Raw genomic sequence first — 100,359 nt, 5'->3', positions numbered from 1 at the left:
CCATCTATTTTCTTTCCTTCCGCAGCGGCCCCGACAAATCATGGTCTCCTCTAGATTGAAAGCAGCCGCCCCATCACTTAAGTAACATCCAAAAAGCGGCCGGATTCATTTTTGGATTTTCGAACCCTCACTCTGATGAGAATTTCCCTACAAACGCTTCCTTTTCCGCTTACATGGTGGTTTTGGAGGCGTCTTTGTACATAGTTTGGGACTGATTCATTCACTGATACCCTTTTGGGACAGCCTCTTACACTTAAGCTGTGAACAAAAGACAGCATAAGCATGCCTAGTTGAAAATAAGCGAACAGCTAGGACTTTCCTCGGTAAGGCCGGAAGCGGGGCAGCTTCAATGGATTCACTTCTAATAAGAGAGTTAACACAAGCAAGCTGGTAATACCAAGGATGACCAAGCCAATCATAAAAGGTCCAGAAAACCCGCTTACGAACATAAAAACACCCATAACTAGAGTAGGAATTAAAGGTTCTCCGTAAGCCTTCCACCAATTCAAAGGAAAGCCCTCTAAATAAAAGAACCAGATCATAGAGAGTGCGGATACCGCCCAGCCTCCAGTGTAAACCCATACGGACCATATGGGATTGTAAGATATGATGAAGGGGACAATGGCTATTACAAAAATACCTGCGACTACCATTACCCAGAAATTCGCCTTTGTTTTCCCAATACCCGCAAGAATATTACCCCCTAACCGTCCAACGGATGAGAAAAAGCCTCCCAACGCCAGCAATCGGATATAAGCGGCTGAATCCCCTGTGGTATAGCTATTGCCGAACAAGAAGCCGTTAATTTGGTTTGGATATAAACAGATCAATAAGGTGAGCGGGTACATGATCAAATTATTATATCGGACACAAAGCGTGCCTCGACGTTTGCTTTCGGTCAAGTCTCGCGAGACCTCAGCTACAAACGGGAAGGTAACGATCATAAAGGCCCAAGTAACGATGCCGATAAAACCTGTTATTCGAATCCCATTCGCCAAGTACCCAACGGCAATAACCGAGCTGGATCCAATCATCATGACCATAAAAGGCTGTTGGAAAGCCTTCGCAATAGTTCCTGCCCAGAGCGGAACGCCGTACTTCAGCATTTCCTTGATCTGCAAAAAAGAGACAGGTCCCCACCATACGGGATGATGTTCTTTTTCAACCTTCCAGCATATATAGGCTGCAGCGAGTATAGCACCGACTCCCATCCAGAAGGAGACTCCCCATAGAACTGAGTTAGAGCCGAGCGGCCATAATACGCCTAGCAATGTTCCCGATGTAGAGAAAATCGTCGAGACAACCATGAAAAATGCTTGTGTCTTGAAATCACGGCTTCCGGAGAAGGAGGATACCCCAATATTGATAATCGAGTTGAAAACTAACATTACAGAGCTTATTATGAGTGCCCCTTTGAGTTCAGGAAGCTTATATGCATTAGATAAGATGGGTGCCAGAATAGTAAGGAGTAAGCTCAGTACGACTGCAAAAAAAACACTGCCAAGCAATGCCAGCCGAAGTTTGGATTGGATGGCTTCTTTTGCCTGTGTAGAGAAAGTATATACTAGTGAAGAGGTGAAACCGACGTTAAGGAAAAGAGTGACCATCCCGAATACTTGAAGCAGCAGATTCACTTCACCGAATTTGGCGGGATCGTCTAAGACACGTGCGAGAATGATACTTCCTACGGTTTGCAGCAGCTGATTGATAAAAAGGCCTAATACAATGATGGAAAAGCTCCGTATTAAAAAGCGCTGATTGTCCTTTAAAGCAAGCTTGAGTTGCGGCATGTGAAACCATCACCTTCTTAGTTGAAATTACCGCTTTATCGTACCAAAATTGGCAGTAGCTTTTCAATGACTATATTTTGTTGTTGTATGCATATGTGCAAGTCAGTCCATTGACTTCCTGATTTGAGAATGATAATCTTTATCAATAAAGTCTGTTATTGTTGAGGTGTTGAATCTGAAAATATTGGATAAAATTGAAACCTTCATCGTCCTTTCCGAATGTAAGTCATTTACTGATACGGCCAAACGTCTGTATTGCTCCCAACCAACGATCAGCAATCATATTCAGCAGCTAGAGGAACTGTTTAATGCCACCTTGTTTCACCGTTCAGGAAAAACGGTTCAATTGACTAAGCAAGGTGAGGTTTTGCTGGAATATGCCAAGCAAATAACCAAGCTCATTGAAGATGCATCGTTGCAAATGAAGAATATCTCAAGGCAGGACAGTAATTTGTCTATTTATGTGAGCAATTACATTGCCGGTTATTTCTTTTCGGACATCCTTCAACATTTTCATCATGTGTATCCCAAGCAATTATTAGAGATTTATACCCAATGCTATGATGATCTGATACGCTCTTTACGGGAAGGGAAGACGAATTTTGCTTTTTTACCGCTCTATCCAGAGGATGAATATATTCGGGCCGAGTTTGATATAACGGTTCTCTTTGAAGAGGACTTCCTGTTAGTTTTGCCAGTGGGTCATTCGTGGACTAACCGAAAGGTTATTTATTGTCGGGATTTACATAATGAAAATATACTGCTGCCGCAAAGCCTCTATTTACAGCAATATATTTCCGCTCAATTAGAGCAGCAACGGGTGAAGGTGCGTTTTTTACAAATGAGCAATTTTGAAATGATCAAACAAGCGGTCAAGTCGGAGCTTGGAATTGCTTTTCTCCCTTCTCAATCGGTTGTAGAAGACATCAATAATGGAAAGCTTATAACTAGAGCGGTGTCTTCATTAAGTATTAAACGGAAAAATGGCTATGTAACTCGCAAGCATACTCTTCTCAATTCAATCGAAACGGCGTTTTGCAAGGATGTTCAACAATATTTCCATGGGAAGAAACGTTCTCTGACTATGTAGAGGACGTTTTCTAAGTTTTGGGGTTGGGGGTGAGCGAAGCTTACCCCCTATTTGCAACCATGAACCATACCGTACCTCCATATTGGTAGGAACGTAGATGCTCTATTTTGCCATGGACACGTGATCATTCAAGTGGAACGGAAGCAGGGTGCTTTATTTGCATCCAAATGGAGCATTTGTGCAGGTTTGAGTCGAATTAAAGCATCGTAGTTCCGTGAAACCTTAAATTTGATAGGTTGCAAAGCAAATAACGGATTGACGTTCCGTAAGCTGCACAACCCGTTACATCGCTCCGAAAAGCACAACGCAAATATGAAAACAAAAGACGCCACAAAACGTTTTTTATGGCTTTTATCCGTTCTTTTTGCTATTAGAGGATGAATTAATAAATTTTATGATACCGTTTACATTGTGGTTTTGATTAGAGGAATAGTCCTATAGGCTACAATCATTCCATTTATTGATATTGATATTCATTATCATTTACGATAAGCTGTTTTTGTGTTGTTACATGTGCTGCGTATTAGCGGGTACTTCAACCCACAAATCATTTACTTTCATAGGAGGTTTTTTTATGTCCATTATCTACATAAAAGATAACAAGGAATTATTGCACATCGGGTTTCAAGACATTAAGAAATATCACGGTAACTTGGCGCTCATGGCTGTTGCGGTAGGATTTCGCAGCTTGCAGGCGGCATTTCAAGAGCTATTCGGCAGCGGAGCTCCGGATCGTAAAGAAATTTCGATCGTATCCGGTCATGGCGGTCCCGGCTTTAGAGATGCATTCGAATTTGTGACTCGTGCCGTAACACGGGGGGCTTATCAGGTGAATGTTGATTATCCTGCAGCTCAATACGATCCTCACCGGGCCCAATCCTATGCTTATGTTATTTCTACGACTGATGGAAAGTCGGTGGAAGTTTCGTTAAATGATGGTTTTCTGCCAATGGAATTTTACGATTTCTTGAAAAAAGGTCGTGAGAAAACGATGACAGAACAGGATACAGAGCGGTTTACCAAGATCAAGCAAGAGCTGTCGGACCGCGCATTGCTCTTACCTCAGGTCGAGCTGCTTACTGTAAGAAGAATTTCATAAATGCCAATATAAAATAACTAATCACGGAGGTTATAGTGTGTTAAAGCAAAAAATGATGAGGGTCTACATCTATTGTGTTCTTATCTTAACCTTATCCATAACAGGCTGCAGTCAGGCGGCTCAACCGGCAGCTCAGCCAGCTCAGGGCCAGGATTCCAAGTCAAGCGCTCCGGCAGCCATTGCGAGCATTCCTGAATTGAAAATCGGCCTTCCCGGCGATGCGGGCTTATTGAATTTCTATTCAGGCTCCAGCAGCTACGATTATTTGACAGAGCTTGTATATGACAAGCTATTTTCGCCATCACCGTATGTGGAAACTCCACAGCCATGGTTGGCTGAGTCGGCCAAGCAGATTGATCCTCTCACTTGGGTTGTCAAAGTGCGCTCGGGTGTCAAGTGGCATGACGGAAAGCCATTTACCGCTGAAGATGTGAAATTTACGTTTGAGTATTATCGTGATGGTCCTCCTAACCGGTATACCCATCATATGAGTGAGGTTCCACGGGTTGAGAAAATCACTTTGGACGACGCTTCTACAGTTCGCATGACATGCGCATATCCTTGCCCGACTCTAGATAGAATTACTTTGGCGGATTTGCCAATCCTTCCTAAGCATATTTGGGAGAAAGTGGACAATCCAAGAAAAGTGACAGATTTGCCAATCGGTACTGGCCCTTACAAGCTGGTAGATTATAAGACTGATCAATATTTGAAATTCCAAGCCAATGACGAGTTCTTTATGGGCAAGCCAGTTGTAGGCTCGATTGTTATGCCTATTATTAAAGACCCTACAGCTATGTTTAATGCTCTGCGTTCAGGCGAAATTGACGTGGCAGGCAGAAGCGTTTCTCCGGAGCTGCTGGATTCGTTTAAAAAGCTGCCTAACATGAAAGTCATCAAAACGTCGGAGCTGTCACTAGCGGAAATCCGAGTTAATTATGAAAAAGAACCGTTCAATCAGCCTGAGCTTCGACAAACTTTATCTCTGGCAGTTGATCGCAAATCGATAACGGATACGGTTCTCCTTGGAATGGGCAAGCCGGGACTTAAAGGCTACCCGCATCCGGATTCTCCCTGGACGAACCCGAATTTAAGCACGCCGTTCGATGCCGAGAAGTCCAAGGAGCTTCTGGAGAAGCTCGATTATAAGGATCGTGACGGAGACGGTGTAAGGGAAAATCAAGCAGGCAAGCAGCTGGACTTTTCTATTAAAGTAGCATCCACAGAGCCAACATGGATTCGATCGGCTGAAATGCTCAAGCAGCAGTTTGCCAAGGTAGGGATCAAAACTACTGTAGAAGTGTTGGATTCAGGTACTATCGGAACGTTATCACAGTCCAAAAAGTACGATATGTACATTAGCAGCATTGGACCGCATGGTGTGGCCGATCCGGATCAATTCATCATGTCGCATCGTTCCGGCTATTTATGGACGAAGGGACTTGCTTATCCGGAAATGGATAAGCTGACTGAGAAATGGATGGCGGAATCGGATGTGGAGAAACGCAAGAAGGTATCGTTTGAGATGCAGGAGCTGTTTAACCGTCAGCCGACTAGTATTGTATTGTTCTATCCGGATCAGAACTTCGCTTATCGTTCGGATAAATATGATCAGTGGGTAGAGTCGCTCGGCTTCGGTATTATTCACAAATATTCCTTCTTGCCTGCAGAAGCAAGGAAAGCGGCAACGGGAGCCAAATAAGACGGAGAGGAGTGAAGGGCGGATGAACGGCAGCACAGCGCCAAAGCAGACAGCAGGACGTTCCTTCTACGGATGGTTCGGCCGGAAATTCGCGCAGTATATATTGGTGTTGTTGATTGCTTTGTCGATCAACTTTGCTTTACCCCGACTTGCTCCCGGCGATCCGCTTATCTACTTTATGGGTCAGGAGATAAATACGTTGACTCCGGAACAACGTCAGCGTATCAATCGCGAACTGGGTCTTGATCAATCCGTTTGGGAGCAATATGGCAGCTTCATGATGGGCGCTGTGACTATGCAATTAGGCAGCTCAACTAAGTTTGGCAAGCCCGTAACCCAAGTATTGGCCGAAAGAATGCCGTGGACATTTCTGCTAGTGTTGCCGGCCATTATCATCAGCCCCATCATAGGCGTCATTTGCGGCGCCTTCGCGGCATGGAATAGAGGGAAGCGGCGCGATCTGGTGCTGCTGACCTCCATGCTGGCGGTAGAATCGATGCCGGGCTTTTGGGTCGGGATGCTCTTGATTGCTATTTTTGCCGTTAATCTGGGTTGGCTGCCCTCTTATGGAGCGGTGCCCTTGGTTAAGGCGGATACGGTTACCTATATAATCGAGATCGTACGACGGATGATCCTTCCTGTTGCTACGATTACGATTTCTACAGTCGGAACCTACTTCTTGTTAACCCGGTCCTCGATGCTTGACACATTGGGTCAAGATTATATTCTCATGGCAGAAGCCAAAGGTGTAAGCAAAAGGAGAGTCATCTACAGGCATGCTCTTCGCAATGCCCTGCTGCCGGTTTATACCCATATTACGATGAGCCTTGGCATTCTCGTAAGCGGGGCGGTAGTCGTGGAGACGGTATTTTCCTATCCCGGGATCGGTCGGCTGCTGTTCGAAAGCGTCACGGCCAGGGATTTTCCGATGATGCAAGGTGTTTTTCTAATGATTACGGTTGGTGTTATTGCAGCGAACCTGCTTGCCGATTTGACTTATCCATTGGTTGATCCTCGTGCGCGGTTTAGAAAGACGTTGGAGGGATCAGCATGAATCACACAATGGCCAAAAAGATTGGCATTGCCGGCATTCTTATGTTGTCCTTTATTTTATTGCTGGCCATTATCGGGCCGCTTGTTGTTCCATTCAGTTCCTATGACCAGACTGGACTGCCACTCCAAGCACCTGGCGGGCTCCATATGTTAGGCACTAACGATATGGGGCAGGATATTGCTGCCGAGTTGGTAGAAGGCGCCCGAGTCTCCCTGTTGATAGGTATAGCTTCTGCTATCCTGGCAACCTTGATAGGAGCTTTGATCGGACTGCTGGCCGGGTATTCGGGCGGCTGGCTGGATAATCTGTTCATGAGAATAGTTGATGTCAGCTTAACACTTCCATATTTGCCGTTAATGATCGTCATCGGTGTATATATGGGGCCAAGCCTCATCACACAAATTTTCATTATCACTTTGGTGATGTGGGCGGGAAAAGCACGTGAAATCCGCTCGCAGGTGATGTCCCTGCGGACCCGTGGGCCTGTGCTTGCTGCCCAGTCCATGGGGGCGAGCGGCGCTTACTTGCTGCGCCGTCATATATTTCCCGGAATCATTCCTTTATTGATTCCTCAATTCGTACGTGCGGTCAACACATCGATTTTGCTGGAATCCTCGTTAAGCTTTCTGGGGCTTGGCGATCCATTGTCCAAAAGCTGGGGAAGCATATTGTTTTACGCTAACGCCAGAAGTGCATTTTTAACAGATGCCTGGATGTGGTGGGTGCTGCCTCCAGGACTATGCATCGTCATTACTGTTGTTTCATTTTCCTTTCTTGGATACTGGATGGAGGAACTTATCAGCCCGCGTCTGCGCTCTTATCTTGCCGTGTTGTCTGGAAAAAAAGCTTCGGCTCCGAACCTTCTCTCCACCCGCACAATCACTTCTTCCTCGCACGCGCCGGTGCTTGAAGTTGACGGCTTAACTATCGGTTATCCTAAAGGATCGGGAATGGTTCATGCAGCGAAATCGGTAAGCTTCTCAGTAGGAAGAGGAGAAGTGCTGGGCATTGTTGGGGAGTCGGGCAGTGGTAAGTCTACGGTAGCATCTTCGATCATTCAGCTTTTGAAGGCGCCGGCTGTGCTTTTGGATGGAGCAGTCCGCTTCTGCGGCACCAATCTTACATCATTGTCTGCGGAGGAAATGCAGCGCTTGCGCGGGAACCGGATAGCTCTCATTCCACAGGCGGCAATGAATGCTTTAAATCCGGTTATGACCGTAAGAGCCCAACTTGCAGAAGCCATCTTGTCCCATCGCAAGATGAGCAAGCTTCAAGTGAACAACCGGATTAACCTGCTGCTCAAGCAGGTTGGCTTGGCACCGGAGCGCGGTTCCGCCTATCCTCATGAGCTTAGCGGAGGAATGCGCCAAAGGGTTATCATTGCGATGGCTTTGATCAACGATCCGGACCTTGTCATTGCGGATGAACCGACAACCGGATTGGATGTCAAGGTCCAGCTTGAAATCATTGAGCTGTTGAAGCATTTGCAAAAGCAGCTCGGCTTGTCCATGGTATTCATTTCGCATGATCTCCCGGTTGTATTAAAATTATCCGACCGAATTGTCATCATGAATCAAGGGGAAATTGTTGATCAGGGTACCTCGAATACAATAGCCCGCATTTCAGCGCATCCTTATACACGCCGTTTAATTGACTCGGTTCCAAGATTAACAGGCAGCAACCAGGAACCAAAGTACTCTTATTCTTATGGAGGCATAGAGCATGGTAGCTAAAAAAACGGTCAAAGCACCCGCAAACTCTACCGGAATACTAGAGGTAAGAGGTCTGCGCAAAGCCTATAAGACCCGTGGCTCCCTTGTGACGGTTTTGAATGGGGTCGACTTTACCGTTGGAGATAACGAAACCGTAGGGCTGGTTGGCTCTAGCGGAGCCGGAAAAAGTACAATTGGCCGCATTATAGCGGGATTGGAGCAGGCAGACAGCGGAAGCATGGACTACTTGGGACAAGAGCTGCAAGCTATGAAGCCTAATGAGCGCAGACTTGCTGCCAAATCGATCCAGATGATCTTTCAGGATCCCTATGAATCATTATCTCCACGTATGACCATTGAGCAGCTAGTTTCCGAGCCGTTGATTATTCAGAAGCAGGGCAAGGACAGAAGCATGCGCAGGCAGCTCGTGCTGGAGGCTCTGGAAGAAGTATCCTTAACTCCGCCTGAGCGTTTTATTGACCGTTATCCGCATGAATTATCCGGAGGGGAACGCCAACGTGTAGGGCTGGCAAGAGCTTTCATCTGCCGACCGCGTCTCATTGTCGCAGATGAACCTACTTCCATGCTCGATGCTTCTTTACGGCTGGAGTTACTGCAGGCAATGGCACAGCTGCGCGAGCGTCACCGCATCTCCTATTTATTTATTACTCACGACATAGCATTGACACGCAATTTCTGTGACCGGTTGCTTGTGCTTGATAAAGGAGAGATCGTCGAAGCCGGTAATTCCGGTACAGTAATCGATCATCCGCAGCATCAATTCACCCGGAGTTTAATTCAGGCTTTAATGGATTTAAATCGAATCTAGCTTTAAAGAGCGGGAATGTATGACAGAAAGGGAGACTCCATGTGAACAAGAATACTGACTTTCTCATGCTGCACGCTAACAGCAGCTTTGCAGAGCAAAGAGTGAATCATCTCTATTTTCAAGAGCATTTTACTTTTATAGATATGTATGAGCTGTCCCATTACGATCTTGAGCCTTATAAGTGTTTAGTTATCAACGGTTTGGTTGATCAGGAGCTTTTGAATAAAGAGCAGGATCTCATTCGCGGTTTTTTGGATCAGGGCAAGATGCTTATGTTTTTTGGCCATTTGTTTCGTCCGTGGTTGCCGGGAGGCTCGATGTTCATACCGAAGACAATCCGCAGTCATACCGATTACAAGGTTACCTTTCATCAACCGCATCCGATCTTTGAAGGTGTGACGAGCGATGATTTGACTTTCAATAAGGGAGTATCCGGTTTTTTCTCAAGAGGTCATCACCCGGTTCCTGAGCATGCTGAAGTGCTGTTGACTTTAGCGGGTGTGGAGCCGATCACATACATTGATCGAAGCAGCACGAAGGGGACGATACTGGTTCATTCAGGCGCCGATTTTTTCAGCTACAGAGACCGCAAGGATACAGCCGGACGCGTCACTTCCCAATTGATGCAGTGGACTCAGGATGAGTACCGCAGCATTCAAGAAAGGAATGCGGGCTAATGAGAAAAATTGCAGCTTTATACGGGGGTACCTCCCATGACTATCGCAGCTTGAACGAGCCTAAATACAAGCAATATCTTCACGAAATCATCTATCTTCCCGAGTTTGAAAATACATCGCTGGATGGCATTGATGTATTGCTGGTTCCATCTCAGCTGCATCTGGGGTTGCTTATGGCCGCCAAAAATAAAATTTGGGAATTCGCTGAAAATGGGGGAACTGTGATCGCTCTCGGCTCCCAGCCCAAGACGTGGATTCCTGGACAAAATTGGGAATTCAGACCAACGAATTTCTGGTGGTGGCTCGACAAGGAAGCCGGGAGCGGGCTCATATTGAGCAAACCTGAGCATGATTTATTCCAATACATTACCTTGGAAGATGCTACCTGGCATTATCATGGTGTGTTCTGGCCGCCTGAAGGCTCGGAGGTGCTTATATCGACCGAGGATACCGGGGCTATTCTCTATATTGATAAAGTTAGCACGGCAGGCACTTGGATTGTGACGACTCTCGATCCGGAATATCATTATGGCTCCTATTTCATGCCGGCTACCGAGCGGTTTCTCGATGGATTTCTGCCGTGGGTTGCAAAGGGCCATTGGTAATGATCCGCATCAGCAATTTAACCAAGAGCTATGGAGGACGTATTGTACTTAATGGGTTGAATCTGGAACTGCAAACAGGGGAGTTTGCCTACTTGCAGGGACGGTCAGGCTCAGGGAAAAGTACTTTATTGAAGCTGCTGTACCGCGATTTGGCGGACTATACCGGGGAGATCGAAATTGGCGGAAGCTTGATTGGCGATATTCCGAAATATCATCTGCGCAGAAAGATCGGCGTTATCTTTCAATCCTTCGAGCTGCTTGAACGAAAAACTGTGCTCGAGAATGTCGCCTTGACGGGTGAGGTGCTGGGACAGTCCAGAGAGCATATCGAAAAGCAGGCTTTCCGGCTGCTTGATAGGGTTGGATTAAAAGGCAAGGAAGAGATGCTTCCGCATCAATTATCCGGCGGAGAGCAGCAGCGAGTGGCCATTGCGCGCGCTTTGCTTAGTCGTCCCGCTCTTCTGCTGGCGGATGAACCAACGGGAAATTTGGACCCTGAAACGGCTGTTCAAATGCTGGCTTTGTTAAGAGAGCTGCATGCAGAGGAGAACATGTCCATGCTTGTCGTCACACACTCGGAGCGATTGATCGAAAGATTCCCGGCAAGAACATTGCTGATGGAAGATGGAAGGATACAAGGAGCATGAACCTACTTAACTATTATATCAGGGACGCGCGGGAAGGAATCAGGCGAAATATGGGAGCCGCTGCAGCCGCAGCGGCTCTGATTTTTATTGCTATGACGATAGCGGGAATCTTGTTTCTCGTTCGATTCGGAGCCGGAGATCTGATGAGGTATTTGGACTCACAGGTAAGCGTCAAAGCCTATCTTGAGCCTTCAGTTGATTCATCTGAGGTGGCACGAATTTTACAGCGCAACAGCTATGTGAAATCCGTAGAGATAGAGACGAAGGAGCAAATGCTCGACAGGCTGTCCGTGTTTTTTCAGGGAAGGGAGCATCTGCTCAGCGCCTTTAAGGAGAGCGCTATTCCAGATGCGGTTCACTTGAAGCTGACTGACAACAAGAACGCATCGAAGATTGCGGGGGAGCTGCGCTCCATACAAGGAATAACCGAGGTGATCTATCCTCAGCAATTTGCTGCAGCGTTAGAAAGTGGTTCTGATTATGTCAACAGGTATGGCATGGCACTGCTTCTTTTTTTCGTTATCATATCGTATTTGACGGTCTATATTGCGATTAATCTTGCTTTATTTCAGAGGGAAAAAGAAATTCGTGTCAAGCTGCTGCTGGGAGCGAAACCGCTGCATGTGAGGGGGCAGTTTTTATTCGAGGGAGGGCTGACAGGATTCATGGGCAGTCTGATGAGTGTGTTGGCCCTTTATTTGTTATATTCCTATATGCTGTTCCCACTTCAGCACCAATTCCCGTTTATTTTCACCTTTTCGATGAACATGCTGTACGGAACGATGGTTGGGATTATAGCAGCGGGTACGGCCGTAAGTCTGTCTGCGGCTTATTTTTCGACAAGGAAGCTGATCGGGTATGCGTAAATGGGGGCTGTTTACGGTATTGTTCGCTCTCCTGACTGCTGCTAGTGCGTATGCTCATCTTACAGGAGCTTTTGCCGATTTTCTGGTTACTATTCAGGATACAGAAACAACCAGTAAGCTGACAGAGGAAATGCGCAACACAAGGCAAGAAATCGAAGCATTGAAGCCGAAGCTGGAGGCTATGGAGCTGGAATATGGGAAGCGGCAGCAGAACGCTGTCAAGAAGCTGAAGTTCTATAGTGAATTCGGTTTGGACACATGGATGACTCTGATGCTGCAATCGGAGCAACTGGTTGATATGATGGGGAGTCAGTGGCTTCTGGAGCGCAATTTGGACAGGTATATGCAGGAGCTCGATGCTCTGTACCAGGAATACACTCAGCTGCGGTTGACCAAGGGAGCACTCGAAGGACATGGGCGTCTGCTAGCTATGATTGAAGATAATTTGAGTGCCAGAACCAAGTTTTTATCGCAAAATCCAAATGTGGAAATTGATCAGCTGGCTAACTTTTTGGATATTGACTGGTCCTCCGAGGTGGAAGTGAAGCTTATTGCCGGGCTGAAGCAGGATCAGGAAACGATCGACAAGGAGCTTACGCAGTGGGCTGTTGCATCACCTGACGGATCTTCTTATAAGCTTGACGAAGCATGGCTGAATGGAAAAAGCGGTCTGGAGTATTTCTTTCGCTCTGACCATCTTTATGTGCTGTTCAAAAAAACGGATCTTCACGTTATTTTAATTGGCCGGATTACACAAGGAAACGGGGAGTATGCGGGTCTGGAATTCGAAGCTGGATTTTTTAATGGCTTCCTGATGCCTGACACGTTAATGAAAGAGCTGCAGGGCTTCCGTATTCCTTACGGTAAGCTGCCGGGAAGATCCGGTTCGCTTAATGTGCAACAGACAGCAGGAGCTTTACTGATAAAATCCAATGACTAAGGGGGTTGAAGAGGAATGTATGCAAGAATGATTTATTTTTTAATAGCACTGCTGCTGCTTATGCCATCAGCTGCTCTGGCTCACATCGTTAATGAAAATAGTCTGTACGAGGATATCCAGTACTCCGATGCGAAAGCTCAAATCTTATATCTGAGCGGATTAGGAGTCATTGCGAGTGACCATAGCGCCTCCTTGTTTAAACCTAAGGACAAGCTGACAAGGGCAGATCTGGCTTATTGGGCAGGCAGCTTCTTGAAGCTGAGCGCAGCAAGCACTAAAGTGCAAGACATTCAGAATGCGGCTTTGGCCAAAGGACTTGTCACAAGTCTGCAAGGAAACGCCACCTATGAGGACGTCAATAGGGCTTATTTTCAAGGTCAAGGGAAGGTGAAGCAGCCTGAGAGTGAGTTGACAAGGGAAGACTTTGTCTTATTTATGGCAGACTATCTTCGTATCCCGGTTAACGGCCAAACGCTGTTTGAGCGGGCTGGTTTCTTGAAGGGGCCGGCAGGTGCCGTCGAGCAAATTACCGTTCAGGAGCAGAAGGACGAAACCGGCAAATCAGTTCAAGTATATTCCTTACAACTAAATGGGAAAAGCTACTCGCTTAGCGCACATCCCAAAGTAGTGAATGGTTTAACGGATCCAACATCTTGGAAAGGGAGCAGCATTCAGGAAGCCTGGCTAATAAATGCGGAAGGCAAGGAGCAGCTTCAGCTTATTACATTTGAGAAGCGAGAGCACAAAGACATGCAGGCTCCAGCTCCAGTAGGAGGCGGGCAGCAAGGAGGCCTTACACAAGCACATTCCGGTCATACCCCTGATGCTTCGTCAGCCCAACTGGATGCCAAGACCAGTTTTCCCTATGTTCCTGCCATCGCAGGCTTGCTGCTGATTATTGTTGCAGGTTGGTTATTTATTAAAAAGCCTTCATCATACCGTGCGCGCAAATAACCTTTAATTGGGTTTGTTCACCATTACGATAAAGCGGATTGTGCGTACCGCATTTTATTGAATAATAAATTTTTGTTGACAGAAAGTTCGTTCAGGTTCTATACTTGGGTACAATAATGAATATACGGTTAGGCACGAGTCCTGGAGAAAACCTTATCCGTAATCATATCCGTCCTATTGGGGGTGGATGTGTTTACTGTGATAAGGTTTTTTTTGTTTTTTTCCAGTGCTGCTAACAATTTTACTTGAGAGTGAGGCAGACAGAGTGAGAGGATACATTTTTGACTTGGATGGTACGGTATATTTGGGAGACAAGATGATAGATGGGGCTTCAGAGGCTATTCAAGCTTTAAGAGCTCGTGGAGACAAGGTAGTGTTCTTGTCCAACAAACCTATTGCAACCCGACAATCCTACGTAGATAAGCTGAATAAAATGGGAATTCCGACAAGCCTGGAGGACGTATTGAACTCTTCGCAAATTGTTGCCCAATACTTGCAGCGGCGTCTTAAAGCCGGAGAAAAAGTTTTTGTTATTGGAGAAGAGCCAATCAATGAGGAGCTTGCGGAATATGGGATTCCCATAACGCATGAAAGCGACAGCGCCGAGTATGTTGTATTATCATGGGATCGGCAGTTTACTTACGATAAACTGAACAGCGTGTATCAAGCGGCTGTCAAAGGCGCCGTTGTCATCGCCTCCAACCCGGATACGACATGTCCGTTGGACGGTGGGCAAATTCCCGACACAGGCACATTCATCGCCGCACTTGAGGTAGCTACGGGGAAGGCGATTGATTTGGTTGTCGGCAAGCCATCATTAATAGCAGCAGAGGCGGCCGTTGCCCATCTGGGCTTGGATTATAAGGACTGCTTGATGATTGGTGATCGATTGGAAACGGATATAAAAATGGCTAATGAGGCAGGCATGGTATCCGTCCTTGTACTGACTGGAGTCAGTACGGCAGAAATGGCGGAGCTGACAACCCACCGTCCCCACCATATTGTTTCAAGTATTAAAGATGTCGTAGATTTATAACCAACCATGTTATAATGTTCTCACTTCAACGAAAGGCGGGGAACTGATTGTATCCGATTGTCGATCTGGTAGAACATCAAACCATTGCAGCTGTACAGAGATTAGAAGATATGGATCTAGCTATTAAAAGTCAAGTTAATATTGTTTTCCTTCTGGTAGGGTCTATCTTTAACATCAAGGATTTGGTGGACCAAGTGAAAGCAGCCAACAAGCAAGTATTTATTCATATGGAGTTTATCGAAGGTATTGCGGCTGACCGCAGCGGTGTTGCGTATGTCGCACAATATATACAGCCTACCGGAATCATCTCTACCAAGAGCAACTTGATTAGAGGAGCTAAGGAAGCCGGTTTAATGGCGATACAGCGTATATTTTTGATTGACCGAAGTGCCGTTGTCAGAGGTATTAAGGCGGCTGAGCAGAGCAAGCCTGACGCGATTGAAGTGATGCCGGGTATCATGCCCCGAGTCATTAGGGAGATGACAGATATGACCTCCCTTCCGATTATAGCAGGTGGCCTTGTCGGGACGCATCAGGAGATTGAGGATGCACTCGAAGCAGGAGCACTTGCGGTATCTGCAGGAACATCTGAATTATGGTGAAGTTAAATAGCCTCTAATTCCAAGCGGGAGAGATTATCTGAGAAACCTCTTTGGAAAAGGTGCGGGTTTATTGCACTTTTTCTACTGGGGTTTTTCCTATTTAAATTTTAAGGAGGTGAGTTAGCATGGATAGTGTTTGGCATATCACCCATCTGGAATTAACGATACGCATACTGCTGGCTGCGGGACTGGGAGGCTTGGTAGGACTTGAGCGTGAATGGAATAATCATGCGGCAGGTTTGAGAACGCACATTCTGGTCTGTATTGGATCTGCAGCCATCATGTTGCTGTCTATATATGGGTTCTCACAATTTGTAAATGAGGTCAATGTGCGTACCGACCCTGCGCGGTTGGCAGCTCAGGTCATCAGCGGTATCGGTTTTCTGGGAGCTGGAACCATTATGCGTACCGGCTCTACCGTATCGGGGCTGACGACAGCGGCATCCGTTTGGGTAGTGGCAGCTATTGGCTTATGTGTGGGAGCGGGTTTCTTTTATTGCGCTGCTCTGGCAACCGTTATGGTGCTCTTAAGCCTGTTTGTATTAAACAAATGGGAGAAGCACTTGATGCGAAACCGGAGAACCATGGAGGTGGTGATTAAAATTATTGACAGGCCAGGTGCTCTTGGAAATATCGCGACGAATTTTGGAAAACATGGGATTCAGATCGTCAATGTCAAAATGAGACCGGAAGGAACCGTTGAGGTTTCGGGCATTGAAGAACCGGTGATGGAGCTATGCTTCAGCTTGAAATCCAAGCAAGGGGAGACGCTTCTGTTGGCGATGGAAGGGATCTCTGCTTCCGGAGATATACTGTCGATGGAATCCAAGGGCCTGGCAAAACCGGATAGTATGAAAGGATCTGCTTTGGAAGCGCTTTGATTGAGTTGCATACATTGTATTCTTCTTGTTTTAATGGTAATATTAAGATTTCATGTAGGTATTGACTATCGATAGGTGATATGGGATAATTTTAAATGAATTAAGAAAACGCTTTATTTCGTTCAATAACGATTGGGTGCGGAGATCATTGAGACAACCCAAGAGACGAACGGACCGTGCGTATTTATGCCGGCTCCTTTCTGTTTCTTGTGTTCTCGATGCTCTCCTTTTTTGCATTCTCTGTTATAGTTGAGTGGATGCGTTTCTATCTAAATTGATAAGAAGAGAAAGGGGTATTTTAACAATGAAATTGAATAAATGGCTTTCTGTACTCACTGTTTCTTCTATGTCCTTGGGCTTGGCGGTAGGCTGCTCTAACAATGCAAGCCAACAAACGGAGGTAGCAAAAGCTCCTGCAGCCGACAATTCTCCGGTTACTATCCAGTATTGGCATTCGCATGCAGAACCTCAAATTGCTGCTTTAAACTACATGATTGCCGAGTTCCAGAAGAAGTATCCTAACATTACGGTTGAGCCGGTTTACCAAGGCGGGTATCCTGATTTACATAAAAAGCTCCAGGCAGCCGTTGCGGCCAAGGATGTCCCTGCAGTGACGAACGTAGAGGTATCCGTTCTTCCGAACTTTGCCGATGGCGGAGTGTTTGCGGATATGACTCCCTACATCAAGCGGGATAAAGTGGATATGAACGATTTCTCCAAAGGTATGCTGCAGGCGTATGCTTATAATGATAAGCAATATGGATTTCCTCTAATCGTCAGCACAAGCGTCTTCGTTTACAATAAAACGTTGCTGGATAAGCTCGGCGTGAAGCCTCCGCAAACATGGGCTGAAATTGAGGACTTTAATAAAAAGGTGACATTGAAGGAAAACGGTAAAACCACTCGTTATGCATTCTCTGTACCTGGTTGGGATACTTGGTACTATGATCCTTGGGTTTCTAATGGCGGAGGAGCTATTCTGAGTCCGGATCACAAAAAAACAATGCTCGATCAGCCGGACAGCTTGAAATGGATTCAAAATTTCCGTAAATGGATGCAGGATGGCTCCATGCAAATGGGCTACGGAAAAGGTGCATCGGATACGATGAGGCAAATGTTCCTTGAAGAAAAGGTAGCCATGGTACAACATTCCTCCGCTATTATTAAAACATATCTGGAAAACGCCAAGTTTGAAGTAGGAGTTTCGTTCATTCCTGGGGATAAAGAAAGAAAGTCTCATATCGGCGGAGCAGGAATTGTTATGATGGAAGGCGCGCCGGCTAAGCAAAAAGAAGCCGCCTGGAAATTTGTTAGCTTTATGACAGGTGCTGAAAACAATATCAAATGGGCTGAAGGAACCGGATATTTGCCGACTCACAAGTCGGTTGTCACTACAGATGAAGGCAAGAAATACTTCGAAAAGCTGCCGCAATATAAAGCCGTATTTGAAAATTTCGACAATGTTGTAGGACGTCCGCAACATCCGGCTTATCCGGAATTCTCCAAGCAATATATGGAGGTCGTTGGTAAAATGATTCTTGAAAATGCTGACCCGGTACCTCTTATGAAAGATAGCATCAAAGAAATTAATAGAATCATAGCAGATCAATAAAGATAGGTTTTAGTCCGTAATGCGGGAGCCTAAGTAACCCGCATTACGGTTCATTATCGCAAGCGAGAGGGGAGTCGCGATGAAAGCGACGGACAGCAAATTACAGGTTGAAGTATTAGTTCGAGACAAGACCAGCCGAAAGGCTCCATCCAAGTTTATGGAAGGGTTTAAAGATTTTTCTTTTGCTTTACCCGCATTAGTTATTTTAGTTTTATTTATTTATTATCCATTATTTAATTCACTCTACCTTAGCTTCACTAATTGGAACATGACGAAGCCAGTGAAGAAATTCGTTGGGTTTGATAATTACACCTACTTATTGACCAGCGATACATTTTACAATGTATTAAAAATAACATTTACCTACACCGTTTTTGATGTATTTCTTACCTTGGGAATTGGACTTTTGTTGGCATTGTTGTTCAATTCCGTTTCAAAGTTCTACAATGTATTGCGTATGGTTATCTTTATGCCGCACTATATATCCATGGTTATCGTATCGATGATCTTTATATGGATTTTCAATGGGCAATTCGGATTGATGAATGAGCTGCTCAAGATGCTAGGAATCGAGCCTGTTCTATGGTTAACCAATACCCGCACGGCACTATGGGTGCTTATACTGGTATCCGTCTGGAAGGGCGTCGGCTTCACGATGATTATTTTTATTGCCGGTCTTAGAAGTATTCCGGTTGAGTATTATGAGGCTTCCAGCATTGACGGGGCTACCAAATGGACTCAATTTTGGAAAATCACGATACCTTTACTGTCTCCAACCTCTCTATTTCTGATCATCACTAATTTTATTTCATCCATGCAGGTGTTCCAATCCGTTGATGTAATGACGAACGGTGGACCGCTGGAATCAACCAAAGCTATGGTTTATTGGATTTACGAAATGGCCTTCACTGAATTTAGAACAGGCAGAGCATCAGCCTTGGTCATCTTATTCTTTATTATCATCATCATACTGACGAGTATTCAATTGTACATATCCAAGAAGAAAGTCCATTACGAAGGGTAGGTATATAGACAAATGAAGAGTCCGGTTTTAAAAACTACCCGTTTGATAGTGGCCATTTGCATCACGCTGATCATGTTTTTCCCGATCTACTGGATGATTGTGACGGCATTGAAGACGCCTGCCGAGCTAAGGCTGGCCATTCCGAGCTTTTGGCCTGAGAAGCTGATGTGGGAAAATTTTGCGACTGCATTCAAAACAATTCCTTTCTATCGCTTTACAGTTAACACAGTTATCCAAACGGTTGGAATAGTGTTTCTGCAAATCAACATTGGCATTATGGCAGCCTATGCCTTTGCAAAAGGCTCATTTGTTGGAAGAGATAAGCTGTTTGTTCTTGTTCTTGCTGCGTTGATCGTCCCTGAGCAGGTCGTATTTGTTCCGATTTATGTGATGATGTCTGATCTGGGCTGGATCAATACTTATTATGCACTTATAATTCCTCATGCAGCTTCGGCTTATGGAATTTTCTTGTTGCGTCAAATGTTCAGATCCATTAATAATGATGTTATAGAGGCAGCTAAGGTAGATGGCGCAAATCGACTTCAGGTTCTATATAGAATCTTGACCCCTATGGCAATGCCCACTGTAGTGACATTAATTGTTATCAGCTTTATTCACAGCTGGAACTCCTATTTCTGGCCGCTCGTTATGACTAATTCCAATACCATGCGTGTATTAACTGTTGGTGTAGCAATGATGCGTGACTCCATAGGAGGCAACGAATCGTTAAATTTCCATCTGCTTATGTCAGCCAGCTTATTAGTTATACTGCCGATTGTCATTGTGTTTGTATTCGCTCAAAAATATATCGTGGCTGCAATGGCGAATTCAACATTTAAGTAGACACTTATAAAAAGGAGAGATTCGAAATGGGATTAGATCAAACTTTAGTAATTGCTCACCGGGGTGCCAAAGGCGAGGCGCCGGAAAATACATTAGGGGCTTTTCGACTGGGGCTTGAACAAGGCTGCGACGGTATCGAATTGGATATTCATTTGACCAAGGACGATGAAATTATCGTCATCCACGACTCTACCTTGGATAGAACGACAGACATGACAGGCTCCGTCCATGATATGAGGCTTGAGGAGATCAAGAAAGCTGACGCGGGCCGGTGGTTCCACGAGAAGTACGAGGGTGAAAGGGTGCCTTTGTTAGAGGAGGTGTTTGATCTCGTTCCTGCGGAGGTGATGATTAATGTGGAAATTAAACATTCAACTGAAGGCAGGCTGGAACCGCTGCTGCTTGATTTAATGAAGAAAAAGGACCGTATGCATAATGTAGTTGTATCCTCCTTTAATCATAAAAACTTGCTTAATTTAAAGAAATTGGAACCTGAAGCGAAGGTCGGTCTGCTGTATGAACTCAATACAGGGAGCAATTCAGATTTAGTCGATAGCTTCGAAGCTACATTATACTCACTGCATCCGAATTATAAAGGGATGGATAAAGAGACAGTATCTGATGCAATTGCACTTGGATTGAAGGTATATCCCTGGACAATTAATGACGAGGATCAAATGGCATTAGCTATCGACTATGGAGTATCAGGGATCATTACGGATTATCCTGGAAGGCTGCGGGAATTGCTGCAGCAAAGAAGACAGCAGGGAGCGGCGGAATGAAGTCATCCTTACTGCTGCCGACGCTGATTTGTACGCTTCTCTTAACCGCTACCGGCTGCCAACAACAGCCGGCAGCGGTGGAAGTCAAGCCTGCTTCAGCGGCGGCGGCTTCGCCCAATACTGCTGCACCGAAGGAAAAGCCTGCCACGGGTGCAGCGGGTATTACACAGGAAGAAGCGGGAATCAAATTCCGCGTTGATATGCCAGAGATTAAGCCTTTCCTTCAGAAAGCCAAGCCTGGCCCTATTGTTCCGGCGCTATTGCAAAACGCGGTTCCACAAGGGCTCGCTTACGTAGAGGATAAAAAGTGGATGCTGGTTTCCCATTACAGGGAGGATGGCAAGACAAGTCTCTTGTCCGTCATTGATGCCTCCTCAGGTAAAATGGTGAAGGCTGTCGAGCTTTACAAAAATACCGGCACCCCCTATACTGGTCATGCTGGCGGGATTACTGCCAGTAAACAGCATGTTTGGATTTCTTCGGACAAGGATGTTTATTATGTGAATTTGGAGGATATCATCAAAGCGGAAAATGGCGGCAAGCTTGCTTTTGCAGGATCTGTACAGAGTGACACACGCGCCTCCTTTACCGCTTATGAGGATGGCATTCTTTGGATCGGCGAATTTGCTCACGGAAGCGACTATCCGACGGATAAGTCCCATTATTTAATGAATAGGGATGACAAGCAGCATAAGGCCTGGGCAGAAGGATATAGACTTAATCCTGAGACTGACCTTCCTTCGGTGAAGCCGGATCAGGGTCAAGGACCGATTTCCCCGGATTATATTCTATCGCTGCCTGATCGAATTCAAGGAATGAGTGTAGCCAAGGACCATATCTGGCTTAGCCAGTCTTATGGAAGGAACAATGCGAGCACGCTGTATCGATTTAACATCAATATGACGGAGAAGCCTCATTCCAAAGCTGCAGTAAGATCGACAGAGGTTCCCGTATGGTTTTTGGACAGCAAGAACGAAGCAGACAAAATGGAGCTGCCTCCGATGTCAGAAGGCATATTTGAGTCGGCCGGCCAATTGCATATTTTGTTTGAATCCGGAGCTGCTAAATACAAGACCTCATCGAGCTACGCCTTGGATCGTATTCAAATATTGCCGTTAAATGAATAACAGCTCAAATGAATTGATATGGGAGGATATAATAATGATTCCAGGTCTGGCGCACAGAGGATACCCGAAGAAATACCCGGAGAATACGATACCTTCGTTTCAAGCAGCAATAGATTTATCCTTTAGTCATTTGGAGCTGGATGTTCAGCTGACCAAGGATGGAGTTCCTGTAGTTATCCATGATACGACAGTGAATCGTACTACGAACGGCAAAGGCCGAGTTATTGATTATACGTTTAACGAACTGCGTAAATTGGATGCAGGGGGAGGCTCGCCGATCCCGACACTGGAGGAAGTCTTGAGGCTAGCGAAAGGGCGGACTTCGGTGGATATTGAATTAAAGCAAAGCGGGAATCTGTATCCCGGTTTGGAAGAAAAGGTTCTTGAAGTAATTCACTCCTGCGAGGTTCTCGATCAAGTTTTTGTAACATCCTTCGATCATTACTCGATCGCCAGAATGAGGGAGCTGTCCGAGGAGATCGAGCTCGGCTTGGTCATCTATGGAGCGACCCCTTCGGTGTTCTCATTTGCCGAGCAAATCAGGGCGCGTTATGTATCGGTCAAATATATATACTTAACCGACGATTTTGTTCAACGCTGCGAGGAGCAAGGCATACAGCTTATCGCCTGGACGATAGATGATGAGGAAGAAATGCGTGAATTACGGAGCACATATCCGAATATATGGGTGTGTACGAACCAGCTGGAATTATGGAAGCAGTGTGTAGAGCAAGGGTAGCGCGTATAAAGGAGATTAGAGCTTAATATTTTGTTTGGCTCAACCTTGATGACTTGATCGTCCACCAAGGACGGCGAGACTGCTATAAGCTCTTAGGGATTTGAACGGAACAGAGAGCTCCGTTATTTGGTCGAATACGAGGACTAATACATAAAAACAGAGAGATAACGGAAGTAGTTAATTCCGCTATCTCTCTGTTTTTATGCTTTTTCTATGCAATAAAGGAATAAGACTTTCGCTATTGTCTTCTATTTCTGTAGATGCAACTGGGTGTGGGTGGAAGAGAAGAAGGCTGCTTATTTCTGGCCTTCGAATAATAACGTCAGCTTTTCGATGATTCCCGGATTTCCGTTTGCTAAAGATATTAAATAATTATACATGCCTTTAATAATGATCTGATTGGGCTGCTCTTTAAGAGCCTCTTGAATAATCGCATCCATGGACTGGACCATGGTTTCGGTGGATTTGGTGCTGTCAGTATTAGCTTCAATCCAGTCCTTAACGGAATGAGCTTTTTGGAGCCAGGTTTCCTTCGTTATAGCTTGGCTCTGTTCGGGGCAAATAAGTGTTGCATATAAAATAGGCGATGTTGGTTTATTCATAATTCCGTAAGCGATATCATCCATACGGTTCATTAAATATTCAGCAAGCTGTTGGCTGTTAATAGGGTGAGCGTAAACGATAAAGTAGAAGAAATATTCCTTCAGCATACCGTTCAATAGATTAGCGCAATCAAAGGAATGAACCGCAATCTCCGGTCCATACAGCTCGAGAATTTGCTGTTCCATCCATCTGACGGTTTGCATGCTATGATCGATCATCATTTCCTTAACCGTGTTGTTCATAAAAGCGATTCCCTTCATATGCATCGAAAGGAAGTCCTGGTCTCCCATAATAACCTGACATTGGAATTGGATAGCGTTGATTATTTTCTCCCTGGGAGTCAGGGAAGAATTCGATTGAATTTCTTTCAGATAAATACTTTGTCCATCCATATAGTAGCTGAATACAGCAATTAGCAGTTCTTCCTTGGAGTGAAAGTGCAGATAGAAGGCACCTTTGGATACTCCGGCTAAGCTAACGATGTCCTGAACAGATGTGGTGTGATAGTCCCGGTCACCGAAGAGCTTGATTGCGGCTTGTATGATCTGCAGTTTTTTGTCATTCATGCCGGTTCACACCCCTTATTTTCTCCATTCAAGGTACCGAATGGTAGTAGTAAAGCCATTGTATACTTGGATTTAGTTTATGTCAAACATGTGACCGACTGGTCAATTTTAAGGAATTATACGTGTTATGGGAAAAAATAGGTTGATTTGGATACAGTATTTGAATTATATTACTAATAGAATGACCAGTCAGTCAAAACACTAATGCAAAATGATTAACATGGTTCTTAATGATGGGAATGAAACTAACGGAAGGAGATACCCAAGCGCCTATGTCTAACACCATTGAAGAATTGAAGCTGAATATTAGCAACTTTATGTCCCTTTACCTGGAACATGAAGGCTTTAGTCCGCTCGTCGGTAAGATGTATACCTTACTGCTTTTTTCATCAGAGCCTATAAGCCTGCAGCAAATGGCCGAGGAGTTATCTGTTTCCAAGGCGGCTATAAGCGTTCAAATCCGAACTATGGAGCTTAAGCATCTGTGTCATAAGGTCCCGATCCAGAATGATAGGAAAGATTACTATTACATTACGGATGACTTTGGAATCAATATTGTTCGGAATGAAATAGGTAAATTCAACTCGGTTAAACAAGCCGTAGACGGAGCTTTGGCTGGATTCCCTCATCCGTCCAATGTGGAATCGCATGATGAAGAAGGCTGCAACATCATTAGACGAAGATTCCAAAATATGTCTATGCTGTGTGGGATGTTTATTTCACGCATGGGAGAACTGCATGAGGAATGGCAGCTGAAGAGACCATTGCCGTGAGTGTGGGTTTAAAAGCTCACTTTCATAATCAAGGATTCATAATATTTACAGATTCGCTTGATGTAATTTGATGGAGGAGTAGAGAGATGAACAAATTTACTGATTTTTCTTTGAAAAATGTCGCAGCGATCATTATTATAAGCGTTATCCTATTCGTTGCCGGCACCTTCTCCGCTACGACGCTGAAACAGGAGAGCATGCCTGATATTTCATTGCCAGTCGTATTTGTAAGCACGGTGTATCCTGCCCCTCCAAAGGATGTTATGGAGAATGTAACCAAGGTTCTGGAAAAGAGGATTGTAGGAATTGAGGGTATGAAGAAGGTTTCCTCTACTTCTAACGACAACTTCTCCGCAATTACCGTTGAGTTGGTTAACGGACGCAGCCCTGATGATGCAAAGAGGGACATCGAAAGTGCCATTAAGGACATTAAGCTGCCTGTTGGCGCAAGCGAACCGAAGGTTTCCAAGTTCGGGAGCAGTGATTTCCCCGTTTACTTCGCGGCAGTTCATGGAAATAACAACATGAACCAAGAAGAGCTTAACCGTATTTATGAGGATGTTATTGAGCCTACGTTAAGCGCTATGGACGGAATCGATCATGTGGATTCGGTCGGACAACAGGAAGCAACTCTTAAGCTTAAGCTGAATATTAACGCGATTAATAACTACGGTCTGACACCTGCACTTGTGTCGCAAAGCATCCAGACTGCTCTGATGACGAGCCCGGCAGGTAAGGTTGATTTTAGCGGCAGCTCACAATCGGTTCGAATAGAAAGTGACTTGAACACGATTTATAATCTGGAGAATATGAAGATTACCTCACCTAAAGGGGATATCGTGCTTTTAAAGGATATTTCCAAGGTCGAGGCCATTTCGGACTCCAAATTTATTGCCCGACTAGATGGCAGTCCGGCAATCGGGCTCACATTATTTAAAGGAAAAGATGCCAATACGGTACGATTTGCCGACGAGGTTGACAAATTATTTGCCGGTTGGACGAAGGAATATCCGAACCTGCAATTTACACCGGTTTATAATGCGGCTAATGATGTAAAAAAATCAATCAACGGTATGCTGAAGGAAGGTATTCTGGGGGCAATACTGGCTTCAGTAATGATACTTTTATTTCTGAAAAATGTACGTATGACGATGATTGTATTGGTTTCAATTCCATTATCGATCTTAACAACACTTTGTGTTATGGCTTCCCTGGATATTACTCTTAATGTAATGACGTTAGGGGGCTTGACGATAGCCGTCGGCCGGGTCGTCGATGATTCGATTGTTGTTATTGAGAATATATACAGTGAGCTGCAGCAAGCGCGCGAGCGCAATGAGTCCGTAATTAAGCTGGCAACCTCACGGGTAGCTTCAGCTATTACATCCTCAACGCTTACGACTGCGGGTGTATTTTTACCGATAGCATTTGTTGGCGGAGTTTTGGGCGATATTTTCCGGCCATTTGCCATTACGCTTGTTGTTGCGCTTTTATCCTCACTAATAGTGGCTTTAACTGTGATCCCAATGCTAGCGATGCTCTTGGTTCTAAACAATGATAAGATCAAGCATCATGATGAAGAGCATGTGGGTAAATTCACTGCCAAATACAAGTCCATTTTAAGCTGGTCATTAAATAATCCTAAGAAGACGGTATTGGTTTCATTTCTTGCATTTGTCATCTCGATTGGAGGAACAGTTCCTTTCCTTCCTTTCGCCTTCATGCCTGACAGCGAATCCAACAAGCAAGTGCAATATACGTTGAAGCTTCCTCAGGAAACCTCGATAGAATCCATGGATTTGAAAGTGAAGGAAATTGAGACGGTTCTTAAGGAAGCAAAAGACTCTGCAGGTCAACCGGCCTTTGATTATTTCGAGTCGATGGTAGGGTATGACATGCAGAGTACAAGCGGTGAGCGGGTTGCTTATCGTGCAAGTATTATTGCGTCTGTATCCAAAGCATCTGATGCGAAAAAGATGGCCGAAGAATATAAGAATATTATGCTGGGTATGGTTCCGAAAGGATCGGAAGTTGAAGGGGCGCTGCTGGCGGGCAGTATGGGCGGTTCTTCGGATGACTTCTCCTACCTGCTTAAGGGTGAAGACTTGAATCAGCTGGTAGTCGGGGCTGAGCTTATTAAACAGAAGCTGAAGGAATTTCCTGAGCTTAAAGATATTAAAGACAGCCTAAACGAGAAGAAAATGCAGGTTGTTGTTAGTGTGGATCAGAATAAAGCTCGTGTCTACGGATTGTCTTCCGCACAAATTACAGATACCGTCCGATTGTGGCTGGCAGAAGCGTCGATTGGCGACATTAAGTTCGACAATGTAACCTTTGCTACACAAGTTATGGTAGACGATGACTTCAAAAATTCGATGGAAAAGCTTGGTCGGATTACGATGACAACTTCGACGGGTGCAGTGGTAGCATTGAATGATATCGCAAAAATCCGGCAAGTGGAGGCTCCGGCAGCTATTACTCGTGAAATGCAGGAGCAATATGTCAAAATTACCGCAAAAATCGATAGCAAAGATAAAGGCGGCATGAGCACGAAAGTAACGGAAGCCTTAAAGTCTGTGTCTCTTCCAGGCGGTATCCGAACACAAGTACAAGGGGTAAATGAGGACATTCAGGAAAGCTTTGGTCAAATGGCCGTTGCTATGGGTGCTGCGATCTTTCTAGTATTCCTGGTCTTGGTTATCGCATTCGGTAATGCGAGCGCGCCATTCGTTATTTTATTTTCCTTGCCGCTTGCCGCAATTGGGGGATTCCTCGGATTGTTGATTGCAGGAGAATCGATCAATATTACTTCTCTCATCGGATTTTTGATGTTGATTGGGGTCGTGGTCACCAATGCTATTGTATTAATAGATCGGGTGCAGCAGCTTCGCAAGGAAGGTCTGGAAATGCGCGAGGCTGTCGTTAAAGCTGGTTTGACAAGATTACGTCCTATTATAATGACGGCTGGAGCGACCATATTGTCTTTATTGCCTCTGGGGCTCGGTTTCTCGGAAGGCTCTCTGATATCCAAAGGCTTGGCCGTTGTTGTTATAGGCGGTTTGGTGACTTCGACCTTGCTTACATTAGTTGTGGTGCCTGTAGTTTATGAAATTATCGATAGAATGAAGGTTCGTATTTCACGTCTTTTCAATAAAAAGGGAAATCGTGTAACGGCTGCTAATGCCGCTGCGAACTCCTTGCATTAAGCTTGGGCCAGTTGAATAGAAAGATACGTATAAAGGAGAAACGTCCAATGAAACCAGAAAATGCGAACAAGGTTCACAAAGGTGCAAAAATTATGGGCGCAATCGTTCTCAGCACGGCCCTTATCGCAGGCTGCTCGTCAGCACCCAAAGCTCAGCCTGCACAAGCAGACGAGGTTCAGCTCAAGCAAGTAAAGGTTAACAAAATTGAGAAGAAAAAGATAAGTGAGCCATTGGAGCAGGTGGCTGATATTGCATCTTCTATACAGCTGGATGTCCCTGTCAAAGTAGGCGGAGATGTACAGGAGATATTGAAGAAGCGCGGCGATATGGTAGAGAAGGGTGAGGTCATCTTCAGATTGGATCCGACCGATGTGCTGATTTCCAAAGAAAAGGCGCAAATTAGCATCTCAGGCACAGGGCAGCAGTTGGCTAAGGCTCGTGAAGATTTGGTGAACAGTAAGTTGGACCTACAAAATGGCATCATTAAGCTCGAATCTTCTATTAAAGAAGCCGATAAAAATTACAGCAAGATGCGTAATGATTATGACCTGGGGCTCGTGACCAAATTTCAGCTGGAGCAAACAGAGACGCAGTTGAATAACCAACGTCTTGATCTTGCAAGCAATCAACAGAAGCTGAAGACGCTGGAGACGACGAATTCCTTATCACAGCTGGAGCAGGGGCTGCAAACCTCGGAAGTATCGATTCGTGAAGCAGACCGCACGCTGGAGCATATGGAAGTGAAAGCAAGTGTGAGCGGAGTGCTTACGGATCTCCCGTTAGAAGTAGGCATGACGTTAGCGGCAGGCTTCCGCGCGGCACAGATTCAACAGCTGGATCCGATTAAGATTAAAGCGGAGCTTACCGAGGAGGCAGCGAAGCTGGTGCGCGGCAAGCAAGAGCTTTCCTTTTACATCTCGGGTTCTACGGAGAAGCTGAAAGGGAAAGTGAGCTATCTGGCAGATGTTGTAAGCGCCCAGTCTAAATCCTATTCATTGGAGCTGGAAGTGCCGAATGCAGATCGTAAGCTTAGACCGGGTATGAAAGCTCAGGTTCTCCTTACAGAAGATCAGGATCAAATCGTTGTTACTGTACCTACGTTAAGTGTTGTTCGGGAGGGCGGTGAGACGTTCGTGTTTATTTTGACAGGTGATACCGTTGAGAAGCGCAAGGTTGAGCTTGGCCGTCTGAATGAGACCTATCAAGAGGTGCTTAAAGGAGTAAAAGAGGGCGAACAGCTCGTTACTTCAGGACAGCATCAATTGAAGGATAAGGAAAAAGTACAGCTCGCTCAATAAAAACCAGCTAACAGGATAGGACCAATAAAGAGTAGAGCGGATGCAGAAGGGTGCAGCTGAAGGCTTGAGGACAGCTGCCCTATAGGCTACGCTTGCTTGTGACAGGAGGAAATTAAATGAACAAGAAGTTGACCGTTACTTTAGCTACCATCGTACTCTCCGCATCCGTCATGAGTTTCGGCAGTCAGGCTTTTGCAGATGAGGCAATTAACGTTAGCCCCGTGCAAGCAGTTGTTGCACAGACTGAAGCAAAGGTTTATCCACTAACAGATGCACTGAACGTTGAAGTGAAAAGCGTACTGAATGAACGTATATTAGAAGGAACAAGAATTGGCGTAGTTGTAAAAATGGGGAATAGCAGCGCTGCAGTAACTCGGGTGCCGGAATACGAACTTCGTGCCGTAACAAGCGAAGGCACTGTATATACTTTACAGTCAAGTGCTTCCAATCCGAAAGCGATTCAGCCAAAGACAACGACGGATTTAAGCTATATGGTTGTATTGGACCGGACGGATAAGGTGACGTTAAGCGAGGTAAATTGGACAGATGTGGACGTTTATGTTTATCCAAAGAAAGAAACTCTGATCACGGCCATTCCTGTAACAACACAACCGTGGAGCGGTGTTGATACGCCTATTACGGATCCGACAGCGGTGCGCAAATGGGCTGACAGTTTCCAAATTCCAACACTTGTATCACCTATTCAATATACACCGATTGATATCCATAAAGAGTCTACGGCTCAAGGTAATGTGTATGTCGTACAATTGCTTGCCCACAATCCATCGGCACAACGGGAGACAATTCCTGAATTCACTATTGATGGTAGAACAGATGCGAAAGTCTTTTCAGGTAAAAAAGTAGAAGAAGGTACTATAGCGCTGGATGCGAAAGAAGATAAGTACATCCATTATGTAATACCAACTGACCAGGATACAGTGTTATCAAGCTTGAACCTGCTGACCACGGAGAGCTTTGCTCAATCAGGTGCGACTGCCGCAAATGTTGTTCAGTATCAAGTGGGACGATTGAACATTTTGTTACCTGGTTCAGCTGCAGCACAATCCTACTCATCCTACGCACTGGGCAGCATCATGAAATTTGATACCCGCAGTGAATTGATTCATCCTGATATGCAGGTATCGCTGGTTGAATTCCAAATGAGCGATAACGAAGATGAGGGAAGCAAGCAGGTGACAGCTAAATTCAGGCTGTATAACCGTAGTGACCGCCCACTCGCGATTCCGGTATTTCAAACAGAATTGGTTAGCTCAGACGGCTATCAATACAGCGGTAAGCGCCAAACGATGACAACAACAACCGTACTGCCGAATTCGGGAATTACTGTGAATTATGCTTACATTCTACCTTCTACAGAGACTGGTAAAGGGTTAGGATTGAAAATTCAGGATACCGCCGGCACTAAAACGGCTGGCTCTACAGCTTTCAAATCGACGATCGCTTCATACGGTGTCCAGTTGCAAGCACCTTCTGCTGAGGATAAATTCAGTATGTATCCATTTGATGTAGCCGTTGAGCACTGGGATATCTCGTATTTGTTCAATACTTCTACGCATCAATATACGTACAAAGGCAAGTTCTTATTAGATATCCAGCGTCAAAAGGAGACTCAAGTCGATGCGAACTTCCCGCGTCTTCAATTTGAACTGTATGATGCAACGGGCCGGCTTGTAGCTAGCGCTGCGAAATCCTTGATAGGCCAGGAGCGTTTGGTTTCCGGCGAGAATAATATTTCCTTTGCCGGGACCTCTGAGCAATTCGATTCCCCGCTTACCTTAAAGATTTACGAGATTTTTACAACTGAAAGCGGAGAATTCAAACGATTGGTGACCGAGTTTAGCCGGCCTTTTAGATAAATTTATACTGCCTCAAAAGACATTTCCGGAGTTTTCTCATAACATTTATAATGCTGATAGTACAGACAAACAAGCTTCCATTTCCACTTTGATAGTGGTTTTGGAAGCTTGTTTGTTTGAACTTGAGGACTAGGGTCACTCCCAAGCCACGCCTGCGTTATCAAGCAGCAGCTTTAAAGCTTGAATCGCTGTCACAACACGCTCCGGGTTGCTGGCTTCAGGCAAATAGTGAGTCAGATGAGGCTCTACGGATAGAAAGCCTGAAAATCCGATCTGCTTTAACTCTCCTATTAGCTCAACCAGCTGCCCATCGCCCAAGCCAGCCGGAACAAAATGGCGCGGCTCCGTTGTTGCATCTTTGACATGAATATAGTCGATGTATGAGGACACCTTAGGATAAGCCGCGGTCATCGGGATGACATGGTTCATTACATAATTCCCCGGATCGAAGGCTGTCCGCAGATGCGGCGATTGGCAGTGGTCCAATATTTCCAGGCATCGATCATCTGTATTTCCATATAAGTTGCTGTCGTTTTCCAGTAATAGAATGATATTCTCTTTGGCTGCAGCCTTCGTCAGCTGATACATTCTGTGCAGTACGTCTTCGCGATAGTTTTCTACAGGCTTATTGCTTGGAGTTCTAAACGAAAAAATACGGATATAAGGCGTCTCGAAAAAATGAGCTGCAGCAATAGCGCGATCCAGCGCCTCAAGCTGAGGCGTAAAGTTGTCCGTGATCTCATATTTCCCAATAGGTGATCCAATCGATGAAATTCGAAAGCCGCGTTCCTGAAGCTTCGTTTTTATTAGCTGCTTATCTTCTTCTGTCAAATCCAGCACATTTTTGCCCCAAACGCCCCGCAGCTCCAGATAGCGTACTCCTTCTTGCTCCAATACGTTGAGCTGTTCGTCTAATTCCTGAGAAATTTCATCCGCAAAACATGTAATTTTAACCATTCGTCAATCCCCCGTCCTATTATTTGCTGGTGCTGAATGACTTCGTGAAATCCGTATTTGCTGCGTTTTGAGCTGCTGCTGGCTTCACAAACTTGGAGGTGCGGATCAAATCGCGCAGCTTGCTTTCATATTCATCTGTATCAAAAGGAACTTCGACGGTTTGCTTTTTGAAGGAAGACAGCATAATCCCATTGGCAAGGGTAAGGGAATTTACTCCCTCAGTTCCATGCGCTATCAATTCTCCAGTCCCCGTCAGTATCCGCTGCGCAAACTTCTGGGTAACTACTTTATGTCCTGAAGGAGCATTCGTATTTACTGGTATTTCGGTGTACCAATTTTCCAGCTTTTCAAAACGGTTTGGCGTTTCTTGGCTATATTTCAGCATCGAGATGCGGTTGCGGTAAAAGATCAGCTTTTCATTTTCATAAACCAGCTTGCCGTTTTCTCCGATAATTTCCATTCTGTTTGTTCCCGGTGATTCGGCAGTTGTGACGATCAAATGACCGATCATTCCATTGTCATGCTCAAAATAAGCGGTCACTTCGTCCTCGACTTCGATATTATGATACTTGCCGATATGCGCGTGGCCTGTTATTTCGGAAGGCAAGCCAAATAAGTATTGATACATATCCAGAGTATGAGGACATTGATTGGTTAAAATGCCGCCGCCTTCCCCGGCCCAAGTAGCACGCCAATCCCCACCGTCATAATAAGCTTGTGAACGGAACCAGGCTGTATGGATCCATGTAGCTCTGGTAAGATGTCCAAGCTCTCCGCTGCTTAATATCTCTTTTATTTTCATATAAAAAGGAAGGGTGCGTTCTTGAAACATCAGCGCAAACTCAATATTCGGATTGATAAGCTTGGCCGCCTCATAGGCTTCAATTGTTTGATAAGCATCGTTGAGATGAACGGCCAAAGGCTTCTCGCACATAACATGCAGCCCCCGGTGAAACGCTTCCACGCTAATTGGCGTATGATCATAATGAGGAACTGCAATAATGACGGCTTCAAGACCCGATTGGTCAAACAACTCCTGATAAGTGTAATAAGCGGTTGTATTAGCTTTAGCTGCTACTGAATCTGCTTTCTCTTTATTCGTGTCGCATACACCAACGAGCTCGATATTGTCCATAGTCTGTAAATATTGTACGTGATGCCCGCCGATGCCGCCTACACCGATCAGCCCGACCTTCAGCTTTGCTTGAACGCTCATAAGTATTCCGCCTCCATATTTTGTTAAATTGATTTTCAATACTTATCAGAATATATTATAATTTATGCTAGTTCCTTGTCTTTTTTGATATAAATATTGTTTTAATTGGTTTAATATTTGACATATGCAGAGAGGAGCGGGTGTCATTTATGTTCGCCGCCTATTTAGATCATATCGATCAGAACATCAAATATACGCATGTCCAAAAGCAAGTATCCAAAATCGATTTCCATCTCCACCGAGGCTGTGAAATTTATTTCTTGCTGAAGGGAGATGTTAAATATTTTGTGGAAAAAACAATCTACCCGCTGCAATTTGGAGATTTAATTATTACGAATGAGCATGAGATCCATAAGCCCGCCTTCTCTTCAGATGCACTATATGAACGAATTGTGATTGAATTTAATCCGTCAATGGCGATGTTGTTTCAGACTGCCGGCTTCGATCCGCTAGAATGCTTTTATAACCGGGCTAACGGAGAGCAGAACAAGATGTCGTTAACCCAGAAAGAAATTGCAGCGTTGGAAAGCCTTTTTATGAAATATGAATATTTGCTTAAAAATCCTTCCGGGGGGGCCGAGCTGCTGAAATTCAGCTGCTTTATGGAAATACTGGTGTTGATTAATCAGCTGTTTTTGAATCAAAAGCATTCGGATACCGGCATTAATATGCATCAGAAGCTATCGCCCATACTGGACTATATTGAACAAAACCTAGACCAGAACCTGTCGCTAGATCAACTGGAAAAAGAATTCTATATCAATAAGTATTATTTGATTAAGCTGTTTAAGAAATATACGGGCAGTACAATTCATGAGTACATTATTTACAAGCGGATCTCTTTGGCCAAAAAATATCTTTCGCAAGGCAGCAATGTGACGGAGGCATGTATGAAGTCGGGCTTTAACGATTATTCCAGCTTTTTGAGGATGTTTAAGAAAAGAATTGGAGTGACGCCGAGGGAGTATCTTAAAAGCACGGAAAGTACGATTTCCTGATAAACCTAATCTTTACCGTAGGGCGATCTCAGGGTAGGCAGCTTCTTTTTGAATAATTTTTTCAAATATTGATTTATTTTAATCATATAATGATTGAAATGATCGTAATGATGTTTTAAAATGAGGGATAAGTTATTTTGGTAACCGATTGTGAAAGGAAAGTGGCTGTATATGAATCAAGACGCAGGCTTGTCCAAAGGTGAGAAGCGCCGGCAAAATATAGTCAATGCGCTCAAACAACAAGGTAAAATCTCGATACAAGAGATTGTTCAATTATTTGACTGCTCGGAAGCTACGGTCCGCCGTGATCTCGATCTTCTGGAGAGAAAAGGGGCGCTTATCCGCAATTTAGGCGGGGCGGTATTGGATCAGCAATCCATGGTTAAAGAGCAGTCGTTTCTTGAGAAAAAGGAGCTGCTCTGGTTCGAGAAGGAGGCTGTTGCCTTGGAGGCTGCTTCACTTGTCGAGGAGGGCGATAGCATAGGCTTGACCGGAGGGACCACAACCTTTTTGATTGCAAGGGCGCTTAAAAAGCATGAAGGTATAACGGTTGTTACGAATGCTGTCAATATAGCTATGGAGCTTGCGGATAGTGAAGGTGTGCAGGTGCTTTTAACCGGGGGAGTCATGCGGAGAAAAAGCTATGAGCTTTGCGGGCCGTTAGCGGAAAAAATGCTGGAAAGCATTAACATCAACAAAATGTTTATGGGAATCGACGGAATAGCCGCGGAACAGGGTGTGACCACGTACTCCGAATTGGAAGCGGAAATTGCCAGATTAATGATCAGGCGATCCATGCAGACCTACGCCGTGTTTGACTATACAAAACTGGGTAGAACCTCCTTGTTTCCTATTGCTCCATTGTCATCCCTCCATGGCTGTATTACTAATGCCGGAGCTGATCATACGTTGTTGGATCAAATGCGTGCGCAGGGAATTGAGCTTCATTTGACCAAAAATGAGCGTGAGTAGAGCGGTGATGATTTTTTCAAGCCAAATTGAGGTTTGTATGAGATCCATATGAAAGAAGGACAGAAATGATCCAGATTGCGTTAATGCTTGTGTTAGGCTCAGGCTTGCTTCACTCTGTCTGGAATTTATTTACCAAGCAAAGCATAAATAAAAATGTGTTTTTATGGATGATTCATTTGTTTTCATCGGCTCTTTTGCTGCCTTATTTGTTGATAGAATTGGATAGACATCCATTAGAGCTTGAAGGGTACACATTGCTGGGCATCTCCTTCATTTTTCAGATCGGTTACATATTGCTGCTGTCCAAAGCTTACCAGCATGGAGAGATGTCGCAAGTTTACCCGATGATGAGGGGGCTTGGAGCTCTGCTTGTGCCGATTTGCAGCATCCTTATATTCCAGGAAAAACTGTCCGCCATAGGCTGGATCGGTCTCGGATTGATCGTATTCGGCTTATTTGCCATTGCATTTTATGGTATGAATCCAAAGAACATGCCTATAAAAGCCATCACAGCGGCAGTTGGTGTAGGTGTGTGCATAACGGGTTATACATTGGCAGACAAAACGATTTTGGGGCAAGGTCATATGACTCCGCTTGCGCTGCTCGAGATATCGAATCTTTCTTATGTTGTTACTTTGCTGATACCTGTGCTAATCTCCCGGCAAATCAAACAGGAATGGGCTCGCAATTGGAAGCTGATTCTTGTGGGCACGTTTTGTTCTCCCGGCTCTTATTTCCTATTTCTTTTAGCAATGAATATTGCGCCATTATCGCATATTTCCCCGATCCGTGAAATTGGCACCGTATTTGGCACGCTGTTTGGAATTTGGCTGCTTAAGGAACAACAGGGATTTATGCGTATAATGATGTCGGCGTTCATTGCACTGGGAATCATATCTCTAGGTATTTGGGGTTAGGAAAACATGCACTGCAACGGTCTTTTCCCGAAGTTACAGCACGGGGGAAGGCTGTTTTTTTGTGCTGGAAATGATATATACGATACTAGTTATTATGAAAAAGATTGTAATAATCAAAATAATGATTGAAATAATCATAAAATAACGATATTATGAGGGTATACAAGATTATATAACCATTTCATGGAGGTAATGAACATGTCTTTAGGTAAATTGACTGTTGCTGAAATATCCGCTCAACCCGCCGCATTATCCGCAGCAATGGAACAGCTGCAACTTCAAAGCGATTGGGTTGAGCGCTATCTTAAATCGGAACAATTCGATGAAGTGATCTTTATTGGATCAGGCTCATCGTATTATCAGGCACTTACGATGGCGTCAACCTATAGGAAATGGCTTGGACGAAGCGCTACTGCATTGCCGTCCTCGGAGCTATATTTATTCCGCGGGCAAAATACGGCAGCAAACAGGAACTATTTGGTTGTTGGAGTATCCCGTTCCGGGGAATCTACGGAAGTTGTCCTGGCATTGGAGTCCGTTCGCGATCTTCCCCGTTATACGATTAGCGGAATCACCTGCTATGAGCAAAGCACAATGGCACAGCTGGCGGAATGTCTCGTTTCACCGCTTGGGAAGGAAGAGAGCACGGTTATGACCAAGTCATTCAGCAGCATGACCTTCATGATGCAGGCGGCAATTGCATCTGCATCTGAGAATCCGAATTTGCAAGCGGAGCTCGGTACTGTAATCGAAGCGGACGCTGATGTTGTCCAGCGTGCTGATGCTTTTATTCAAAGGCTGGTTCAAGAAGTACAGCTGCATAAGTATATTTATCTCGGTATGGGTGCCTATTTTGGAATTGCGCAAGAAGCATGCCTGAAAATAAAGGAAATGTCTTATGTATGGACTGAAAGCTATGGCACGCTCGAATTCAGACATGGGCCTAAATCGGTGGTAGAGCCGGGCACGCTTGTATGTGTGCTGCTGTCGGAGCAAGCTAGAGCCTATGAATTGAAGGTTGCTCAAGAAATGCAGGAGTACGGAGCTTATGTGCTGGTAGTGACAGCGGAAGCAGGAGAGGACACAGCCTTCGCGGATGGTGTATTTGAAGTTGGCGGAAAGCAGCTGACGGATGAAGCTCGTACCGTATTATACCTGCCTGCCTTGCAATATTTAGGCTATTATACAGCTCTGGGTAAAGGAGTCGATCCTGACTCGCCGCGCAATTTGACGCAAGTGGTGAAGATATAGACCTATATATTGTGATTGCAGCTAATCCAGCTTGCCTGAACGACGTTTAATTTTACGATAAAAACAAATAGGGAGTTAACTAATATGCCTCTTGTCTCATCTACCTTTATGCTGCAGCATGCACGGGAACATGGATATGCAGTTGTTGCCTTCAACGTTCATACATTAGAGATGCTTCAAGGTGTCGTAGAGGCGGCTGAAGAAGCGCAAGCTCCTATCATCCTGCAGTCCACTGTCGGTACAGTCAAGCATCTTGGGCCTGACTACATCGCGGCGGCAGCGACTGTAGCGGCAAACCGTTCTCAAGTTCCAATCGCTTTGCATCTGGACCATTGCTCCGATTTTAACCTGATTGTACAGTGTATTCGTGCAGGCTATACCTCGGTTATGATTGACGCTTCCCATCAGCCCTTTGAGGAAAATGTCAGACAAACGGCCAAGGTTGTTGAAATCGCCAAGGCTGCGGGCGTAAATGTTGAGGCTGAGCTTGGCAAAGTCGGCGGGGTAGAGGACGATATCGTCGTAGCCGAGCACGAAGCGCTGATGGCGGACCCGGATGATTGCGCTCGATTCATTGAACTGACTGGGGTCGATACTCTTGCACCTGCCATAGGAACAGCTCATGGTATTTATAAAGGCGAGCCCAAAATTGATTTCCAACGGATTGAACGAATCGCAGCCAAAGTGGAGGTGCCTTTGGTACTACACGGCGGTTCCGGTATCCCGGAAGCTCAGGTCAGACAATGTGTTTCACTCGGTATGGCCAAAATGAATGTGGCTACGGAATTGCGGATCGTTTTCTCGGATGCCATTAAGGCTGTCTTTGCAGCTAATCCGGAGGAGAATGATCCGAGGAAATATATGATTCCAGCTAAAAAAGCGCTGCATGCAGCTGCTATTGAAAAAATGAGGCTGTGCGGCACTATCGGCCGTGCTAAAGGCGGGGCATACAATGATCACAACGGTTACTCTAAACGCAGCTATTGATAAAACGTATTATGTTCCCTTATTCACTCAGAAAAGCGTAATGCGCGTCCAACGGTTTTATGCGGAAGCTGGCGGAAAAGGAATCAATGTAGCACGTGTTATTAGTCAGCTGGGGAAGCCTGTTTTGGCAACCGGTTTTGCGGGAGGCTTTAATGGCCGGTTCATCCGGCAGGAGCTCGATCGGCAGCAAATTCAACATGATTTTGTTGAGGTTGCCGGGGAATCGAGGCTCTGCTTGAACATCATCAATGAGCTGGATGGAATCTCGACGGAAATTTTGGAACCGGGACCGGTCATATCCGATACTGCGATGGAGCAATTCACTGTGAAATTCAAGGAGTTGGCCAAAAGGTCCGTTGTTGTATGTATTTCGGGCAGCTTGCCTGCAGGTGTGCCTAAGGATTTCTATGCAAAGCTTGTAAGCTTGGCGAAGGGAGAAGGCGCAGTTGTTCTTCTGGATACAAGCGGCGAGGCATTGCAGCGGGGAGCTGAAGCGGCTCCATATTTAATCAAGCCCAATGAGCAGGAAGCAGCCCAGCTTATAGGCAAGTCGGTAAGCGATGCCAGGGAAATGATAGAACAATTGGTATCAATGGAACGAATGAATATTCCTTGTATAACAATTTCTCTCGGCTCTGAAGGATCACTTGCCTATGTTCAAGGAGCTTATTATCGCGTAAAGCCCCCTCTGATTGATGCTGTAAACACAGTTGGCTGCGGAGATTCATTTATGGCTGGCATGGCTGTATGTATAGCTGAAGGAAGATCGATTGAGGAATCTCTGAGGTATGCGACAGCTGTCGGAAGCGCTAATGCATTGAATGAAAAAGCCGGTTATATCAATAAAGCTGATGTAGACGAATTGCTGAAGCAAGTAAAGGTTGTGCAATTGTAAGATGTGGAGAAGGATCCTAATATCATTTTAATTGGCCTTGAACTTATAGAAGCCGTCAGTCAAACCTAAAGTTTGCTGGCGGCTTCTTCAACATATAAGAAAGTTTAAGTGCTTTACAAGGGGGATTTTTATGGGGATAGCGGCGATGAGCCCTGGAGGATTTTGTACGGAACGGAGAGTTCCGCTATTCCATCAGCCGCCTCCAATCCGGGGTGATAGAGGAAGTGGGAATTCCGTTATGTTGGCTGAATGGAGCATTTATGCACAAAAACAGAGCAATAACGGAACAGGCTGTTCCTTTATCACTCTGATTTTTGGACTTTTCAGGCGATAAAGGAACAATTACTTCCGCAATGCCCTTCACTTAAAGCATTCCATTCAAAGGAACACGATTTCAACAGTAGCTTTAATCCCACACCCATCCCTCCAAAGCATACAAACGTATATCGTACACCAAGGACGCAGTATGGGGTGTTTATATCCAAGGGATTACTTATCTCCCCTGCAAGCCTTCGGCTTCTTATGAACTGGGATTATTTCTGCTATATGAAATCTTTCATTTATACAAGTAACCGCATTATTTTAGTCGGTATTTGTTTTCTGATTCACCATTTTTACAATAGATCCGCTTCTAAAGCAGTCTCCAATTATAATTTTTTGTTGAGGTAATGGTATAATTGCAGCAGTTATAGTCCAAATTAACTAAAAAAGAAGAAAAGTTCGCACAATTTGCGTTGTTCGTGCTTTTTTTTATTTTTCCTGCGAAAAATGTCAAATTATATCGATTATATTACCCATATTATAGTAAAAAGCAACTAATAAAACAACTCAAATGGAATGTCGTAGGTACAATTACCTATATGTGATCCTTTAAGAAATCCTCTACATAATCCGGGGCTGCTTTATTAATTTGTTGCACTGTGTGAAGGTATCGTTGTGTTGTATTAATATGTGTATGTCCAAGCGATTCTTGAACCTGCTGCAAGGAAGCTCCCTTGAGTAGAGCTAAGGTAGCATTCGTATGCCTGAGCCAGTGGGGTGTTACTTTTTTGTCAACCCCCCATTCTTTACGGGCTTTTTGTATGATTTTTTCAATTGCTCGTACACTTAATGGGAAGAGGCGTTTATTATGGGGGCCTATCTTGTCTTTCGTATGTGTGGAAAGCTGCTGGATTAAATTCCATAGCAGCTGTGGAACTTTTACTTCTCGTTGTTTCCCCCCTTTACCGTTAACTGTCAACCACATAGTCGTTTCTTGTGGATCTGTATGAAAGTCCCCCCATTCTATAGACGTTAATTCAGATACTCTTAATCCCAATAGAACAAGAGTTAATCCGATTACATAGTCTCGCAATCCTCGTTGTTTAAGCTGCGCTATTAGAGAAACTACCTCATTTTTTGTTAAATAATGATTACCGCTTGTTACGGATACTCTGGGACTACGAACGCAAGTAGTAGGATTTTTTTCGAAAATTCCAATATTGGGATCGCTTCCCCAAGCATAAAGAGAGCGGATAGGCGCTATATGGACAGCAACGGTTGCAGGCGCCTGCGGCAAATTGCTTCTGCTGAAATATCCTTGAATCAGGCCGAGCTTATATACCTCGATTTCTCTCCAAGTAACTTCCTTTAGTGACTTATGCTTTATAAAGGCTCGAAATTTATTAATGGCGTTTCTGTAATTTCTGAGTGTGTACTTAGAGCGATGACATGCGGCTAAAAACATATTTACAATTTGTTCATCCGTGTACTCTCTGTTGTTCTCCAAATGCAATGAAATGTCAGGTAAAGTCTTTAGCAGCTGTTGCATGGTTGCCTCCTATAATTGTTCGAACAACGCAAATTGTACGAACTATATTTTAGCATGAAAACCCAATAATTAGTTTATGTAAATAAACTTCTTAGAATCGTCCAAAAAGAAAGTTATAAATTCCACCATTCATGGCGGGATTCTATATCTCCTTATTTAAAATATGTGAAAGTGAGGTGAAGGGGCGGCGTTAATTATTCGTAGACAGCAACGAAAGCTATAAAATTTTAAGGATGAGGTGCTAGTAATATGAGATGGTTCTACAATCTAAAAACGTCAGCAAAATTGATTTCAGCTTTCATGGTAGTTGCAATGATTTTGGGCCTTGTAGGTTTTTATGGACTTAATACCATGAGTAAGCTGAATAATGGGATGAAATCCATCTACGAAGATAATTTTTTGCCATCCGTCCTTTTGTTCGATACTCAAGTTTTATATCAAAGAATAAGGATAAATCTGAGGGATCTGCGGGATGCTGACCCTGCCAAGAAGCGGGAATTTGAGCAAATAATCAAAGATATTACGAAAGAAGCTAACGGGAAGCTTGAAGCCTATAAGAAAACAAATTTATCTTCGGAGGAATCAGAAGTTTTTGAACGTATTATGCCGAAATGGCAGGCTTACAATAAAGCGTCAGACCAGGCTATTGCTTTGATTTATGCCGGGAGGGACGCTGAGGTTAATCTTATGCTTTCCGAAGGAGATTTGAAAAAATTCGGAGGGGAGTTCAACGATTTATTGGATAAATTAACCGAAATTAGTGTGAAAACAGCGGATAAAGCTAATAAAAACGGAGATGAGACTTACACTTCTTCCAGAATGGTCACGATTAGCATTATTGTTGCTGCCCTGCTTTTAAGTATCGGCTTGGGTTATGCCATCTCACAAATCATTACCCGTCCCTTAAGCCGCATTGTCGAACTGGTGACTAAAGTGGCAAACGGAGATTTAACGGAAACATCCGAAATCAATACGAAAGATGAAGTGGGTCAATTGGCGAATTCGACTAATGAAATGATCTTGAATTTACGTAAAATTATCGGTTCGGTATTGTCTTCTTCGGGAAGCTTGTCAGCTGCAGCTCAGCAAATATCGGCTAGTACAGAGGAGATAGCAAGCGGAAGCTTGAGTCAAGCCGATGCAGCTCAGACGATGAATGAATTATTTCGTGAGCTGGCGTCTGCAATTAACTCAGTTGCTCGTGGTGCGGAAGAAGCTTCTGAATTAGCGGATCATACAGTAAGACTTGCTCAAGAAGGAGGTCAAGTGCTTCGTTCATCTATTGACGGGATGAATTTGGTTAATACTCAGATGTCCATGCTGGAAGAAGATTCGAATAAAATCGGTGAAATCATCGAAGTTATCGACGACATTGCTGATCAGACCAATCTTCTAGCCCTTAATGCTGCTATTGAAGCTGCAAGAGCCGGGGATCAGGGGAGAGGTTTTGCTGTAGTAGCGGATGAAGTACGCAAGCTCGCGGAACGAAGCAGTGAAGCTACCAAGCAGATCACTGCAATTATAAAAGGGATGCAGCGGAATACCTTGCTCAGTATATCAGCGGTAAAAGAGGGTGTTATATCATCTCAAAAAACGGGGGAAGCCTTCGAAAGCATTGTTACGTTGGTCAATGAGTCTGCGAGTAAAGTGACGGAAATTGCCGCAGCGAGTGAAGAGCAGGCTGCACAAACCTCCGAGGTTTTGATTTCAATTGAGAGCATATCGGCAGTAACCGAGGAATCAGCTGCGAGCAGCGAGGAAACAGCATCAACTGCCCAATCCCTTGCCCTGCTTGCGGAGGAGTTGAATAGTACGGTGGAAGCTTTTAAAATATAGTAGTTTAAGAAGGGGAAAGAGATGGAGCCCACCAAGCAGGTGCAATACATTGAAATTGGCATCGGTAAAGAAAGATATGCGCTTAGAATAGACGATATCCACGAGATTATTAAGATGCAGGATATTACGGTCATTCCTCACACCAATCCATACATAAAAGGGGTTATCAACTTAAGAGGCAAAGTTATTGCGGTGATCAGCTTGCGGAATCGACTAGGTTGTATTGAAGAAGCTTATTCGAAGCTAACCCGGATTGTTGTGGTTAATTATAAGGAAAGTATGGTAGGGCTTATCGTAGATAGGGTGCTTCACGTAACTTCTTTCTCTGCTATTCAACCTCCTCCGAAAACTATAGGCGAGCTGCAGGATTCTTGTTTCACGGGAGTAGGTCGGACAGAGGGTGGCTTGGTATTTATTTTGAAGCTTGAGCATGTTCTTCAGGAATAGGAGGGAGAGTCGATGAAGTCAACTCCTCAGCTGCAAGGGGCTTTGATGAAAACAAGCAATTGACTCATGAATGGAGCGTATATTGGAACGGGTACAATAAACAAGGTGCGTCTTCGTATTGGCGATGTAGGGGCAGCTCTGTAGAAGAGCAAGGTCTGCATTATCATCCGTTGAAGACCATAAATGACTAAGTAAAGCGAGGGAATTAGAAGAACAAGGCATTCGTGTTGTTGTCGAATACGTATCAGAACTGCAGCTGAGTGCAGCGTAGTGAATGAATTAAAAGGAATTCAAAAAGAGACGAGCATCCCATTCCACTTTCGGCACAGTGGTGCGGGATGTTTTTAATTTACATCGAAACTAGAACTAGAGATGCAAGTCGGCCTGTTATGCACCTTTTATTAAACATTTCATCGAACTAACGCTCGTTAATGTAACTAAACCTAACATAAATGTTGACAATAAACCTTTTTGTGCAATATACTACCAATAGACGTAAGGTTTTAAAAATTAAATATAGGTTCTCATGGAGTTAGGATGGGGACAAAAAGCTGTCTAGGGTTCCGTTGATTACGGTGAGGCGAGAGGTGCAAGGAGCTATCGTCTATAGCAATCAGTAGTCGAGTCTGGTCCGAGAGATAGTGTATAGAAGGCGTCGGACGGATCGTATGATGAGCGTTTTCTATATAACACGGAAGGATAAAAGCCTGGGAGATCATATCTCCCAGGCTTTATTTTTTTCTATGGCTGGCATTTTTCCTTGATGAACATAATCATTGTTGTGGGAGGTATATGGAATGAATAGTTTATGGAGCATGACAATAGGTGCTGGTGGTAAATGGTCGGGGGTGGTTGGTCGTGGTAAGTTAATTCGTTTTACAGCGTTGGATGCTGGGGCGAATCTCTCAATGTTGATGTATAACGCTAAGGATTTATCGGAGCGCTACAATATGCCGGATACATTAAAGGCGCAGCATACCTCACATCTGACTAAAGGGAATGTGCTGATGAGCGATAACGGCCGTGTGTTGGCGAGTATTGTAGAGGATAGTCTGGGATGGCATGATACGATTTGTGGTTATACAACCCGGGCGGCTACAGATGCTAAATATGGAGCGACGAATTATCAGCAATTACGCAATGAGTGGCTGCGCAGCGGACAAGAGAATTTTGAAGTGGAGCTGGTGAGGAATGGATTGGGCCGACGTGATTTAACGCCAGTAGTTAACCTGTTCTCCAAAGTATTTTGTGATGATAAGGGCGATATGTGTTTTAGTGCGGATCATTGCAAGGAAGGTGCGGCCGTAACTTTACGTACAGAGATGGATACTTTGTTTGTTTTATCGAATACGCCTAATCCGCTGGATACAAGTGCGGCCTACCCATCAGTTCCTGTAAAGATTGAAGTGTTATCTGCGGAGCCGGTAAGTTCTATGGATTATTGTGTGAATTATCGCCCGGAAAACCGCCGTGCCTATGAGAACACTTGGGAATATTACTTGCTGTTAGGCTGAAACTAAATCGATACCCTTAGGAGGAAACTTGAAATGGCTGTATTTAATAGAGTGGAAAGTCCGCGCAGCATAGAGGATGCGGTATTTAATGAAATAGTGAATGCGGGGGATGGGTGGATGCATGAGCTGCAGCGAGGTCAAGTGCTTCGAATTGTAGATTTGGAGGGCAATCAAGCTGCGGATACGTTGTTCTTCGATGCTGATCATCCGGATGATCATTATAGCGCTGTTGCGACAATTGCCGGTCAAGGGAACGTGTATCTTACAACGGGCTCGGTGCTGCGTTCTGAATCAGGCAAAGAACTGCTTACGATTGTAGCTGATACATGCGGACGTCATGATACGTTAGGTGGAGCTTGCTCTGCGCAGAGCAATACAGTGCGCTATTCGCATGATAAGCTGCCTATGCACAGCTGCCGAGATACATTCATGCTGCAAATGTCCAGATATAATGGGGGATATTCCAAAAGAGACCTCGCACCGAATATTAACTTTTTCATGAATGTGCCTGTAACTCCGGATGGAGGATTACGGTTTGCGGATGGCGTCTCGGCTCCCGGCTGTTATGTGGAAATGCAATCATTATGCCGCACGATGGTGCTGATCAGCAATTGCCCTCAGTTGAATAATCCGTGCAATGCTTATAATCCAACACCCATACAACTTCTAATTTGGAATAAATAATAAGGGCAATTTTCGGACCTGACTAATACTACACGAAACGAGGTTATCGCTATGTTTACAAAAGTTCTAATTGCTAATCGTGGTGCTATCGCGGTGCGGATTGAACGCTCTCTACGCAAGCTTGGCATAGAATCTGTTGCTGTATATACACAAGCTGATCAGGATAGCCTTCATGTAGACCATGCGGATGAAGCGGTGCTTATCGGAGAGGGGCCGGCCAAAGAAAGCTATCTGAATGCGCAATTAATTTTGAAAACAGCTATTGAAAAGGGGGTGCAAGCCATCCATCCGGGCTACGGCTTCTTAAGTGAAAATGCGGACTTTGCTCGTGCATGCCGTGAGCATGGAATTACTTTTATAGGTCCGACACCGGAGCAGATGGAAATGTTCGGTCTTAAGCATTCGGCCAGGGAAATTGCAGAAAAGGCTGGTGTTCCTATGCTGCCTGGTACTGCTCTGATCAGAGAGTTGGAAGAAGCGCTGAAGCAAGCGCGTGAAATAGGTTATCCGGTTATTCTCAAAAGCACTGCGGGTGGCGGCGGGATTGGAATGCGTGTATGCGAGGATGAGGAAGCTTTGTGCGCTGCTTATGATGGAGTACGACATTTGGCTGAGACCAACTTTAAGAACGGCGGTATGTTTCTTGAAAAATATATTGCCAAGGCACGCCATGTAGAGGTTCAAATATTCGGAAATGCCTTTGGTGAGGTTGTTACCTTGGGAGAGCGCGATTGCTCGATTCAACGCCGTAACCAAAAGGTGATTGAAGAGAGTCCTGCGCCTAATTTGTCGGAGCAAGTGCGTACAGCAATGTTGGAATCTGCAAAGCGATTGGCGTCTGAAGTTGGCTATAGAAGTGCAGGAACGGTTGAGTTCCTTTACGATCCGGAGTCTTGCGAATTTTATTTTCTGGAAGTGAATACGAGACTGCAAGTTGAACATGGTGTAACTGAAGAGGTGTTGGGTATTGATCTGGTGGAATGGATGATTCGCGAGGCGGCGGATGAGCTGAAAGATTTGCAATCGCTCATTAAACCATCCCGAGGTCATAGTATTCAAGCGCGTATTTATGCGGAGGATTGCTTGCAAAACTTCCGTCCGAGCGCAGGTCAGCTGGATCATGCCATATTTTCAAAACAAGCAAGAATCGAGACTTGGATTAGAGACGGAATCACGGTTACTACGTTATATGATCCAATGTTAGCCAAAATTATTGTTCATGGTGAAAATCGCGAGGCTGCTATACAAAAATTGGCAGATGCTCTCGAAGAGACCCGGTTATATGGCATTACTACAAATCTCCAGTATATAAAGGCTCTGCTAAATGAAGGTGATTGCGTAGAGGGAAATGTATATACCCAATTATTGAATGGTTTCGCTCCTGCGGAGCATGCGTTGGAGGTTGTGGACGGCGGCGTTCAGTCGACGGTTCAGGATTGGCCGGGGCGCGTAGGCCACTGGGATGTTGGGGTTCCTCCATGCGGACCGATGGATCCGTACTCCTTCCGAATTGGGAATAAATTGCTAGGCAATGATGATAGTGCAAGCGGTCTTGAATTGACTTTGCGCGGAGGCTCTTATAAGTTTCGGAATACTATGTGGTTTTGTGTGACTGGAGCTGATATGCAAGCGGTATTAGATGGGATTGCCATTCCGATGTATAAGCCGATTCAGGCGAGCAGGGGGCAGATATTAAGCTTCGGGGAAGCCCGAGCGGGAATGCGCACTTATTTACTTGTAGCCGGTGGATTTGATATGCCGCAAATTCTTGGCAGCTCCTCGACCTTCACATTGGGTGGGTTTGGTGGTCATGGGGGTCGTGCATTGCGAGTAGGTGATGTGCTTGGTGTAAATAAGGCGGCTAAAGAACCTTTTGAAAAAAATGAGCTCGAAAACTCCCATAGACCAGCTTTGTCGAATGCTTGGACGATTGGTGTTATTCCGGGTCCGCACTGTACCGAGGAGTTTCTGCTGCCTGACTATTTAACACAATTGACGGAAACGAATTGGGAGGTGCATTTCAACAGCTCGCGTACTGGAGTTCGGCTTATTGGTCCTGCTCCGCTGTGGACGCGCGAGGATGGTGGTGAAGCGGGTCTGCATCCTTCCAATATTCATGACAATGCGTATGCTATAGGTACTCTTGATTTGACCGGCGATATGCCCATTCTGCTTGGTCCTGATGGTCCGAGTCTTGGAGGCTTCGTATGCCCTGTTACTACGGCGTCGGCGGAGTTTTGGAAAATAGGGCAATTGCACCCTGGTGATACTATCCGCTTTCAATTGCTAACACTGACAGAAGCGGATGAGCTCCGAACAACTCAGGAGGGGCATCTAAATGCAATTGGCAGCGGCAAACGATCGAATCTGGATCAAGTAAATCTCCCTCAAGTGAACGTCCAATTAACACCGGATTATCCTTTGTTGGCCAAAGAAGAGCTTAACCGCAGATTCCCGATTACTATCCGCTGCTCGGGCGATGAAAACCTTTTGGTAGAATACGGTTTGATGGAGCTTGATCTTCTTCTTCGTTTTCAAGTCCATGCTTTGATGCAAGCTATTGAAGAGTGCGGAGAGATTCCCGTTCTGGATCTGACACCTGGAATCCGTTCGTTGCAAATCCACGTTGACCGTTCAAAAATTAGTATAGATGAGGCTTGTCGTAAAATTCTGGAGTTGGACAGTCACTTGCCTCCGTTAGAATCCATTCGGGTACCATCGCGGATTGTGCGGTTGCCGCTTTCGTGGGATGACCCGGCAACGCAGCTTGCTATTGAGCGTTATCAGCAGACGGTACGTCCTGATGCGCCTTGGTGCCCTAGCAATATTGAATTTATTAGGCGCATCAATGGTCTTGCGAGTGAGGAAGAAGTAAAAGAGATTGTATTTAATGCCAACTACCTTGTAATGGGATTAGGTGACGTATATCTTGGGGCTCCGGTTGCAACTCCTATAGATCCACGGCATCGCCTTGTCACCACAAAATACAATCCTGCACGTACATGGACGCCTGAAAATGCCGTTGGTATCGGGGGAGCTTACATGTGTGTGTATGGAATGGAAGGTCCTGGAGGATACCAGTTTGTAGGTCGCACCATTCAAATGTGGAACCGTCTGCGCAGTACAGAAAGCTTCAAGGAAGGTAAACCGTGGCTGCTGCGCTTTTTTGATCAAATCCAATTTTATCCCGTTGAAGCAGATGAGCTGTTAAAAATGCGTGAAGATTTCTTGCGTGGCCGGTTTGAGGCTAACATTACAGAAACAACCTTTGATCTGGGTGAATATTTGCATTTTCTTGAGTCGATTGAAGAAAGTACGGAAGTATTTCGCAAGCAGCAGCAGGCTGCCTTCAATGCAGAGCGGGAGAGTTGGAAAGCGTTGGGCCTTGCGGAATATGTATCGGAGAGTGAATCGGCAAAAGTTTCAGTAGAAGATGAGCTGCCGCCTGGAGCTTCGGCTGTTCGCTGCACAATGCCAGGGAGTGTTTGGAAGGTGCTTGTATCCCCGGGGCAGCAGGTAAAGAAAGGCGATACGTTAATTATAGAAGAAAGTATGAAAATGGAATTTCCACAGCAAGCTCCTTGTGATGGGACTGTATCTTCTGTGTTTGTGAATCCTGGAGATGAAGTTCATGCCGGACAGCTGATTGTCAGCCTTGTAATTATTGCTTGATTAGTTTCATGGGAAGGACGCCCTTGGATATTGGAGACAACGTAAAGGAGAGGTGTCATCTATATGATAAAAGAAAATATTCCGCAAGAACTTTCCTTGCAGTGGATTCGGGATAAGTATCTTGAACGAAAAGTTACACCGGATGAAATTATTAAAGAAATTATTAATCGTGTAAATGAAGATAGCGAAATGAATATTTGGATTACACCGCCGACGCTGGAAAGAGTGCAGCCTTACTTGGATCGGCTGCAAGCTCTTGATCCTGCGGATTTGCCGCTATGGGGAATCCCATTTGCTATAAAGGATAATATTGATTTGGCAGGAGTGCCCACAACAGCGGGCTGTGAGGAATATGCTTACACGCCAAACGAGCATGCGGCGGTGGTGGAAAGATTGGTCGCCGCAGGCGCCATACCTCTGGGCAAAACCAACTTGGACCAGTTCGCCACAGGTCTTGTTGGGACGAGAAGCCCTTATGGCGAAACGCATAATTCGTTGCGGCCCGAGCTTATAAGCGGCGGCTCCAGCTCTGGCTCGGCTGTTGCTGTAGCCCGAGGGCACGCGGTCTTCTCGCTTGGCACCGACACAGCTGGTTCGGGCCGTGTACCTGCGGCGTTGAACCGCCTTGTAGGCTACAAGCCAAGCCTTGGCGCTTGGTCCACCAAAGGCGTAGTTCCTGCTTGCGCAAGCCTTGATTGTGTCACTGTATTTGCGCATAGCTTGGAGGATGCATTGGCTGTGGATAGTATCGCAAGGGGAGTTCATAGCGCGGATCCTTGGTCAAGGAATCTGCCGAAGCCATCGCCCGAGCTTCCTGCGAAAATTTATTTGCCGGAGCATTCACTGGATTTTTATGGCCCTTATGCAGATGAATATAGCTGTGCGTGGAATATTTCAGTTGAGAAAATCAAAGCGTTAAATATTCCTATTGAGTATATAGATTATGGGATGTTTTCAGAAGCGGCAGCTATCCTGTACGGTGGGCCGTTAGTTGCAGAACGGTGGGCTGGGTTGGGAGGTTTTATTGAATCGCACCCGGGTGTGGCCTTCCCTGTGACTGAGCAGGTTCTGCGTTCCGGTGCTGCTGCTGAATATGATGCTGCTTCTGTGTTTCGGGCTATGCATAAGCTGCAAGCTTTCAAGCTTGCAGCAAGGGAATTGCTGCGGGGTGCGGTAATGGTAATGCCAACGGCTGGGGGGACTTGGACGCGTGAACAGGTTCGTTCAAACCCTATCGGAGCCAATAGTGATATGGGGCGTTATACGAATCATTGCAATCTGCTTGATTTGTGTGCGGTAGCCGTTCCGTCAGTTGATGCGGCTTCTGATACGCCGTTTGGCGTTACATGGTTTGCCCTCTCGGAGAATGAGGGATTAATATGCGGAGCTGCGGAAATATTTACGAATGGCGTAGTGATGTCTGCGGTAGCGTTGAAGCTCCCTGAAGGTGCACATGCAGGAGAAGGGGGCTCAAACACGTTATCCGTTGCGGCAAATGGGAGTGGGGTCTCTGTTCTTGGAGGTTTAGCCCCAGCAACGACCTTGGTTGCTGTTTGTGGACTGCATATGCGAGGCTTCCCGCTGGAGCAGCAGATGAAAGCGTGTGGAGCGCGATTCATTCGTGAAGCATCTACAGCGGCCAAATATGTAATGGTTAAGCTGACGACAGTGCCGGCTAAGCCTGGATTGATCAAACGGCAAACGGGCGGCGCATCCATACAATTGGAAGTGTGGGAAATGCCGCTGGAGGCGTTCGGTTCTTTTGCGGCATCCATCCCTGCGCCTCTAGGTATCGGAAAAGTTGAGCTTGAAGACGGTTCGGAGGTTCCTGGTTTTGTTTGTGAGGGTTATGCAATCGATGGAGCGGAGGATATTACAGCTTCAGGTGGTTGGAGGTATATATAGATAGTTGTAATAGTTGCGGCACTGTCTCGGCTTGTTGCCTTGATGGTGCTTTTTTGCCTTTGTAGAAAGTTTGAAGTTTTTGCAGCACTAAAAAATGATGAAGAAGTGCTTGCCTTCTTTGTATGAGTGCTTAGGATTTTTGATGCATTCACACCATGTGTAGAGAAGGTTATTTATATGGATAACGGGCAATGTTACTATGAACTCTGCAGGAGTTGAGCGGAACAAAATTTCCGTTATTCAAGCTAACGTGACTGATTTAAGGCAATAGAGGAAGTCGGATTTCCTTTATTTTGATTAAAGAGGATTATTGCACATAAAATCAGAGAGATAAAGGAAGTTGCTGTTCCGTTATCCCTTTGTTTTTTGTGCTTTTCAGGCCATAGAGGAACAATTACTTCCGTTAATAAAGACGAAATCTAATAATTTGCCGTACATTCGCGGTATTCCGGGAGGATTGGGCACACGGCGAATTTTATATGACAATCAATGTTCGAAAATAAGTTTCAGCGTGTTGAATCTGAAAGGGAACCTCAAAGGCTTTAATTCGGATTGTTCAGGATCATAAGTGTTTTGTCGAATGGCTTAAGGGGAAAAAGGGTGCTATTACCGTATAATCTCAAGTTTCATGTACAGAAATGCTGCTATGGAGCACTTATGCAGCACAGAAACCATGGGCAATCGACAACGCGGGCAACAAAGTAAACATAGGTAACATAGCAATAACTGCGACATAGGCGCCGAAAGCAATATAGGCGGCATAGGCAACAAAGGCAACGTAAGCGACATAGACAACAAAGGCAATAAAGGCAACACAGATAACATGGGCGACAACATAGGCAATGTAGGCAACAAAGGCAACATGGGCGGCACGGGCAACGAGTCATGGGCGACAACATAGGCAATAAAGGCGACACAGGCAACGAAAACAACACAGATAACATAAACTAGATAGGCAACATGAACATAAGCAGTATCGACAACAAAGGCAATGTAGGCAACAAAGGCAACATGGATGACACGGGCAACGAAGGTGGCAAAGGCAACATAGATAACATGGGAAACAAAGACATCATAGGAAACATAGGCGACACAAGCAATGTAAGCGATATCGACAGCAAAGATAACATAGACAACATAGGTAATATAGGCAACGTAGGTAATAGACATCATCCAGAATATAGACATCATCGACAACGGATTCAAATGCTGGTAGGAAAAGTGGAAGTGGAAGTTATCGAAGAGTAGAACAACTGAGGGAATGGGTATGGGGTGAAGAAACGATAGTGTCCGCCTTTGAAGCTTGTGTTCCTACCACTGCAAGCTATTAATTCAAAGAACACAAGCTTCAAGAGCGGTCGGAATCCCATACCCGATTCCCTCCCCATGCACAAACGTATGGGTTTAGGTGGTTTAAACGATTTAAATGTTGGCTTTAAATGCCTTTGCGTCCAATGCTATTCGTTCGAAAATGTAGGCGCTGGATGAGTTTGCATATCGCGTGAAGATTTGGCGACGGACTTGAGTGAGTTCTTTTGATAAAAGTGATAAGCCATGCCTAACAGGAGCCATAACAATCCGATTAGTAAAGCGTTTTTGTCTAAAAGGGATAACAACCATCCGATAAAGCTGGCTCCGGTCAACGGAAATACCAGATAGACAATCGTTTGCTTGAAGGAACGCTGCTTATCCTTAATGTAACGTTGTACGATGACGGATAAATTGACGAAGATGAAAGCGGTGAGAGCTCCGAAGCTCACGAATTTAACGGCTGTCTCCAAGCTGATGACCAGAGCAAGCAGTGAGAATAGGCTGACAATCGTAATATTGATAACAGGTGTTTTGAACTTCGAGTGAAGAGTGCCGAAAATTCTCTTTGGCAGCTCGGAGTCGCGTCCCATTACATATAACAGACGGGAGGTGCTTGCTACTGAAGATAGTCCCTGGGTAAAAATGGCGAGAATGAGCACGGTAATAAATAGTGCGGATAGACCGGCTCCTCCGATGAGTGTTACGACTTCAAATCCTGCTGAATCTATATTTTGGAAGCTCATATTTGGAAAGGCGAGCTGGGTTAGATACGATGGAACCATGTATAGAACAATAGCGATCGAAATGATGATAAGAATTGCTTTGGGAATCGTCTTTTTGGCGTCAATTGTTTCTTCGGCCATCGTTGTGACGGAATCAAATCCTAGAAAACAGAAGCAGATGATTGATGCGCCAGCCAATATGGTGGAGAGAGGGACTTCTGATTGAATCAAAGGCTGAAGCGGATGAACAACGCCAGTTAGGTTTTTTATCAAAAATGCACAGAACACAACAATGAAGACCACTTGAATCCAAACAAAAACTTTACTGATATTCGCTGAAAAGTTAATTCCCATAACATTGATAATTGCAAGAATTGCATTAAGTATAATGATCCACACATAGGCAGGGATTGATGGAAATTGGGCATGCAAGTAAATGCCGAATGTCAGGCATGCGATGAGCGGGGAGAATAAGTAGTCGAGCAGCAACGCCCATCCGACAAGAAACCCGAGCGCGGGATGGATGCTTTTCTTAACGTAAGTGTATGCGGAGCCGGAGGTTGGGAAAGTTTTGGACATGATACCATAGCTGCAGGCTGTGAAAAAAATAGCGAGAAATGCAAGTAAATACGCTTGAGTCAGCATGCCTTGTGAGGTTTCATAAGCAATGCCGTATACGGAAAAATAAATCATCGGAGTCATCCAGGCGAGACCGAGATAAACGACTGGAAACAATGTGAGTGATTTGCGTAAGGATACTTCTGTCTTCATGATAGGACACTCCTCAAAGTTCGGATCTTCTCTGCGAATAGGCAGGAATTCATTTAATAAAAAAGAAAAACCGGGAAGATATCCTTAGATATCCTCCCGGGCTTTTGTCCCTCCGTGTACACAGCTGCAGCTGTGCGTTCTCTCTCGGACCTGACCGGATTATAAAACTCCGCGGAACCCTAGAAAACATGTGAAATATGCGGTTTATAGTTTACTTCATTCTTGTGTTAGATATTAGAAGAATAAGCCGGTCTTTAATAATCATTTAATGTAATATAATATAACATATGTTTTTGAATTTGAAAAGTATTGTTATTAAATATAACATTAAATTAATATATCGCTTATATTGCAATGCCTTTTCTATCTGTTTTTTGCTCGAACTGATCTAGAATGTTCCCTAGAATTAAGAATGATTGGTTGCTGCGATAGGATTTATCCATAATTTGTTTGCCAGATTGAATATAAGGGGCTTTTATAATCTCATGATGCCATTCTGTTAGCATAGTTTCCATGCAGCGTGGAGTAGTTTCCAAGTGGAACTGCAAGCCAAGCACTTTTTCTCCATATGCAAATGCCTGTACCCTGCACGCTTCAGAGTAGGACAGTGGAATGGCATCTTCAGGAATGTCGAAGCAATCCCCATGCCAATGAAACGATTCGAAGGTGTCGGGCACGCCAGTGAACAAGGGATGCTGAATACCGGTTCTTGTAACGGGATGCCAGCCGATTTCTTTATGAGCATTACGGTAAACCTTGCCCCCCATAACCTCAGCAAGCAATTGTGCACCAAGACAAATGCCCAGCACGTTCTTTCCGGCGTCAATCGCTGATTTTATAAATAGTTTTTCAGCTTGCAGCCAAGGGTAAACATCATCTTGATACGCACTCATCGGCCCACCAAGAATAATCAAGAAATCAAAGGAATCCAATGATGGGGCTGTGAAGAAGTCAGGCGGATATATGATTGAAGCTGTGTGCTGTCTGTGTTCCGTCCAAGAAAGAATGAACGCAGGATCATCGAATTCAAAGTGCTTTAAGATTAATAAACGCATAGGAATAGGCACCTCCATGAACATTTAAGGTTGATTTAAGGCTATGACCGTATTTTAATCGGGTGTCAGGTTTATTGTCAATATAGCTAACATGAAAAAAAGCCCGGAATAGGTTCATTCCAGGCTTAAATCAATTCGATATATTTTTCTGGGCCTGCCGCGAGGATGGGGGTTATCTTCTCCGGTTATTTGAGCCAACCCGGAGGCTTCCAGTTGAATTAATATTCTGCGGGCGCTGCGCGGCAGAATTTGCATATGCTGAGCGAGCTCGTACGCATTAATTTCGTCGGTTCCTCTTTTTCTGAGGATGAACTGTATTTTTCCAAGTGTCGCTATGCTTAATGAGGAGGCAGCACTAATCTTTTGCAGCTCATCGGAAACGTAAGAGTAGGAGAGCTGTTCAGGCTTTCCTAAAGGTCCTGTAATCGTTTTATCCTCGAAGAAGATCATCCAGGCTCCTTCTTTATACGGTTTTGTGTGGAGCAATGCTTTGCCGGCCAATAATTCCGCTTCGTAGACGGTTTTTCCAATTCCAATTCCACAATTCGTAAGCCGGCCTTCCAGTTCTTGTATTTCTGCCAAGTCCGGAATGGTAGTGAAATTATTCGTTAGTTCCCGTACAATCCCACGTGTCGTGAAAATTGCAAATCTGCCTGGACCTGCACCTTTGAGAGAGCCTTGAACTTTCTTTGCATACTGAAGCAGCTTTTGAGTAAGGGCCATTTCCATATTGAAAAGTTCATCCGACGAATAGAGCTCTTGCGAAACTCCGTTATATGGATCTGTTTTGATTATTTGAACGGCTACTTGAGCATCCATGAACTGCAGCATCTCATGCGCACGCAATGCCGTATTTAATACGGATTCAACAGAGGATTCCGTCGGCCTGACGCGAAACACCGGAACGCCCATCCTTGCCAGCTTTTGCTGAACGATCCATACACAAGTTACCGCAGCTTTTGTCTTACCTTCTTCCCATAGCTTCAAATGATGCTCGTACAAAGCTTCATCTGATCCCGTATATTCCTTGTTGTAAATAGGGCTGTGCTTTATGCCGAATTCCGAGAATACTTGCTGCAGCTCTGCTTGGGTTAAAATGTCAAAGCTGAGCTCATCAATATGAAGCTTTTGCTGGTATAAAATTTCGCATAAAGTGCGGTATAAGCTTGTACCCGTATATGGAATGAAAAATAAAGGCTTAAAGCTTTTACCCGATTGTTTAGCCGCTTCATAAGGAAGGGGGCCTGAGAAAAGCCACATATCCATATTACCGGAGTGTTGCTCCAGCAGGTCATCGATTTCTTCAAATCGGGTATGGATATAAGGATAACATTCATAATCCGGATATTTCCTAATAACAGCAAGAACCATTTCCATGGTATCTTCGACTCCGATATAGCCTAATCTTATTTTCATAGCCTTTCACGGTTCCCTATATCAATTTAGAATTCGGTTGCGGTTGAGTTAGCAATGTCTGATTTTTAGTATATCATAACGGAAAACCTGCTGTTTGGCTTCGGGTTATTTATGATACAATATGAGAACCAAGTGATCAGAAAACGCTTCCAGCAAGAGAGAAGGTAGAGGGTGAAAATAGCTTACATGAATAAACGTCCTCGCCGTTATTATATTAAATTGGTTGTATTATGCTTTATCATCACCTCGCTGCCCGTTATTTTCCTGGGTATTTTTTCTTATGCCAAATCATCCGGAGTTGTTCAGCAAAAGGTTAATGAGGAGAAATTACTAAGTCTCCAGCAAACGCAAATGAATGTAGAGCATACATTGAAGGTTGTCGACCAAGCGGCCACACATTTTCTGGGATCCAAGATCATTCTGAACGCTTTGAATGAACCTATGGGACCGGATCAATTTCAATTGTTCACCCAAGTCAAAACGGAATTGAACAGCCTTCAGAGGCTGGACAACGGGATAAGTGATATCGTCTTATTAAGTAAGCGCAGCAATTGGTTGATTAATAATGATGGACTATATCGATTGGATGCCTGGATGAAAAGCAATAAAGGATTTGTGCTGCCGGAGCCTGATCTACCTTCAGTCTGGGAAGTGACGAGCAGTACAGCAGCTCCCGTTTTGGCTGCTTCCCCTCCAACTGCTCTACCTGATGATCCATGCCAACTCAATGTTAGCTTAATCAAAAAACTTCCCTTAACTTCATTCCGAAGCAATGGGATGGCCATGATCCAAATTCCGGCGTGCAATTTGAGCAGCCTGTTCTCGGTAAATACAGAAAGCGAGTCCGTCCTTGTGCTCGATGAGTCAGCTAATCTGATTGTACGCAAAGGCTTTAAGGAGGAAGGACTCAGTGACTCACTTAAGACTTCTCTGGCTCAACTTGTACAGCATCCAGAGGCTTACGGACAATTTTTTTTGGAAGTCAATGAGAGGGCATATACGGTTACCTACAGAAAATCAGAGTACAATAATTGGATTTATATATCGCTCGTCACCCTGGATCAATTAACCAAGCAGTCCCGGGAAATTGGTTGGTACACTCTTTACATATGCATAGGGCTGCTGCTGTTATTCAGTATTTTGTCATGGTATGGCTCCAAGAAGTTATACCGGCCCATTGATAAAATATATAAAGATGTAGCGGCACGACAAACTATACTCGATACGAAGAAGAGAGTAGATGAAATCCAATATATCGGGGAACAGGTTCATAGCTTATTCGCCGCTAATACTGAACTAGAAACGAGGCTTTACGGGCAAAATGAACTGCTGCGCACTTTTTTCATAATCAAATTGTTTTTGGGGGGCATGAAGGAAGAGGAGATCAGGGAACGAATGGAGAGCTTTGGCATGCGTAACGACTTCTCCCAGTTCTGTGTTCTGGCTTTGCAGACAGGAAGCCTTGAGCCCACCCGTTTTGCTGAAAAGGATCTTGATCTGCTGCTGTTTGCCATAAACAACATGATAGGTGAGCTGTTGCCTGCCGGAAGACGGCTGCAGCCTATTGTGCTTGGACACTCTCAGCTGACGGTAATTACACGTGGGGCGGAGAGCGAGGGCTCCTTTACAACTGAAGTGCTTGCTTTCGCTCAGCTTATTCAACGCAAGGTCAATGAATTGCTGGATTTAAATGTCACTATCGGGATTAGTCTAACCTACAACAGCTTTGTGGAAATTCCAAGAGCTTACGAAGAGGCGGTAGAAGTGCTTAAGCGGCGCACATCTCTTGGTGATGAAGCGATTCTTTATTTCGGAGACTTGGGTGACAACCATTCGCTGCACTATGCTTATCCTTTTGGCTTGCAAGCTGAGCTATTCGATGCGGTCAAGTTAGTAGATAGAAGCCAAGCGATATTGCTATTACGGCAATTGCTCCAGGTGTTGGAAAGCGGCAATCCGAACCTCCATGATTTGCAGTTCAATGCGATACGTCTATTGATGAATTTACTCGGCCTAGCCAACGGACTCGCTATTCAATCCATTCCGATGCAGCGGCAGCAGTCGTTATTTGACGAGTTGTTTCATTTGAACCTTGTTGATGAGGGGGAAGAGTGGTTCATTACTAAAATAATCGACCCGCTAATGGATGGAATCGAAGAGCGAACCGAAGTTAAGCATCTTACTATTTCCAGGGAAATGATCGATATGATTCATAAGGAATTCGACACAGACCTTACTATTGATTCTTGTGCCGATCGTCTGCATTATAACTCCAGCTACTTAAGCACTTTATTCAAGAAAAGTATGGATATTTCATTTAGCGCTTATTTGGCCCAATATCGTCATCAGGTTGCTTTGAAGTGGCTCAAGGAAACGGACATGCCAATTAAAGATATGGCGGAGAAGCTTCGTTACAATAATCCGCAAAATTTTATCCGATCATTTCGAAAGCTGGAGGGTATCAGTCCTGGGAAATATAGGGAGACTGAGCATGCTGTTACATCCGGTGGAGATCAGCTTATGAAGGTAGGAGGGGACGAGGTATGAACCGAACTTCGAACGTACTTAAACCTGCTATCGCCTGGATTAGCATTTCGATGCTTATCCCCCTGCTAACAACGGGATGTTCCTTTGCAGCTAACTTGGGAAAATCGGAAAGCGGTATGGCTCAACAGCAGACGGAGGCGAAGCCTGAGATCAGCATGATGCTCGTTTTGAACAGCGCTGACCCTCCTCGGGACACGATTGTAAAGCCCTTGGAGGATAAGACGGGGACTAAACTGTCCTTTACATGGGTTCCGGATAACATCTATACGGATAAAATGGTTTCGGCTATAGCGGGCGGAACCCTTCCCAAGGTCTTACAAATCAAGTCGGTGGATCTGAAGCACCCGTCTGTTGTGAATGGCATCCGCTCCGGAATGTTCTGGGAAATCGGGCCCCTTCTTAAGGACTACCCCCATATAAGCAAATACATGAACGCAACTATTATGAACAATGGCTCCTACTTTGGTAAATATTACGGACTGTATTGGGAACGTCCTTTATCGCGGCAAGGGATCCAATATCGTAAAGACTGGCTGGAGCGGCTCGGATTGAAAGAGCCCCATACAATAGAAGAATTGTATACCGTTTTACAAGCATTTACTTATGGCGATCCGGACGGCAACGGCAAACAGGACACTTATGGTTTGCTTGATCGTAACGATCTGGTTTATGGAGCTTTTAAAAATATAGCATCCTATTTCGGCACACCCAATAATTGGGGATTTGTAAATAAGAGGCTGGTACCCGACTTCATGACCGTGGAATACTTGGAAACGATGCGATTTATGAAAAAGCTGTATGATGAGAAATTAATCAATCCGGATTTTACAGTTACAAGCAAGGTGCAGCAGGAGGACAGATTCATTAACGGCGAGGCTGGAATGATGATCAGCAATGTGTTAGCCGCCACTATTCGAGACAGAATCAAGAAAAGCAATCCGGCAGCAGTAATCGAAATACAAAACCGGATAAGCGGACCGAAGGGAGACAGGATTTGGGGGAGTACCGGTATTGGAGGGCTGTTCTTGTTTCCGAAAACGAGTGTCAAAACCGAAGCCGAGCTAAGAGCCGTGCTTTCCTTTTTCGACCAAACCTTGACTGAGGATGTCAATAACCTGATCACTTACGGGCTGCAAGACCGTCACTATAAACTTATTAATGAGAAGACGATTAAGATAATGCCTGAAACAAAAACGCTGCGCGAGCAGGAGGTTGAGCTCTACGCCAATGCTCTTAGGACGGCAGATATCCGGTATTTGCAGCTTGGAGAAAACGGTTCCTTTCAAGAGAAAATCAACGCAATGATCCAAGACAATAATAACATTGTCGTCCTGGATCCCACTGCAGCTTTAATTTCCCAGGCTCAAGCGGAAAAGGGGACCGAGCTGCAGACGATCATTACGGACGCTACTTATCAATTCATATTGGGTAAATTGGATGAAGCCGGGTTTAACCGCGAGCTGGGCAAATGGCGCCAAAATGGCGGTAACTTGATCATGGAAGAGATGAACAGAGAGTATGAAGAGTTTAATAAGTAAAAAATTGGCCGGTAAAAAAGCCGAATCGGAGCTTAAAAATTAATTGAAGTGCAGGGGTCAAGGGACTGTCCGGTAAGTCATATAATGACAAGTGGATAGTCCCTTTTCGTTCTGAAAACAAGAATCAGAAATCTGCTGTTTTCCATTGTTCTAATGTCAAAAATAATATTGAATAAATCAAATTACGATGCTAAGATTGGGGAAATTTAGTGTACACATCAGAGCTGCCAGTCACCAATTTTCCATAATTGCAGGAGGCTGATTGTGATGAAGATGAGCTGGTATTATCGCATGCTTTTGTCGTATACACCTATTTTTTTCGTGGTTATATCCGTGCTTATCTTCTCCTTTTTTGCTGTATTAAACGATTCTGCACAAAAGCAGATCGTGAATACGAAGAAGGTGATCGCAACAAAGGTATTACAGGTAATTGATGCCAATCTGAAAACTGCGGAGCGAATGGTAATTAAGGAAATTTATACGAATGCTGCACTTAAGGAATATTTTGGTGAATCAGGTGACAAGGTTTTATACGATTACTTTAGAATATCCCAAAAAATGGATGAACTCTCCTCTGGACTCCCCTTTTCGAACTCCATTTATTTATACAACGCCAATACAAGCAAAATATTATCAAGAAGCGGTCTGTCACCTCTCGATGAGTTCGGTGACCGTAACTTCCTGCTTGATGCTTATACTTCCAATTCGAATGCGATAGTGTGGACCAATCCAAGACCGTTCAAAGAGTTTAGTCATGAATCAAGCGATGAGCGGGTAGTAACGATGGTTAAGTTTTATCCTGATGCCGGGAAAAAGCAAGGAGCCGTCGTAGTCAACATTCGTGTACAAGCGTTAGTCGGGTTCGTCAAGGATTTAACCCGTTTGGACGGGGGACCGATCTCGCTTCTTGCTTCTAATATGGACCCGTTTGATAGAAATAGCATTCAACCCTCCCACCCTGCCGATAAGTCGGAGCTGTCGTCTTTGTATATCAAATCCGATTATACAGGCTGGAAATATGGCTCAGGAGGCCCGACAGATAAACGTTTGTCTCTGGCATCTCTGTTTAATGATTTTTGGATGCTTGTTGGGATTTCGACCATCACGGCCGGACTTATATGGTTTACTTACATCACTCACCGCAATTACAAACCCATTCAAGCAATCGCTGGACGCATTAACAACTATACGAAACGCAAAAGCGGCAAGCTGGTGAAAACAGCGGTATTCCGCGATGAACTGAAATACATCGAAGCTGCAATTGACGAGCTGCTGGAAAGGGCGAGCCAATTCGAGCAGCTTCATAGGGATGATCTGCTAATTCGGAGAAAGCAGCTGCTGTTGGATTGGCTGGAGGGGCATAAGGTAATGAATGCAGCGCAGTGGAAGAACGAAATGGCTGAGCTGCAGATGCCTTCTGATTGCCAAACGCTGACGGTTGCCGTTATGGAGATTGACCGATTCACCCATTTTACCGGAATTTATAATTCACGCGACCAGTATTTGCTAAAATTTGTTCTGAGCAATGTGCTTCAGGAGATGGCTCAAAACGATAATATGGTTGTATGGAATGAATGGTTTGAGCCCCAGCAGATGGCCGTTGTCTTTTATTTAAACACCAATCCGTTCACGAACCAGGCTGTGGTTACCGGAGCGATGAAGAAGCTGCAGGACTGGATTTTGAACAATCTCGATTTTACGGTATCCGTAGGGATAGGATCAGAGGTCTACTCTCCTATGGATGTGGCTCAGTCATACTCCGAGGCGAAGGAATATGTTTCCTATAAGCCGGTGTTCGGAGTGGGTTCTATAATCGGGAGCGGGGAGCTGCATTCCAAAGCGGAGGGACGAATATTTCCCCATCTGCAATTGGTGCGGACGATAGCGAAGTCGTTTCGGCTAAGCGACGGCCAGTGGCAGTTTCATTATACCCAGCTGTTTCAGTCATTGAAGAAGGGCCGTATATCCCAATCGGACATAGGGACCATAACCAATTATTTGATGTACCATTTACATAATCAGATGTCGGAAATGGCCGAGGAGGTAAGCAAGCTTTGGCATAATGAATATGCAGCGAAGTTTGAGGCTATATCCAATAGCTCTGAAACGTTGGAGGAATGGCGTGAAAGGCTTAACGCTCTGCTTGTGCAATTGGAGGTTGAAATTCGTTCTTTGCGGTCAGCCAAAAATAATTATGCCCTCATTCGCCGGGTGAAAGAGTATATAGAAATCCACTATACGGATCCCAATTTGTCTCTCAACCAAATCAGCGAACGATTCGAGATGAATCCGCGATATTTAAGCAAGCTGTTTAAGGAAGAATTTGGTGAAAAGTTTATGGAGTACATGTTGAAAATACGGCTGGAGGAAGCCCAGAGGCTGCTGCTTACAACTCAGCTGCCTGTCCAGGATATTGCAGAGCGGGTAGGGTATGTGCATGTTATTTCTTTTCACAGGGCGTTTAAGAATATGTATGGAATACCTCCAGGAGACTACCGGAAACGAGCGGAAGGCAGCTAAATGCTGGAAAGTGCTGCACCCAATATACATTGCTGTCGTAAAAGTTAAGTGTGAGAAAATGATAAGCGATTCCTCGGAATCGCTTTTTAACTTTATGATAAGTAGGCGATTCTTGTAAATTGACCGTTGGGTAACAAGTGAATTACGGTTAAGGTACCGTCTAAGGAAAAGGAGGTCTACTATGCCTGGCAAGGAACCTGTAATAGAAAATACTTATTCCCCTAAGCCTTTGGTACGAACATCCGTATGGAGGAGTGCCTGGCGTTCCCTGGGGCAGGACTGGCAGTTATATGCATTGCTGTCCGTACCGATGCTGTACTTCCTGGTATTCAAGTATATACCGATGTATGGTGTAACGATTGCATTCAAAGAATTTAACATGTTCAAGGGGGTATGGAACAGCCCATGGGCGGGGGTTGATGCCTTTCGTGAAATTTTCCAAATGAAGGACTTCTATAAGGTGCTGCGCAATACACTTTTGCTAAACCTGTTGGATTTGATCGTATCCTTTCCGACTCCCATTATTTTGGCCATATTATTAAACGAAATCCGATTGAAATGGTTTAAGAAGGGTGCGCAAACGATACTCTATTTACCCCATTTTATTTCATGGGTTATTATCGGCGGTATGGTCTACCAGTTATTGTCCACCAACACGGGGCTTGTCAATCATCTATTTAAAATGGCAGGAATGAAAGCGATTCCATTTCTGACAGATCCTTTGTATTGGGTTCTAACTTATGTAGGTTCGGGAGTTTGGCAGAATGCTGGATGGGGAACGATCATCTACCTGGCGGCATTGACCGGTATAAACAGGGAGCTGTATGAAGCTGCGGAGGTCGATGGAGCTGGGCGGCTGCGGAAAATATGGAATATTACTCTGCCAGGTATAAAGCCGACTATTATGATCCTGCTTATCATCAATATTGGGCATATGGCGAGCATTGGCTTCGAACGGCCGTATGTGTTAGCTAACCCGTTAGTTACCGATGTTTCCGATGTTATAAGCACCTTTGTATACAAGCTGGGCGTTCAGTCCGCAAGAGTCTCCATAGCTACAGCCATAGGGCTCTTTCAAGCGGTTGTAGGTTTGATCTTCTTGCTTTCATCCAATTACATCTCCAAAAAAGTTACGGACCAGGGTATCTGGTAGAGAGGGGGCTCCAATGAAAGCAAGCTTAAATGACAGATTGATCGATATGTTCATCATACTGGTTGTAACCATTGCATCCTTCTTGTGCCTGGTTCCGATACTTCATCTGGCTTCCGTTTCATTAAGTTCTAATGCCGCAATCATCTCGAACAAAGTAACCGTGTTTCCAGTGGAGCTTAGTACGCTGGCTTATCAAATGGTGCTTTCCGATGGCAGAATGATAAGCTCATTGCTATTCACTATTTTGCTTGTGGTTGTTTTTACTGTGATCTGTATGACCATGACGATTTGTGCAGCTTATCCGCTTACCAAGAAGAAATTGAAGGGCAGGGACTTTTGTCTGCTTATGATTTTATTTACGATGTTTTTCAGCGGCGGCTTAATTCCCGAATATTTGCTAGTGAAATCATTGATGCTGACCAATACAATCTGGGCTCTAGTGCTCCCCGGTATGATCAATGCCTTTTATTTAATTATATTAAAGTCGTTCTTTTCCTCCATCCCTGAAGAATTGGAAGAATCGGCGCGAATGGATGGAAGCTCCCACTTTGGAACCTTGATTCGAATCGTATTGCCGCTTTCCTTGCCGGTAATCGCAACATTAAGCTTATTTTATGCGGTAGGACGCTGGAACGGATTTATGGACGCGCTGTTCTATATAACGAAACAGGAGTTGTACCCGATTCAATTGAAGCTTTACCAGCTTGTCATCAGCAATCAAATGAGTGATTCTACGGCAACAGAAGGCATGAATGCGACCGCTCCAATTCCTGAGAGCTTGAAGGCGGCCAGCATTATGTTCGCCACGCTTCCTATTCTGTTGGTTTATCCGTGGCTGCAGCGTTATTTTATATCCGGAATGATGATCGGCGCTGTAAAAGGTTGATTTATCAATTGAGCAGAAGCACCAGACCAAGGGGCAAGGGTACAGGCTTTACCAAACTTAGTCAAGGGAGTTGTAGTAGATGCATCTAAAAATATCATCTGTCAAAACCATTAGCTGTTCTTTAGCCGTTACCTTGCTTGCAGGCATGCTTGCTGCTTGTTCCGGTGGGGAGAGCCCTAGCGGGGGTTCTTCGGATAGTGGCAAGAAAGGGCCACCTGTTACACTCAAAATTGAGCTGTTCGACCGCGGCAATACACCGCCTGGGGCTCCGCCTCTTACGGAAAGCTACTTTGTCAAATATATGCAGGAGAAGTTTGGTGATCCGAATAATATTAAGCTTGAATTTGTTACGGTGCCTAGAACGGAGGAAGTGCCTAAGCTGAATGTGCTGATGTCGGCTAACGAAGCGCCCGATCTTATATTTACTTATAGCGATCCCGCGGTTCAAAACTGGGTAAAGCAGGGGGGATTGACCGAGCTGGGAGATTTAATTAACCAGTATGGGCCTAATTTGAAAAAATATTTGGGTGATCAGCTGCTCAGCTACGGTGTTATTAGCGGCAAGCAGTACACAATTCCTGCCAAGCGGATTATTATAGCCTCCCAAACACCTATGATCCGTAAGGACTGGCTCGACAAGCTCGGGATGCAGCCGCCTAAGACGACCGATGAATTTTATGCGGTATTAAAAGCATTTAAGGAAAAGGATCCGGGGGGAACTGGAGGCAAGGTCATCCCTTATGGAATCCGGTATAATAATAATCTGGATCCGCTGGTAAGATCGTTCTGGAAAAAGATGACCGATGAGGAGTACAACTCCTTGCCAGACTTAATGAAGCCTGGCAATAAGGATGGATACAAGTATTTGAACAAGCTGTACAATGAAGGTTTAATTAGTCCGGATTTTGCTTTGGATAAGGATGGCAAGAAATTTCAGGCCGATTTGGTAAACGGCTTAATCGGATTTGCGATAACAAATACAAATGAGCCTGTTTATCAAGCGTATTATTCGACCTTACAGAAAAATGTGCCAAGTGCTGTGCTGGCAGCGGTAGATCCGTTTACCAATTTTGAAGGCAAGCATGTAAAATCGATATATCATCCATTGTCAGCCCATATCGCAATTCCCAAATCGAGCAAAAGAGCCGTGGAGGTTATCAAATTTCTGAACTGGATGTCGGATTATAAGGTTATTTTCGATTTGCAGAACGGCACTGAGGGTGTAACCTACAAAATGGGTGAGGACGGCATACCGGTAATTATCGATTCGGAAGAAGCGAAGAAGGTCATGTACAATTATTTGGACTACAGTATGCTGATCAACGGTAAGGATATGGGCGATGCTGAGAAAACATTAAAAGCGAATGCAGCGGATCCCAAATATAAGGAATTTACAATGAACAGTATTAAGGTAGGAGATCAGGATGGCCAGCTGCCCCCTCGTTTTGACAGGCCGATTGAAGCACAAATCAAGTACAGCCAAACGCTTGGCGATAAGGGAATAGAAATATTGGTAAAAACGGTTACTGCGAAACCTGCCGATTTTGACAAAATTTACGATGAGATGGTGGCAGAATATATGAAAACCGGTGGAAAAGAAGTTATGGATGAGCAGTTGAAGGCATTCCAGGAAATGAAAAAGAAATAACCGCGGCATTTACAATTAAATGAGATGCGGATAGCGGCGAAGCTGCCAGGAGCCCTGAAGGATTTGGCCGGAGCAGAGAGCTCCGTTATTCTGGACGAATAGGAGCAATATGCACAAAAACAGAGAGATATCGGAACTGGCAATTCCGTTATCTCTCTGTTTTTTGAGCTTTTCAGGTGATCGAAGACAAATATTTCCGCTATTGTCCTTCACTTCCATAGATGGGGCATGATATTGTTAACAGGACAGCTAATGTATGTCCTCATGGATTCATCCATCTTCTAAGATCTTGGGGTTCGACCGATCGCCATGCAGCGCCGCAATTGCACAGGAATACTTATAATACCAGGTTCCTGATGCAGGCTATGTTCTTGCTTTCCAAATCTGGTAACCAAAAGCAACATAGGCTAATCCCCACATTAATGCGAAATAGTCCCCAAACATCGGAATCATACTGATCAGTGGAGAAACAAGCAGCAGAATGGATGCCCAGCGAGGGTAGACGTTCACTCGTATCGAGATTAGGGAAAAAATGACAAAACCGAGCAGCATGACAATATTGTTGATCATTAAAAAAGTTTGAGACGGCTCCGTAATGGTTTTAAAGAGAGTGGTCCAGACTAAGCTGGAGGTGAAAATATTTCCAACTGCCATCAGCAAGGAACCGATAAATCCCCATATTCCTGCTTTTTGGGATTGTCCCAGCATCAATCCAATGGATCCGATGGCCATCAACACACAGCCAGCATAACCTGCCGCGAGCTCAGGTAAACTATCGGTTCCCCAAATGAGGGATGCGGGTGTCATTAGCATCCTGACAGCACCTGCCAATAATGCGATAAAGCCGAGCCATCCCGTTATTCGTGCCAAAGTCACAAAACTCATCCTTTCTATTCACTGCGTAATAGTTATCACAAGCCCGATGCTATTATGTGCGATAATTGGTTGTACAGGATAGTGCATAATCTCCTGATTTACAGAGTGACTGAGTCATTTTTATTTGTTACTGGGTATACCTACAAGCTTCGAGAAGCAAGTCCATAAAGCAGCAGCTAATAGATTAACGGGATGTTTGCGATGCGGGCAAAAGGGGTAATGATAGTAATCAGTTGCTGCAGCATCTACTCTTGTTGTTTATTCTTAATATAAGGTGGCTGATTCCTTGATCATTACTTTCATAAAACAATTGATAAAGCGGCTCAATCATGATGATGCTATCGGACTTTCTGCACAATGCAGTTATTATTTTCTCCTCTCGGTGTTTCCATTTCTGCTTTTTCTTATGAGCTTGCTTGGCTATCTGCCGATAACATCGGAAGATGTGATTGGGCTGGCCAAAGAATATATTCCGGAAAGCGTGACATTGGGGCTGGAGGAGCAGCTGCGCAGTTTGCTTGATTCAAGGAGAGGCGATGCGTTGTCATTTGGTCTGATTTTTTCCTTGTTCACTGCGAGTGCTGCAATGGATGCAATCGTCCTCGCCGTCAATAAAGCTTATGGATTGCCAGCGCGAAAAAGCTATATTCGCTCCAAGCTGCTGGCTATTGCGTTAACGATGGGGATGCTGGTTGTTGTGTTCTCAGCTCTTCTACTGAGTGTGTTCGGACATTTGATAGGGGATTGGATGCATACGGAGCTGCATATTGAGATGAAGCATATTGAGCTGTGGAACGTGCTGCGCTGGATTTTGAATCTTGTCATTTTGTTCCTGATCTTTATTGCGATCTATTACATTGCACCTAACACATGCCTCAATTGCAAAGATGTTCTTCCCGGTGCGGTTGTCGCGGCGCTGGGCTGGCAGCTGACATCGTATGGATTCTCGTTTTACTTAAGTCAATGGAATCATTATAATGTGACCTACGGAAGCCTTGGTGGTGTAATCGTCCTTCTGACATGGTTCTACTTATGCGCTTTGGTCATTATCATCGGTGGCGAGATCAATGCGATGGCTTATATGTTTCAGACGCGAAAAAAGCAACGGGTTTAAGTGTCTCCTCTACGTAATCAAAGAGGCTGTCCCAAAAGGGTATCAGTGAATGAATCAGTCCCAAAGGATGTACAAAGACGCCTCCAAAACCACCATGTAAGCGGAAATGGAAGCGTCTCTTTTGTAGGGAAATTCCCTTCAGAGCGGGGGTTTGAAAATCCAAAAATGAGTTCGGTCGCTTTTTGGATGTAACTTAAGTGATGGCGCGAGAAGCGATGTTCAAAAGCTGCTTTCAATCTAGAGGAGACTATGATTTGTCAGGCGGCTGCGGAAGGAAAGAAAATAGATGGAAATTGTAACGCTAATCCAGCGTGGATATCGCCTGAAATCAATCTAACTGGAAAAACTAACTCTAATAGAGGTGATATGGTGGATATCAGCCAAAATACGTAGAATTAGCATGAGAAATTCCAGCTATAAGACTTGGAACGCTATTTTCGGAGTAACTAACTTGACATTTTCCTGATAATTGCACGGAGTGCGCCAGACTGCCATGCAATGCCGTAACCGAACCCCGAACCCCGAACCCGATACCCACGATGAGCACGCGCTGGAAAGCGACCTCATCTTATTCATCACTAAGAATACACGAGGATGTGCAAAAAAGCCTTCAATTATTAAAGTGGAATTGAGGGCTCTTTTGCAACCATCTATTCAGGATAAAAGGGTGAAGGGGTTGTCTCAAAATGTCTTTTGGGACAGCCCCTTCACGTAAGTCAGGAATAGACGCGGATCTCAATCAACTCGGCGCTCGGGCTCCCATTGGTCGCCTCTGCTACAACACGCAGCCTGGATACCTGCACAGCATTGTTCAAACGATGAACGCGCTTGCGCTTGTGGTTGTTTGTCTCCCGATGCAATACACTCCATGCCTGATCGCCATCCATCCATGCTTCAATGCGGTAATCGCGTACCAGCTCAGGAATGACCTCAAATTCCGTTCGGTGATGATGCAGATTGATCAGATCTTCGTTTACGTCATCGTTAAAGGTCAGGTGGACTTCGCCAACAGCAACCGTATCTTGCCAAGTCAGCTCAACCCATGCCTCACTTCCAGCTGCAAGAGGTTCAGACATCCATAGATGCGGCCCTCCATATGGACGTAAGTAGCCATCAACAACGTTCTCAACAGCAAACGCGGTAGTTTGAGGGAAAGCTCTGAAGCAGAATGGCTTGCGTACCAGCTTGCGCATGCTCCAGAGAACAACAGGCTGATCGTGATGGTGATCCTCCAGCTCCTTCACCGTTCGAGCATCGGCGCCACGTTGGAACCCCAGGACACCGCTGAGCGGAGCTTTGGAGAGATACAATGAAATCGCAGGGTTTGCCTTGATGACAATGAATGTGTTCTGTGATTTCTCCGGCTTCCAATCCAAGGCCACTGAGACCCATTGGTTTTCACCTGCGGATACCTCGACTGTGCCGCTGACCTGAAGTGTATGCGGGACATAGTTCTCCGCGCGTCCGGTGCTCCATACTTCAACTTCGAGCGTCCCGTCCACAGCTGCATCAATCAACAGCTCCAGCTTCTCCAGCGCCGATGAAACCGGCATCAGCAAGCCGGCATCATGGTCCAGCGGGTACGCTTCCGCCGGCTCTTCCACTGAGAGCATCTGCCGCGTGCTTGATGCGGTAACAGACGCGGCCGTACGCGCCAGATCGCTAGCGTCAGCCCCCGCCAGACCAAGCACCGATGCATCCTGCCGCAGCAGTGTTTGGTGCAGCTCCGCCAAATGCCGCTGATACACGCCACGGGGCGTTGTGCCATGCTGGACGGCAAGCGCCGCTCCCGTGCCTGCGGCCTCGCCGATTACTGCGCATGTTGCCATAACCCGCGTTGTCCCGAATGCAACGTGGGAAGCGCTTATATTCCGCCCGGCAAATAGCAGGTTGGACACGTTGATCGAATATAACGAGCGGAAGGGGATATGATAGCTGCCATCCATATGCATGTGCTTGGAGCCGCTTTCCGTCGAGTACATACCTTGAGGAGGATGAAGGTCGATGGACCATCCGCCGAAAGCAACCCGATCTTCGAATTCCCGTTGTGCGATGATATCATTCTGATTCAATACATAATCGCCTACAAAACGGCGATATTCGCGTTTGCCAGGCAGAGCCCCAACCCATTCCAACGTCATGTTCTGGGCTTCGAAGTCACCTGAATTTTTGATATAATTCCAAATTCCATATATAACGGACCAGAGCTCATCGCGGATTCGCTCATTCTGATGTACCGTATCCAGTTCTCCGCCCCATTCTATCCACCAATAGGAGCAGCCGTTATCGCCGCTTCGTATAACGCGTTTAATGGGAATGCTGGTTTGGGTAATATCCTTGGCGAAGCTTGGAGGTACATATTTGACGGGATGCCCGACATCCTTGCTATAGAATAAAATGCTGCTCCCAAGCGTGATATCATCCGCAATTTCGGGCGCCCATTCTTCATTGTATTCATTGCGGGCCTCGCGTCCCAGCCGATATTCGGCTCCCGCCAGAAAACCGACGAGCCCGTCACCGGTACAATCGAGAAACATCTCACTCTCAAACCGAATGCGCCGCTCCGATCCCATCATCCATCCAGTTACAGCCTCGATACGCCGGTCATCCTTGCTGCCGCTAGCCTCCACTTCATGCACATCTGTGTTCAAGAAGAGCTGAATATTCGGCTCTGCCCGGACGGCTTCAAGCACAACGAGATCCCAGAAATACGGATTGCCATCCGGGTTCTGGAATTGATTCTCGACAAATAATTCGCCCATAATTCCAGTTTCACGGGCATAACGATGCGTACCGTGTGCTGTCGCTCCACACACCCATACTCGTACCTCGCTGCTGGAATTGCCCCCCAGCACCGGTCGGTTTTGAATCAAGGCGACTGTTCGCCCCAGTCGCGCGGCGGCGATAGCAGCATTGACCCCGGATAATCCACCGCCGATGACCGTAATGTCCGTTTGGATACTTTCAGTTCTCACCCTGCAGCACACTCCTGTTCTTGTAATAAATTTCAATCCCTATTGATTTTTTGCTAAATCGCTTTCATACTCGGTATCAGCTTTATTTTAATAGATCGTATTTACTTTTTACATGCACTGAATTAACATCAATATATACAAAATTTCAATGACTAGAAGGGGCTGGATATCATATGCTTTTGCCATCCTGCTTAGAGCCCTTAATAATATCTCAAGTATTTTGGAAGCAGAAGAAAGCTTTTCAACTGGCAGAAGACAGATATGCGGAATGGGTGCTCTTTGCCGTGACGGAAGGCCGCTTCCATTATCGAATTGGAGAGGCTGAGGGGGAAGCGGGATTTGGTGATTTGGTTATATGTCCGCCGCTAATGCTGTTTGAGAGGGAAATATTGGAGCCGTTATCGTTTCACTTCTACCGCTTTGAATGGAACACTCAGCCCGAGTCTGAGCTTCCCGTCGTGATTCCGCTTATGGACCGTAGTAGATTAGCATCCAACTATTACTACTTAGAGAGATTATCCACTCAACCCGCTGATGATGTGAAGCTCGCTCGTACGGGGCATTTGCTCAAGGATTTATGGCAGATGGCCATGGTAGAGGCCGATCAGGCTCGTGCCAAACATCGAGGTCCAATTGAAACGGACGTATGTATAGAGTCGGCAGCACGCAAAATTAGTGAGCATGCCTTTGGCCGGGTGGTGCTAAAGCAGCTATCCGAGGAACTGGGACAGAGCCCTGTGCAATTCACACGCCGCTTTCAAGCTGTTTACGGGCAAACACCAATGGATTATTTAACTTCGCTTCGGCTGCATAAAGCACAAACATTGCTGCTGGAAACAGAGCTGACTTTGGAGCAGATTGCTGAGCAGTGCGGGTATGAGAACGGTTTTTATTTCAGCCGGATGTTTAATAAGAAAATAAAGGTTTCCCCTTCGGCTTACCGCAAGTCGCATCGTATCTAGGCTGTTATGGTTAGTATTAAGTCTTTTACAAAACAAAATCAGGAAGAGGGGTTGTTATGGAATATCCAAAAGTGGTAAGAATCAAGCAGAAGCTGCAAGGGCCGAGGATAGCCGTGGAGCATATCGAGAGTACGGAAATGGAGGAAATGCTGCGCATAGGGATGAAACCGCTCATCACTCCAGGTATGCGTATTGCCCTTACAGCAGGAAGCAGAGGTATAGCCAATATTCATCTTATCCTTCGTGCAGTTGTAAGCCAGCTTAAGGAATGGGGCGCAGCTCCATTTATAATTCCCGCAATGGGCAGTCATGGGGGAGCAACAGCGGAAGGTCAGGTAGAGGTGCTGCACGGCTATGGAGTAACAGAGGCATTCTGTGGAGCTCCTATTGTTTCTTCTATGGAGGTCGCGCATATCGGAAGTACTTCGGCTGGGGTGGATGTATATACGGATCGGCATGCTTGGGAAGCGGATGGGATTATTATTATAGGCCGAATTAAAGTGCATACGGATTTTCAATCTCCACACGGATTTGAAAGCGGTTTAATGAAGATGGCGGCAATCGGCATGGGAAAGCATAAGCAAGCGCTGGCGCTTCATCACCATGGAGTCATTGGTATCCGGGATATGATGCCTGAAGTGGCAAAAGTCGTACTGGAGAAAGCGAACATTTTATGCGGTATAGGGATTGTGGAGAATGCATTGGAGCAAACAGCCCTTATAGAAGCCATTCCTAAGGAATTAATCCCTGTGCGTGAAGCAGAATTGCTTAAACTATCCGCTTCCTATATGCCTTGCTTGCCTGTAGAGGACCTGGATATATTAATGGTGGACCATATTGGCAAAAACTACAGCGGTACCGGCATGGATACTAATATTATAGGCAGAGTCAGGATTCATGGGGTGGATGACTTTGATAAGCCGCGCATTAAATACGTGATTGCAGGTGATTTAAGTGAAGAAAGCCATGGCAATGCTCTCGGAATCGGTTTGGCTGATCTGACCACCAAGAGATTATTCGATAAGATTGATTTTCAGAAAACAAATGAAAACGTTATTACGAGCACGTTTCTTCATCGAGCGATGATTCCTATTATATTGGAAAATGATAAGGAAGCTTTAACGGCGGCATTGAAGGCCAATTGGGGAGTGAAGGCAGAGCTGGCGCGATTTGCGAGAATTCACAGTACGCTTCATTTGGAGCATCTGTATGTATCCGAATCATTGATACCGGAAATTAAGCAGCGCTCTGATATAGAAATTATTGGCGCACCTGAGCCGATGAGCTTCGATGAACAAGGGAATTTTACAGCCTGGCCTAACTGAGCTCTTTTATCACCTCGTTGTCTGCTTGGAGGAAGTCTATTTCAATGAAATCAAGCTTCAACGCATGGAGGGAACTTTGATGTGGTATGTGAAACGTAACAGGACCGGTAGTAAGGGGATTTTCTTGCGCCTTCTGGTGCCTAACATGTTGTTATTACTGCTTCCCCTCCTGGTAGGTTGGGTTATTTACAATAAAACGCTGGTTGAAATGGAGAAGGAAGTAACGGCTTCTAATATGAATCTGCTCCAGCAAAGCAGGGATATTATGGACCGGAGACTGTCTGAAATATCCTCTATTGGAGTACAGCTTGCAAACGATACTCGAATTATGCAGTTCACGACCATCACAGAGCCATTCGAGGGCGCTAACACTTACCGTGTCGTCGAAACGCGCAAAAGCATTTATAACTACAGCTTATCGAATAATTTTATTTTCAACTATTTCATTTTTTATAAAAATAGCGGGGTCGTATTAGCAGAAAGCTCCACTTTTCTGCTCCCCGAATTCCAAAAATATTTTAAATACAACAACATGGACTCGCAAACCTGGAAAAATTTATTTATGGGTGAACAATATCATCGCAAGGTGCTGCCCGCGCAGGAGGTGACGGTTAATGGTAGCCGTTATTCCTTACTTACTTATATACAGTCCTTGGGATATCCAGGCTTTTCTCAAGGCTCGGTGGCGATCACCGTTGATAACCGGGAGGTCCAAAAGCTGCTAGGAGGGCTGGAATTATCCGGTGGGGGATGGGCGTATATCATTAATGAGAGCGGTGAGGTAATAAGCTCCGTTTCGTCAGGTGATTCTTCTTATTTGATCGACAGGAGCAGCTTATCCGGGAAGCATGGAAGCATCATTCAGGATATTGATGGACAGAAGATGATGGTTACCTATACGACCTCAAGCTACAATGGATGGACCTATTTGGTTGCCCAGCCTGCGTACGTAGTATTGAAAAAAGTGTTGTATATTAAAAATATTACCTTCACTTTTGCGTTTGTCTTTTTGGCTGTCGGACTATTAATTGCTTATTTGATAGCCTACCGGAACAGCCGACCTCTCAGGAGCATCATGGAAACGATAGTGGAGAGAACGAATGGCGATGGCTATTATGGTTCGGATGCGTACCGATTCATTCGGGACTCCGTCTCCCAGCTGATTGATAATAATCAAGAGCTGCAAAAAAAGATGGAGAAGCAAGCTCCTTTACTGCAGGCTGCACTCTTCGAGAGGCTGCTGAAGGGGGAATATGTGGCTCACAAAGAAATTTCTGTTTTGCTGCAGCATGTTGGAATTGAGATGCAAGGGAACTATTTTTTGGCGGCTATCCTTCAACTGAGGGGATATGATAGCGGTTTGGACAGGGATGTGCTGGAAGAGCTTGATGTCAAACGCATCATGGTCAAAGATATTTTAAGAGATGAAATGGGGGCTAATGTACATTGGCATGATGTTGCGGAAGACCAGATTGCTCTGCTGTTCGCTTTCGGCAGTAACAATCCATCAGAGCGCCGCGCTTATATAGAGGAAGTAATTGGCGATGTCAGTGACTTGATAAGCACCCGTTTGAATATGATGACCCGATTCGGAGTAGGAGATCCTCATGAGGATCTATTGAATGTTTCACGCTCTTATGAGGAAGCCAAGCGTTCATTAGAATATTTAACATGGAGAAATATGAACGGGATTATGCGCTTTGAAGAGCTGCCCAAAGAAAATAACGGCTACTATTATCCTTCAGACCTGGAGCACCGGATGAGTAACCTTGCCAAAGCGGGAGAGCAGACGGCGGTAGCTTCACTGCTGGATGAGCTTCATGAAATTAACTTTAATGAGCGCCGCTTATCGGTACCGATGCTACGACTGTTCATGAATGAAATGTGGGGAACGGTTGTTAAGCTGCTGCCACAGGTCGGCATGGAAGAAGGTGCGGCCTTGGATCAGATGAAGCCGTTTTCGGCGGATTCAGCCTCCTATGAAGGGTTAGAGAAAAACTACCGTTCACTCGTATCCGTGTACTTTCAAGTTTGCGATTTCGTCAATGATCATAAGAAAAGTCAAAATGTACAGCTCCAAGAAAAAATATTGGATTTGCTCCATGAATCTTATTCGCAGACAGAGCTATGTCTAGATTCCGTTGCGGACAGGATGAACATTTCAAAAGGGTACTTGTCTCAATTTTTCAAAGAACAAACGGGTGTTAATTTCTCTGACTATTTAGAGGAGCTTCGTATGACTCATGCGAAGGAGCTGCTGTCGACGACGCAATTGCCGGTTTATGAAATAGCCCAACAAGTAGGGTATAGCTCGTCCAACACGTTCTGCAGAGCTTTTAAGCGTATAAACGCGGTCAGCACATCGGAATTCCGCCGTTTATAAGCAAAATGTAAGCGCATTCTTAAGTAATGCACATCACACATTCAACTGCACATCGCTTATCTGAAGGCCTGCACATCAAACTGCAGGCTTTCACATTTACACGACCCGGGTAACGGCTTATCGTAGGATGAGTAAGGATAGAGAGGGGGAAAACACTAAGCTCCGGCTGTCACAAGCCCAAACTTTAAAGTGTCCTGATTCGATTTCGGGGGAAGCTGACCAACTAAAGGAGGTGAATTTTTGGAAGCGCTTAAACAAACAACAGGAATTCAAACGAAAGTTAGTGCAAAGGCCAGAAGCAGCACTCCATTCAAGAAAATGAGAAAAGTGTGGCGTCTGTATGTATTGATTGCCCTGCCAGTTCTGTACATTATTATATTTAAATATATACCGATGTATGGCGCCCAAATAGCCTTCAAAAACTTTATAGTAACCAAGGGTATATGGGGGAGCGAGTGGGTAGGTTTCAAGCATTTTATAAGGTTCTTTGATTCGTACGAGTTTTGGAGGCTCATGAGCAATACAATAGTATTAAGTGTTTACAGCTTGTTTGCCAGCTTTCCGTTTCCAATTATTCTCGCACTCAGCTTGAACTATGTTAAAAACCAATTTTTCAAAAAATCAGTACAAATGATCACTTACGCTCCACACTTTATATCTGTTGTTGTTATGGTTGGTATTATTCTGGAATTGCTTGATCCGAGAAACGGTATCGTCAATTCCATTATTAAAGGACTAGGCTTCGAACCAGTCAGCTTTATGGGCATACCCGAATATTTCAAGTCCATCTATGTTTGGTCGGGAGTATGGCAAAGCGTTGGTTTTTCCTGCATCATTTATTTGGCCGCTCTTGCCAGCATCGATCCTTCACTGCACGAAGCAGCTGTTGTCGACGGTGCGAACAAGGTGCAGCGAATGTGGCACATAGACATCCCTGGTATTATGCCGATAGCCATTATTATATTAATTCTGAATACAGGCCATATGCTCGATATCGGCTTCGAGAAAGTGCTGCTTATGCAAAATCCGCTAAATATTCGGACATCGGAAGTTATCGATACGTACGTCTATAAGGTCGGTCTGGCATCACAAGCTATGAATTACTCGTATTCCTCAGCAATTGGCTTATTTAAATCCGTTATCAATCTTCTTCTTCTTGTGGCTGTTAACAAGATTGCGCAGAAGACCAAGCAGGAGAGCCTATGGTAAGAGGGGGAATGGAAAGGAGAGCACAATGGAGCATTCGTCAATCAGAGAATCACAAATGGATCGGCTGTTCACAATTCTCAACTATATCATATTATCCCTGTTTTTGGTAACCATTCTTTATCCGCTGATTTATATTTTAAGCGCTTCCATAAGCAGCTCCGAAGCCGTTGTATCGGGAAGAGTATGGCTGTGGCCAATCGATCCGACATTGGATGGGTATTATGCAGTTTTTAAACATAAGTTAATTTTGAGCGGATTCATGAATTCATTTTATTACACGGTTGTTGGGACTTTGATTAACGTTATCATGACGATTCTGGCAGCTTATCCTTTATCCAGAAAAGATTTTTACGGCAGAAATATATTTATGTTCCTGTTTGTATTCACACTGATGTTTTCAGGAGGATTAATTCCGACCTATTTGCTCGTAAGGGATTTGGGTTTGCTTAATACAACCTGGTCGATGCTGCTGCCTGGCGCGCTGGGCATATGGAATATGATCATTACCCGAACCTATTTCCAGACAACTATTCCTGACGAGCTGCTGGAGGCTGCCCAGCTGGATGGCTGTACAGATTTTCAATTTGTATGGAAAATTGTGCTTCCTCTATCCGGGCCGATCACTGCGGTTATCACCTTGTTCTATGCTGTAGGGCACTGGAATTCATTTTTTAACGCATTGATTTATTTGAAGAGTCAGAATTTGTATCCCTTACAGCTTGTGTTAAGAGATATCCTTGTGCAGAATGATGTGGATTTGAATATGCTTGTTGATGTACAGGAGGCAGCGAAACGAGAGGGACTCAGAGAGCTCTTGAAATACTCGCTGATTATCGTAGCTACAGCACCTTTAATGATCGTTTACCCGTTTGTACAAAAATATTTTGTGAAAGGGATTATGATTGGTTCTTTAAAAGGTTAGTCATCCAGGGGAAGTACATGCTCACAATGCGGGTTTTGCTATCAGAAAAATTAGAGGAGGGTTTTATTTGAAAAAAGTTACACTCATTTGCTTATCCGCCGTATTAGGACTGAGCTTGGCATTGAGCGCCTGTTCTAGCGGAACAGAACCCGCAGTAAAAGATGACGGCAAGAAAGCGACCTCGAACGTCAATCCGGCAGGGCAGTTCCCGATAACTAACGAAAAGACAACAGTTAAAATATTGGTGAAGGGAAGCGCTTCGGTTGAAGACTTTTCCACTAATGAATTTACTAAATGGCTGGAGCAAAAGACCAATATAAAGATCGATTGGGAAGTAGCGCCTGAGAAGTCCGCCACGGAGAAATTAAACCTTGTTCTGTCCAGCGGAGATTATCCGGATGTCATTATGGGCTTCGGGGTTTCGCCTACACAGATGATGATTAATGGCAGTCAAGGTGTGTTCCTCCCATTGAACGATTTAATCGAAAAGTATGGCGTGGAAATGAAAAAGATGTTTAGCGAAAATGCGATCTACAAGGATTTAATCACAGCACCTGACGGGAAAATCTATGCGCTGCCGCAGGTCAACGAATGCTATCACTGTATGTATAAACAAAGAATGTGGATTCATAAGCCATGGCTTGATAAATTAGGTCTGAAGATGCCTACAACTACCGATGAGTTTTACGAGGTGTTGAAAGCGTTTAAGACGAAGGACCCTAACGGTAACGGAAAAGCGGATGAAATTCCACTCTCTGGCTCTATTCAAGCATCAGCAAGTAATTTATTCGAAACGCAAATGCTGGATTCTTTCATTATGAATGCGTTTACTTATGATCATGATACAAGAAAATTGTATTTGGATAATGGAAAGGTTACGGTACCTTATAACAAGCCTGAATGGAAGGAAGGCTTAAAATATTTACGCAAGCTTTATGCTGAGGGCTTGATTGATCCACAAGCGATGACTCAGGATAACAATCAGTTGAAAAAATTGGGTGAAAACCCGGATACCGTAATCCTGGGTGCTTCCTCCGGCCATAACATGGGCTCATTAACGACATTAGGAGCGAGCAGCGGCAGATGGCTTACTTATGAAGCGGTTCCGCCATTAAAAGGACCGAACGGTTTCCAGAATGCAGCTTATCATCCTTATGTAGTAGGCAATGGACAATATATTATTACGAAAAACGCAAAAAATCCGGAAGCAGCGTTCCGTTTGGCCGACTTCTTGTTTAACTCGCCGGATACAGCTCTTAGATGGTATGCAGGACGTGAAGGTACGGAATGGAGATACGCGGAAAAGAATGAAATCGGCATCAACGGAAAGCCTGCCATTTGGAAGCAGCTGACACCTTGGGGCGGCGTACAAAATGTAAACTGGGGTCAAACGGGCCCAAGCTATCGGTCGAATGATTTCCGTTTAGGGGAAGCACAAAATCCGGAACAGCCGCTAGAGGTTATTTTGTATAATCAAACGAAACAAAAAATGGAGCCGTACCAAATGAAGATCGATAAGGTAATGCCGCCTGTGTTCTTTACCGCTGATCAGGCATCAGAGATTGCAGATTTGGAGAAAACGATTCTGGATCATGTCAAAGAGATGATGGCCCGCTTTATAACAGGAGACTCTGATATTGATAAGAACTGGGACGCTTATGTTAAAAATCTCGACAACATGAACATCAAGAAATACCTGGAAATTTATCAAACAGCTTATGATGCGAAGTTCAAGAAGAAATAAGGATAAAAATTGTAGTTGAAAGAAGCAGGCAGCATATGGTTGCTCTCCAATGAGACTTTGTTGGAGGGCGACCTTTATTTTGAGAGTTTTCTACGAAAAAGCGATATGCAGGAGGGGTAAGCATGATAACAAGATTTAAGGATGCACGCGATGTGTTTTTCGAAAGAAGGTTCGGCTTGTTCGTTCACTGGGGATTGTATGCAATTCCAGCATGGCATGAGCAAATCTTATGGCGTGGAGATATGAAGCGCAAGGATTACGAGAAGCTCATTCATGAGTTCAACCCGGTGGAATTTAATCCGGATGAATGGTTGGACATGGCGGAGCAAGCAGGGATGCAGTATTTATGCTTTACGACGAAGCATCATGATGGATTCTGCATGTGGGATACGAAGCACACGGACTACAATATCATGAATTCCGCTTACGGCAAAGACATATTGGGGATGCTGGCAGAGGCTTGCCATCGGAGAAATTTCCCGCTGAGTTTATACTATTCTTGTCCCGATTGGCATCACCCGAATTATCCGAACCAAGGAAGGCATCATGAAATGTTTGGCCCTCGTGCAGGCGATGATCCTGATATCGATAAGTATTATGATTTTGTTCGAAACCAGTTGATTGAACTATGTACGAAGTATGGTAAGATTTATCAGCTTTTTTGGGATGTCAATGTAGCTGAGCATGAGGATCCGAGCTTAAATGAGATGATCCGGGAGCTTCAGCCGGGAATTCTGATTAATGACCGTGGTCCTGGCAAAGGTGACTATAACACCCCTGAGAGGCATGTGCCCGAAGGGGGCTCCTTTACTAAACCAACCGAAGCATGTCAGGCGCTAGGCCGGGAAAGCTGGGGATATAAAGAGGACGAGGATTATTACAGCAATAAGTTCATTATGCAGAGCATCGATAAGATTATGGCAATGGGCGGCAATTACTTGCTGAATGTAGGTCCTAAGCCTAATGGCAGGATTGCTCGGGAGAATGTTGAGGCTTTAAGGATCATAGGAGAATGGTATCACAGTGTGAAGGAGTCCTTCGGAGATGCTCTTCCGGCATCCGATATGATATTCCGTGATGAAATTACGATGGAAGGCTCCGCACGGCGAATGGTCCGAGATGAAGTGCTCGCCACTCGTCGGGGAAACACCCTCTACATTCATCTTCATAAAGACACTCAAAGCAATTCGATTGTATTGAAACCGCTCAATAAGGTTCCTAATAAAGCAACTTTGCTCAATGATGGAAGGGAGCTGGAGGCGACTGTAGATATGATTCCGTGGGCATGGAGGGAGAGGCCTTACTTGCGAATTAGAAACCTTCCTGTCAATGAGCTTACGGATACCGTGATGATTCTTAAGCTCGAGTTCGATGAAGCGGTAAGCGAGTAAACGTAATTGGGGTTGACGATAGTACGAAGAGGAGACGAATTTATCATGAAAAAGATAAAGGTCGGAATTATCGGATTGGGCGAGGTCGCCCAAATTATACATCTCCCTATACTGGAATCATTATCGGACCGTTATGAGATTGCCGCAATATGCGATATTTCCAAGCATCTATTGGATGCTATAGGTACAAGGTATAACATAAGCTTAAGCAATCGATATCAGCATGCGGATGAATTAACGAAGCAGGAAGATTTGGATGCGGTGTTTGTTCTGAATAGTGATGAATATCATGCAGATTGCGCAATATCAGCCTTAAATAACAAGAAACATGTACTGCTTGAAAAGCCGGTTTGCTTAAACGTTGAAGATGCAGATGCGATCATTCGAGCGAGAGACGAGGCGGGCAGACAGGTAATGGTTGGTTATATGAGACGATTCGCTCCTGCTTATGTGAGTGCTGTTGAGGAAGTTAAGCAGCTGGGTAAAATTAATTATGCCCGAATCAGGGATATTATTGGCGCCAACCGATTATTTATCGACCAATCTAGTCATGTGCTGCGCCCAACCGATATTCCGGAGGAAGCGTTACGCGATAAACAGGAGCGCGCTGGACGAATGGTGCTGCAGGCAATTGGCGATGCCCCGGCAGCACATAAAGCTGCTTACCGGCTGCTCTGCGGCTTGAGCAGCCATGATCTGTCGGCGATGCGAGAAATTATCGGGTTTCCGAAGCGGGTCGTAGCCGCTACTCAATGGAATGGCGGAAGATTTATGAACGCTATCTTTGAATTCGACGGCTATAATGCTACGTTTGAAACCGGAGTGGACAACATACGGAGATTCGATGCGCATATTCAAATTTACGGCGATCAAAAGGCGATTACTATTCAGTATGACACGCCATATATCCGTCATTTGCCGACAACCAAAATCATTGAGGAGACGGTGGGTGAAGCCTTTAACAAAACCGTGGAGCGGCCGAGCTTCAAGGATGCTTACACGGTAGAACTGGAATATTTTCACGAGGTTGTGACGAAAGGGTTTCAGCCCAAAACAACATTGGAGGATTCCAGGGAAGATCTGCTGCTGTTCAAAATGATTATTGATGCATTTGAGTAACCGTATTGCCCGGTAGTTACCCTAGATAACATCTAAAAGCTGACTCCAACTTAGGGGCCAGCTTTTTTAATTGTTGCGTTTCCTACCTTATAGTATTTAAAATACAAGTAGTTTCATTTCTAGAGGTTATTTACATGGATACGGAGGTATGAAGAGTGGAACATTCACCTGTTTTTCGGTATAAAGATTTTATGCAGGAGGAATTTCCAATCAAATTCCAAATCCGCAATGAAACCAATTATACTTCTGTCCAGCATGGGCATGAATATTTACAAATTTGTTATGTTCTAAGCGGGGTTTGCCGTCATGTGATACAGCATGAGCAGACGGACCTGATGCGCGGAGATCTGTTTTCTATTCCACCTTACACGATGCACTGCTTTATGCCGCTTGAAGGACATGCGTTTGAGCTCGTACAGCTGGATTTCATGCCTTCACTGCTTGAGGAGACGATCCGGGAATTGGCAAGTGTTACTTTGAATCAGCATCTTCTGATCAACCTGTCGCCGCGCTCCCAAATTGTAATCGAGCGCTTGATGGAGGATATTAAGGGCGAGCTGGAAGCCAAGGAGTCCTACCATCAATATGCGGTTCGAGCAGATTTGCTCAAGTTTTTGGTTATCATCAGCCGTGAGGTTAATGGTTGGATGCGGTCCACTGAATCAGGGTATGAGCAAGCCATCCGGGAAGTCATCGATTATATGGAACAAAATATAAGGAAACCGCTTGCGTTGAAGGAAGCGGCAGCCAGGATTTCGGTATCGCCCAACTACTTCAGCTCGTTATTCAAAATGGTAGCGGGAGTAACCTTCAGCGGCTTTTTGTCGGAGCTGCGTTTACGCAAAGCAGGGGAGCTGCTGCTCCAAACGGAAATGTCCGTCGTTGAAATTTTGGAGGCTGTCGGGTTCAAGCATACAGGCCATTTTTATAAAATGTTTAAAAAGATGTATGGCGTAACCCCCTATGAGTATAAAAAGAATGATACTAACATCGTAAGATAGTGTAGTTTTTCAGTAAGTTTACGGAATCCCGCCAACTTCCGCTTAGGCTATAATAAACGCATAACATAAAATGAATGCGGTTTCATTGTTCATTGCGTAAAAAAGGGGGAAATAACGCGATGAGAAAAAGGAAGTTTTACTTCAAATTATTAATCGCTTACGTACTCATAGTTTTTGTGTACACATTGCTTGTCACGAGTATGTTTTTTTACAAAAACAATGAAATCGTTCAGCTGGAGCTGAAGTACCGGCAGGATGCCTTCTTACGGGAGGCCCGGGACAAAATCGATACGCAATTAAACATCGCCTCAAATTTGGTTAACCAGCTGAAAATTAACAGCAATGTACTGGAATATGCGGAGAAAAGCGAGCGGGATTATTACGTCATTACAAGGATTTACAATGAGCTAAGCAAAAATATTGATGCTTTTGCTAATTTTGGCTTTACTATAGGCATTGGCAAGCAGACGGATGAGCTAATTATTACACCTAATAACACCATTAATAAAGAAAGATTTTATAACGAGATTGGCTTGGAGCAGGGTCACAAGAAGGAAATAGAGGCTGCCTTATCGACTGGCAATTATGCAAAATCATTGTTTTTACATACCTACAGCGGCTCGGGGAATCGGAGAATTACATTAATTAAAAAAGAGCCGAATCTTGATCTCGTATTTTTCGTTTCGTTTTATGAAAGTTACTTACTCCCTCAGATGTCCGGCGGTTCAGATGGCTTTGCTTTAATTAAAGGAGACCGAATCATTGCTCAGAATGGAAGCATCGAAAGAACGGCATTGGAGCAGTGGATAACGCAGCAGGAAGAGAATACAAGCAGTGAAATGACAGTCCGTCAATTAGAATCCAAAGTTTTCAGCGATTTGAAATATGCTTATATAGCTGAGAAGATGCCAATTAGTCCCCAGATGAGGGCTCTTGCCAAGGATTCGTTACTTGTGTATCTGGTGTTGGCTGTCATAGGACTCTTACTGGCGATGCTTGCTGCGAATCGGACCTATCGTCCCATACAGAAAGCCGTTAACCAGTTTAAAAGCTATGGAGAACCCGTAGGCAGAGATGAGCTGGCTTTTATTCAATCGACTGCAGATGGCATCCATAAGCTAAATGAAAATTTGAAGCAAACTATTAGTGGGTACAAGATGCCTTTACGCAAGAAAATGATCAGCGACCTCTTATTCGGACTGCTGTCCATGAAGACTGCTGCACCGGATTTGGATGCCTATAATTTAACTCACTTGTCTGGACCTGTGACAGTTGCAATTATCGAGGTTGCTGCAGACCGAGAGCTGGAAAGAGAATATTCGAACGCCCACCTGTTTGAAATCACGACTCAAGTAACCGAACTCATCGAGCAGTATTTGTCCCGAGAGCAGCTATGCGAAACACTTGGGCTGGATCACAAGCGATTCGCTGTGCTGCTAACTGAGGAGGACTCTCCAAGATTAAGGCAGTGGTTAACTTATGTGCTTAGGGAAATTAGCAGCAGCCTCTCCATTCAACTCGTTGCAGCTATGGGGGAAACGGCTGTACATATAGGTGAGGCGGAACGTTCGTTTCAAGAGGCTATGAAAATGATGGAATACCGGTTTGTTATGGAACGGAAAACCTTGATAACGGCCGATGATCTTAAGCAGCTGCGGAGCACCGGATATTATTATCCGTTGGAGCTGGAGCGTGATCTGATTGCAGCCGTTATTTCCGGAAATGCGGATAAGGCCATGTCGGTCATGCACAAGCTGCTGGAGGAGAATCTTGATATCCGCAGTCTGGGTATAGAGAAACGGTCTCAATTTATTCTGGCCATAGTGTCCACGTTAAATCGGATTAGTCAGCAGCTGGAGCGTCAGGAGCATGAAACAGCGGCAGCGAGCGAGAAATGGTATCCGAAGCTGATGTTATGTTCCGATGTGCAGCAATTGAAGCAAGCCATTTATCATTTGCTGCATGAGATGATGAACCGTATTCAGGATGTAAACGGTAAACTTGAGCAGTCGATCGCTTATCAGACCGTAGAATTTATCCATAAGCATTATGATCAAGATATTTCGCTCAATGATATAGCGGAGCAGTTCAATTACTCGCCCAGCTATATCAGCACCTTATTCAAAAACCATACTGGGGATAATTTCCGCGATTACTTAAATAATGTAAGGGTGAAAAGGGCGAAGGAGATTATAAGCGGAGAGCGTGGAGTGAAAATTCAAGATTTGGCTTTAAGAGTCGGCTGCAATAATGCGAATACCTTCATCCGAATGTTCAAACGTTACGAAGGGGTATCGCCGGGGCAGTATGCGCAAAATTTGGAATAGCGGGCCATTGCTTTGCTTGAGAGCTTTAACATGCTCGATGCTCAATGCTCAATGCTCAATGCTCAATCAAGGGAGCTTTTTATACGGATAGCGGCGGTGCTGAGCTATTAGGAGCCCTGAAGAATTTGAACGGAACCGAGATTTCCGTTATTCCATCTGCCGCCTCCAATTTGAGGGGATAACGGAAGTAGGAATTCCGTTATGATGACCAAATCTGGGCCTTATGCACAAAAACAGAGAGATACAGGAACTTGCTGTTCCGTTATCTCTCTGTTTTTTGAGCTTTCCAGATGATAGCGAAACAATTACTTCCGCTATTGTTCTGTTTCCAACACTCTCGAATCCGAGGCGCTTAGCGGCGTTGCATGGTGGTCGGTCGAACACTTCCGTCGATGCAGCGACCTACATCCATTCCTCCAAAACGGACAACCGTTAATGGCGCGCAAGGACGTCGCCACTAGGCGTTTTTCATTCTGTGAAGAAACGCCCATTAGTGAAGAAACGTCGATCTGATCGGGTGAGACCGCGGTATATATAGGTTTTTCGTTATAGTAAAAAATCGTCGATGACCCGGCAAACGGATGATTTACACATTGCACCCGGGCTTGTAGAATTTGTTCTAAGCTTTGGCTAAGACATACGAGGCAAGTATAGCTTAGCTGAAAGAACTCTCAGGGGGCGCTCCAATCGAGAGAGACACATTACATAATAAGGGTGGTGAATCTGTGAAGTCTAATGAGACTGTGCTGATGGAAGCAACCGTACCCAAAGCACGACGGATACCGACCGGGCTACGCTCCAAAGAAATTCGCAAACGAATTTTAGGAGATCGTCACCTATACATCATGTTGGTTCCGTTTGTACTATGGTATCTGATTTTCCTCTACAAACCGATGTATGGCTTGCAAATTGCTTTTAAGGAATACAGCCTGTTTAAAGGAATATCCGGCAGTCCGTGGGTAGGGCTTGATAATTTTCGGGAATTTTTTGCCGGACCGTATTTTTTCAGAAATCTGAAAAACACAGTGCTGATCAGCTTGTATGGATTGATTTTTGCTTTTCCCATTCCTATTGCTCTAGCGCTGTTGTTTAATGAAGCCAAGAATATGATATTTCGTAAGTTCGTACAAACCTTTACTTATTTGCCTCATTTTATTTCTTCTGTGGTCGTTGCCGGTATTGTGACAAATCTGTTGGCGCCGAGCAATGGCTTGGTGAATATTTTGCTGGACCGCTTTGGGCTGGATAAAATTTATTTTCTTACAATTCCCGACTATTTCAGAACGATTTATATCGGCACCTTTGACATTTGGAAGGAAGCGGGCTTTAACTCTATCATCTACATAGCGGCTCTTGCAGGAGTCAACCCGACTTTATATGAAGCTGCCGTTATTGATGGGGCTAACCGTTGGAGGCAGACATGGCATGTTACACTTCCAGGTATAATGCCGACCATTGCTGTGATGCTGATTCTGAAAATTGGCCAAATGATGGATGTAAGCTTTGAAAACATTATACTGATGTACCAGCCAGCCACTTATGAAACCTCGGATGTTATCAGTACCTATGTGTACCGGGCCGGGTTATTGGAAGGGCGATATGGGCTTGCAACTGCGGTTGGTGTCTTCAATGCAGCTGTTTCTGTAGTGTTGGTGTATATGGCAAATCGCTTCAGCAAGAAACGGACGGAAACAGGACTTTGGTAGGGAGCAGGTGATTGTGTTGAAACCGACTGTCGGCGAGAAATGGTTCGGCATGTTGAATTATGGTATTCTTACGGTCATTGCAGCGCTTGCATTGTATCCGTTCTTGTATGTAGCTTCAGCTTCGATTAGCTCATCGGATGCGGTAGTGACCGGTAAAGTGCTTTTATTTCCTCAGGATATTACCTTTGCGGCTTATGGGAAGGTGTTAAATCAGAAGGGGATATGGCTGGCCTATGGCAATACGATATTTTACACAGTGGTTGGAACGGTCGTTAATTTAATTTTTACGATTCTGGGGGCTTATCCGCTTTCCAAAAAGAGATTGATTGGAGCATCCTTTATCAGCTTTATGGTAGCGCTTACGATGTTCATCAATATGAGCGGTACAGCTGGAATGATTCCCTTTTACTTAAACCTGCGGGATTTGGGCTTGTTGGATAAAAGGTTTACGATTATATTCGCATTTGCTGTGTTTACTTTCTATGTTTTCCTAATGAAAACCTTTTTCCAGGGCATTCCTGAAGAAATGGAAGAATCGGCCAAGGTGGACGGAGCGAATGACTGGCAAATTTTAACGAAAGTTTACTTGCCATTATCTTTGCCTTCACTTGCGAGTATCGGATTGTTTTGTGCGGTCGCCCGTTGGAACGGTTATTTCTGGACCATGGTTATACTTCGGGATGAAGATAAAATTCCTCTGCAGGTGTTATTACGCAAGTTAATCGTAGAGATGAAGCTGACGGAAGAAATGATGAGTGCGGCGGATATTTCCAAAGGCTTTTCGCAAGAGACCATTATTTATGCAACCATTATTGTATCCATCATTCCTATTTTGTTAGTGTATCCTTTTATTCAAAAATATTTTGTTAAAGGCATGATGCTAGGTGCGGTTAAAGAATGATATATTAGAGGAGGAACAATTATTATGGTTACTATGAAAAAAGTGAGCGGAGCTGCATTAGCAACGATTTTGGCTTGTGTACCTTTGGCTGCATGCTCAGACGGGAGCGCTAAGAACACGACTGCCGGGTCTGAGCAAGGTAAGGGGCAAGCTTCACAATCTGCTGCAAGCGGTTCCAAGGTTAGTGATAAGCTGCTGGAGCTGAGCATTCATTTTCACGATGGGGACAACAAAGTGTTCAAGGATGATTTCCCGGTATTTAAAAAAGCCCAGGAAATGACGAACGTGAAGCTGCACGGTACAGCGCCGCCAAGTGCTACGAACAGCCGCGAGGTGTTTAATATGATGCTGGCTTCAGGTAAATTGCCCGACATCGTAGGCGGCTTGAAGCTTGATATGAATAAAGCCGCACTTGACGGGGCATTGGAGCCGTTGGACGATCTCATTGAGAAGCATGCTCCTAATATTAAAAAATTTCTGCAGACCAACAAATGGGCAAAGGCTGGTTCGGTAGCCAGCGATGGCAAGCTGTATTTCATCCCTTACATTATGGAAGGTGAAGCCTCCGAAGGCTGGTACATTCGGCAGGACTGGCTGGATAAACTGGGAATGAAAGCACCGAAGACGGTGGATGAATATTATCAGACGTTGAAGGCTTTCCGGGAAAAGGATCCTAATGGCAACGGCAAAAAGGATGAAGTGCCTTATTTTGGCCGCAATAACAAGGAAGCCATTACGCAGCTGGTTCCTTTGTTCGGAGTACGGCCCGAATGGCATGTGATCAACGGTAAAGTTCAGTACGGGAAATATTTGCCTGAATACAAGGATGCGATGGTTAACATTTCCAAGTGGTACAAAGAAGATCTCATCGACAAGGAAATTTACACCAGGGGAGCGAAGGCAAGGGAAGTATTGCTGGGAGATAACGTTGGCGGCGCTACACATGACTGGTTCCCAAGCTCAGCTACATACAACGACACGTTAAAGGATAAAATCCAAGGTTTTAAATTTGTAGTAATGGCTCCAGTCGCGGATAAAAACGGAAAAGTGTGGCAGGAATACAGCCGGATGCTGCTTCGGGACAAGGGCTGGGGAATAGCTTCTACAAGTAAGAACAAAGTAGAGGTCATCAAATATTTTGATTTCTGGTTTACACCGGAAGGCAGAAGGCTGATGAACTTCGGTATCGAAGGGGTTCAGTACGATATGAAGGACGGCAAGCCGATCTTCAAACCTGAGGTTTTGAATGGCAAAGAACCGGTTAATAAGCAACTATGGGATATTGGAGCCCAGCTGGATATCGGCTATCAAATGGACCTTTCTTACGAAACGCAGTGGACCAATCCAATTGCTAACACGGGTATTAAAATGTACATCGATAATAAATATTTCGCACCGCAGTTTCCTTCGGTATCGTTTACTCCAAAAGAGGAAAAGACGATCAGCGAGAAATGGCCGGCTATCGACACCTATATTAGAGAAATGCAGCAAAAGTGGGTCATGGGAGCGGAAGCGGTGGAACCGAACTATGATAAATATTTGAAACGACTAAAAGAAATGGGCATGGACGATATTGTTAAAATTTATCAGGATGCTTATGAGCGCTATCAAAAAAATGCCTAGTACTAAATAACATGGAGATGAACGATGAGAACTTTAGTAACGGTGTGGAGAAAAGAATTGAGAGACTTGATGTTTAGTGAAGAGGTTATTAAACAAATGCAAGCCGTATCGGATGTGGATTGGGTTGCAATGGACGAACCTTATGAAGCGGAGCAGCTGCGTCAGGACATTCATAAGTACGATGCCTGCATCCTTTCATGGGGTTCCCCAAAGGTAACGGCTGATATTTTGGCAGAGGCCAAGAAATTGAGATTTATCGGGCATGCGGCTGGTACTTTGACGCCTTATCTGGATCCGGCTGCTTTCGCTAATGGCATTACCGTGGTCAATGCCAATACCGCTCTTGCCCGTTCAACGGCTGAGTTAACGGTATCGCTTATGCTGGCCGGCTCCTGGGAGATCGGCAAGTACCGCGATCAACTGCGCAGCGGGTCCTGGGGCGATAACGGCAATACCGTAATGGGCTTATACGGCCAGAAGGTCGGCTTAATCGGCTATGGAGAAGTAGCGCGGGAGGTCATCCGCCTCCTGCGCGGGTTTGGCACAAGTATTCTGCTCTATTCTCCTTACTGCTCGCAGGAAGAGGCGAGAGAGCAGGGGATATCGTTAGGCAGCATGGAGGAAGTGCTAAGCGGGTGCCGTATCGTGTCTCTCCACGATACGCTTACAGCATCGACACGCGGGATGCTCGGTCAGGAGCAGCTTAGGCTGCTGCCTGACGGGGCATTGCTGGTCAATACAGCCCGCGGGCCGCTGATTGACGAGGCAGCGCTGCTGGAGCAGCTATCTGCAGGCCGTATTCACGCGGCTCTGGATGTGTACCATCGTGAGCCGCTTCCGGCGGACGACCCGCTGCTGAAGCTGCCTAATGTCATCTGCCTGCCGCATATCGGTGCCTATTCCGGCTATTGGAAATCTCAACTGGGAGCTATGGTTGTGGAGGATCTAGTAAATTTTGCAACAGATAAGCCATTATTGAGAGAAGTGACGGCCGAACGATTTGAACGGATGACGACTAAGTAGTGCGATGATGCTGTAATTTGAAGGAAGAGCTGCTGCTTGGAATAAATAGAATAAGCCGGGAGGAATACAAATGAAATTATCTTTTACGACATTGGGTTGTCCTGAATGGGAATTGGATTTGATCATCAAGAGAGCCGTGGAGTACGGCTTCGATGCCATCGATTTTCGCGGCCTTACTGGTGAAATGAATATTTATAAGCTGCCTGAGTTTTCAAGTCAGCTCAGCCATACGCGGGATCAAATCATGGATGCCGGCTTGAAGGTATCTTGCTTCTCCAGCTCTGTCCATATGTTCTCTGCAGAAAAATATGCACAGAACCTGGCAGAAATCAAAGAATATGCCAGACTATGCTCTTTCTTCGGAACCCGATATATCCGGGTATTCGGAGGAAGCATTGGAGAAACAGGCCGGGCAGAGGCTATTGAAACCATTGTGCGTCATTTCAAGGAAACAGGAGCGATAGCTAAGGAGAATGGAGTTAAGCTGCTGCTGGAAACGCATGATGATTGGACCTCCTGCGCAGATGTTAAAGTGGTGATGGAGCAAGTAGATCCTGAGGCTGTGGGCGTGCTATGGGATCTTCACCACCCGATCCGGACACTTGGTGAACAACCTGAGGATACATGGGCGGCGCTTGGACAATGGATTGAATATACCCATGTGAAGGATTCCCGCTTGCTGCCGGATGCAGACGGCAAGTTCAAATATTGCCTGACAGGAGAAGGCAATATTCCGCTGTCCGATATGTATAAGCTGCTGGAACGGAACGGCTATGACGGCTATTATACACTCGAATGGGAGAAGAAATGGCATCCAGACATTGAGAATGCTGAAGAAGCATTCCCGCAATATGTTCAATATATGCGCAATTTATCTAAGTAAGCGGAGAGGATGATTTAAAATGAGTGCAGATTCAAGAGTGCGTGCGGCTATTATTGGACAGGGCCGAAGCGGCAGATTGATTCATAGTGACACCTTAAAACGGCTTGGAGACAAATACGAAATTATTGCAATCGTTGATCCTCTGGAAAATCGCCGGCAAAAAGCTGTAGAGCTTTATGGATGCGACGTTTATAGTGACTATAAAGAGCTATTTGGACGCACTGATATTGATCTGGTAATCAATGCAACCCCAAGTCATCTGCACGTGCCTGTGACACTTGACTTGCTTGCTAACGGTTTTCAGGTCGTATGCGATAAACCGCTCGCAAGGTATGCGGCAGAAGTTGACCAATTAATCGAAGCATCGGAGAAATCCGGAAACAAGCTCTTTGTGTTCCAGCAATCTCGCTTTCTTCCAGCGTTCGAACAAATCCGCAAAATTATCGATTCCGGTGTAATTGGCCGCGTTGTACAAGTTAACATAACCTACAATGGCTTCGCCAGAAGATGGGATTGGCAAACGATTCAAGAATATAACGCGGGGAATCTGCTCAACACGGGCCCACATCCAGTCGATCAAGCTCTGCAATTTATTGGGATAGACGCAACACCTCAGGTAACATGCTATATGGACCGCACTAACACATTTGGCGATGCCGAGGATTATGTAAAGCTTCTGCTCCATGCTCCAGGCAAGCCGGTTGTTGATGTCGAGATATCATCATGCTCTGCGTACCCTAACTCAACCTATAACATTCAAGGTACTCGTGGAGGTATTAAAGGCAATGTTACACATCTGGATTGGAAATACTACAAACCGGAGGAAGCGCCTGAACAGCATTTGACGCGGGAACCTTATGTTAATGCGGAGGGTGATCCTGCTTATTGCAGGGAGGAGCTTAAGTGGCATGGAGATAGCTGGGAATTTGCTGATGAGCATAAGCTAGGTTCATTTGACCACATGTGCAGAGAATATTATGTCAGGCTGTACGACACACTTGCTACAGGAGAACCGCTTGGAATTACACTGGAGCAGGTTCGTCAGCAAATCGCTGTTATAGAGGAAAGCCACAGGCAGAACCCTGCACCTGCACGTGTACTTTCTTAATGTTTTTGATTACAGCATATATTCACTCATGAAATATTTGACTCGTCCCACATCATTCGATGCTGGGTCGGGTCTTTTGTTAACTTTATAAAAAGAGTGACAGCCGCCGTAATTCCACATCCCTCCCTCCATCCAAACGCACAAGCGAATGAATTTACTCAAAAAGAAAGGACCATCAGGATAATATGAGATCCTGACGGTTTTCTTAACTTAATATGTTAGCGGGGAGCGAAGCTTACCCCTTGTTTAGTTGAAAGTATAAGTTTTTATACTTGGAGTTGCTCAACTTGATAGATTGAAAGTCGGATTTCACTAAAAAGAATTCTGACTTTCTACTCGCAAGTAAAGTGCTCTACTAAAGCTCGAATGCATCTTCGTCGGGCAGTAGCGAATAGTTAACTGGAATTTCTGGAGCTAATTCTTCCGTTACATGCTTGTTGAGGAACTTAACTGGAAAAACTCCTTCTAATATAGGTATATTTAGGCAAAATGCAATAAATCACCGGAATTAACATGATGATTTCCAGTTATTCGCAAAAAAAAGCCTCAACGCCTGAAATTAACGGGAGGATTTCCCGCTATCTATGGGGAGTATCTGGCTGTTTACCTTTTTCAAGTTTTGATTGTTTAGGAATATGTGTTCCTATCGCGAGAAGATTGTTTATCATAGGATCACGACATCAACAGCGACTTAAGATCTCACATCTATCCCTCCTCAAACAGCAGTCGGAACCCACATCTATCCCTCCCCAAGCAGCAGTCGGAACCCCATATCAATCCCTCCCCAAGCAGAAGTCGGAACCCCACATCTATCCATCCCCAAGCAGCAGTCGAAACCCCATATCTATCCCTCCCCAAGCAGCGGCCATAATCCCACATCCATCCATTCCCACGCGCAAATGTAGATTGTATACCAAGCTGCTTTTAAGACACATATGCTAGTGAAATGGCTTCGAGTAGAAGCTTATCTGATAATATTAGAGTATAAGTTGGAACCGGAGGTTCACCTTCTAATTTTGCAAGAAAACTTATTAATAAATCGCGGTTGCTCATCTATGAAAGACTTCGATATAGTTTTTTTATCTTTAATCCTGCTCATGTCAGCCGTGCCAGAAAAGCATTCCACTCAGCGATAGAAACAAGGTTTTAACATCCTTATTGCTGTTTTAGTGAGAGTAAGTTAAAATTATTCTTTTAAACGTATTTGAAATTAAGCAATTACAGAGACTAAAGAATGCGAAAGGTGACCAGCATGATTGAGATAAAAATTTCCAAGCTTAGCAATGGTGAGTTCAATAGAGGGGTATTTGCGACACGTGATATAGCACCAGGAGAGCTTATCCATGAAGCACCGGTTATACCGTACCCAAATGAGGAGCATGTTTTCATAGAGAAAACAATACTTGACGACTACGTTTTTGAGTATGGTGCTAATCATACGGCTGTTTTATTAGGATATGGCAGCTTGTTTAATCATTCTTATAAACCGAATGCAACCTATGATATTAACTTTAATAATCATACCTTTGACTTTTTTGCCTACACGGCGATAAATGCGGGGGATGAGATACTAATCAACTATAATGGCGAGGTTGATTGCGATGACCCTTTATGGTTTACTGAAGGAGATTGACCTTAGTATTGCATGGTAGGGGGAGACGTCTATTGAATCAGCCGAACTCCAATAACGAATTGAATCTTCCTCGACAAACGGGCTCCAAATGGATGGGGGCAGCCGCGCAGAGGAGCATGTTATTTTTTGTTAGCTATGTTTTATTTGAAGTTTTACTGATCGCGATCGCAATCAGCATAGGCGGAGCCATAGATCGGATATTTGACATTCGAGCGTTGAGTGACTTCGGCCTGATTATGCTAATGCTGCTCTATCTTGTTATTACAGCGTTTCCATTTGTGGCATACGGCTTTTTAGCAGCTAAGAGGTTTCCAGCAAGCATACAAGTTCACATCGTTTCCTTACTGCCAGTAATAATAGTTGGATCCTATATATGGTACGCTACTTTCACAAGTGCGGTTGGTGCAAAATCTGATTTTGGCGGAATCACCTGGTTGCCTTATCAAATATTCGTCTTGTGGGCTTATCCCTTTTTTGAAAGCATTAAGCACTATATTACTGACAGCAGCGATATGAAGATTACAGCTTTACTGGCATCCTTTTGGCCGAGCTTATCTGTACTGGCAGGCATTTTTGTCCGTAAGGCAATAGCAAGTAATCGAGGAACCAGAATTTTCAAGACCGCTGCTATTACGGCGGCTTCTCTATGGCTTGTTATGTTCACTCTATCGTCCCTCTGGCCTAAACATACGATGTTCACAGCAGAGACCTACCCCCAAATCGATGGGGCTACAGCGGCTATTCCGTTCGGAAAAATTTTGATGCAAGAGCTGACGGGAACCAACAAGCCATGGGCGGAACAACATGTTTATTTTAATACTACCCATGCAGCCTATGAACATTTAATTGCCAAAAAAGCGGATCTGATCTTTGTGGCAGGACCTTCAGACGAAGAGCTCAAGCTCGCCGAAGCCAGTGGTGTGAAGCTGAAGCTTACGCCAATTGGTAAGGATGCTTTTATTTTTTTAGTTCATACTGACAATGAAGTTTCCAATCTTTCTATACGGCAGATTCAGGATATTTATGCAGGCAAGATTACTAGCTGGAGTGATGTCGGCGGGAAGAACGAGAGGATCATTGCTTTTCAACGCGAAAAAAATTCCGGCAGTCAGACGTATATGGAGCAGAAGGTTATGAAGGGGTTGCAGTTGGCCGAGCCGCCAAAGGAGAAAAAATCGTCAGGCATGGGGGGACTCATTGACGCTGTTGCCGACTATAAGAACGGAAGCTATTCGCTGGGCTATTCCTTTTACTATTTTGCCAATGAAATGCATAAACGTGAGCATGTAAAATTTCTTTCTGTTGAAGGAATCGAAAGCAATAAAGAGAACATCAGAAAAGGCACGTATCCTTATACGGCACTTTTGTATGCTGTAACCCGAGAAGGCGAACCGGCAGATAGCTCCGCGAGCAGGCTGCTTCAATGGCTGCAAAGCGATGTGGGCAAAGCTGCGATCGAAAGAGGCGGCTTTGTGCCTAATTAAACCCAAATGTCCTTCCCGCTCGTAGGTTCTTCAAACAATGAGATAATACTTATAACGAATGAGAGCTTGAGTCAATCCCCAGTGGAGTTGACTCAAGCTCTCATTGTCATGTAATTCCTTAGTCGCCGCCACCGCCGCAGCTGGAAGAACAGCTGGAGGAAGAAGAGGAGCAGCTTGAAGAAGAACCGCCGCTATCACTTCCCCCGCTGGAGTCCCCGCTACCGCTATCACTACCATTTCCGTGATGACGATTATTGTCGTCGCTCCATGAAGAAGAGCTGCAGCCGCTGCCACTGCCGCAGGAGGCACTGGAGGAGCCTGCTTCCTGAGCCCGCCGCTTGAGTTCCTCTTCGGCGAAATGCGGCTCCATGAGCTCCTCGAAGTTGGCAAACTCGGCTGCCGAGTAGAACATCAAGGCTCCGGCTAAATAAGGCATGTAAGCGGCCGACTCATGGACTGGCCGCTCCGCGGCATAAGAAGCTCCTGGCACAGCCCCATGAGCTTGCTCCTTGGCCTTGCGGATCAGCAGCGAGACCGTATTCCGGATCTCGGGATATCGTTCGGCCGCAGCCCGGTTGAATCTGTTGGCGGTCAGCTCGGATTCGCTGCCCTGCCGCAATTCATCCAGCAGCCTGGGATCGAGCGGATGCCGGAAGAATGGCTGCCAAATGTGGGTAGAGTAGGGTGTCGGAACGAAGAGTTGGGCATACACCCAATCGAACCATGCCCGTCCATGGGGATCAGGTTGACCATCAGAATGCGGTCCGTGATGTACAGGTGTGCCGATGAACGTTTCGCCAAACCGCGAATATTCTCTAGTGAACATCAGCATCTCATGCCAGATGTCATCTACTGACTGGCTGAACATGGGCACATCCTTTAACAATGCGGTCATGAGAAAATATCGTTTTAGCTCCAGCAGCTTCCAATTGAATTCTGCTACGGACATTTGCGGGTTCTGCCTCAGAATTCGTTCGCGCAGCTTGAGGATGAACTCCTCTGGCAGTGCTTGTTCAAGCCGGACTACAGCAGGCTTCAAGGGAAGCTGCGGCTGTATGCCTAGCAGATCGGGCAATGGGGCATCATCATAAATAGGTTTGGGAGGTGCCATATAATTGCGTTTACCTCTTGGATCGGCTTTCCTATTGCTGGATCGGCTAATAATTGCGATAAGTATGAGGACAACTAAGATGATAATGAGTACAGTCATGCAATCCCTCCTAAAAGTTTTCGTGTAAATATAATTAACAGCTTATTGTTCCGACCATTTTAGGCGCCAGCTGTGCATTTCATGGAGCACTTTCTGAAAATCTCTTCCTCTGTCGGTCAGCGAGTACTCCACTGTTACCGGTACAGTCGGAAAAACTTGCCGCTGTATAATTTCATTTTGTTCCAAATGCCGCAATATATCAGTTAAAGATTTGGTGCTTGTCCAGGCTTTTTCGAAGCTGATTGAAGCGCTGCACCCCATTATTAAAAAGCTGCCCCAATACTAAAAAAGACCATTTGCCACCCATAATTCGGAAAACCTCTCCAATAGAAGCCAAGCACTGTTCTTCATTTTCAGCTCTGGTCACATCTATTCCTCCTTACTTAAATTTAGTAAGTTCATAATCTGAAACAATGTAAAAATAAAGTGCCTACTTTAAATTTTATTGGTTCATCTTTACAATATCAATAGGGCGCCCGAATCAGCAATACAGAAAAGGAGAACAACTATGTATTCTGTTAACCCAAAAGTCCTGATTATTGGGGCAACCGGACAGCAAGGTGGTGCGGCTGTAAGACAATTACTGGACAAAGGCTGGGCTGTTCGGGCAATGGTAAGGGATTTGCAAAAAAAGGAAGCCATAGAGCTGCAAAAGCTTGGCGCTGAATTAGTATGGGGAGATCTGGAGCAGCCTTCTTCAGTAGAGGAGGCTATGAGGGATGTTTATGGAGTTTTTAGTGTTCAAGCTCTTTATTTTGACGATCTGGACAAGGAAGTTCGGCATGGTAAAATAGTTGCTGATGCTGCTGCGGCAGCGGGAGTATCTCATTTGGTTTATAGCTCAGTTAGCGGTGCAGATAGGAATACGGGCATTACATCATTCGAAAATAAGGGAGATATCGAGCGTTACATTCATAATTTGAATCTGCCCGCTACAATCCTTAGACCCGTCATGTTTATGGACAACTTCAAGTCGCTGCTCGAACCCATCAACGAATTAATCAATATTCCCTACATGGGGGCGGAAGAAAGCAAGCTTCAGATGATTGCTGTGCAGGATATCGGTGCCATTGCCGCCATAGCTTTTAGCGAGCCCGATAAGTACATTGGAAAAGCTCTTGAAATTGCGGGCGATGAATTGACCTTACATCAGATTATTCAAATGATCAGTAAGGTTTTCGAGTCTCATACCGTTGCTTACCAAACACCGCCAATTGTCCAGGAAGCAGTTAACGAGCATGATGGGACGAAAGCTAATGCTTTTTTTCAGAGGGAAGATTATTTGGCTAATATTCAAAGCGTACGCGCAATACATCCGAGGCTGCTCGATTATGAGGCTTGGTTGCGTCTGACCAAGCTGCAGCTCCAATAAACAATTCATAAAAACACCTCCTGAGCCGTTCGTTGAACGGGACAGGAGGTGTTTGCAAATGGATTGACCTCTGGTAGCGTGCACCAGCTTTACTTATAAGCTACAGCCCGGATCGGCGAGCCCGAGCCTTGTTTGATCTTTAACGGAAAGGCAATCATATAGGACTCGCCTATAATGGCCTCCAGCTTCGTCAAGTTTTCGATAATGTTGATCCCATTGCCAAGAAGGGCGTAGTGGGCGGGGGCTCCTACCGCATAATAGCTATCAATGGCCAGTACATCGCAGCCGACGGCTTTGATCTGCTTGGAAACCAAATATTGTGCGGCTTCGCCGCTGAGACCCGGCCAAGATTTGCTGTAAGTTTGGCTTACCGAGCGTGGCTCCCAATAGCGGTCCCAGCCGAATCGAAAGTTGACAATATCACCTTTTTCGATAACATGATGCTCTTGCTCCCATTGCTGTATGATCTCCGTTGTCACTAAGTCGGTATCTTTGAAATAGGATACATCCAAAGTTAGGGCGCGCCCAAAACATTGGGTAACCGGAGTTTCGTCCATATACAAATGCTCCGGGTGATCCTCTTTGAGGAAGTGGGCGGTGGCATCGATATGGGTTCCGCAATGTTCGTTAATAATAAGCTGATATAACAGCGCCTGGCTTCCGGTTTCGAATGAATCCCAGATGGTATGGAAATAACGTGAATGCGTCGGGTAAATGGGCATATCTTCCTCTAATGTGTGGGACAGATCAATTGCTTCCATACTTTGCAGCAGAGTGGATAATTGTTTGGCTTTGGACACGGGGATTCCGCCTTTCTTGTTTCGAATCAATGGAATTTTATGAAATCTTACGAAACTCTATGAAATTGGATGGAATCTAATATAGTCTGCCATGATAGGCATTTTCAATAATAGCCTGGATATCGCGAGGACTGGTAAGTCTGGGATTGATAAGAACATTACCACTTTTCATCGCGTCAGACACCATCTTGGGAAGCTGGTCCAAGGTGACGCCAAGCTGCTGGATGGTAGTAGGAATGCTCAATGCAGCATTAAGCTTGACGACAATCTCAATGGCCTTCTCAGCGGCTTCCTCTGAAGTTAAGCTGCTCGTGTCTGCTCCAAGCGCGGCGGCAATATCCCGCATTTTTTCCGGGCAAGCAGGCAGGTTGAACTTCATAACATAAGGCAGCAGCGAGGCATTAGCTACACCATGTGCAATGTTGAATATTCCTCCTATTGTATGGGAAATGGCATGCACATTGCCTAATCTGGATTGCGCGAACGCTGCTCCTGCCATCATAGAAGCGATAAGCATTCCTTCTCTGCTATCCATATCATCCCCGACAAAATAAGCGGACTTCAGATGCTTGCCAATCATTGCAATCGCTTCCAATGCGAACGCACGGCTAACCGGAGTTGCACCCTTGGAGGTGTACGATTCTATTGCATGCGTCAGCGCATCCATTCCAGTGGCGGCGGTAATATCCGGCGGCAGCTTCTTGGT

General features: G+C 45.0%; 79 protein-coding genes and 1 riboswitch (1 of these 80 only partly in view). Of the genes, 64 read left to right on the top strand and 15 right to left on the bottom strand.

Annotation, left to right across the window (positions count from 1 at the left end):
• Positions 1 to 308 precede the first annotated feature (308 nt).
• A complete protein-coding gene (locus tag NV381_RS10740; RefSeq protein WP_258213269.1) occupies positions 309 to 1,790 on the bottom strand; it encodes an oligosaccharide flippase family protein in 1,482 nt (493 codons plus the stop codon).
• 184 nt (positions 1,791 to 1,974) lie between these two features.
• Here NV381_RS10740 and NV381_RS10735 point away from each other — a divergent pair, with 184 nt between their 5' ends.
• The 21 genes from NV381_RS10735 to NV381_RS10635 all read left to right on the top strand — a co-directional run bounded on the left by NV381_RS10735 (position 1,975) and on the right by NV381_RS10635 (position 22,611).
• Positions 1,975 to 2,880, top strand: coding sequence for a LysR family transcriptional regulator (locus NV381_RS10735; RefSeq protein ID WP_258213268.1), 906 nt, complete (start codon positions 1,975 to 1,977; stop codon positions 2,878 to 2,880).
• 574 nt (positions 2,881 to 3,454) lie between these two features.
• Positions 3,455 to 3,979, top strand: coding sequence for an FmdE family protein (locus NV381_RS10730; RefSeq protein ID WP_258213267.1), 525 nt, complete (start codon positions 3,455 to 3,457; stop codon positions 3,977 to 3,979).
• Between the two features lie 37 nt (positions 3,980 to 4,016).
• On the top strand, positions 4,017 to 5,681 hold the full coding sequence (locus tag NV381_RS10725) for an ABC transporter substrate-binding protein (protein WP_258213266.1): 1,665 nt from the start codon (positions 4,017 to 4,019) through the stop codon (positions 5,679 to 5,681).
• A 22-nt stretch (positions 5,682 to 5,703) separates the two neighbouring features.
• On the top strand, positions 5,704 to 6,735 hold the full coding sequence (locus tag NV381_RS10720; protein WP_258213265.1) for an ABC transporter permease: 1,032 nt from the start codon (positions 5,704 to 5,706) through the stop codon (positions 6,733 to 6,735).
• Positions 6,732 to 8,468 (top strand): dipeptide/oligopeptide/nickel ABC transporter permease/ATP-binding protein, encoded by a 1,737-nt coding sequence (locus NV381_RS10715; RefSeq protein ID WP_258213264.1) that lies wholly within the window; start codon positions 6,732 to 6,734, stop codon positions 8,466 to 8,468. The genes NV381_RS10720 and NV381_RS10715 overlap by 4 nt, the downstream gene beginning before the upstream one ends.
• Positions 8,458 to 9,276, top strand: a complete 819-nt coding sequence (locus tag NV381_RS10710) for an ABC transporter ATP-binding protein (RefSeq protein WP_258213263.1) — start codon at positions 8,458 to 8,460, stop codon at positions 9,274 to 9,276. Before NV381_RS10715 ends, NV381_RS10710 begins: the two co-directional genes overlap by 11 nt.
• Positions 9,277 to 9,317: 41 nt before the next feature.
• The gene (locus tag NV381_RS10705) at positions 9,318 to 9,953 is read left to right on the top strand and encodes a phosphate starvation-inducible protein PhoH (RefSeq protein WP_258213262.1); all 636 of its coding nucleotides are present in this window, start codon (positions 9,318 to 9,320) and stop codon (positions 9,951 to 9,953) included.
• A complete protein-coding gene (locus NV381_RS10700) occupies positions 9,953 to 10,558 on the top strand; it encodes a hypothetical protein (protein ID WP_258213261.1) in 606 nt (201 codons plus the stop codon). The genes NV381_RS10705 and NV381_RS10700 overlap by 1 nt, the downstream gene beginning before the upstream one ends.
• A complete protein-coding gene (locus NV381_RS10695) occupies positions 10,558 to 11,205 on the top strand; it encodes a cell division ATP-binding protein FtsE (RefSeq protein ID WP_258213260.1) in 648 nt (215 codons plus the stop codon). The genes NV381_RS10700 and NV381_RS10695 overlap by 1 nt, the downstream gene beginning before the upstream one ends.
• The gene (locus NV381_RS10690) at positions 11,202 to 12,071 is read left to right on the top strand and encodes a cell division protein FtsX (RefSeq protein WP_258213259.1); all 870 of its coding nucleotides are present in this window, start codon (positions 11,202 to 11,204) and stop codon (positions 12,069 to 12,071) included. Before NV381_RS10695 ends, NV381_RS10690 begins: the two co-directional genes overlap by 4 nt.
• The gene (locus NV381_RS10685; protein ID WP_258213258.1) at positions 12,064 to 13,011 is read left to right on the top strand and encodes a hypothetical protein; all 948 of its coding nucleotides are present in this window, start codon (positions 12,064 to 12,066) and stop codon (positions 13,009 to 13,011) included. The genes NV381_RS10690 and NV381_RS10685 overlap by 8 nt, the downstream gene beginning before the upstream one ends.
• A gap of 15 nt (positions 13,012 to 13,026) precedes the next feature.
• Entirely contained in the window at positions 13,027 to 13,965 is a 939-nt protein-coding gene (locus NV381_RS10680; RefSeq protein ID WP_258213257.1) for a hypothetical protein, read from the top strand.
• A 265-nt stretch (positions 13,966 to 14,230) separates the two neighbouring features.
• Complete coding sequence (locus NV381_RS10675) at positions 14,231 to 15,001, top strand: HAD-IIA family hydrolase (protein WP_258213256.1); 771 nt, start codon at positions 14,231 to 14,233, stop codon at positions 14,999 to 15,001.
• Positions 15,002 to 15,048: 47 nt separating this feature from the next.
• Positions 15,049 to 15,603 carry a glycerol-3-phosphate responsive antiterminator gene (locus NV381_RS10670; RefSeq protein ID WP_258213255.1) on the top strand — a complete coding sequence of 185 codons (555 nt, stop codon included), beginning with the start codon at positions 15,049 to 15,051 and terminating at the stop codon, positions 15,601 to 15,603.
• A gap of 125 nt (positions 15,604 to 15,728) precedes the next feature.
• Positions 15,729 to 16,484: an MgtC/SapB family protein gene (locus NV381_RS10665; RefSeq protein WP_258213254.1), complete on the top strand. Its 756-nt coding sequence runs from the start codon at positions 15,729 to 15,731 to the stop codon at positions 16,482 to 16,484.
• Between the two features lie 304 nt (positions 16,485 to 16,788).
• Positions 16,789 to 18,096 (top strand): ABC transporter substrate-binding protein, encoded by a 1,308-nt coding sequence (locus NV381_RS10660; RefSeq protein ID WP_258213253.1) that lies wholly within the window; start codon positions 16,789 to 16,791, stop codon positions 18,094 to 18,096.
• Between the two features lie 157 nt (positions 18,097 to 18,253).
• The gene (locus NV381_RS10655) at positions 18,254 to 19,120 is read left to right on the top strand and encodes a carbohydrate ABC transporter permease (RefSeq protein WP_258213283.1); all 867 of its coding nucleotides are present in this window, start codon (positions 18,254 to 18,256) and stop codon (positions 19,118 to 19,120) included.
• 12 nt (positions 19,121 to 19,132) lie between these two features.
• Positions 19,133 to 19,963, top strand: coding sequence for a carbohydrate ABC transporter permease (locus NV381_RS10650; protein WP_258213252.1), 831 nt, complete (start codon positions 19,133 to 19,135; stop codon positions 19,961 to 19,963).
• Between the two features lie 26 nt (positions 19,964 to 19,989).
• On the top strand, positions 19,990 to 20,745 hold the full coding sequence (locus tag NV381_RS10645; protein ID WP_258213251.1) for a glycerophosphodiester phosphodiesterase: 756 nt from the start codon (positions 19,990 to 19,992) through the stop codon (positions 20,743 to 20,745).
• A complete protein-coding gene (locus NV381_RS10640) occupies positions 20,742 to 21,872 on the top strand; it encodes a hypothetical protein (protein ID WP_258213250.1) in 1,131 nt (376 codons plus the stop codon). The genes NV381_RS10645 and NV381_RS10640 overlap by 4 nt, the downstream gene beginning before the upstream one ends.
• Before the next feature lie 34 nt (positions 21,873 to 21,906).
• Positions 21,907 to 22,611: a glycerophosphodiester phosphodiesterase gene (locus NV381_RS10635; RefSeq protein WP_258213249.1), complete on the top strand. Its 705-nt coding sequence runs from the start codon at positions 21,907 to 21,909 to the stop codon at positions 22,609 to 22,611.
• A 296-nt stretch (positions 22,612 to 22,907) separates the two neighbouring features.
• On the opposite strand, the gene NV381_RS10630 is transcribed toward NV381_RS10635, so the two are convergent.
• Positions 22,908 to 23,780: a TetR/AcrR family transcriptional regulator gene (locus NV381_RS10630; protein ID WP_258213248.1), complete on the bottom strand. Its 873-nt coding sequence runs from the start codon at positions 23,778 to 23,780 to the stop codon at positions 22,908 to 22,910.
• Between the two features lie 272 nt (positions 23,781 to 24,052).
• Between NV381_RS10630 and NV381_RS10625 the strand changes: the two genes are divergently transcribed.
• From NV381_RS10625 to NV381_RS10610, 4 genes are all read left to right on the top strand, one after another.
• Positions 24,053 to 24,553: a GbsR/MarR family transcriptional regulator gene (locus NV381_RS10625; RefSeq protein ID WP_258213247.1), complete on the top strand. Its 501-nt coding sequence runs from the start codon at positions 24,053 to 24,055 to the stop codon at positions 24,551 to 24,553.
• Positions 24,554 to 24,639: 86 nt separating this feature from the next.
• Positions 24,640 to 27,759, top strand: a complete 3,120-nt coding sequence (locus tag NV381_RS10620) for an efflux RND transporter permease subunit (protein ID WP_258213246.1) — start codon at positions 24,640 to 24,642, stop codon at positions 27,757 to 27,759.
• A 47-nt stretch (positions 27,760 to 27,806) separates the two neighbouring features.
• Entirely contained in the window at positions 27,807 to 29,057 is a 1,251-nt protein-coding gene (locus tag NV381_RS10615; RefSeq protein WP_258213245.1) for an efflux RND transporter periplasmic adaptor subunit, read from the top strand.
• A gap of 116 nt (positions 29,058 to 29,173) precedes the next feature.
• On the top strand, positions 29,174 to 30,934 hold the full coding sequence (locus NV381_RS10610) for a hypothetical protein (protein ID WP_258213244.1): 1,761 nt from the start codon (positions 29,174 to 29,176) through the stop codon (positions 30,932 to 30,934).
• A gap of 135 nt (positions 30,935 to 31,069) precedes the next feature.
• Here the strand turns inward: NV381_RS10610 and NV381_RS10605 are convergent, their stop codons facing one another.
• Both NV381_RS10605 and NV381_RS10600 read right to left on the bottom strand, forming a co-directional pair.
• Positions 31,070 to 31,891, bottom strand: coding sequence for a sugar phosphate isomerase/epimerase family protein (locus NV381_RS10605; RefSeq protein WP_258213243.1), 822 nt, complete (start codon positions 31,889 to 31,891; stop codon positions 31,070 to 31,072).
• A 19-nt stretch (positions 31,892 to 31,910) separates the two neighbouring features.
• Positions 31,911 to 33,107: a Gfo/Idh/MocA family protein gene (locus tag NV381_RS10600; protein ID WP_258213242.1), complete on the bottom strand. Its 1,197-nt coding sequence runs from the start codon at positions 33,105 to 33,107 to the stop codon at positions 31,911 to 31,913.
• Between the two features lie 149 nt (positions 33,108 to 33,256).
• Between NV381_RS10600 and NV381_RS10595 the strand changes: the two genes are divergently transcribed.
• The 6 genes from NV381_RS10595 (at position 33,257) to pfkB (ending at position 39,127) form a co-directional block, all read left to right on the top strand.
• Positions 33,257 to 34,105, top strand: a complete 849-nt coding sequence (locus NV381_RS10595; protein WP_258213241.1) for an AraC family transcriptional regulator — start codon at positions 33,257 to 33,259, stop codon at positions 34,103 to 34,105.
• Positions 34,106 to 34,276: 171 nt separating this feature from the next.
• On the top strand, positions 34,277 to 35,077 hold the full coding sequence (locus NV381_RS10590; RefSeq protein ID WP_258213240.1) for a DeoR/GlpR family DNA-binding transcription regulator: 801 nt from the start codon (positions 34,277 to 34,279) through the stop codon (positions 35,075 to 35,077).
• Between the two features lie 65 nt (positions 35,078 to 35,142).
• On the top strand, positions 35,143 to 35,994 hold the full coding sequence (locus NV381_RS10585) for a DMT family transporter (protein WP_258213239.1): 852 nt from the start codon (positions 35,143 to 35,145) through the stop codon (positions 35,992 to 35,994).
• A 192-nt stretch (positions 35,995 to 36,186) separates the two neighbouring features.
• Complete coding sequence (locus NV381_RS10580; protein ID WP_258213238.1) at positions 36,187 to 37,245, top strand: SIS domain-containing protein; 1,059 nt, start codon at positions 36,187 to 36,189, stop codon at positions 37,243 to 37,245.
• Between the two features lie 84 nt (positions 37,246 to 37,329).
• Positions 37,330 to 38,232: a class II fructose-1,6-bisphosphate aldolase gene (fba, locus tag NV381_RS10575; RefSeq protein ID WP_258213237.1), complete on the top strand. Its 903-nt coding sequence runs from the start codon at positions 37,330 to 37,332 to the stop codon at positions 38,230 to 38,232.
• Positions 38,198 to 39,127 carry a 1-phosphofructokinase gene (gene pfkB / locus NV381_RS10570; RefSeq protein WP_258213236.1) on the top strand — a complete coding sequence of 310 codons (930 nt, stop codon included), beginning with the start codon at positions 38,198 to 38,200 and terminating at the stop codon, positions 39,125 to 39,127. Before fba ends, pfkB begins: the two co-directional genes overlap by 35 nt.
• Before the next feature lie 856 nt (positions 39,128 to 39,983).
• Here pfkB and NV381_RS10565 read toward each other — a convergent pair.
• On the bottom strand, positions 39,984 to 40,937 hold the full coding sequence (locus NV381_RS10565; RefSeq protein ID WP_258213235.1) for a tyrosine-type recombinase/integrase: 954 nt from the start codon (positions 40,935 to 40,937) through the stop codon (positions 39,984 to 39,986).
• 249 nt (positions 40,938 to 41,186) lie between these two features.
• On the opposite strand from NV381_RS10565, the gene NV381_RS10560 reads away from it, so the two are divergent.
• From NV381_RS10560 to NV381_RS10530, 7 genes are all read left to right on the top strand, one after another.
• Positions 41,187 to 42,773 carry a methyl-accepting chemotaxis protein gene (locus NV381_RS10560; protein ID WP_258213234.1) on the top strand — a complete coding sequence of 529 codons (1,587 nt, stop codon included), beginning with the start codon at positions 41,187 to 41,189 and terminating at the stop codon, positions 42,771 to 42,773.
• 21 nt (positions 42,774 to 42,794) lie between these two features.
• Positions 42,795 to 43,220 (top strand): chemotaxis protein CheW, encoded by a 426-nt coding sequence (locus NV381_RS10555; protein ID WP_258213233.1) that lies wholly within the window; start codon positions 42,795 to 42,797, stop codon positions 43,218 to 43,220.
• A gap of 797 nt (positions 43,221 to 44,017) precedes the next feature.
• Positions 44,018 to 44,734 carry an urea amidolyase associated protein UAAP1 gene (locus tag NV381_RS10550; RefSeq protein WP_258213232.1) on the top strand — a complete coding sequence of 239 codons (717 nt, stop codon included), beginning with the start codon at positions 44,018 to 44,020 and terminating at the stop codon, positions 44,732 to 44,734.
• 33 nt (positions 44,735 to 44,767) lie between these two features.
• A complete protein-coding gene (locus tag NV381_RS10545) occupies positions 44,768 to 45,418 on the top strand; it encodes an urea amidolyase associated protein UAAP2 (RefSeq protein WP_258213231.1) in 651 nt (216 codons plus the stop codon).
• Between the two features lie 51 nt (positions 45,419 to 45,469).
• Positions 45,470 to 49,090, top strand: a complete 3,621-nt coding sequence (uca, locus tag NV381_RS10540) for an urea carboxylase (RefSeq protein ID WP_258213230.1) — start codon at positions 45,470 to 45,472, stop codon at positions 49,088 to 49,090.
• A gap of 63 nt (positions 49,091 to 49,153) precedes the next feature.
• On the top strand, positions 49,154 to 50,995 hold the full coding sequence (gene atzF, locus NV381_RS10535; protein WP_258213229.1) for an allophanate hydrolase: 1,842 nt from the start codon (positions 49,154 to 49,156) through the stop codon (positions 50,993 to 50,995).
• A gap of 960 nt (positions 50,996 to 51,955) precedes the next feature.
• Entirely contained in the window at positions 51,956 to 52,243 is a 288-nt protein-coding gene (locus NV381_RS10530) for a hypothetical protein (RefSeq protein WP_258213228.1), read from the top strand.
• Between the two features lie 209 nt (positions 52,244 to 52,452).
• On the opposite strand, the gene NV381_RS10525 is transcribed toward NV381_RS10530, so the two are convergent.
• From NV381_RS10525 to NV381_RS10515, 3 genes are all read right to left on the bottom strand, one after another.
• The gene (locus NV381_RS10525; protein ID WP_419182258.1) at positions 52,453 to 53,799 is read right to left on the bottom strand and encodes an APC family permease; all 1,347 of its coding nucleotides are present in this window, start codon (positions 53,797 to 53,799) and stop codon (positions 52,453 to 52,455) included.
• A 91-nt stretch (positions 53,800 to 53,890) separates the two neighbouring features.
• Positions 53,891 to 53,993, bottom strand: a riboswitch (guanidine-I (ykkC/yxkD leader).
• Positions 53,994 to 54,143: 150 nt separating this feature from the next.
• Complete coding sequence (locus NV381_RS10520; protein WP_258213227.1) at positions 54,144 to 54,854, bottom strand: type 1 glutamine amidotransferase; 711 nt, start codon at positions 54,852 to 54,854, stop codon at positions 54,144 to 54,146.
• Positions 54,855 to 54,968: 114 nt separating this feature from the next.
• Entirely contained in the window at positions 54,969 to 56,270 is a 1,302-nt protein-coding gene (locus tag NV381_RS10515; protein WP_258213226.1) for an ArsR family transcriptional regulator, read from the bottom strand.
• A 186-nt stretch (positions 56,271 to 56,456) separates the two neighbouring features.
• Between NV381_RS10515 and NV381_RS10510 the strand changes: the two genes are divergently transcribed.
• From NV381_RS10510 to NV381_RS10485, 6 genes are all read left to right on the top strand, one after another.
• The gene (locus tag NV381_RS10510; protein ID WP_258213225.1) at positions 56,457 to 58,817 is read left to right on the top strand and encodes a helix-turn-helix domain-containing protein; all 2,361 of its coding nucleotides are present in this window, start codon (positions 56,457 to 56,459) and stop codon (positions 58,815 to 58,817) included.
• A complete protein-coding gene (locus NV381_RS10505; RefSeq protein ID WP_258213224.1) occupies positions 58,814 to 60,355 on the top strand; it encodes an extracellular solute-binding protein in 1,542 nt (513 codons plus the stop codon). Before NV381_RS10510 ends, NV381_RS10505 begins: the two co-directional genes overlap by 4 nt.
• A gap of 267 nt (positions 60,356 to 60,622) precedes the next feature.
• On the top strand, positions 60,623 to 62,875 hold the full coding sequence (locus NV381_RS10500; RefSeq protein ID WP_258213223.1) for an AraC family transcriptional regulator: 2,253 nt from the start codon (positions 60,623 to 60,625) through the stop codon (positions 62,873 to 62,875).
• A 310-nt stretch (positions 62,876 to 63,185) separates the two neighbouring features.
• Complete coding sequence (locus NV381_RS10495) at positions 63,186 to 64,028, top strand: ABC transporter permease (protein ID WP_258213281.1); 843 nt, start codon at positions 63,186 to 63,188, stop codon at positions 64,026 to 64,028.
• A 13-nt stretch (positions 64,029 to 64,041) separates the two neighbouring features.
• On the top strand, positions 64,042 to 64,914 hold the full coding sequence (locus NV381_RS10490) for a carbohydrate ABC transporter permease (RefSeq protein WP_258213222.1): 873 nt from the start codon (positions 64,042 to 64,044) through the stop codon (positions 64,912 to 64,914).
• 79 nt (positions 64,915 to 64,993) lie between these two features.
• The gene (locus NV381_RS10485; RefSeq protein WP_258213221.1) at positions 64,994 to 66,562 is read left to right on the top strand and encodes an extracellular solute-binding protein; all 1,569 of its coding nucleotides are present in this window, start codon (positions 64,994 to 64,996) and stop codon (positions 66,560 to 66,562) included.
• Between the two features lie 363 nt (positions 66,563 to 66,925).
• Here the strand turns inward: NV381_RS10485 and NV381_RS10480 are convergent, their stop codons facing one another.
• A complete protein-coding gene (locus NV381_RS10480; protein ID WP_258213220.1) occupies positions 66,926 to 67,432 on the bottom strand; it encodes a hypothetical protein in 507 nt (168 codons plus the stop codon).
• 292 nt (positions 67,433 to 67,724) lie between these two features.
• Between NV381_RS10480 and NV381_RS10475 the strand changes: the two genes are divergently transcribed.
• Positions 67,725 to 68,552 carry a YihY/virulence factor BrkB family protein gene (locus NV381_RS10475; protein WP_258213219.1) on the top strand — a complete coding sequence of 276 codons (828 nt, stop codon included), beginning with the start codon at positions 67,725 to 67,727 and terminating at the stop codon, positions 68,550 to 68,552.
• Positions 68,553 to 69,268: 716 nt separating this feature from the next.
• On the opposite strand, the gene NV381_RS10470 is transcribed toward NV381_RS10475, so the two are convergent.
• Positions 69,269 to 71,527, bottom strand: a complete 2,259-nt coding sequence (locus NV381_RS10470; protein ID WP_258213218.1) for an FAD-dependent oxidoreductase — start codon at positions 71,525 to 71,527, stop codon at positions 69,269 to 69,271.
• A gap of 173 nt (positions 71,528 to 71,700) precedes the next feature.
• On the opposite strand from NV381_RS10470, the gene NV381_RS10465 reads away from it, so the two are divergent.
• The 18 genes from NV381_RS10465 (at position 71,701) to NV381_RS10380 (ending at position 96,271) form a co-directional block, all read left to right on the top strand.
• A complete protein-coding gene (locus NV381_RS10465) occupies positions 71,701 to 72,489 on the top strand; it encodes a helix-turn-helix transcriptional regulator (protein ID WP_258213217.1) in 789 nt (262 codons plus the stop codon).
• 56 nt (positions 72,490 to 72,545) lie between these two features.
• Positions 72,546 to 73,814 (top strand): nickel-dependent lactate racemase, encoded by a 1,269-nt coding sequence (locus NV381_RS10460; protein ID WP_258213216.1) that lies wholly within the window; start codon positions 72,546 to 72,548, stop codon positions 73,812 to 73,814.
• 79 nt (positions 73,815 to 73,893) lie between these two features.
• Positions 73,894 to 76,197 (top strand): helix-turn-helix domain-containing protein, encoded by a 2,304-nt coding sequence (locus NV381_RS10455; protein ID WP_258213215.1) that lies wholly within the window; start codon positions 73,894 to 73,896, stop codon positions 76,195 to 76,197.
• A 318-nt stretch (positions 76,198 to 76,515) separates the two neighbouring features.
• Positions 76,516 to 77,406, top strand: a complete 891-nt coding sequence (locus tag NV381_RS10450) for an ABC transporter permease subunit (RefSeq protein ID WP_258213280.1) — start codon at positions 76,516 to 76,518, stop codon at positions 77,404 to 77,406.
• Between the two features lie 25 nt (positions 77,407 to 77,431).
• Positions 77,432 to 78,328: a carbohydrate ABC transporter permease gene (locus tag NV381_RS10445; RefSeq protein WP_258213214.1), complete on the top strand. Its 897-nt coding sequence runs from the start codon at positions 77,432 to 77,434 to the stop codon at positions 78,326 to 78,328.
• A 67-nt stretch (positions 78,329 to 78,395) separates the two neighbouring features.
• Entirely contained in the window at positions 78,396 to 80,072 is a 1,677-nt protein-coding gene (locus NV381_RS10440) for an ABC transporter substrate-binding protein (RefSeq protein ID WP_258213213.1), read from the top strand.
• Between the two features lie 122 nt (positions 80,073 to 80,194).
• Complete coding sequence (locus tag NV381_RS10435; protein ID WP_258213212.1) at positions 80,195 to 81,463, top strand: alpha-L-fucosidase; 1,269 nt, start codon at positions 80,195 to 80,197, stop codon at positions 81,461 to 81,463.
• 45 nt (positions 81,464 to 81,508) lie between these two features.
• Positions 81,509 to 82,582, top strand: a complete 1,074-nt coding sequence (locus tag NV381_RS10430; RefSeq protein ID WP_258213211.1) for a Gfo/Idh/MocA family oxidoreductase — start codon at positions 81,509 to 81,511, stop codon at positions 82,580 to 82,582.
• A gap of 155 nt (positions 82,583 to 82,737) precedes the next feature.
• Complete coding sequence (locus NV381_RS10425; RefSeq protein WP_258213210.1) at positions 82,738 to 83,583, top strand: AraC family transcriptional regulator; 846 nt, start codon at positions 82,738 to 82,740, stop codon at positions 83,581 to 83,583.
• 119 nt (positions 83,584 to 83,702) lie between these two features.
• Complete coding sequence (locus NV381_RS10420; RefSeq protein WP_258213209.1) at positions 83,703 to 85,910, top strand: helix-turn-helix domain-containing protein; 2,208 nt, start codon at positions 83,703 to 83,705, stop codon at positions 85,908 to 85,910.
• Between the two features lie 725 nt (positions 85,911 to 86,635).
• Positions 86,636 to 87,616 carry an ABC transporter permease gene (locus NV381_RS10415; protein WP_258213208.1) on the top strand — a complete coding sequence of 327 codons (981 nt, stop codon included), beginning with the start codon at positions 86,636 to 86,638 and terminating at the stop codon, positions 87,614 to 87,616.
• Positions 87,617 to 87,629: 13 nt separating this feature from the next.
• The gene (locus NV381_RS10410; protein ID WP_258213207.1) at positions 87,630 to 88,517 is read left to right on the top strand and encodes a carbohydrate ABC transporter permease; all 888 of its coding nucleotides are present in this window, start codon (positions 87,630 to 87,632) and stop codon (positions 88,515 to 88,517) included.
• A gap of 24 nt (positions 88,518 to 88,541) precedes the next feature.
• Entirely contained in the window at positions 88,542 to 90,140 is a 1,599-nt protein-coding gene (locus NV381_RS10405) for an extracellular solute-binding protein (protein WP_258213206.1), read from the top strand.
• A gap of 24 nt (positions 90,141 to 90,164) precedes the next feature.
• Positions 90,165 to 91,163, top strand: a complete 999-nt coding sequence (locus NV381_RS10400; RefSeq protein ID WP_258213205.1) for a hydroxyacid dehydrogenase — start codon at positions 90,165 to 90,167, stop codon at positions 91,161 to 91,163.
• 70 nt (positions 91,164 to 91,233) lie between these two features.
• Positions 91,234 to 92,046, top strand: a complete 813-nt coding sequence (locus NV381_RS10395) for a sugar phosphate isomerase/epimerase family protein (protein ID WP_258213204.1) — start codon at positions 91,234 to 91,236, stop codon at positions 92,044 to 92,046.
• 19 nt (positions 92,047 to 92,065) lie between these two features.
• A complete protein-coding gene (locus NV381_RS10390) occupies positions 92,066 to 93,154 on the top strand; it encodes a Gfo/Idh/MocA family protein (protein WP_258213203.1) in 1,089 nt (362 codons plus the stop codon).
• A 1,252-nt stretch (positions 93,155 to 94,406) separates the two neighbouring features.
• Complete coding sequence (locus NV381_RS10385) at positions 94,407 to 94,787, top strand: SET domain-containing protein (RefSeq protein ID WP_258213202.1); 381 nt, start codon at positions 94,407 to 94,409, stop codon at positions 94,785 to 94,787.
• Positions 94,788 to 94,819: 32 nt separating this feature from the next.
• The gene (locus tag NV381_RS10380) at positions 94,820 to 96,271 is read left to right on the top strand and encodes a PstS family phosphate ABC transporter substrate-binding protein (protein WP_258213201.1); all 1,452 of its coding nucleotides are present in this window, start codon (positions 94,820 to 94,822) and stop codon (positions 96,269 to 96,271) included.
• Positions 96,272 to 96,389: 118 nt separating this feature from the next.
• On the opposite strand, the gene NV381_RS10375 is transcribed toward NV381_RS10380, so the two are convergent.
• Genes NV381_RS10375 through NV381_RS38420 form a run of 3 tightly spaced genes read right to left on the bottom strand, consistent with a single transcriptional unit; the run spans position 96,390 to position 97,848 of the window.
• A complete protein-coding gene (locus tag NV381_RS10375) occupies positions 96,390 to 97,481 on the bottom strand; it encodes a hypothetical protein (RefSeq protein WP_258213200.1) in 1,092 nt (363 codons plus the stop codon).
• Between the two features lie 42 nt (positions 97,482 to 97,523).
• Complete coding sequence (locus tag NV381_RS10370; protein WP_419182257.1) at positions 97,524 to 97,742, bottom strand: winged helix-turn-helix transcriptional regulator; 219 nt, start codon at positions 97,740 to 97,742, stop codon at positions 97,524 to 97,526.
• Positions 97,681 to 97,848: a winged helix-turn-helix transcriptional regulator gene (locus NV381_RS38420; RefSeq protein WP_419182256.1), complete on the bottom strand. Its 168-nt coding sequence runs from the start codon at positions 97,846 to 97,848 to the stop codon at positions 97,681 to 97,683. The genes NV381_RS10370 and NV381_RS38420 overlap by 62 nt, the downstream gene beginning before the upstream one ends.
• Before the next feature lie 141 nt (positions 97,849 to 97,989).
• On the opposite strand from NV381_RS38420, the gene NV381_RS10365 reads away from it, so the two are divergent.
• Positions 97,990 to 98,853, top strand: coding sequence for an NmrA/HSCARG family protein (locus NV381_RS10365; RefSeq protein ID WP_258213199.1), 864 nt, complete (start codon positions 97,990 to 97,992; stop codon positions 98,851 to 98,853).
• An 89-nt stretch (positions 98,854 to 98,942) separates the two neighbouring features.
• Here NV381_RS10365 and NV381_RS10360 read toward each other — a convergent pair whose 3' ends face one another.
• Together NV381_RS10360 and NV381_RS10355 are read right to left on the bottom strand one after the other, a co-directional pair.
• On the bottom strand, positions 98,943 to 99,653 hold the full coding sequence (locus NV381_RS10360) for a cyclase family protein (protein ID WP_258213198.1): 711 nt from the start codon (positions 99,651 to 99,653) through the stop codon (positions 98,943 to 98,945).
• A 76-nt stretch (positions 99,654 to 99,729) separates the two neighbouring features.
• On the bottom strand, positions 99,730 to 100,359 hold the 3' portion of the coding sequence (locus NV381_RS10355; RefSeq protein ID WP_258213197.1) for an iron-containing alcohol dehydrogenase. Its footprint extends 534 nt past the window's final position; only the last 630 of its 1,164 coding nucleotides appear in the window; its start codon lies beyond the right edge, outside the window; the stop codon is at positions 99,730 to 99,732.

Source organism: Paenibacillus radicis (ex Xue et al. 2023), from assembly GCF_024722015.1.
Taxonomy (GTDB): domain Bacteria; phylum Bacillota; class Bacilli; order Paenibacillales; family NBRC-103111; genus Paenibacillus_S.
The sequence above is the reverse complement of the archived record's forward strand: the minus strand, read 5'-3'. Positions and strand labels throughout refer to the sequence as shown.

Excerpts from the sequence above, each read along its gene's own strand:
- NV381_RS10625 (WP_258213247.1), top strand. The coding sequence starts at position 24,053 with ATGTCTAACACCATTGAAGAATTGAAGCTGAATATTAGCAACTTTATG.
- NV381_RS10630 (WP_258213248.1), bottom strand. The coding sequence starts at position 23,780 with ATGAATGACAAAAAACTGCAGATCATACAAGCCGCAATCAAGCTCTTC.
- NV381_RS10465 (WP_258213217.1), top strand. The coding sequence starts at position 71,701 with ATGCTTTTGCCATCCTGCTTAGAGCCCTTAATAATATCTCAAGTATTT.
- NV381_RS10510 (WP_258213225.1), top strand. The coding sequence starts at position 56,457 with ATGAATAAACGTCCTCGCCGTTATTATATTAAATTGGTTGTATTATGC.
- NV381_RS10595 (WP_258213241.1), top strand. The coding sequence starts at position 33,257 with ATGTTCGCCGCCTATTTAGATCATATCGATCAGAACATCAAATATACG.
- NV381_RS10580 (WP_258213238.1), top strand. The coding sequence starts at position 36,187 with ATGAACATGTCTTTAGGTAAATTGACTGTTGCTGAAATATCCGCTCAA.
- NV381_RS10650 (WP_258213252.1), top strand. The coding sequence starts at position 19,133 with ATGAAGAGTCCGGTTTTAAAAACTACCCGTTTGATAGTGGCCATTTGC.
- NV381_RS10455 (WP_258213215.1), top strand. The coding sequence starts at position 73,894 with ATGTGGTATGTGAAACGTAACAGGACCGGTAGTAAGGGGATTTTCTTG.
- NV381_RS10420 (WP_258213209.1), top strand. The coding sequence starts at position 83,703 with ATGAGAAAAAGGAAGTTTTACTTCAAATTATTAATCGCTTACGTACTC.
- NV381_RS10405 (WP_258213206.1), top strand. The coding sequence starts at position 88,542 with ATGGTTACTATGAAAAAAGTGAGCGGAGCTGCATTAGCAACGATTTTG.
- NV381_RS10370 (WP_419182257.1), bottom strand. The coding sequence starts at position 97,742 with ATGGGGTGCAGCGCTTCAATCAGCTTCGAAAAAGCCTGGACAAGCACC.
- NV381_RS10490 (WP_258213222.1), top strand. The coding sequence starts at position 64,042 with ATGAAAGCAAGCTTAAATGACAGATTGATCGATATGTTCATCATACTG.
- NV381_RS10730 (WP_258213267.1), top strand. The coding sequence starts at position 3,455 with ATGTCCATTATCTACATAAAAGATAACAAGGAATTATTGCACATCGGG.
- NV381_RS10600 (WP_258213242.1), bottom strand. The coding sequence starts at position 33,107 with ATGAGCGTTCAAGCAAAGCTGAAGGTCGGGCTGATCGGTGTAGGCGGC.
- NV381_RS10620 (WP_258213246.1), top strand. The coding sequence starts at position 24,640 with ATGAACAAATTTACTGATTTTTCTTTGAAAAATGTCGCAGCGATCATT.
- NV381_RS10700 (WP_258213261.1), top strand. The coding sequence starts at position 9,953 with ATGAGAAAAATTGCAGCTTTATACGGGGGTACCTCCCATGACTATCGC.
- NV381_RS10460 (WP_258213216.1), top strand. The coding sequence starts at position 72,546 with ATGGAATATCCAAAAGTGGTAAGAATCAAGCAGAAGCTGCAAGGGCCG.
- NV381_RS10450 (WP_258213280.1), top strand. The coding sequence starts at position 76,516 with ATGAGAAAAGTGTGGCGTCTGTATGTATTGATTGCCCTGCCAGTTCTG.
- NV381_RS10615 (WP_258213245.1), top strand. The coding sequence starts at position 27,807 with ATGAAACCAGAAAATGCGAACAAGGTTCACAAAGGTGCAAAAATTATG.
- NV381_RS10520 (WP_258213227.1), bottom strand. The coding sequence starts at position 54,854 with ATGCGTTTATTAATCTTAAAGCACTTTGAATTCGATGATCCTGCGTTC.
- NV381_RS10565 (WP_258213235.1), bottom strand. The coding sequence starts at position 40,937 with ATGCAACAGCTGCTAAAGACTTTACCTGACATTTCATTGCATTTGGAG.
- NV381_RS10590 (WP_258213240.1), top strand. The coding sequence starts at position 34,277 with ATGAATCAAGACGCAGGCTTGTCCAAAGGTGAGAAGCGCCGGCAAAAT.
- NV381_RS10445 (WP_258213214.1), top strand. The coding sequence starts at position 77,432 with ATGGAGCATTCGTCAATCAGAGAATCACAAATGGATCGGCTGTTCACA.
- NV381_RS10430 (WP_258213211.1), top strand. The coding sequence starts at position 81,509 with ATGAAAAAGATAAAGGTCGGAATTATCGGATTGGGCGAGGTCGCCCAA.
- NV381_RS10740 (WP_258213269.1), bottom strand. The coding sequence starts at position 1,790 with ATGCCGCAACTCAAGCTTGCTTTAAAGGACAATCAGCGCTTTTTAATA.
- NV381_RS10640 (WP_258213250.1), top strand. The coding sequence starts at position 20,742 with ATGAAGTCATCCTTACTGCTGCCGACGCTGATTTGTACGCTTCTCTTA.
- NV381_RS10665 (WP_258213254.1), top strand. The coding sequence starts at position 15,729 with ATGGATAGTGTTTGGCATATCACCCATCTGGAATTAACGATACGCATA.
- NV381_RS10435 (WP_258213212.1), top strand. The coding sequence starts at position 80,195 with ATGATAACAAGATTTAAGGATGCACGCGATGTGTTTTTCGAAAGAAGG.
- NV381_RS10485 (WP_258213221.1), top strand. The coding sequence starts at position 64,994 with ATGCATCTAAAAATATCATCTGTCAAAACCATTAGCTGTTCTTTAGCC.
- NV381_RS10515 (WP_258213226.1), bottom strand. The coding sequence starts at position 56,270 with ATGAAAATAAGATTAGGCTATATCGGAGTCGAAGATACCATGGAAATG.
- NV381_RS10550 (WP_258213232.1), top strand. The coding sequence starts at position 44,018 with ATGAATAGTTTATGGAGCATGACAATAGGTGCTGGTGGTAAATGGTCG.
- NV381_RS10660 (WP_258213253.1), top strand. The coding sequence starts at position 16,789 with ATGAAATTGAATAAATGGCTTTCTGTACTCACTGTTTCTTCTATGTCC.
- NV381_RS10395 (WP_258213204.1), top strand. The coding sequence starts at position 91,234 with ATGAAATTATCTTTTACGACATTGGGTTGTCCTGAATGGGAATTGGAT.
- NV381_RS10390 (WP_258213203.1), top strand. The coding sequence starts at position 92,066 with ATGAGTGCAGATTCAAGAGTGCGTGCGGCTATTATTGGACAGGGCCGA.
- NV381_RS10545 (WP_258213231.1), top strand. The coding sequence starts at position 44,768 with ATGGCTGTATTTAATAGAGTGGAAAGTCCGCGCAGCATAGAGGATGCG.
- fba (WP_258213237.1), top strand. The coding sequence starts at position 37,330 with ATGCCTCTTGTCTCATCTACCTTTATGCTGCAGCATGCACGGGAACAT.
- NV381_RS10505 (WP_258213224.1), top strand. The coding sequence starts at position 58,814 with ATGAACCGAACTTCGAACGTACTTAAACCTGCTATCGCCTGGATTAGC.
- NV381_RS10680 (WP_258213257.1), top strand. The coding sequence starts at position 13,027 with ATGTATGCAAGAATGATTTATTTTTTAATAGCACTGCTGCTGCTTATG.
- NV381_RS10500 (WP_258213223.1), top strand. The coding sequence starts at position 60,623 with ATGAAGATGAGCTGGTATTATCGCATGCTTTTGTCGTATACACCTATT.
- NV381_RS10645 (WP_258213251.1), top strand. The coding sequence starts at position 19,990 with ATGGGATTAGATCAAACTTTAGTAATTGCTCACCGGGGTGCCAAAGGC.
- pfkB (WP_258213236.1), top strand. The coding sequence starts at position 38,198 with ATGATCACAACGGTTACTCTAAACGCAGCTATTGATAAAACGTATTAT.
- NV381_RS10635 (WP_258213249.1), top strand. The coding sequence starts at position 21,907 with ATGATTCCAGGTCTGGCGCACAGAGGATACCCGAAGAAATACCCGGAG.
- NV381_RS10560 (WP_258213234.1), top strand. The coding sequence starts at position 41,187 with ATGAGATGGTTCTACAATCTAAAAACGTCAGCAAAATTGATTTCAGCT.
- NV381_RS10365 (WP_258213199.1), top strand. The coding sequence starts at position 97,990 with ATGTATTCTGTTAACCCAAAAGTCCTGATTATTGGGGCAACCGGACAG.
- NV381_RS10610 (WP_258213244.1), top strand. The coding sequence starts at position 29,174 with ATGAACAAGAAGTTGACCGTTACTTTAGCTACCATCGTACTCTCCGCA.
- NV381_RS10555 (WP_258213233.1), top strand. The coding sequence starts at position 42,795 with ATGGAGCCCACCAAGCAGGTGCAATACATTGAAATTGGCATCGGTAAA.
- NV381_RS10710 (WP_258213263.1), top strand. The coding sequence starts at position 8,458 with ATGGTAGCTAAAAAAACGGTCAAAGCACCCGCAAACTCTACCGGAATA.
- NV381_RS10385 (WP_258213202.1), top strand. The coding sequence starts at position 94,407 with ATGATTGAGATAAAAATTTCCAAGCTTAGCAATGGTGAGTTCAATAGA.
- NV381_RS10655 (WP_258213283.1), top strand. The coding sequence starts at position 18,254 with ATGGAAGGGTTTAAAGATTTTTCTTTTGCTTTACCCGCATTAGTTATT.
- NV381_RS10375 (WP_258213200.1), bottom strand. The coding sequence starts at position 97,481 with ATGACTGTACTCATTATCATCTTAGTTGTCCTCATACTTATCGCAATT.
- NV381_RS10400 (WP_258213205.1), top strand. The coding sequence starts at position 90,165 with ATGAGAACTTTAGTAACGGTGTGGAGAAAAGAATTGAGAGACTTGATG.
- NV381_RS10715 (WP_258213264.1), top strand. The coding sequence starts at position 6,732 with ATGAATCACACAATGGCCAAAAAGATTGGCATTGCCGGCATTCTTATG.
- atzF (WP_258213229.1), top strand. The coding sequence starts at position 49,154 with ATGATAAAAGAAAATATTCCGCAAGAACTTTCCTTGCAGTGGATTCGG.
- NV381_RS10720 (WP_258213265.1), top strand. The coding sequence starts at position 5,704 with ATGAACGGCAGCACAGCGCCAAAGCAGACAGCAGGACGTTCCTTCTAC.
- uca (WP_258213230.1), top strand. The coding sequence starts at position 45,470 with ATGTTTACAAAAGTTCTAATTGCTAATCGTGGTGCTATCGCGGTGCGG.
- NV381_RS10695 (WP_258213260.1), top strand. The coding sequence starts at position 10,558 with ATGATCCGCATCAGCAATTTAACCAAGAGCTATGGAGGACGTATTGTA.
- NV381_RS10690 (WP_258213259.1), top strand. The coding sequence starts at position 11,202 with ATGAACCTACTTAACTATTATATCAGGGACGCGCGGGAAGGAATCAGG.
- NV381_RS10685 (WP_258213258.1), top strand. The coding sequence starts at position 12,064 with ATGCGTAAATGGGGGCTGTTTACGGTATTGTTCGCTCTCCTGACTGCT.
- NV381_RS10495 (WP_258213281.1), top strand. The coding sequence starts at position 63,186 with ATGCTGTACTTCCTGGTATTCAAGTATATACCGATGTATGGTGTAACG.
- NV381_RS10530 (WP_258213228.1), top strand. The coding sequence starts at position 51,956 with ATGAACATAAGCAGTATCGACAACAAAGGCAATGTAGGCAACAAAGGC.
- NV381_RS10585 (WP_258213239.1), top strand. The coding sequence starts at position 35,143 with ATGATCCAGATTGCGTTAATGCTTGTGTTAGGCTCAGGCTTGCTTCAC.
- NV381_RS10605 (WP_258213243.1), bottom strand. The coding sequence starts at position 31,891 with ATGGTTAAAATTACATGTTTTGCGGATGAAATTTCTCAGGAATTAGAC.
- NV381_RS10525 (WP_419182258.1), bottom strand. The coding sequence starts at position 53,799 with ATGAAGACAGAAGTATCCTTACGCAAATCACTCACATTGTTTCCAGTC.